This window comes from Micromonospora sp. WMMC273 (assembly GCF_027460285.1).
Classification (GTDB): Bacteria; Actinomycetota; Actinomycetes; order Mycobacteriales; family Micromonosporaceae; genus Micromonospora; species Micromonospora aurantiaca.
In genome coordinates, this window is record NZ_JAPZBE010000001.1 from 1,134,079 (window position 1) to 1,248,694 (window position 114,616).

Consider the following 114,616-nt stretch of genomic DNA (forward strand, 5'->3'; position numbering starts at 1 on the left):
CGTTGCTCGCCGTGTATACCGGAACCGCACTGTTCGACCTGTTGCTCCCGGGTGACTCCCGGTCCCTGAAGGCCAAGCGGTCCTACGTCCGGCCGATCGTCGCCGCGCTGCGCAAGTTCGAGGTCTCCGCCGCCGAGGTGGGGGCGCTGGACCTGCACGGCCGGGCCGAGATCGGGGTGGCGGTGGTGGCCGCCGAGCCGGCCCACGTCCGCGAGGTGCTCGACTCCTGTGAGCGGCTGGTCGCCGCCCGCCCGGAGACCGAGCTGCTGTCGGTGCGCCGTCGCCTGTACGGCGCGGACGACTGACGGCGCGTCGCGCCGCACTCCGGCCGTGCCGCGCGACGGCCGGCGGCGCGCGGGTAATGTTCTTCAGCGTTGGGCGGTCGGACCCGGCGGCGCCCACGCGCCCGCCGTCTCCGGCCGGCGGCCCGGGTCACATGATGATCCGGCGTCGTCATGGGTACAGGTGATCCCGGAGGTGGGGGACATGACGGATCAGGCAAAGGTTCGCCGGCACGCGGAGCGCATCCGGGAACTCGTCGCGTCGGTGGTGCGCAGCCAGATCAAGGACCCCCGGCTCGGCATGATCACGATCACCGACGCCCGGATCACCGCCGACCTGCGCGACGCCACCGTCTTCTACACGGTGCTCGGCGACGCGGCGGCCCAGGCGAGCACCGCCGCCGCGCTGGAGAGCGCCAAGGGCATGCTGCGCAGCACCGTCGGCAAGGCACTCGGGCTGCGGCACTCGCCGACGCTGACCTTCGTCCTGGACGACGTGCAGGACCAGGTCAAGCACATCGACGACCTGCTGGCCGCGGCGCGTACCGCCGACGCCGAGGTGCAGCGGCTGGCCGCCAAGTCCGCGTACGCGGGCGACGCCCAGCCGTACCGGGTCGAGGACGACGAGGACGCCGACGACGCCTCGGCGGAGGACGAGGACGACGACGAGCCGCGCGCCGGCGAGCGCCGGTGACCGAGGCGGCCGGGCCCACCGAGACCGCGTGGGCGGCCGCCGTCGCGGCGGTACGCGACCTCCCCGCCGACGCGCGGGTGCTGCTGATCTGCCACGTGAACCCGGACGGGGACGCGCTGGGCAGCATGCTCGGCTTCGGGCTGGGCCTGCGCCGGCTCGGTGTCCGCGATCTCCAGGCCACCTTCCCCGGCCCGCCGGAGGTGCCCGAGCCGTTCCGGTGGATGCCCGGCATGGACCTGCTGGTGCCGCAGGACGACGCGTACCCGGCTCCGGACCTGGTTATCTGCTTCGACGCGGCGAGCGAGTCCCGGCTGGGCGAGCTGGCCGACCGGCTGGACACGGCGGGCGTCTCGCTGGTGCTCGACCACCACGCCTCGAACAGCGGCTTCGGCCGGATCAGCCTGGTCGACCCGCACGCCGCCGCCACCTCGGTGGTCGCGCTGGAGCTGCTGGACCGGCTCGGCATCACGCTGGACGCGGAGATCGCGACCGGGCTGTACGTCGCGCTCACCACCGACACCGGCTCGTTCCGGTTCGAGGCGACCACCCCTGCGGTGCACGAGACGGCGGCGCGCCTGATCGCGACCGGCATCCGGCCCGGCGACATCTCCCGGCGGATCTTCGACACCCGCCCGTTCGGCGCCGTCCGCCTCTTCGGCGAGGTGCTGGGCCGGGCCGCGCTGGAACCGGCGGCCGCCGCCGGGCACGGGCTCGTCTGGACGTACGCCACCCGCGAGGACCTGGTCCGCCACGACCAGCCCGCGTACGTGCTGGAGGCGCTGATCGACTCGGTGCGCTGCACCGCCGAGGCGGACGTGAGCTGTGTGGTCAAGCAGGCCGGCGAGGCCGAGTGGGCGGTGTCGCTGCGCAGCAAGGGCGCGGTGGACGTGAGCCGGGTGGCGGTGGCGCTCGGCGGCGGCGGGCACCGGTTCGCGGCCGGCTTCACCGGGCGGGGATCGCTCGACGAGGTGGTCGGCCGGATCCGTGCCGAACTCGCTGCCGCCCCTTAAGGACGGATTGTCCCTTAATCTCCGTGGTGCCGAGGCGTGGCGGCACACCGAGATGTGAGCTGATCGGCGGCTTTTCCGGGGATTACGAGGCGTGCCAGCCTTTCCGCCGTGCGTGACGCTGGGGACAATCGGGTGATGGATCATCCCCGTGAGCTCACCGTCGAGGCGCCCCGGGCCTGGGACCGGCCAGTCGTATCCGTGCCGGTGCTGATCTGCCTGTCCCTGGTCGGCGGCCAGCTGCCGTCCTTCTCGACCGCGGCGAATCTCTACATCCTCACCACCGGCGGCGGGTTGATCTGGGTCGGGCTGAGCAACCGGGTGCCTCGGCGACCGGCGCCGCGCCGGCTGCCGTCGGTCGCGCTCTGGTGGCTGGTCCCGGTGACCGTCTTCGGGGTCTTCGAGGGGGCGACGTTCGTGATGGCGGCGGGCGACGACTTCCCCACCTTCTCCCGGCTGGCCGATCCGCTGCTGGAGGACAATCTGGCCCGGTCGGCGGCCTGGTTCGCGTGGCTGTCCGCGTTCTGGGGACTGGTGCGCCGATGATGCGGGCACTGGCGATCGGCGGGTTCGGAGTCTCGATCGTGCTGTTCGCCGTGGTCGAGTGGGCCGCGCGCCGGGAGGGGTCGCGGATCCCGTCGCTGGCCGACGTCTGCGCGTTCGTGATGCGGTACGAGGTGGGCCCGGTGCCGGTCGGCCGGATCGGGCTGTTCGGTTTCTGGTGGTGGCTGGGCTGGCACTTCCTGGCGCGCTGACAGCGGCCGGCCGAGCGGGACGATGACGTTGATCTTTCCGCATTTCGGGAACTGTGGGCAGTATCCGGAAAGTGAACGTTAATTTGGGTGCGGGATCGGCGCTTCGCGGCGCTGGTCACGGGCGGTGGTGCCGCACCCGGCGCCGCCTCCCTCCAGGGTCGGACCGACCCCGGGCTCCCGCTGCCAGGCGAGCCGCTCCGGTGATCCCGGACCGCTGCCAGGCGCTCAGCCGCCGACGACTTCCGGTCGCGGCGCGATTCGCCGTCGCGCCGATCCGGAGCGCCGGGCGCCCGTAGGGCCGCCACGTCCCGGTGGTCCGCACCCTGGAAGGACCTCAGATGCCCAGCAAGCGCAAGCCGCAGACCGAGACCACCACCGACGAGGCGCGCGAGCAGATGCGCCGCGCGCTGCAGACCTCGATGGACACCCGTCAGTGACGGACGCCGTCCGGCGGTGACGCCGGCCGGGCCTGCGGTCCACACCCCGGCCCGACGCCGACGTCACCGCCGCGCGGGGCGCATCGCCGCCCCGCGCGCCGTTACCGTCGCCCGGTGAGACGCATCCTCGTGGTCGGCAGCTCCGGCGCCGGCAAGAGCACGCTCGCCGGTGAACTGGCCCGGCGACTCGACCTTCCCCTGATCCACCTCGACCGGCACTACTGGCGCCCCGGCTGGACCGCCTCCGCCCAGGCCGACTTCCGCGCCGAGGTAGCAGCGCTCGCCGCCCGCCCGGCCTGGGTGATGGACGGCAACTACGCGAGCACGCTCGACCTGCGGCTGCCCCGCGCCGACCTGCTGGTGCTCTGCGACACCTCCCGGCCGCGCTGCCTCGTCCGGATCGTCCGCCGCCGGTGGGCGCATCGCGCCGCGTCCCGCCCCGACCGGCCCGAGGGCTGCCCGGAGCGGCTCGATCTCGACTTCCTGCCCGACGTCTGGCGTTACCCCCGCGACTCCCGGCCCCGGGTGCTGGCCGCGCTGTCCGAGCACGCCCCCGGGCTGCCGGTGCGCCGTCTGCGCGGGCGCCGTGACACGGCCCGGTTCCTGGCCGACGTGAGTAAGTAGTCCGCCGCCTTGCGGACCTTACTGGGCGCGTGCCAGGATCGGCGGCGATGAGCACCACCGCCACCCCCGTCACCGCCTCACCGCGGCGGATCGCCGCGCTCGCGCTCCCAGCCCTCGTGGTGCTGGCCGCCGAGCCGCTCTACGTCCTCGTCGACACCGCTGTGGTCGGTCACCTGGGCCGGGTGCCGCTGGCCGCGCTCGCCGTCGGCGGCACCGTCATGACGCTCACCGCCTGGGTCGGCACCGTCGTCGCGTACGGCACCACCGGCCGCTCGGCCCGTCGGTTCGGAGCGGGGGACCGGGCCGCCGCGGTGGCCGAGGGCGTCCAGGCGTCCTGGCTCGCGCTGGCCACCGGAGTGCTGGTGGCGATCGCCATCGGCATCGGCGGCGGCGCGCTGGCGCGTACCCTCGTCGGCGGCCCCGGCGAGGTGGCCGACGCCGCCGCCGGATGGCTGCGGATCGCGGCCCTCGGCGCGCCCGGCCTGCTGCTCGCCGCCGCCGGCAACGGCTGGCTGCGCGGCATCCAGGACACCCGCCGCCCGCTGCTGTTCGTGCTCGGCCCGAACCTGCTCTCCGCGGTGCTCTGCCCGCTGCTGGTCTATCCGGCCGGGCTCGGCCTGGTCGGCTCGGCGGTGGCGAACGCGATCGCGCAGACGCTCTCCGGTGTCCTGTTCGCGGCGGCGCTCGTGCGCGAGCGGGTCTCGCTGCGCCCCCGGCCCCGGGTGATCGGTCAGCAGCTCGTGCTCAGCCGGGACCTGCTCGTGCGTGGTGTCGCGTTCCAGGCCAGCTTCCTGTCCGCCACCGCCGTCGCGGCCCGCTTCGGGGCTGCCGCGGTCGGCGCGCACCAGATCGCCCTGCAACTGTGGTTCTTCACCGTGCTGGTGCTCGACGCGCTGGCCATCGCCGCGCAGTCGCTGGTCGGCGCCGCGCTCGGCGGCGGCGACGCGGCGGCCGCGCGGTTCCTGGCCCGCCGCGTCGCGTTGCTCGGCGGGCTGTGCGGCGTGGCGTTCGCGGTGCTGATCGCCGCCGGCGCCGGCGTGGTGCCGTCGTGGTTCAGCTCCGATCCGCAGGTACGCGAGCAGGCCATGACCGCCTGGCCCTGGTTCGTCGCGCTCCAGCCGATCGGCGGCGTGGTGTTCGCGCTCGACGGGGTGCTGATCGGCGCGGGCGACGTGCGCTACCTGCGGAACCTCACCATCGTGTGCGCGTTCGGCGGGTTCCTGCCGGCGATCTGGCTGGCGTACGGGCTGGAGCTCGGGCTGGGCGGGATCTGGGCCGGGCTGATGCTGTTCGTGGTGCTGCGGCTGGCCGGCCTGCTGCTGCGGATGCGCTCGGGCGCGTGGGCGGTGGTCGGCGCGGTGCGCTGACGCCGCTCAGCAGGGCTGGAACGAACCGGGACCGCCCATCCACGGCTCGACCACGAAGAAGCCCGCACCCAGCCGCGCGCAGTCGACGTTGCTCGTGCTCGCCTGAGCCGAGACGAGCCAGAGGCCGCGCTTCGCCGCCGGCAGCCCGTCGGGGTGGGGGACCTCCCAGACGACCCGGTCGCGAATGGTGGCGATTCCGGCCCGGCCCGGCGTCGTCCGCGGCACGTCGAACGCGTACATCCAGACGTACTCGGTGGTGATCCGCAGGAGCGGCCGGCCGTCGTCGCCGGTGACGGCCCGGTAGCGCATCTCACCCCGGACCCGGATCTCGTCGGCGCGGTCCTGCGAGCCGATCCGGGTGGCGTAGTTGAGGAACGACGAGTCCTCGAAGTCGGTACGCATCTGCGCGCGCGAGGCAGGCGCCAGCAGCGCCAGGAACGGCTCCGTGTCGCCGAGGATCATGGACAGGTCGAGCCGGGCCTGGATCAGCGCGGCCCGGACCCGGCCGAGCGCCGTGGCCACCTGGCCGGCGGTGAACGGCGGTCGCGCCGTGGCCTGCGGCAGGACGATCCCTGCCTCGCCGATCGCGAAGTCCGCGCCGAGTGTTCCGGCGAAGAGGTCGCGCGGCTCGCCCACCCGGCTGAGCGGAACCGGAGACGGGCTGGCCGAGGCCGAGGCCGCGGCGGCGGTGCCGGACCGCACGCGATCGACGGTGACCCGGCCGATCACGGCCGTGCCGCCGATCAGCACCAGGGCGAGCACCACCACGAAGGCGACGTGGCGCTTGCCGCGCTGCCGGGACCAGACCATGCGGAAGCGTTCGGCGCGGGTCAGCGGGACGTGCGTGTCCGCGCCGGTCATCCAGCTCGGCAGCCGGATCTCCTCGCCCCGCGAGGCGACGGCGTAGGGATCCGGCTCGGGTGGGGTGGTCCCGTCTTCGGTACTCATGCGGCGTTCCAGAGGGGGTGCAGGGGCAGGGGGCGCATGATCATTGCACCCGGCCGCCGATCCGGCTGTCCCGTTCCGTGCCGGTCAGATCCGCCCCTGCCGGATCGCCCACGCGAGGTAGAGCGTGCCGACGACCAGCAGCGTCGCGGTCACCAGGACGAACACGAACGCCCCGATCGCGGCCATCGTGGGATGCCGCTCGCCGAACCGGGTCCGGCCCTGCCAGGCCCAGATCCGGCGGCGCGCCGCCGCCAGCGCCGGTACGCCGTCGACCAGGTCGGACAGGCGGCGGCCGAGGGTACGGCGGGGCGGCTCCGGATTGCGCATCCAGTCCGGCAGGTCGACCCGGGCACGGTGCGGTGGCGAGGGCGGGGCGTCGCTCATCGAAAGGCTCCTACCGTGGGGCGGCGTGGTGAGGCGGGGCGGGTCAGCAGGTGTCCGGCAGGTCGACTGTCTTGTCCGGGTCGAAGACGGCGTCCGGGTCCGGGTCGGCCGGCCCGCCGAACGACGGCTTGCCGAGCTTGAGCAAGCCCTTGTCGAACGCCGCGCAATCGATGTTGGAGGCGTACGAGTCGGCCTTGTCGATCCACAGCCCGGCCGAGCTGCGGTCCACGTCGTCCGGATGCGCGACGCTCCACACCACCGTGTCGTGGACCACCACGACGCCGTCGCCCGGCTCGATGCTCGCGGTGGGGAACGCGTACGCCCAGACGAAGTTCGTCGTCACCTCCAGCAGCCGGATGCCCTGGGAGTCCTTCGTCGCGCGGTAGCTGATCCGCCCCTTGACCCGGGGCTGGTCGGCGGTGAGCTGGGCGCCGGGTGCCAGCCGCGTCGCGTAGGTGCCCGCCTCGCCGGTGGGGAAGTCGTCGCGCAGGTCGGCCCGCGCGTCCGGGGCGAACTGGCGGACCAGCCGCTCCGGGTTCTTCGCGGTGAAGAACGTGCGGTCCAGCCGGGCGGTCACCAGCGCCGTGCGTACCTTGGCCAGCGTGTCGGCCACCTGCTTCTCGCTGAACGCGCCGGTCTGCTTGGCCCGGGGCAGCGCGATCCCCGCCGCGCCCTCCGGGAAGGCGGCCGCCGGGGTGCCGTCGAACGGGCCGGCGGCCGGCGGCGGGGACGCCGACGAGGACGCCTGCTCACCGACCGGCAGGCTGACCGTGGGGTGTTCGGCGGCCGGTTCCCGCCAGCGCTGGAAACCCTGGTAGCCGAGGCCCCCGACGAGCCCGAAGAACGCGAGCAGCACCAGCACGACCACGCCGCCGAGCAGCTTGCCGGAGTGCCCGCCGAGCGCGATCCGCAGGCGGTCGCCGCGGCCCGGCTCGACCTCCGGCGCGGGCCGGCGCAGCCACTCGGGCACCCGTCCCAGCTCGTCCTCCGTCGGACGATCGGTGGCGTACGGATCGGAGGCGGAGCGGTGATCGGTCATCGGACTTCCCGGGCAGACGGGTCGGGGGCGCACGATCTTGACACCCCGCCGAAGCTGGGCGGTATCCCCCGCAGGGCCGATCACCGGCGTCTGGCAGGCTTGGCGGTCGTGAGCACAGACGGTCTGATCGTGGTCGACAAGCCCGGCGGCATGACGTCGCACGACGTGGTGGCCCGCATCCGGCGGCTGGCCCGTACCCGCCGCGTCGGTCACGGCGGCACGCTCGACCCGATGGCCACCGGCGTCCTCGTGATCGGTGTGGGCCGGGCGACCCGGCTGCTCACGTACGTGATCGGCGCCGGCAAGAGCTACGCCGCGACGATCCGGCTGGGGCAGGTCACCGTCACCGACGACGCCGAGGGCGAGGTGGTCGCGACCACACCGGCCGGTGCGGTCACCGACGACGGGGTACGCGCCGCGCTGGCCGCCCTCACCGGCGAGATCGACCAGGTGCCGAGCGCGGTGAGCGCCATCAAGATCGACGGTCAGCGGGCGTACAAGCGGGTCCGTGACGGCGAGGCGGTCGAGCTGCCCGCCCGCCGGGTCACCGTGTCGCGGCTGGACGTGCTGGCGATCCGCCGGGACGTCCCGGACGTGGTGGACGTGGACGTGGACGTGACCTGCTCGTCCGGGACGTACATCAGGGCGCTGGCCCGCGACGCGGGCGCGGCGCTCGGCGTCGGCGGCCACCTCACCGCGCTGCGCCGGACCGCTGTGGGCGGCTTCACGCTCGACGAGGCGGCCACGCTCGACCAGCTCGAGGAGCGCGCACCGGACGTGGTGAACCTGCCGCTGGACGCCGCCGCCGCGCGGTTCTTCCCGCGCCGGGACGCGACCGCCGACGAGACCCGGGTGCTCTCCCACGGCGGGCCGCTGGCGCCGGCCGGGATCACCGGGCCGTACGCCGTCTTCGACCCGGCGGGCGGGCTGATCGCTATCGTCAGCGAGCGGGACGGTCGGGCCCGCGCGGAGATCGTGCTGGCCCCGGCCTGAACGGCGCGCGGGCGGACAGGGGGAGGAACGGCATGCAGCGGTGGCGGGGGTACGAGGCGGCGCCCGGCGGCTGGGGACGCTCGGTGGTCACCATCGGCGTCTTCGACGGCGTGCACCGGGGGCACCAGGCCACCATCGGGCACGCCGTGGCACGCGCCCGGGAGCTGGGCGTCAAGTCGGTGGTGGTGACGTTCGACCCGCACCCGGCCGAGGTGGTGCGCCCCGGCTCGCACCCGGCCGTGCTCACCGAGCCGGCGCGCAAGGCCGAGCTGATCGAGGCGCTCGGCGCGGACGTGCTCTGCGTGGTGCCGTTCACCGTCGAGTTCTCCCGGCTGCCACCCGAGGCGTTCGTGCACGACGTCCTGGTGGCGCACCTGCACGCCGCGCTGGTGGTGGTCGGCGACAACTTCCGGTTCGGGCACCGGGCCGCCGGTGACGTGCCGCTGCTGGAGCGGCTGGGCCGTACCTTCGGGTTCGCCGTCGAGGGGGCGCCGCTGGTCGCCGAGGCGGGAACGGTCTTCTCCTCCACGTACATCAGGTCCTGCGTCGACGCGGGCGACGTGGGCGCGGCGGCGGCGGCGCTCGGCCGCCCGCACCGGGTCGAGGGCGTGGTGGTCCGCGGCGACCAGCGCGGACGTGAGCTGGGTTACCCCACCGCCAACCTGCTGACCCACAGGTACGCGGCGGTGCCCGCCGACGGCGTGTACGCGGCCCGCCTGGTGCGCCGCGACGGTGAACCGCTGGCCGCGGCGGTGTCGATCGGCACCAACCCGACGTTCTCCGGCCGGGAACGGCGGGTGGAGGCGTACGCGCTGGACTTCAGCGGCGACCTGTACGGCGAGCGGCTGGCCCTGGACTTCGTGGCGCACCTGCGTGAGCAGCGGACATACGACGCGATCGAACCGCTGGTGGCCCAGATCGCCGAGGACGTGGAACGCACCCGCCGGGCGGTGCTCTGACCGGCGCGGGGGCACCTTGACCGGCCGTCCGTCCCGAGGGCTGGTAGGCTGACGGAGACGTCGGCTGACCGACGGGGGCCTCGCGTGCCTGCACGACGCCGCGGGTGCGAGGAACCGGTCCGTTGCACCGGTCACCACGACCGCTCCGGACCTCATCGAATGACCCACGAAACAGGGAGAACATGGCGCTCGACCAGGAAGCCAAGGCCAAGATCCGCCAGGAGTACGCCACCGCCGAGGGCGACACCGGCTCGCCCGAGGTGCAGGTCGCGGTCCTGACCAAGCGGATCGCGGAGCTCACCGAGCACCTGAAGGTGCACAAGCACGACCACCACAGCCGCCGTGGGCTGCTGCTGCTGGTCGGCCGGCGCCGCCGGCTGCTGAACTACGTCCAGAAGAAGGACATCAACCGCTACCGGTCGCTCATCGAGCGGCTCGGCCTGCGCCGATGACCTGACGGGGGAGTGGCCGCCTGGCTGCTCCCCCGTTCCGGTACCACCGAAGAACCCGGCCGCGCGACACCCGAAGAGGGAGCCGGTCAGCACCGGTCTCCGGTAGTGGCCCCCGGGAATCCCGGCACGACGCCGGCCGTCCCGGGCGCTTCGATCGAAGACCGGCCGCCTGAGCAGTTCCCGTGTCGTCGGCCGACGACGCGAAGGAGCACCACAGCACATGACCGAGACCAACCTCGGCACCGAATCCCGCACCGCGGTGATCGACAACGGGGCCTTCGGCACCCGTGAGATCACCTTCTCCACCGGCCGTCTGGCCCGCCAGGCCGCCGGCTCCGTCGTCGCCCAGCTCGGCGAGACGGTCGTCCTCTCCGCGACCACTGCCGGCAAGCAGCCGCGCGAGTCGTTCGACTTCTTCCCGCTGACCGTGGACGTCGAGGAGCGGATGTACGCCGCGGGCCGCATCCCCGGCTCGTTCTTCCGCCGCGAGGGCCGGCCCAGCGAGGACGCCATCCTCACCTGCCGGCTGATCGACCGGCCGCTGCGCCCGTCGTTCGTCAAGGGCCTGCGCAACGAGGTCCAGGTCGTCGAGACCGTGCTGGCACTCGACCCGCAGCACCCGTACGACGTAGTGGCGATCAACGCCGCCTCGATGTCGACCAAGCTGTCCGGCCTGCCGTTCTCCGGCCCGATCGGCGCGACCCGGGTCGCGCACGTCGACGGCCAGTGGGTCGCCTTCCCGACCCTGGAGGAGCTCGAGCGGGCCACCTTCGACATGGTCGTGGCCGGCCGCACCCTGGCGGACGGCGAGGTCGCGATCATGATGGTCGAGGCCGAGGCCACCCCGAACGCCGTGACCCTGATCTCGGGCGGCGCGACCGCGCCGACCGAGGAGATCGTGGCCAGCGGCCTGGAGGCCGCCAAGCCGGCCATCCGCGAGCTGTGCCGGGCGCAGAGCGAGCTGGCCGAGGTGGCCGCCAAGCCGGTCGCCGAGTTCCCGATCTTCCTGGACTATCAGGACGACGCGTACGACGCGGTGGCCGAGGTGGCCCGCGCCGAGGTCGCCGAGGCGCTGAAGATCGCCGGCAAGGCCGACCGCGAGGAGGCCCTGGACCGGATCAAGGCCAAGGTCGCCGACGAGCTGACCGGCCGGTTCGAGGGCCGCGAGAAGGAGCTCTCCGCCGCGTTCCGGTCGCTGACCAAGTCCGAGGTCCGCAACCGGGTGCTGCGCGAGCAGGTCCGCATCGACGGCCGCGGCCCGCGTGACATCCGTCCGCTGACCGCCGAGGTCGGCGTGCTGCCGCGGGTGCACGGCTCGGCGCTGTTCGAGCGCGGCGAGACCCAGATCCTGGGCGTCACCACGCTGAACATGCTGCGCATGGAGCAGATGGTGGACACGCTGTCGCCGGAGAACCGCAAGCGCTACATGCACAACTACAACTTCCCGCCGTACTCGACCGGTGAGACCGGCCGGGTCGGCTCGCCGAAGCGGCGCGAGATCGGCCACGGTGCGCTCGCCGAGCGGGCGCTGATCCCGGTGCTGCCCTCGCGCGAGGAGTTCCCGTACGCCATCCGGCAGGTCTCCGAGGCGCTCGGCTCCAACGGCTCCACCTCGATGGGTTCGGTCTGCGCCTCGACGCTGGGCCTGCTCTCGGCCGGTGTGCCGCTGAAGGCGCCGGTCGCCGGCATCGCCATGGGCCTCATCTCCGACGAGGTCGACGGCAAGACCCAGTACGTGACGCTGACCGACATCCTCGGTGCCGAGGACGCGTTCGGCGACATGGACTTCAAGGTCGCCGGCACCCGTGACTTCGTCACCGCGCTCCAGCTCGACACCAAGCTGGACGGCATCCCGTCGGACGTGCTGGCCGCCGCGCTCCAGCAGGCGCACGAGGCCCGGCAGACCATCCTCGACGTGATGCAGCGGGCCATCGAGGCGCCGGCCGAGATGTCGGACTACGCCCCGCGGGTGACCACCGTCAAGATCCCGGTCGACAAGATCGGCATGGTGATCGGCCCGAAGGGCCAGACCATCAACGCGATCCAGGACGAGACCGGCGCCGAGATCTCCATCGAGGACGACGGCACGATCTACGTCGGCGCCACGAACGGCCCGTCCGCCCAGGCCGCAGTCGACCGGATCAACGGGATCGCCAACCCGACGCTGCCCAAGGCCGGCGAGCGGTTCCTCGGCACCGTGGTGAAGACCGCCGCGTTCGGCGCCTTCATCTCGCTGCTGCCGGGCCGCGACGGCCTGCTGCACATCTCCAAGGTGGGCGACGGCAAGCGGGTCGAGAAGGTCGAGGACTACCTCAACGTCGGCGACAAGGTCGAGGTGGAGATCGCGGACATCGACGCCCGCGGCAAGATCTACCTGGACAAGGTCCGCCCGGAGGGCGCCGAGGCGCCGGCCGCCGCCGAGGGTGGCGACCGTCCGTCCGGCCGGGACCGTGGCGGCGACCGCGGCCCGCGTGACCGAGGTGACCGGGGTGACCGGGAGCGTCGTTCCGAGGGTGGCGAGCGCCGCTCCGAGGGTGGCGAGGGCGGCGGCGAGTCCCGTCCGCGTCGCCGGACCCGGCACAGCTGATCCACCGACCGGCCCGGGTGACGTCCGCGTCACCCGGGCCGGCCCACGGCTCCAGGTCGCCCGCGCGAGCTGGAGCCGTCGTACGTCCCGCCGTTCCTCGTCATCCGGAGAGCAGGTTCTCGTGAGTTCGTCAGGCGCCTCGACGGGACGGGGGGTGGCGCCGATCGGCTCGGCGGCCCGCGCGGTCACCCGTACGCTCAGCGACGACCCGCTCGGCGGCACCGTCCGCCGTACCGTGCTGCCCAGCGGGCTGCGCGTGCTCACCGAGGCGATCCCGGCGATGCGCAGCGTGTCGTTCGGCATCTGGGTGGCGGTCGGCTCCCGCGACGAGACCGGCACGCAGGCCGGTGCCGCGCACTTCCTGGAGCACCTGCTGTTCAAGGGCACCAACAAGCGCAGCGCGCTGGAGATCTCGGCGCAGATCGAGGCCGTGGGCGGCGAGACGAACGCCTTCACCACGAAGGAATACACCTGCTACTACGCGCGGGTGCTGGACGAGGACCTGCCGCTGGCCATCGACGTCATGTGCGACCTGGTCGCCGACTCGGTGCTCGCCCCCGCCGACGTGGAGACCGAACGCGGCGTCATCCTCGAAGAGATCGCCATGCACGACGACGAGCCCGGCGACGAGGTGCACGACCTGTTCGCCCGCGCCGTCTACGGCGACCACCCGCTGGGCCGGCTCATCTCCGGCACGGAGGAGACGGTCACGCCGATGACCCGGCGGCAGATCCAGAGCTTCTACCGCCGCCGCTACACCGCGCCGCAGATCGTGATCGCCGCCGCCGGCAACCTCGACCACGCCGCGGTGGTCAAGCTGGTCCGGCAGGCGCTGCGCGGCACCCCGCTGGACACCGACCCGGCGTCGCCCGCGCCGCACCGGTCGGCCACCCCGGCGGTACGCACCAAGCCGGCCACCACGCTCGTCGAGCCGAAGGAGACCGAGCAGGCGCACGTCATCCTCGGCTGCCCGGGGATCGACCGCACCGACGACCGGCGGTTCGCCCTCGGCGTGCTGAACAACGTGCTCGGCGGCGGCATGTCCAGCCGGCTGTTCCAGGAGATCCGGGAGCAGCGGGGCCTGGCGTACTCGGTCTACTCGTACGCCAGCCAGTACGCCGACAGCGGCGTGTTCGCCGTCTACGCCGGCTGCGCGCCGGGCAAGGTGGACGAGGTGCTGGACCTGACCCGTGCGGGCCTGGCGCGGGTGGCCGCCGAGGGGATCACCGAGGCGGAGCTGGCCCGGGGCAAGGGGATGAGCAAGGGCTCGTTCGTGCTCGGGCTGGAGGACACCGGCTCGCGGATGAGCCGGCTCGCCAAGGGCGAGCTGCTCTACGGCAACCTGATGCCGGTGGACGACCTGCTGTCCCGGGTGGACGCGGTGACGCTCGACGACGTGAACGCGCTCGCCGCCGACCTGCTCGGCCGGCCGATGTCCCTGGCGGTGGTCGGCCCGTTCGACTCCGGGAGCTTCGCGGTCACGAGCTGAGCGGTCCGCCGGTCCGCCGGACCCCGTGCCGGGCGCTGGGATAGGTTGTGGGCCGTGACTGAGCAGCAGAAGACGGCGGCCCGGGTCGGTGTGCTTGGTGCCCGGGGCCGGATGGGCATGGAGGTCTGCAAGGCGGTCGACTCCGCCGCCGACCTGGATCTGGTCGCTGCAGTCGACCAGGGCGACGACCTGGACGCGGTGGCCCGGGCGGGCGCCGGGGTGGTCGTCGACTTCACCACCCCCGACGCGGTCATGGACAACCTGCGCTGGTGCGTCGAGAACGGCGTGCACGCGGTGGTCGGCACCACCGGCTTCACCGAGCAGCGGCTCGCCGAGGTGCGCGGCTGGCTCGCCGACCGGCCCGGCGTGGGCGTGGTGATCGCCCCCAACTTCGGCATCGGCGCGGTGCTGATGATGCAGTTCGCGGCGCGCGCCGCCCGCTACTTCGAGTCGGTCGAGATCGTCGAGCAGCACCACCCGCGCAAGCTGGACGCGCCGAGCGGCACCGCCACCCACACGGCCCGGCTGATCGCCGCGGCCCGCGCCGAGGCCGGTCTGGGGCCCGCGCCGGACGCCACCCGCGACGAGGTGGCCGGCGCCCGCGGCGCCGACATCGACGGGGTACGCGTGCACGCGGTACGCGCCACCGGCCTGGTCGCCCACCAGGAGGTGCTGTTCGGCACCCTGGGTGAGACGCTCACCATCCGGCACGACTCGTACGACCGGGTGTCGTTCATGCCCGGCGTGCTGCTCGCGGTCCGCGAGGTGGGTCGCCGGCCCGGTCTGACGGTCGGCCTGGACGCCCTGCTCGACTGACCGGCAAAACGGTTTCCCCCGGCCCGCTGGGGGAAACCGTTTTGCCTGGTCGAGGGCGTCGACCTAGGCTACTTTCCATGATCGATTCCGGACACTCCGACCGCACCGGCCGCCGGGTGACGCTGCGCCCGGTGGACGACGACAACTGGCGGGCCGTGGCGGACGTCGCGCCGCACGACGACCAGCGCGCCTTCGTGGCCGCGCTCGCCGCCCGCTACCTGCTCCTCACGGAACGCTCGGACGTCTGGAACTCGCTGGCCGTCTACGCCGACGAGACTGTCGTCGGCCACGTCATGTGGGGCGTGGACGACGACGGGTCGCGCTGGATCGGCGGCATGGTGATCGACGCCGCCGAGCAGGGCCGGGGCCTGGGACGCGCGACGGTGCGGACGCTCGCGGACTGGCTCGCCGAGGCGGGCCGGCCGATCCGCCTCAGCTACCACCCCGACAACAAGCCCGCCGCCGCCCTCTACATGTCCCTGGGCTTCCACCCCACTGGCGTGATGGAGGACGACGAACTGGTAGCCGAACTCCTTCCCGCCTGACCCTCACCCCGGGCTTGCCCCCGGTCGATCATGAGGTTGGCGGCCTTCTCGATCTCCCCGACTGCCGCCAACTTCATGATCGACCGGGTGAGGACGGGGGTGCGGCGGGTGGGGTGGCGGTCCTGCCCCGTGCCGGGACCGCCGGCCCACCCACGCGAGGGTGGACCGGCGAGACGAGCGGAACTCATCGCTGCGGCGGAAGATTTTCCTCCGGGACCGCCACGTGGAAGCGGAGCTGGGGGACGAGCATGTCGTCCACGTCCAGCGCCCGGGCCGCGCCGTCCGGCTCCCAGCCGGTCGAGCCGAGGAACTTGCGGGTCGCCGCGTCGGCGTCGAACGTCCACGCCACCGCCCGGGTCAGCCCGTCGGACCGCCAGTGGTCGACAGCCGCGGCGAGCAGCCGGCTGCCGTGCCCGCGCCGCCCCCACCGGGGCTCGACAAGCAGGTCCGTCACCGCCGCGACGCCCGAGCCGAGCGCCTCGGCCGGCTCGTCCGGGGCGAGCGCGTCGGCGTCGGCCGGACCGGAGGCGACGAACCCCACCAGATAGGATTGCGCCGCCTGTTCGACGGCGACCAGCACCCGGTGCGCGCCCGAGGGCGGCTCCTGCACCGCCGCACTCCACCGCCGCGCGAGGTACGCCTCGTCGAGGTTGTCGAGCACGTGCCGGGGCAGGATCCGGCGGTACGCGACCCGCCAGGTCGCGAGCTGGATGCGTGCGATCTCGCCGGCGTCCTCGGGACGCGCGGGCCGGACGTAGCCTGCAGCCATGACACGTGAGCCTACGCAGGGCGAGGAGGGTGACGGTGGCGCAGGGTGCCGGGCGGACGATCACGCAGGTCGTCGCCGTGGTGGCGCTCGCCGCGGCGGTCACCGTGTTCCTCTCCGTGGCGGCGGTGCGGCACGGCTTCTTCGACCTGCAGGTCTACTACGGCGCGCTGACGTACTGGGCGCGTGACGGCGGGGAGATCTACGACTTCCTGCGCCCCGGCACGCAGTACGGCTTCACCTACCCGCCGTTCGCCGCCCTGGTGATGCTGCCGATGGCCTACCTGCCGTGGAGCGCGGCGATCGTGGTGAGCGTGACCGCGACGGTGCTGGCGAGCGCCGTGGTGATCTGGCGGCTGCTCGACCCGGTGGCCCGCCGGTCCGGCTGGACGCGCTGGTTCGCGCTCGCTGTCGCGCTCTGCCTGGTCGCCGCGTACGAGCCGATGCGCGAGACGGTCAACTTCGGCCAGGTCAACATGCTGCTGCTCTTCCTGGTGGCGGTGGACCTGCTGTGGCTGCTGCCGGCGCGCAGCCGCTGGGCGGGCGTGGGCATCGGCCTGGCCACCGCGATCAAGCTGACGCCCGGCATCTTCATCGTCTACCTGCTGGTCACCGGCCGCTGGCGGGCCGCGCTGACCACAGTCGGCACGGCTGCCGTCGCCACACTCGTGGCCGCCGGTCTCTTCCCCGACGCCTCCCGGGAGTTCTGGACCGAGGCGCTGTGGAACACCGACCGGGTCGGCGAGCTGGCGTTCGTCTCCAACCAGTCGCTGCGCGGGGTGGTGGCCCGGCTGGACCCGCAGCACCCGAGCACGATCGCCTGGCTGGCGCTCGTACTCCTGACGCTCGTGGTGTGGGCGTGGCGGTCGCGGGCGGCGGTGGCCGCCGGCGACGAGGCCACCGGCCTGGCCCTCACCGGCGCCGTGATGTGCCTGGTCAGCCCGGTGACCTGGGTGCACCACCTGGTCTGGCTGCTGCCCGGGCTGATCCTGCTCGTGGACAACGGCATGGCGGCGCCCGCGCGCAGCCGCCGGCGCCGTCTGCTGCTGGCCGCCGCCTTGATCGGGTACGCGCTGCTGTGCAGCCGGATCGTCTGGTCCTGGGAGAAGGACTTCACCGGCGTGGACGGGTTCCTCGGCAGCAACACGTACGTGTGGATCAGCCTGGCGCTGCTGCTCGGGCTGCCGGTCCGGCGCCGGCTCATGCCGGCCGGCGGTGGGCGTCCCGGCGACGGCGTCCCGGCCGGGTCAGCCTCCGGTGGTGTACCGCAGCTCGCGGAGCAGGATCGGGGTGCGCCCGCCGGAGAGCGGCACCGGATAGGTGGACTCCTCACCGTCCGGTAGGTGCCCGGCCCGTTCGTAGAAGCGGCGAGCCCGGGTGTTGTCGGCGAGCACCCAGAGCCGGTACCCGGTCCAGCCCCGCTCGGCCAGCCCGTCGCGAGCCGCCGCGAGCAGCGTCCGCGCGGCGCCCGAGCCCCAGTGCGCCGGCTCCAGGTAGATCGCCAGCAGCTCGCCGTGCGCCGGGTCGAGGTCGCCCCGGTCCTGGTTGTTCCGGTACGGCCCGAACGTGGTGAACCCGACGATCGTGCCGCCGTCCTCGGCGACGAGCGTGGTGAACGGGTGTTCCGGGTCGGCGGTGCCGAGGTCGCGGCGGCGCTGCGCCCAGGCGCGCGGGTTCAGCCGGGTCAGCACCTCCTCGGGCATGATCCCGGCGTACCCGGCCTGCCAGCCGTGGACGTGCACCCGGGCGATCGCCTCGGCGTCGTCCGGTTCCTCCCGGCGAATGGTGAGCACCTGTCCGTTCTATGCCCCGGCGGGCGATCGGTCCAGCCGCCGCTCCCGGTGTCGTACCGCTGGATTAGGGTCGCCGGCGATGGCCGTACCGGAATCGCTCTCCCCCGCCCAGGCCCGCCGGATCGCCCTGGCCGCCCAGGGCTTCGCCGACCCGGCGCCTTCAGGCGTGCCCACCCGCCGCCATCTGCGCCGGGTGCTCGACCGGGTCGGGCTGATCCAGATGGACTCGGTGAACGTGCTCCAGCGGGCGCACTACCTGCCGCTCTACAGCCGGCTCGGGCCCTACCCGACCGCGCTGCTGGACACCGCCGCCTACCGCCGCCCGCGTGAGCTGTTCGAATACTGGGCGCACGAGGCGTCGCTGGTGCCGGTGGGGCTGCATCCGGCGTTGCGCTGGCGGATGGCCAAGGCCCGCGACGAGGCGTGGGGCGGGATGCGCCGGATCGCCGAGGAGCAGCCCGAGCTGGTCGCCTGGGTCCGTGACGAGGTGGCCGCCCGGGGGCCGCTGACGGCGGCCGAGATCGAGCACGACGCCCCACGGGAGACCGGAAACTGGGGCTGGAACTGGTCGGCCGTGAAGCGGGCGCTGGAGTTCCTGTTCTGGGCCGGCGAGGTCACCGCCGCCGACCGCACCAACTCGTTCGCCCGCCGCTACGACCTGCCCGAGCGGGTGCTCCCGGCCGCCGTGCTGGATGCGCCCACCCCGACCGACGCCGAGGCGCACCGGTCGCTGGTGTCGATCGCAGCCCGCGCCCTCGGTGTCGCCGCCGAGCCGGAGCTGCGCGACTACTTCCGGCTGCCGGTCGCCGGGGCGCGGCGGGCGGTGGCCGAACTGGTCGAGGCCGGCGAGCTGACCCCGGTCACCGTGCAGGGCTGGCGGCACCCCGCCTACCTGCACGCCGACGCGCGGCTGCCCCGCTGGGTCCGCGGCAACACGCTGGTCAGCCCGTTCGACCCGCTGGTCTGGGAGCGGGCGCGCACCGAGCGGCTGTTCGGCCTCACCTACCGGATCGAGATCTACGTGCCGGCGCCCCAGCGGGTCTACGGCTACTACGTGCTGCCGTTCCGCCAGGGCGAGCGCTTCACCGCCCGGGTCGACCTGAAGGCCGACCGGAAGGCCGGGGCGCTGCTGGTGCCCGCCGCCTGGGTCGAGCCGGGCGCCGACCCGGGGGAGACCGCGGTGGCGCTCGCCGCCGAGCTGTACCGGCTCGCCGGCTGGCTCGGCCTGGACGCGGTCGCCCCGCCCGCCGCGGGCGACCTCGCGGGGCCGCTGGCCGCCGCGTTGGTGGGCGTGGCCGGTGTACGGTGAGCGCGTGACGAGCGTTGACCGGCCTGCCACCGCGCCCGACCCGCACACCGAGCCGCACCCGCACGGGCCCGCGCAGCCGGAGTCCGGGCCGCAGGGCGAGGCGCACGCTTACGCGTACGCCGGGCAGCCTTCGCACGCCGAGACGCACGCGCACGCCGGTCCGCACGCTCCACCCGGAGCACCCGGAGCACCCGGAGCACCCGGAGCACCCGGAGCACCCGGAGCACCCGGAGCACCCGGAGCACCCGGAGCACCCGGAGCGCCGTGGCCGGGTTACCCGGCGGCGTACCAGCCGGTCGAGAGCGACCGGCTCACCCGGCTGGTGATGCGCCTGCACGCCCGCGCCCCGCGCTGGGCGGTGCCGCTCGCAGCGCTCGGCTGCGTCGGCCTCGGCATCGCGTACGCGCTGGTCAGTGACCCGACCCGGAGCGACCCGGACGCCGCGCCGACCTGCCTGCTCAAGCTGACCACGGGGCTGGACTGCCCGGGCTGCGGCGGCACCCGCGCGCTCTGGTACGTGCTGCACGGCGACCTGCCCGCCGCAGCCCGGCACCATTTCCTGTTCGTCTTCGCGCTGCCGTTCCTGACCTGGCTCTTCGTGGCCTGGGCCGGCAACCGGGCGTTCGGCTGGAAGCTGCCCGAGGCCCAGTTCAGCCCCAAGGTCATCGGCGTGTTCCTGGCCGCCTGGGGGGTCTTCTCGGTGGTCCGCAACCTGCCGTGGGCCCCCTTCACCTCGCTCTACGTCTAGCCCGGAGCCCAGCCCTGGCGAGATCTTGGTACGAAACGGCCCCCGGAGGGGCGCTTTCCTACCAAGATCTTCTTCGGGGCCGATCGCCGAGCCGGCGGTGCGGCCGCGTGGCCGATTTCCACGGTGGGGGGCGGGGCCACTACAGTCGCAGGAATGCCGGAGATGGTTCAGCCCCAGGTCAAGTTGATCGCGTGGACCCAGTTCCAGGCACCCGAAGAGGTGCCCTGGTCCACCGACGCGGACGGTGGGCAGGCGCTCGCCGAGTTCGCCGGCCGGGCCTGCTACCAGAGCTGGAAGAAGCCGAATCCGGCCACCGCCACCAACGCCGGCTACCTGGCGCACATCCTGGAGGTCGGCCACCTGAGCGTGCTGGAGCACGGCTCGGTGAGCTTCTACTTCAGCGGCGTCTCCCGCTCGTTCACCCACGAGCTGATCCGGCACCGGCACTTCTCCTACTCGCAGCTCTCCCAGCGCTACGTGCCCGAGCGGGACGCCGCGATGGTCGAGCCGTCGGTGATCGCCGACGACCCGGAGCTGCACAAGAAGTTCGTCGAGGCCACCGACGCGGCGGTGCGGGCGTACACCGAGTTGCTGGAGGGGCTGGAGAGCCGCTTCACCGACGAGCCCAACCCGACGCTGCGCCGCAAGCAGGCCCGCCAGGCGGCCCGGGCGGTGCTGCCGAACGCCACCGAGACGCGGATCGTGGTGACCGGCAACTACCGGGCCTGGCGCCACTTCGTGAAGATGCGCGCCACCGAGCACGCCGACGTGGAGATCCGCGAGCTGGCGGTGGAGTGCCTGCGCCAGCTCAAGGGCGTCGCGCCGAACGTCTTCGCCGACTTCGAGATCTCCACCCTGCCTGACGGCACCGAGGTGGCAGCGTCGCCGCACGCCGAGTGACTCGTCGCCCTTCGCCGCCGGGCCACCGGCGGCCGTCCGCTAGGTTGTGAGCATGACGCACGACCACTCCGCCGCCCCGAGCCGGGGCGCGTCGCGCCCGTTCGGGCGAGTGATGACGGCCATGGTGACCCCGTTCACGCCGGACGGCGGCCTGGATCTCGACGGCGCCGCCCGGCTGGCCGAATACCTCGTCGACGAGCAGGGCAACGACGCGTTGGTCCTCAACGGCACCACCGGTGAGTCCCCGACCACCACGGAGGCGGAGAAGGAGTCGCTGATCCGCACCGTGGTCGAGGCGGTCGGCGACCGGGCCCGCATCGTCGCCGGGGTGGGCACCAACGACACCCGGCACACCGTCGAGCTGGCCACGCAGGCCGAGAAGGCCGGTGCACACGGCCTGCTGGTGGTCACGCCGTACTACAACAAGCCGCCGCAGGCCGGTCTGCTGCGTCACTTCACCACGGTCGCCGACTCGACCGGCCTGCCGGTCATGCTCTACGACATCCCGCACCGGTCCGGGGTCGCGATCGCCACCGAGACGCTGGTCAAGCTCGCCGAGCACGGCCGGATCGTCGCGGTGAAGGACGCCAAGAGCGATCTGCTCGCCACCGCGGAGGTGCTCGCCCGCACCGACCTGGCCTACTACAGCGGCGAGGACGCGCTCACCCTGCCGATGCTGTCGATCGGCGCGGTCGGCGTGGTCGGCACCTCCACCCACTTCACCGGCGCGCTGACCAAGCAGATGATCGAGGCGTTCGAGGCGGGCGACAACGCCCGGGCGCTCGCCCTGCACCGGCGGTTGCTGCCGCTCTACACCGGCATCTTCCGCACCCAGGGCACGATCCTGGTCAAGGCCGGCCTGGGGACGCAGGGTCGCCCGGCCGGTCCGGTGCGGCCGCCGCTCGTCGACGCCACCGGTGACGAACTGGCCCAGCTGCGCGCCGACTGCGCCGCGGCGGGCCTGCCCCTGCCCGAATGAATCAACGACACGACGGACGCCGCGCGACGGCGTCGCAGAATGAGGTGACGCGTGACCGAGGCGCACATCGAGGGTGAACTGCCCCCGCCGCTGCCCGAGGGCGGCCTGCGGATCATCCCGCTCGGCGGACTCGGCGCCATCGGCCGGAACATGACCGTCTTCGAGTACGACGGCAAGCTGCTGATCGTCGACTGCGGGGTGCTGTTCCCCGACGTCGAGCAGCCGGGCGTGGACCTGATCCTGCCCGACTTCGGCCCGATCCTGGATCGGCTGGCCGACGTGCAGGCGATCGTGCTCACGCACGGCCACGAGGACCACATCGGCGCGGTGCCGTACCTGCTCGCGCACAAGCCGGACATCCCGCTCGTCGGCTCGCAGTTCACGCTCGCGCTCGTCGAGGCGAAGCTGGCCGAGCGGCGGATCCAGCCGTACACGCTGACCGTGCGGGAGGGCGGCCGGGAACGGCTGGGCCCGTTCGAGTGCGAGTTCTTCGCGGTGAACCACTCGATCCCGGACGCGCTCGCGGTGGCCATCCGTACGCCGGCCGGCCTGGTGCTGCACACCGGCGACTTCAAGATGGACCAGCTTCCGCTCGACGGGCGGATCACCGACCTGGCCGGGTTCGCCCGGCTCGGCGCCGAGGGCGTCGACCTGCTGCTGTCCGACTCGACGAACGCGGAGATCCCCGGGTTCGTCACGCCGGAGAAGGAGATCGGCCCGGTCCTCGACTCGATCTTCGCGAAGGCCAAGGGGCGGATCATCGTCGCCTCGTTCGCCTCACACGTGCACCGGGTGCAGCAGGTCTTCGACTCGGCCGTCGAGCACGGCCGCAAGGTGGCGCTGATCGGCCGGTCGATGGTCCGCAACATGGGCATCGCCCGCGACCTGGGCCTGCTCAACATCCCGGCCGGGCTGGTGGTCGGGATCGAGGAGGCCACGAACCTGCCGCCCGAGCAGATCGTGCTGATGTCCACCGGTTCGCAGGGCGAGCCGATGAGCGCGCTGGGCCGGATGGCCAGCGGCGACCACCGGCACATCACCATCGCGCCGGGCGACACCGTGGTGCTGGCGTCCTCGCTGGTGCCGGGCAACGAGACCTCGGTCTACCGCGTGATCAACCGGCTGGCCCGGGCCGGTGCCGTGGTGGTGCACAAGGACGTCGCGAAGGTGCACGTCTCCGGCCACGCCCCGGCCGGTGAGCTGCTCTATCTGCTCAACGTGGTCCGCCCGAGCAACCTGATGCCGGTGCACGGCGAGTGGCGGCACCTGCGGGCGCACGCCCGGCTCGGCATCGAGTCCGGCGTCGCGCCGGACCGGGTCGTGCTCTGCGAGGACGGCGACGTGGTCGACCTGGTCGAGGGCCGTGCCAGCCTGGTCGGGCGGGTCAAGAGCCGGTACGTCTACGTCGACGGTCTCGCCGTCGGTGACGTCAGCGAGTCGCTGCTCACCGAGCGCCGCATCCTCGGCGACGGCGGGTTCATCGCCGCGACGGTGGTGGTGGACTCGGTCACCGGCAAGGTGGTCGCCGGGCCGACCGTTTCGGCGAAGGGCTTCTCCGAGGACCCGGAGGCGTTCAACCCGGTGGTCCCGCTGGTCACCGAGGCGCTGAACCGGGCCGCCGCGGACGGCATCACCGACCCGCACCAGCTCCAGCAGATCGTCCGCCGCACGGTGGGCCGCTGGGTCAACGACGCGTACCGCCGTCGGCCCATGATCGTCCCGACCGTCGTCGAGGTCTGACCCGACCGCGCCGCGCGCCGGTCCACCGTCCGCGGTGGGCCGGCGTCGTCGCTTTCCGGGTACGCCCCGGCACGGCGCGTCGAAACATGCCGCCGGTACTCATCCGATCGGCGTCCGTCTCCGTACCTCCCGACGGCCGGCGTGCCCCTGCGCCGGTCGGGAGGAGCGTGGCGGATGGACCGCAGACGGATGACAGTCATCGGCGTACTGGTGGCGGCGGCCGGGTTGACGGCGGCGGTGACCGTACCGTCGTTCGCCGGTGAGGAACCCCGGCGGGCCGCGCCGGCGGCCGACGGCGTCGCGCCGGAGGTCCTCGACGCGATGGGCCGCGACCTCGCGCTGACCCGCGACCAGGCGGCGAAGCGGCTGCGGACCGAGCGGTGGGCGGCCGGCACCGTCACCCGGCTGCGCGGCGAACTCGGCGCCGGCTACGGGGGCAGCTGGCTCAGCGCGGACGGCGCCACGCTCACCGTGGCGGTGGCCGACCCGGCCGGCGAGGCGCGGGTACGGGCGGCCGGCGCGGTCCCGAAGCGGGTCGCGCGGGGCGTCGCCGAGCTGGACGCGGTCAAGAGCCGGCTGGACGCGGCGGGCGCCGACGCCAGCCCGGACGTGGCCGGCTGGTACGTCGACGTGGCAGACAACGCCGTGGTCGTGATCGCCCGGCCGGGCGCGGAGGCCGACGGCCGCCGGCTCGCCGCCGCCGCCGGGTCGAAGGCCGGGATGGTCCGGGTGCGGACCGCCGACGAGGCCCCGCGTCCGCTGTTCGACGTGCGGGGCGGCGACGCCTACCTGATCAACAACGCGGGCCGCTGCTCGGTCGGTTTCTCCGTGGTCGGCGGGTTCGTCACCGCCGGGCACTGCGGCCGGCCGGGGGACCGCACCACCGGATCCAACCGGGTCGCCCAGGGCACGTTCGCCGCGTCCTCGTTCCCCGGTGACGACTGGGCGTTCGTGCGGGTGAACGCCGACTGGACGCCGCAGGGCGTGGTGACCGACTTCGCCGACGGCGGCACGGTGGCGGTGAACGGCTCCACCGAGGCTCCGGTGGGCGCGTCGATCTGCCGGTCCGGCTCCACCACCGGCACCCGCTGCGGCCTGATCCAGGCGAAGAACGCCACAGTCAACTACCCGGAGGGGACCGTCACCGGGCTGACCCGGACGAACGTCTGCGCCGAGCCGGGTGACTCCGGCGGCGCGTGGCTCTCCGGTGACCAGGCGCAGGGCGTCACGTCCGGCGGATCCGGCGACTGCACCCGGGGCGGCATCACGTTCTTCCAGCCGGTCAACGAGATCCTCCAGCGCAACGACCTGACGCTCGTCACCGCCGGCGACCAGCCCGCGCCCACGCAGCCGCCGGCGGGCGGCGGCGAGACCACGCCGCCGGCGACCGCCGAGCCCACCCCGCCGACGGGCGACACCGAGTGCTCCGGGCAGGTGAGCCGGACCGGCCGGATCGCCGCCGGACGAACCCAGATCCAGCCGGACGGGCGCTTCTACCGGGTGCCCGACGGCACGCAGGAGGCGTGCCTGTCCGCGCCGGGCGGCGCCCGCATGGTGCTGGAGCTGCAACGCTTCACCGGCGGCGCGTTCCGCACCGTGGCCCGCGCGGCCACCGCCGACGGCACGGCCCGGCTGACCGCCGAGACGTCGGCCGGCGCCTACCGGTACCGCGTCGTCGGGTTGTCCGGCTCCGGCGAGTACACGCTGGCGTTCTCCGCCCGCTGACCGCCGCACCCAGATCGCGGCCCCCGACCACCACCGCCCGGTGGTCTGGGGCCGCGCCGCGTCGGCGGCACGGTTCCTCCGGGAGCCACCACCGCCCGGTGGTCGGGGGCCGCGCCGCGTCCGGGTACTGCCACCTCGGTGGGGCTCAGGGCAGCGCGGCGACCGCTTCGGCGTACGCGGTGCCGGTGCGGATCGCGGCGGCCACCAGCACGGCGAGCTGTGCCGGGGCCACCCCGCAGGACAGGTCGGTGGAGACGCCCGCGGCCAGTACCAGCGTCCCGTCGCCGGGCTCGTGCACGTACGCGGCGGGCAGCAGCCGGTCGTGGTTCCAGGCGTTGCAGAACGCGTACGCCTCGGCGCGCCGCCCGGCCGGCAGCCGCCGCTGCGCCACCACCCGGGCGTGCAGCACGTCGCCGTCCCGGCCGAGCAGACGGAACTGGATCGTGGCCTCGCCCCACCGCCCGGCGAGCGTGCCGTCCGGCTCCACCGCGTACGGCTCGCCCCGGGCGTCGAGCGCGGCGGCGAGCAGCGCCGCGTCCAGCGGTGCCGGTTCCTCCGGCCCGGGCGGCAGGGGTTCGGCCGGATCATCGGCGTCCGGCTCCTCGTCGAACTCGCTCTCGGCAGCCAGCGACACCGGCGCGGCGAGCGGCCGCTCGGCCAGCCAGGAGGCGATCCGGCCGGACTGGTGCCCGGTGCCGTTGCGGGCGTCGAAGCTGCCGGCGAGCGCCGTCGCCAGTGCCTGCAACTGCGTACCGAGCGTCGCCACGTCCACCTCGGCCGCCGGCCGGGAACCGTGCCCCGGGCGGTGGATGCGCCGCCCGCCCAGCCCGGCCTCGGCGGCCAGTCCGCACAGCAGCGCGCCCGCCGCCGCGAACTCCATCGCGGACAGGTCGTCGGCCGGGCGGTCCAGCTCGGGCAGCTGTTCGGTGAGGATCTCCAGCCCACGATGCAGGTAGCCGCCCAGCGCGCAGAAGCGCAGGTGCGCGGCGAGCAGCGGGAACGCCGTCTTCTCGCCGCGGTGCCGGCGGTACGCGTACACGTGCGCCCGGGCGGCCCGCGTCACCGCGCCGGTACGCAGCCACGGCAGCAGCCCAACGGTGAGCGCCCGTTCCGGCTGGTCGGTGCAGGCCGTCGCGCCGGCCGCTGCCGCCTGCCGCTCGCCCCGCCGGGTCGGTGGCGCCTGCGGCTCGACCCAGCCGATCAGCGCCGGTGCCAGCGCCGCCAGTGCCGCGTCCGGCTCGCCCCAGCCGGCCAGCAGGTCGGCCCGTCGCGCCGGGGCGCACCCCGCACAGCCACCCACCGGGTCGTTCGCGTCCGCCGCCGACCAGCGCTCGTACGCCCGCCGGGCCGCCGGCTCGTCGCCGAGGTGGTCGGCGAGCCGGCAGCGCAGCTCCGCCACCGGCGCCGCGTCCTCGCCCAGCTCCCCGGCGAGCGCGTCCAACAGGGACCGGGCCTGGTCCAGGCCCACCCGGGGAGTGCCGAACGACGCCTCCACCGCCTGCCGCTGATGCCGGCGCAACCGGGTCAGCTCGTCCGGGCGGGCGTCCAGCAGTCCGGGGTGCCCGTCCAGCGTGGCCCGCATCCGCCGGACCGGCTCCACCGCCCGCCACCGTTCACCCCGGTGCAGGTACGCCTCGACCAGCGCGAACCGCGCCGACACCGCGGTACGTGGATCGCCGGTGGCGTCCGCCCGCGACGCGATCCGCTCCAGCTCGGCGCAGCGCTCCGCGCCGTCGGGCCGGTCCCGGGCGTCGGCGAGCGCGGCGGCCAGCCCCCTGTCGCGTGCCGTGGTCACCGGAGCGTCCCGCCGGCCAACTCGTCGACGGCGGCGGCGAGCTGGCACCCGGTGGTCACGCCACAGTCGACGAGCCGGTCGAGCTGGTGCGGCGTCACCCCGCGCTCCAGGTCGGTGGTGACCTCGCCGCACACCTGGGCGGACCCGTCGTCGGCGACGTGCACGTACGCCTTCGGCCAGAGCCGGTCGTGGTTCCACGTGTTGCAGAACGCGTGCAGCTCGGGCACACGCTCGATGCCGAAGTGGTGCGCGACGACGGTGCGCACCTGGAGCAGCTCACCGGCCGCGCCCCGGCGGTGGAACCAGATCAGGTTCCGCTCCCAGCGGCCCACCAGCGCGCCGTCGGGTTCCTCGGCCACCGCGTACCCCCGGTGGCCGAGCACGGCGGCGATCAGCTCACCGGTCAGCGGACGCAGTTCCTGCGGGTGTCCGGCCAGCGGACCGTCCGGACCGTCCTCGATCTCCGGCGACGCCATCGGGCATCCCTTCTGAGGCGAATAACACAAACGACGGTCCGACCCGTGCTGCGACGCGCGGACACGACCCGGAAAAGCGGCGATCCACCGGGTGCCGCCGTTACCGTGACTCTATGGCGGGCCGTACCTCTCAGGCGAGCCGGCGGCGCGGCGCGTCGCCGCGTGGCACCACGAACAACCGCGCCCGGCAACCGGCGAAGAAGGCGGCGGCGCGGAAGCCGGCGCGGCGGCGACCGGCTCCCGGGCCGAGCCCGGCCGCGTTCGTCGGCCGGGCGGTCGGCGCCGTCTGGATGGGACTGGCCCACACGGTCGGCTGGACGTTCCGGGCCGCCGGGCGGCAGGCCGCGTCCACGAGGGAGCTGGATCCGGAGCACCGCCGCGACGGCGCCGGGCTGCTGCTGTTCGGCCTGGCCATCCTCAGCGCGGTGGGCATCTGGGGCGGCGGCGCCGGGCCGGTGGGCCGGCACCTGGCCGACACCGTACGGCTGTTCATCGGTGCCATCTCGATAATCCTTCCGGTGCTGTTCATGGTCGGCGCGTGGCGGCTGATGCGGACCCCGGCCGATCCTGAGCACCGCGGTCGCGGCCTGGTCGGCTGGGGTTCGATGATGCTGGCGACCGCCGCGATGCTGCACATCGGGCAGAACCCGGTCGACGAGGTCCAGCGCGACTTCGCGGGCGGCCTGATCGGCGCGGGCGTGGGCGACCTGCTGAAGTCGGCGGTGACCGCCTGGGTGGCTATGCCGCTGCTGCTCCTGCTGCTGGTGTTCGGCCTGCTCGTGGTCACCGCGACGCCGATCAACAAGATCCCGGAGCGGCTCGGCCTGCGCGCCGACCCGGCCGGAGCGGACGTCGACGAGGAGTTCGCCGAGGACGAGGCGCCGGCGAAGCCGGCCCGCAAGCGGCCCGCGAAGCGGATGCCGCCGCCGTTGGAGCCGCTCGATCCGGACGACGAGCTGGCGGGCGTCGACCTCCAGGAGACCCTGGTCCTGCCGCGCAAGCCGCCCAAGGTGCCGGCGAACCGCAAGCCGGTCGAGCCGCCGGAGCACTCGCCGCTGCCCACCCGCGCCGAGCAGCTCGCGCTGACCGGGCTCGCCGGCGACTACACGCTGCCGCCGGCGAACCTGCTCGGCAGCGGCGCCAAGCCGAAGAGCCGCAGCAAGGCCAACGACGAGGTGATCGCGGCGCTCACCGGCGTCTTCGAGCAGTTCGACGTGGACGCCGCCGTCACCGGCTTCACCCGCGGCCCGACGGTCACCCGCTACGAGGTGGAGCTGGGTCCGGGCGTCAAGGTCGAGCGGATCACCCAGCTGTCCCGCAACATCGCGTACGCGGTGAAGTCGCCGGACGTGCGCATCCTCAGCCCGATCCCGGGCAAGAGCGCGGTCGGCGTGGAGATCCCGAACACCGACCCGGAGAACGTGTCGCTCGGCGACGTGCTGCGCTCCCGCGAGGCGACGAGCGACCACCATCCGATGGTGGTGGCGCTCGGCAAGGACATCGAGGGCGGCTACGTGGTGGCAAATCTCGCGAAGATGCCGCACATCCTGATCGCGGGCGCCACCGGCGCGGGCAAGTCGTCCTGCCTCAACTCGCTGCTGGTCTCCATCCTGACCCGGGCCACCCCGGACGAGGTGCGGCTGCTGCTGATCGACCCGAAGCGGGTCGAGATGACCGGCTACGAGGGCATCCCGCACCTGGTCACGCCGATCGTGACCAACCCGAAGAAGGCGGCCGACTCGCTGGAGTGGGTCGTCCGCGAGATGGACATGCGCTACGACGACCTCGCCGCCAACGGGGTCCGGCACATCGACGACTTCAACCGCAAGGTGCGCAACGGCGAGATCAAGGCGCCGCCGGGCAGCGAGCGGGAGATGCGGCCGTACCCGTACCTGCTGGTGATCGTGGACGAGTTGGCCGACCTGATGATGGTCGCGCCGCGCGACGTGGAGGACTCCATCGTCCGGATCACCCAGCTCGCCCGGGCCGCCGGCATCCACCTGGTGCTGGCGACCCAGCGGCCCTCGGTGGACGTGGTCACCGGTCTGATCAAGGCGAACGTGCCGTCCCGGCTCGCGTTCGCCACCTCCTCGCTCGCCGACTCCCGGGTCATCCTGGACCAGCCGGGCGCGGAGAAGCTGCTCGGCCGCGGCGACGGCCTGTTCCTGCCGATGGGCGCGTCGAAGCCGCAGCGCATCCAGGGCGCCTGGGTGACCGAGCGCGAGATCGCCGACGTGGTGAAGTTCTGCAAGGACCAGCGCGAGCCGGAGTTCCGCCCGGACGTGCTCGCCCCGGCGCAGGACAGCAAGAAGAAGATCGACGAGGACATCGGCGACGACCTGGACCTGCTCGTGCAGGCGGTCGAGTTGGTGGTCACCTCGCAGTTCGGGTCGACCTCGATGCTCCAGCGCAAGCTGCGGGTCGGCTTCGCCAAGGCGGGCCGGCTGATGGACCTGATGGAGACCCGGGGCGTGGTCGGCCCGTCCGAGGGCTCCAAGGCCCGCGACGTGCTGGTCAAGCCGGACGAGCTGGAGGAGGTCCTGGCCGGCCTGCGCGGCGGCGAGGACTGACGGCCCCGCAACGGACGACGGCGGCCCCACCCGAGGGTGGGGCCGCCGTCGGCGGTTCGCGGGTCAGTTGTTGAGCAGCGCGGCGACGAGCACGGCGCCGATGATCGCGCCGACCACGCTCGCGGCGGCGGCGTACCAGCCCAGCGGCTTGTCACCGAGGACGGCGCCGACGATGCCGAGGATCAGGCCGAGGACACCGAAGATCAGCGGGGACAGGAAGATCGCGAGGGCCGCGAAGACGAACGCGATGATCGTGCAGATCCGGGCGGCGTTGCTGCGCGGACGGGCGCTGGCGTGGATGTCGGCCATGGGGTCCTCCGTGATGATCGCTCTGTCGGTCAACGGGAGACCGGGTACCCCGGGCGGTGCATCGTCCAAACCGGATGCGTGCGATCAGCTGAACAGCTTCAGCCCGATCACGCCGGCCACCACCAGCAGCAGGCAGGCCACGCGCGGCAGGTTGACCGGCTCGCCGAGCGCGAGCATCCCGACGAGCGCGGTACCCACCGCACCGATGCCGACCCACACCGCGTAGCCGGTGCCGACCGGGATGTCGCGCAGCGCGTACGCCAGGCCGGCCATGCTGCCGACCAGGGTGACGGCGAAGACGGCGGAGGGGAGCGGACGGGTGAAACCGGCGCTGCGATCAAGGGCGATCGCCCACGCGGTCTCCAGGAGTCCGGAGATCACCAGCACGATCCAGGCCACGGGACATCACCTCTGACGGGCGGGCCCGGCGCGGAGCGGGCCGGGCGACGGTTGGGTCACACGGGGCGTCTTGGCCTGACCGGGTACGCCCACCACTCGTCCGGGACGGCCCGCGGGCCGTCGTGGCCGACGGTAGCACCGGGCGGGCCGGACCGGCGGCGGGGTGAGAAAGCCCACCATGAGTGGAGTTGACGTCAACTTCAGGTTGCACGATGGAACACATGACCCTGCTCTTCTCCGACGACGACGTCGCGGCCGCCGTGGACGCCCCGCTCACCGTCGCGGCCATGCGGGACGCGCTGCTGGCCGCGCACGCCGGGCGGCTCATCGCCCCGCCCCGGGCGTCCGCGCCGCTGGGCGGGGGCCGGATGGTGCTCACCGCCGGGCACCTCACCGGGCAGTGGTATGGCTTCCGCTCGTACGACACGTTCGGCCACCCGGAGAGCGGTCAGCTCGTCGTGCTGCACGACGCGAGCACCGGCGCGGTACGCGCCATCGCCGTCGGCGAGGAACTCGGCTCCCGGCGTACCGGAGGACTCGGTGGCGTGGCGGTGGACGCGCTGGCCCGCGCGGACGCCGCCACAGTCGGCGTGGTGGGGTCCGGCCGGCAGGCGTGGACCCAGGTCTGGGCCGCCGCGGCGGTGCGGCCGCTGCGCGAGGTGACCGTGTACAGCCGCTCGGCGGCCCGGCGGGACGCGTTCGCCGCGCGGGTCCGCGCCGAGCTGGGCGTGCCGGCCCGCGCCGTCGGCTCGGCCGCCGCCGCGGTACGCGACCGGGACGTCGTGGTGCTCGCCACCACCAGCACCGTCCCGGTGCTCGACGCCGCCGACCTGGCCCCCGGCACCCATGTCAACACGGTCGGCTTCAAGCAGGTCGACCGGCACGAGTTCGGCCCCGACCTGCTCGACGCCGCCGACCTGCTGGTCACCGACTCACCCGGGCAGGCCGCCGCGTACGTCCCGCCGATGCTCGCCGCCGTCGAGCCGTACGCCGGGCGGTTGCGCGACCTGGGCGCGGTGCTGGCCGGCGCGGTTCCCGGCCGGACCACCGCGGACCAGATCTCGGTCTTCTGCTCCACCGGCCTGGCCGGCACGGAGGTGTTCCTCCTCGATCGGCTGGCCCGGGTGGCCGTGTCCGCGCGCTGACCCTGGCCGGACGGGTGCGCGGCGCACCGGAACCGGCCCGGTACCCTCGGATGGTGTCTGCCTCCTCCTCCACCCCGCGATCCGACGGGCGCCGCGTCGCCCTGCTGACCCTCGGCTGTGCCCGCAACGAGGTCGACTCGGAGGAGCTGGCCGCCCGGCTGCACGCCGACGGATGGCAGGTCACCACCGACGGCGAGGGCGCCGACGTGGTGGTGGTGAACACCTGCGGGTTCGTCGAGAAGGCCAAGCAGGATTCGATCCAGACGCTGCTGGCCGCCGCCGACACCGGCGCGAAGGTCGTCGCCGCCGGGTGTATGGCCGAGCGGTACGGCCGTGAGCTGGCCGACAGTCTCCCCGAGGCGCAGGCCGTGCTCAGCTTCGACGACTACCCGGACATCGCCGCCCGCCTCGACTCGGTGCTCGCCGGCGAGGCGATCGGCGCGCACACCCCCCGCGACCGGCGGGAACTGCTGCCGCTGACCCCGGTGAAGCGCCGCGACGCGGCGGTGTCGCTGCCCGGGCACGGCACCCCGGCCCGGGTCGCACCGGAGACCGACGCGCACACCCCGGCCCACCTGCGGCAGGTGCTGCGGCACCGGCTCGACACCGGCCCGGTGGCCTCGCTGAAGCTCGCCAGCGGCTGCGACCGGCGGTGCGCGTTCTGCGCCATCCCGGCGTTCCGCGGCGCGTTCGTCTCGCGTACCCCGGACGAGCTGCTCGCCGAGGCCGAGTGGCTGGCCAAGACCGGCGTCCGCGAGTTGGTGCTGGTCAGCGAGAACTCCACCTCGTACGGCAAGGACCTGGGCGACCCGCGCGCGCTGGAGAAGCTGCTGCCGCAGCTCGCCGCGATCGACGGGATCGTGCGGGTCCGCGCCAGCTACCTTCAGCCCGCCGAGACCCGGCCCGGCCTGGTCGAGGTGATCGCCACCACGCCGGGCGTGGCCGCCTACTTCGACCTGTCGTTCCAGCACTCCAGCGAGCCGGTGCTGCGCCGGATGCGGCGCTTCGGCTCCACCGACCGGTTCCTGGAACTGCTCGCCTCCGCCCGCGCGCTGGCGCCGGACGCGGGCGCGCGCAGCAACTTCATCGTCGGCTTCCCCGGCGAGACGAAGCAGGACGTGGCCGAGCTGGTCCGGTTCCTGACCGAGGCGCGGCTGGACGCGATCGGCATGTTCGACTACAGCGACGAGGACGGCACCGAGGCCGCCGGACTCACCGGCAAGGTCTCCGCCGCCACGATCAAGCGGCGGTACGACAGGCTCAGCGCGCTGGCCGACGAACTCTGCTCGCAGCGCGCCGAGGAACGCCTCGGCGCGACGGTGGAGGTGCTCGTGGACTCGATCGCCGACGGCGCGGTGGAGGGGCGGGCCGCCCACCAGGCGCCCGAGGTCGACGGCTCGACCACGCTCGTGGCGCCGGTCGGCGGCGGCGTCGATCTGGCCGCGCTGCGCCCCGGTGACCTGGTCCGGGCCACGGTGACGGCGACCGAGGGCGTGGACCTGGTAGCCGTACCGGATGAGATGATCTCGGCGGCGCCCGGCGCGGTACGGTGACGGCGGGCCCTGATGGAGCGGGGAAGCCACGTGGGGCGATGCGGGACATGACGGGAGCGGAGTCGACGGCCGCTGCCCCCGTACCGCTGCTCAACGCGGCGAACGTGCTCACCGGCGCGCGCCTGATGCTGGTGCCGGTCTTCGTGGCCACCGTGATCGCCTCCGGCATGAGCCACGCGGGCTGGCGGATGACGGCCTGCCTGATCTTCGTGGTGGCCTCCGCGACCGACCTGGTCGACGGCTGGATCGCCCGCCGGTACGAACTGGTCACCTCGCTGGGCAAGGTCGCCGACCCGATCGCCGACAAGGCGCTCACCGGCGCCGCCCTGCTGCTGCTCTCCGTCTACGACCTGCTGCCCTGGTGGGTGACGGTGGTGATCCTGGCCCGCGAGCTGGGCATCACCGGGCTGCGCTTCTGGGTGATCCGGCACGGAGTGATCGCGGCCAGCCGGGGCGGCAAGGTCAAGACGGCGCTGCAGATCCTGGCCATCACCTGGTACCTCTGGCCGATGCCGGAGGCGCTCGCCGCGGTCGGCCCGTGGATCATGGGCGCGGCCGTGGTGGTCACCGTGGTCACCGGGTTCGACTACATCGCCCAGGCGTTGCGGCTGCGCCGCCCGGCCCGTTGAGCCGGTCGGCGGGCCCGTCGGTCCGGGCGGCGGACGAGTAAGCCGGCGTGGGGCGGGAAATGGGGGCGGGCATGGACACCGACGCGAGTAACCAGCGGCCCGCCGGCAGCCCGGCGGCCGCCGTGGTGCACCGCCTGCACGAGTGCGGCGAGACGCTGGCCACCGTCGAGTCGCTGACCGGCGGCCTGCTCGCCGCCGCGATCGTGGAGATCGCCGGGGTCAGCTCGATCTACCGGGGCGGCATGGTGGTCTACGCCACCGAACTCAAGGCGACGCTCGCCGGCGTACCGGAGGACCTGCTCGCCGACCGCGGCCCGGTCGACCCGGACGTGGCGGCGGCACTGGCCGAGGGCGGACGGCAGCGCTGCGGCGCTGACTGGGGCCTGGCCACCACCGGCGTGGCCGGTCCGGAGCCGCAGGACGACAAGCCGGTCGGCCTGGTCTACGTGGCGGTCGCCGGACCGGACGGCACCGAGGTGCGCCGGCTCGACCTCGAGGGCGGCCGCGACCACATCCGCTCGGCCGCGGTGATCGAGGCGCTGCGGCTGCTCGCCGACCGCATCCAGCTCCCCGCCGACGCCGCCACCGAGGCGGCGGGGGCCGGCCGCCGGTGAGCCCGCGCGGCGCCGACACGCCCGGCGGCGGGATCGCCGGACCTGTCGATCCGCCCGGATTTTCAGAGGCGGGGTGGGATGTCGTCGTGGCGACCAACGGGTACGGTTGCGGGAAGGCTCCGGCGGTCGCCGTCGGCGCCGGAGCGGTCCACCGCGTCCGGCGCGACGCGTTCCGGCCGGAGATGGTGGTCCCGTTCAGGGGGAGGTGCGATGGTCCTGCTACGCCGGGTGATCGGTGACGCGCTGCGAGCACGCAGGCAAGGGCAGCACCGCACCCTCCGCGAGGTCTCCTCCGCCGCCAACGTCAGCCTCGGCTACCTCTCCGAGATCGAACGCGGCCAGAAGGAACCCTCCAGCGAACTGCTGGCCGCGATCTGCGACGCGCTCGGCGCCCGCCTGTCCGAGCTGCTCCGCGAGGTGAGCGACACCGTCGCCCTCGCCGAGCAGATGCCCGGCGTGCTGGTTCCGGTGGCCGACGAGCCGGCCCCGGTGACGCCGGCCGCCGTCCGCAAGGCGACGAACAGGAGTGTCCGGCAGGTCACCTCCGACGGCGGCGTCGCCGTCCAGGTCCGGCAGGACTCGCCCCTCAAGGCCACGCTGCGCAGCACCCGCGTACGCCCCGCCGAGCGGGATGTGGTCTGCGCCGCCTGACCCCGGCTGTCACGTCGTGGGCAGTGCTGGCGTTCGCGTCGTACTGTTGATCAGGAGCGTACGGGTGCCGGAGTGGCGTCCGGCTGGGACGATGTAGGCGCGACGCTACTGAGGGGACGAGGCGGAGATGGCTAACCCGTTCGTCAAGGGTTGGAAGTACCTGATGGCGCTCTTCGGCGCGAAGATCGACGAGCACGCCGATCCCAAGGTGCAGATCCAGCAGGCCGTCGAGGAGGCACAGCGCCAGCACCAGGCGCTGGTGCAGCAGGCGGCCGCGGTGATCGGCAACCAGCGCCAGCTGGAGATGAAGCTGTCCCGGCAGATGACCGAGGTGGAACAGCTCCAGGGCAACGCTCGGCAGGCGCTCGCAGTGGCCGACCAGGCCCGGGGCCGGGGCGACGAGACCGAGGCCGGGCGCTACGAGCAGACCGCCCAGATGCTTGCCACCCAGCTGGTCTCCGCCGAACAGGCGCTGGAGGACCTCAAGACCCTGCACGACCAGGCGCTCGGCGCGGCGGCGCAGGCCCGCAAGGCGGTCGAGAACAACTCGATGATCCTCCAGCAGAAGCTGGCCGAGCGCACCAAGCTGCTCAGCCAGCTGGAGCAGGCCAAGATGCAGGAGAGTGTGGCCCGCTCGCTGGAGTCGATGTCGTCGCTCACCGCGCCCGCAAACACCCCCTCGCTGGACGAGGTACGCGACCGGATCGAACGCCGCTACGCCACCGCCATGGGCCGCGCCGAGCTGGCCGGCAACTCGGTCGAGGGCCGGATGCTGGAGATCCAGAAGGCCACGCTCGACTCGGCCGGATCGGCGAGACTGGAACAGATCCGGTCGAGCATGGCCGGCGAGCAGCTCGGCAGCCGGTCCGAGACCCCCGCCGTGGGGCAGCCGGCCGACCCGGCCGCCGCCGCCCGGCTCGACGAGATCCGAGCCAGCATGAGCCGGGAGCGTGGCACCGGGGAGACCACTACCGGCTGACGGAGGGGCGGACACGATGGCGGACGAACGGGCCCGGCACTTCCGGAGGCTGCGCCGGCTACGCAACTCGGCGCGGCGGTGGAGCGTACTGGCGGGAGGGCTCGGCGGCGCCGCCGCGGTGCTGACTCCGTACGCCGGACTGGGCCTGGCGGATGCGGCCTGGGCCGGCGCCGCGGGCAGCGCGATCGCGGTGGCCGCCTGGCGCTGGGTCGATCACCGGGCGCTGGCCGCCGTGCCGCCACCGCCCGCCCTGGATCCGGCCGAGGCCGCCGCCCGCTCCCGCGCCCGGCTGGTCGCCGCCGTCGAACGGCTCCCAGTCGGGCCGGGCGTCGTGGCCGAGGTACGCCGGGTCCGCTCCCGCCTCGCGCTGCGCGGCACCGCCGCGGCCGAGTCGTGGGCCCGGCTGGACCGGGCCGCGCTCACCCTGGCCGGGCTGGCCGGGCGGCTGACCGGGCTGGCCGAGCCGGCGGTCCGGGAGGCGGCCGAGGCCGACCGGTCCCTGCGTGAGCTGGCGAACCGGGTGGCGGGCGTGGAACGCGCGGCGAAGCTGACCCCGCAGAGCCAGCTGAACGAGGTGCACGCCACGCTCGTGGCCCAGTTGGAGGACGGGGTGGCCGCGTACGAGCGGCTGGTGGTGGCCGCCGCCGGTTACGTGGCCGAGGACGCGCGCCCGAACACCGAGCACCCGTCCGCCGCGCGCCTGACCGAGGCCACCGACCTGCTGCACGGCGTAGCCTCCGCCCTGGCCGAACTGCGCACCCCGCTCCGCGCCCCCTGACAGTCCCTCCCCGCCCGGCGCGCCCGACCAGCGCGGTCGATCATGAGGTTGACGGCATTTCGATCTCCATTTCGGCCGCCAACTTCATGATCAACCCTGCGGTGGCGCGGGGGAGAGGGGGCGGGGTCAGGTGGGGGTTGTGGTGCGTGTGGAGGGGGTCCAGGGGGATGTGCCTACGACGTTCGTCGCGCGTACCCGGTAGTGGTAGGTCACTCCTCGCGCGAGGCCGGTGTTGGTGAAGCCTCGGCCGGCCACGTGGAACGTCGCCGGTTCGCGGGTGAAGGCGGCGTCGGTGGCGCGCTGCACGACGAACCCGGCGCCCGGTCCGGCCGGCGTCGGCGCCGACCAGGTCACCGTCACGCTGGCGGTGTCCGGCCCGGACACGCTCGCGGTGACGCTCACAGCGGTCGGGGCGACCGGCCGGGCCGGTGTGGTCACCGTCGCCACAGTCGACCAGGGTGAGGCGGCACCCAGGTACGTCGTGCGTACCCGGTAGTAGTACGTGGTGTCCGGCGCGACCGCTGGGTCCACGTGGGACTCGCCCACGGCGATGGCCGTGGTGCCCGGACCGCTGGTGAACGTCGGGTTCGTGGCCCGCTGAACGTCCACCCCTGTCGCGAAGGAGTGGTTGGCCCAGCGCAGCGCCACCCGCAGCGGCCCGGTCGGCGGCAGCACCGCTGTCACCCGGGTCGGCGCGGACAGGTGCACCGCCGCCGGTACCGCGTTGGACCAGGACGAGCAGCTCACCGCGTTCTCGGCGCGGATCCGGTAGTGGTAGGTGACGCCGGGGGTGACTGTGGCGTCCGTGTACCGGGTGGCGGTGGCCGCCACCGTGATCTCGGTCAGGCCGGTGGTGAAGGTGCTGTCGGTGGCGCGTTGCAGCCGGTGGCTGGTGGGTACGGGCCGGCTGCCGTTGCCGGTCCAGGTCAGCGCGATGGCGGGGAGCGCGGTGGCGCTGCCCGGTGCCGGGGTGGCGGTGAGCCCGGTCGGCGCCTTCGGTGCCACGCGCACCACCAGCGGGCGGCTCATGCCCTGGTCGCGCAGTCCGGCCGAGCGGGTCTGCCAGCGGTACTCCCAGCCGAGGTTGACCAGCTGGTTGACCACGACAGCGGGGCGGCCGTCGACCGGGCTGACCGGGCCGGCGTCCAGCCGTGCGCCGGCCGGGCGGGTGGGGTCGAGCAGCCGTACGCTGTCGCCGATCTTGAACGGCAGGGCTGGTGGGACGGGACGCAGCGCCACCACGACGTCCTCCCGGGGGTTGACCCGGACGGTGTCCTTCCAGCCCAGCTCGCCCGGGTCCGGTGGGCGGACCGTGCCGTCCCAGCCGACCCGGTTGACGAGCTGTACGTCGCAGCCCTCGATGTGGACGGGATGGGTACGCGGGGCGTCGCCGACGATCCGCCAGAGCTGCGTGCCGTCGCCGGGCGCGCCGACCGCCACCGCCGGGTCGGTGGCGTGCAGCACCTCGGTGGCCGGGTCGGCCGGGCCCAGCGGCAGGGTCGCCGGGGCGAGTGGTCCGGCGACCGGGTGGCCGACGCCGAGCCGTCCCACCGCGCGGCCGTGCCGGGCCTCGAACACCTGCCCGACCGACTTCACCGCCAGCGGCAACGTGACCGGGGCGGTCGCGCCCGCCGGGGTGAACGTGACCGAGGTGGCCCGCGCGGCGACGAGCGTCGGGCGCGGGGTGGTGGTGCCGATAGCGGTGTCGTACGCGGGTTGCGGCACGATCGGCGGCGGCTGGCTGCGGGCGTACGCCCCGGGCAACCGGTCGGCCAGCCGCCGGGTGTCGTACGGCTGCGCGGGGGTGCCGGTGACCCGGATCTGGAGCAGCGTGCGGGTGTTCGGGCCGTACCCGGGTCGGGTGGGCGGCAGACCCCCGGCGGCGGTCCGGTCGGGCGCGCCGGTGTGGTGGTCGTAGCGCGGGTCGAACCGGGGCAGCGGCGCGGGGCAGTCGTTGTAGAGGATGAGCGTGCTGCCGGGCGGCACTGTGGAGAAGTCCACCACCACGTCGGCCCGTTCGCCGGGGGCGAGCAGCAGCGCGTGCCCGTCCACGTTGAGCACCGTGGGGTCCTGCCTGTCGTACCGGTAGTCCACCGGCCGGTTGGTCAGCACCACAGGCGCGGGGAGCAGGCCGCCCTCGTTGCCGATCTGGATCATCTCGGGTCCGGCGGCGGCCGGGTCGGGCACGCCGCCGTCGCGCCCGTCCGCCGGCCAGTACGCGGGCCGTCCGGGGGCGCGTACCGCCTCGACCATCGGCACCTCACCGGCGCCCGGGTCGGCCTGGCTGCCGTCCTCGTCCCACATCGGCGCGTCCGAGGCGGCCCGGTAGAGCTGGAGGTTGAGCGCGCGGTCCGCGCAGGCGTTGAGAATCCGGAACCGGTACGCCCGCGGCGCGACCTCCAGGTACGGGTAGGCCACGCCGTTGACGAGCGGGGTGTCCCCGTACGCGTCGGGGACCGCCGACGGGTGCGGCACGCCCGGTACCAGCGGCGGCTCGTCCGGGTCGGTGTCGGGGTCGTGGTGCGGGTTCGGCACCGGGGCGACCCACGGGCTGGCGCCGCCGTCCGGGTCGTGGGTCCACGGCCCGTAGTCCCAGCGGCCGGTCGGGTTGGTGCCGGTGAGCCGGTACGGGTTCTGCCGCGGCTGGTAGACGTGCGGGTGCCAGAGGCTGCCCCTGGCGCCCCAGCGGTCCCGGTCCCAGGTGGGGTCCTGGGCGGCGAGCTGCGCGTCGTCGGGGACGAACGTCTTGTCCTCGATCACCAGCGGGAGCTGGTCGGCGGGGAGCACGCCGTCGTCGACGAGCCGTTCCTCGGCCGGGTCGGTGAGCAGGTAGAGCGCGATCTGCCCGGAGTAGACGGTGAGCCGGGACAGGCCGAGCGTGTTGTCGTGCAGCCACATGAGCCGGCCGCTCTGGTCGTTCGGGAAGTACAGCGTGGTGGCGCCCGCGCCGGGCGGCGGCATGTCCGGCACCGGCGTCACACAGGCACCCGTCGGGTACGGGGTGATCTCGCCGGCCGGGGTGACCCACTGCCACGGGTTGCCGGCGCTTATCCACCCGGTCTGCGCGCCGGACAGGTGCGGCACGGCGCGGTTCTGCGGGTACGGCGCGGGGCCGTCGAGCGGCCCGGCCCCGGCGCCGTCGACAGTCTCGTCGACAGGCAGGAACAGCTCGCCGGCCCGTCCGGTGGGGAGCTGGTTGATGAACTTGATCCGGACCGGGCGGCCCCGCCGGGCCACGATCATCGGGCCGAGGTGCCAGGGACGGTCGGGTGGGTTGACCGTGTTGTGGCCGGAGGCGTCGGTGCCCAGATTGAGCTGCCGGTAGCCGCGCAGCCGGGTGGCCGGCAGGTCGCGGTGCAGGCGCTGCGCGTACTCCTGGAGGCCGATCTCGTAGTAGTCGCAGCCCGGCCAGGTGATGGTGTCCGGGACGGCGACCGGCAGGCGGGCGCCGAGCCCGGCGGTGGCCGGCTGCCCTGGTAGCGGCAGCGGGTCGACGAACTTGCGGATGCCGGTGCCGGGTACCGGGCGGCCGTCCGGGTCGAGCGTGGGCAGCGGGCTGGCGGCGGTGTTCGGCACCGGGCCGAACAGGCGCGGGACGGCGGTCGGGTCCAGGCTCGCAGGCGCCCGACCTTGCTCGTCGTCGCCGTCCCGGGCGGCCGGAACGGCGGGCGCGACGGAACCGGCCGGCGTCGGGTCACCGGTGGGCGCGGTCTCGACGGCGACGACGGCGGCGCGGTCCGGGCGTCCGGGCCGGCTGCGGCGGAACAGCACCATGGCTCTCCCCGGGGTCGGGGCGCGCCGGCCGACACCCCGGCGTGGCGGGCGTACGCGCTGCTGACGATCCGTGAGCGGTCCACCGCAGCATGCGACGTCACAGGGGTGAGGCGGAAGTACCCAATCGTCCCTATCTCGGCCGATCTTGGGCGTTTCGTGGAAGTTCCACGTCTGGCTGGCAGGCGGGGCACCAGTAGGTGACCCGTTCGCCCAGTTCCTCCTTGCGGACGGCGGTCCCGCAGCGGCGGCACGGCTGGGCCCGGCGGCCGTACACGTAGCTGGTGCCACCCCGGTGCAGCACGCCGGTGGTGCTCTGCGTCCAGCGGCCACGGTTGGCCGCGAGCAGCCGCTGGGCCAGTGCGACGGTGCCTGGTAGGTCCGGCACCGCGCCGACCGGCGTCCACGGCGACACGCCGCGCAGGAACAGCACCTCGCACTTGTAGAGGTTGCCCACCCCGGCCAGGTTGCGCTGGTCGAGCAGCGCCTCACCGATGGTGCGGTCCGGGTTGGCCGCGAGCCGGCGGACCGCCTCGTCGGTGTCCCAGTCCGGCCCGAGCAGGTCCGGGCCGAGGTGGCCGACGAGCGACTCCTCCTCGGCCGTCGGCACCAGCGCCAGCTCGTGCAGGTGGTAGCCGACGGCGACAGCGGCGGGAGAGTGCAGCACCACCCGGATCAGGTGTGCCGGCCGACCGCTCCAGCGCTCACCCGGGGCGTACGCCCGCCAGGCACCGTCCATCCGCAGGTGCGAGTGCAGCGTCCACGGCTCGGCGTCGATGCCGGTCAGGCGCAGCAGCAGGTGCTTGCCCCGGCTCGCCGACTCGCGCACGGTCCAGCCGGTCAGGTCGGTGGTGGCGAGCTGGGGCACGCGGAAGTCGGACCCGGTGAGCCGGGCCCCGGCCAGCGCGCGTTGCAGGACGCGCGCGGTGTTCCAGACGGTGTCGCCTTCGGGCACCCGGCCATTGTCCCCCGGCCGAGCAGAATTCGCATGTGTCGCTATTTGTACTGAGGTTCCACTTGATCTGCGGAAACGCAACGATCAGGGGGTTCTGAGGAGAATGCTGATGGCACATCTACGACGTCGTACCGTCGTCGCCCTGACCGCCCTGCTCACCGTGGCCGCCGGACTGCCCGGCACGCCCGCGCCGGCCGCGCTCCCACCTGCCGCCGTACCGTCCCGCACCACCGCGCCCGGCCCCGAACGCTGGTCCGTCGACCTCGCCGTCGCCGGCGGCGACGACGTCAACGTCGCCTGGCGGTCCGGCCGCCTGCGGCTGGCCGACCCACGGCCCACCGCCCGCACCCGCCCGGCCGCCGTCGCCGGACCGGTCGCCGAGGGCATCCTGCTCTCCGCGCCGCGCGCCCTGGACCGGCCCGCGACCCGGGTACGCGCACAGCTCGCCGCCCGCACCGGCGACGGGGGTACGGCGATGGCCCAGGTACGCGGCTGGCGTGCCCGCGGTTGGACCGAGTGGCGCGACGCCACCGAGGCGGTGTTCGACCAGCCGGTCAGCCGGGTCCAGGCGCGCCTGGTGCTGACCACCAGCGACTCCGCGTCGGAGGCCACCGTCACCGGGCTGACGCTCGCCGCCGACTCGGTCGCCACCACGGCGGTCCAGCCGGCCGCCGCGCTCAAGTACCGGGTGTACGCGACCCGGATCGGCCTGGTCGGCGGCATCACCGCCAACGGGCACACGGTGCGTACCCGGGACCACTTCGCGGCGCTGCCCACCCGGCGCGGCCTGTCCCCGCGAAACACCGGCGACTACACGGTCAAGGTCTGCACGACGAGCGGCAGCCGCTGCGAGTACGCCCCGGTCTGGGACGTCGGCCCGTGGAACACCCGCGACGACTGGTGGAACCCGGCGTCGGTCCGGGAGAACTGGAAGGACCTGCCGCGCGGGTTGCCGGAGGCGCAGGCGGCGTACCAGAACGGCTACAACGGCGGGCGCGACCAGTTCGGCCGTACCGTCCGCAACCCGGCCGGGCTGGACCTGGCCGACGGGACGTTCTGGGACGGGCTGCGGCTCACCGACAACGCGTGGGTGGACGTGACGCTGTTGTGGACCGGCGGCGGGGCTCGGGCCGTGGTCGGTTCCGGGCCGCTGAACCTGCGCGCCGGGGCGAGCACCTCGTACGCGAGCCGAGGGCTGGCCGCCACGTACGCCCACGTGCCGGTGCAGTGCTACGTGACCGGGCAGCGGATCGTCGGCACGTACCGCACGACGACGAGGTGGTACCGCCTGGTGGGCGGCAACTACGTCAGCCACGCGTACCTGTCCTCGATCTACGGCGGCACAGTCCCCCGCTGCTGACCCTCCCTCCCACCCTCCCTCCCTCGCCTCTCCTCCGCGATCTTGCAGTTTCGGCCCTGCGCTGGGGGCATTTGTTCCTTATGCCGGGGCACCAACTGCAAGATCGCGGGGGCGGGGGCGGGGGCGGGGGCGGGGGCGGTCGGGGAGGGAGGAGAGCGGTCAGGGGTGGGTGATGGTTACCAGGGCGCCTGGGGTGGCGGTGAGGGTGTCGGCGGCTCGGCCGGTGTTGACCGCTGCGGCCACCAGGCCGGCCGAGTCGACGTAGACCACCAGGGTGCCGGGTTCGGCGTCGCCGAAGGTGCGGCCGTGGACCGCCTCGTGGCCGTTAACCAGGACCCGGGACGGCAGGCCGTCGAGCAGCGTGCCCGGCGCGGCGAGCTGGACGTTGCCGAAGTGGTCGACTGTCAGCACCTCGGCGGTGAGGCCGCCGGGCTCGGCGCGTACCACCGGCTCCGGCAGCCGGACCAGCGTGCCCGGGTCCACCGCCGGTCCCGCCTCGGCCAGTGGTGCGCCGAGTGCCAGCCGGGCGGCCACCGGCGCGAACACGTCCCGCCCGTGGAACGTGCGGGAGACGACCGGGCCGAGCCAGTCCGGGTTGGTCAGCTCCACCGCCTCGGTCACCCCGCCGAGCGCCTCCGCGGCCGGGATCAGCAAGCCGTTGTCGGGCCCGACGAGCAGCCCGCCGGGCGCGGCGAGCGCGATCCCGCGCCGCGTCGTGCCGACACCCGGGTCGACCACCGCCACGTGCACGCCCCACGGTAGGTACGGCACCGTCTGCGCGAGTACCGCCGCGCCCCGGCGTACGTCGGCCGGCGGGATCAGGTGCGTCACGTCGATCACCCGGACGGTCGGGGCGAGCCGGGCCAGCACTCCGTGGCACGCCGCCACGAACCCGTCGAAGAGCCCGTAGTCGGTGGTCAGCGAGACACAGAGCGGACTGCCGGCCGCCGGCCGCGTGCCGTCCGGTGTCGCGCGGTCCTGGCCGGCGGCGGCCGGGGCGCGTTCGTCCGGGCCGCTCATCGCTGGTCCGCCACGGTCAGGTGCCGGCTCAGGCGCAGCTCGTCGTGCAGCGGGATCCCGTCCACACCGATCTGCGGGATGGTCGGCTTGACGGCGCGGGCCCGGTCCACCGCGCCCGCGTCCACCGCGACGATGCGCAGCCCTCGGCGCTGGTAGAAGCGCAGCGCACCCAGGTTGTCGTTGGTGGTGACCAGCCAGATCCGGTCCGCCCCGGCCGCCCGGGCCGCCTCGTCGGCGGCGGCCAGCAGGGCGGTGCCCGCGCCGTTGCCCGGTGCCGACGCGGCCAGGCTCACCACCTCCAGCCCATCGGCGTCGACCCGGTACGCCAGCGCCCCGGCGAACCCGCCGCTGTCGTCGACCGCCACCAGCGTGGGCAGGTCACTCAGGTCGTAGCGGGTGTCGTGGACCACCACGATCGGCCCGCCCCACTCCCGCTCGTGCAACGTCGCCAGCGCCGCGCGGTCCTCGTCGCGCGCCTTTCGTACCCGGATCGAGGCCACCGGCACACCCTACGTGCCCGCTCCCCGGAACTCCGGGCGGTCAGCCGCGCAGACGCAGCCCGCGCGGGGTGGCGCGGAAACCGGCGGCGGTCAGCGCGTCGCGCAGCGGGGACGCGTTCACGGCCTCGCCGTCGGCGCGTTCCACCGAGATCGCGCCGAGCGCACCGGAGTGCACCGCGTCGGCGAGCGCCTTGCCGGCCGCGCCGAGCGTGTCGGTGTCGTCGGTGAAGGACAGGATCGTCCGGCCGCCCCGCTCCACGTAGAGCACCAGGTCACCGCCGACGAGCACGACAAGCGCGCCCGCCTTGCGCCCGGCCCGGTGGCCGGTGGCCGGTGCCGCGCCGTCGCCGGAGTCGACAACGCGTTCCGGCCAGGGCAGTGCCGCGCCGTACGGGTTCGCCGGGTCGGTCGCGGCGAGCACCACTGTCGGCCCGCCCCGGCCCTGGGAGTCGTCGGCGAGCGCCCGGATGCGGTCCACCGCGCCGGGCACCGCGAACTGCGCCGCGCCGAGCCCTTCGACGAAGTAGCCGCGCCGGGCCGCCCCGCGTTCCTCCATCGCGGACAGCACCGGGTAGACCCCGGCGAAGCCGCCGGTGACCTGCTCGGCGACGACCGCGCCCCGGGTCACCACGCCGTGCCGTTCCAGCAGCAGATCGGCGAGGGCGGCGGCCCGGCGGGTGGGGTCGATGTCGCGTTCGGGCAGCCGGGACCAGCGACCGGCCATCGTGGGCGGACCGCCACGGCTGGGCAGCGCAACCCGGCCCGGCCGCCGGTAGCGGGTGCGCGGTGCCGACGGCCGGGAGCGGTGCGCCCCGCCCGCGCCGAGCGCGGCCCGCAGCGGGGCGAGCGTGTCGTTGGTGAGGTGACCGGCCCAGACCAGATCCCACACCGCGCCGGACAGGGCGGCGTCGTCGGTGGCGCCGACCCGGTCGGAGAGCGAGCGGAAGAACAGCGCCTGCCCGTCCGCGAGCGCGTCGAGCACCGACTCGTGCAGCGGGGTCAGCGTCAGCGCCTCGTCCGGCGGCGGAAGCAGCAGCGGCGCCACGTCGGCGTACGCGAGCGTCACCCACCCGTCGCCGCCGGAGATCGCACCCGCGCCGGCCCACACCACCTCGCCGCTGGCGCACAGCTCGTCGAGCTGGGCGGGGGAGTAGTCGGCGACCCGGGCGGGCAGCACCAGGCGTTCCAGCGCGGACGCCGGCACGCTCACGCCCTGCAACTGCTCGACCGTGGCGGCGACCGCCTCGACGCCCCGGGCCGACGAGCCGACCTGCTGCCAGCGGGGCAGGAACGCGGCGAGCGCGCGCGGCGGCACCGGCTCGATCTCCCGGCGCAGGGCGGCCAGCGAGCGGCGGCGCAGCAGGCGCAGCACCTCCGCGTCGCACCACTGGGTGCCCACACTGTCCGGCGCGAACTCGCCGGAGACCACCCGGCCGTTCGCGGCCAGCCGGCGCAGCGCCTGCTCCACCACGAACACGCCGAGCCCGAACCGGGCCGCGCAGGTGGCGGCCGCGAACGGACCGTGCGTACGGGCGTACCGGGCGACCAGGTCGGTGAGCGGATCGGCCACCGGCGCGAGGTACGCCTCGGCGACCCCGACGGGCAGCGCCACCCCGAGCGCGTCGCGCAGCCGGGCGGCGTCCTCGACGACCACCCAGCGGTCCTCGCCGGCGATGCGGACGCGCAGCACCCGCCGGGCCGCGGCCAGCTCCTCCGGCCAGGACTCCGGCACACCCCGCTCGGCCAGCTCGGCGCTGCTCAGGTCACCGACCACGCGCAGCAGCTCGACCACGTCCTCCGGGTCGCGGGGGCGTCGCTGCTCGGTGAGCCAGCGCAGCTGACGGGCGGTTTCGGCGAGCACGTCCGGGTCGAGCAGCTCCCGCAGGTCGACCCGGCCCAGCAGCTCGCCGAGCAGCCCGGAGTCGAGCGCCAGTGCGGCGGCCCGCCGCTCGGCCAGCGGGGCGTCGCCCTCGTAGAGGAACGCGCCCACGTACCCGAACAGCAGCGACCTGGCGAACGGCGACGGGCGTTCGGACTCCACCTCGACCAGGCGTACCTTGCGGGCGGCCAGGTCGCGCATCAGCTCGCCGAGGGCGGGCTGGTCGAAGACGTCCTGGAGGCACTCGCGGGCCGCTTCCAGCGTGACCGGGAAGTCGGCGTACTCGCGGGCCACGTCGAGCAGTTGCGCGGCACGCTGGCGTTGCTGCCACAGCGGCTGCCGCCGCCGGGGGTCACGCCGGGGCAGCAGCAGCGACCGGGCCGCGCACTCCCGGAACCGGGACGCGAACAGCGCCGACGTGCCCACCGACTCCTCGACGAGCTGGGCGATCTCGTCCGGCTCGAAGACGACCACGTCGGCACCGGGCGGCGTCTCGGCGGTGTCCGGCAGGCGCACCACGATGCCGTCGTCGGAGGGCATGACCTGGGCGTCCACGCCGTACCGCTCGGCCAGCCGGCGGCCGATGGCCAGCGCCCACGGCCCGTTGACCCGGGCGCCGAGCACCGAGTGCACGGCGAGCCGCCAGTCACCCAGCTCGTCGCGGAACCGCTCGACCACCACCGTCCGGTCGTCCGGCAGCGACCGGGTGGCCGCCTTCTGCTCGCGCAGGTAGCTCATCAGGTTGCCGGCGGCCCAGTCGTCGAGCCCGCCGGCCCGCAGCGCCGCGACCGCGTCGGCGTCGGACTGCCGCAGCAGCGCCCGGACCCGGGCGCCGATCGCCCGCCCCAGCTCCACCGGGCGGCCGAGCTGGTCGCCCTTCCAGAACGGCATCCGGGCCGCCTGCCCGGGTGCGGGGGAGACCAGCACCCGGTCGGGGGTGATCTCCTCGATCCGCCAGGACGACGAGCCGAGCAGGAACACGTCACCGACCCGGGACTCGTAGACCATCTCCTCGTCCAGCTCACCGACCCGCGCGGCCCGCTCGGCACCGGCCAGGAACACGCCGAACAGGCCCCGGTCGGGGATGGTGCCGCCGCTGGTCACGGCGAGCCGCTGCGCCCCGGGCCGGCCGGTCAGCACGTCGGTGGCGCGGTCCCAGACCAGGCGCGGCCGAAGCTCGGCGAACGCGGTGGACGGGTAGCGCCCGGAGAGCATGTCGAGCACCGCGTGCAGCGCCGAGTCGGGCAGCTCCGCGAACGGCGCCGCGCGCCGGACCAGCACCGCGAGGTCGCCGAGCCGCCACGGCTCCAGCGCCACCATCGCGACGATCTGCTGGGCCAGCACGTCGAGCGGATTGCGCGGGTAGTGCAACTCCTCGATCGCCCCGGCGCCCATCCGCTCGGCCACCACCGTGCAGGAGAGCAGGTCGCCCCGGTGCTTGGGGAAGACGACGCCGCGCGAGACCGCGCCGACCTGGTGCCCGGCCCGCCCGACCCGCTGCAGCCCGGCCGCCACGCTCGGCGGCGCCTCGATCTGCACCACCAGGTCGACGGCGCCCATGTCGATGCCCAGCTCGAGGCTGGACGTGGCGACCACGGCGGGCAGCCGGCCGGACTTGAGCGCCTCCTCGATCTGCTTGCGCTCTTCCCGGGACACGCTGCCGTGGTGCGCCCGCGCGATCACCGCCGGCGCCCCGGCCGCCGCGCCGGCCTGCGCCATCACCTCCGCCGGCTGCCGCGGCGCACGCACCGGCCCCACCGGCCCGCCGAACGCCTCCGCCCCGCGCCGGGCCCGGCTCCCGTCGTCCCGCCCGCCGCCGGACACCGGGCCGAGCCCGTCGGCGTCGTCGAGCCCGGCCTCGTCGCCGGCCGGCGGGCCGTCGGCGCCGGGCAACAGATCGGATACGCGCACCGGCTCCCCGCCCCGGGCCACGCGGCTGCCGTCCGGTGCGGACGCCGCCTCGACCTCCTCGGCGGCGAGCTCGTTGAGGCGGGCGCAGAGGCGCTCGGCGCTGCGCCGGGAGTTGGTGAACACGATCGTGGACCGGTGCGCGCGGATCAGCGCGAACACGCGTTCCTCGACCGCCGGCCAGATGGAGGGGCGGCGGGGCGCGAGGCCGCCCAGGTCGTCCTCGGGCGGCTCCTGCTCGTCGAGGCGGGTCATGTCCTCCACTGGGACCTGGACGCTGACCTCGATGGTCTTGTTCGACGGCGGCTGCACCACGTCGACCGGGCGCGCGCCGCCGAGGAAGCGGGCGCACACGTCGATCGGCCGGACGGTGGCGGACAGCCCGATCCGCTGCGCGGGCCGCTCCAGCAGCGCGTCCAGCCGTTCCAGGGACAGCGCCAGGTGGGCCCCGCGCTTGGTGCCGGCGACGGCGTGCACCTCGTCCACGATCACCGTGTCGACGCCGCGCAGCGAGTCGCGGGCGGCGGAGGTGAGCAGCAGGAACAGCGACTCGGGCGTGGTGATGAGGATGTCCGGCGGGGTGCGGGCGAAGGCCCGGCGCTCGTCGGCGGGGGTGTCGCCGGTACGCATCCCGACGGTGACGTCCGGCGGGACCAGTCCGAGCCGGGAGGCGGCCTGGCGGATGCCGGTGAGCGGGGCGCGCAGGTTGCGTTCCACGTCGACGGCGAGCGCCTTGAGCGGACTGACGTAGAGCACCCGGCAGCGGCGCCGGGGATCGGCCGGCGGCGGCTCCTTGGCGAGCCGGTCGAGCGACCAGAGGAACGCCGCGAGCGTCTTTCCGGAGCCGGTCGGCGCGACGACGAGCGCGTTGCGGGCGGCGGCGACCGAGCGCCAGGCGCCCTCCTGGGCCGGGGTGGGCGCGGCGAACGCCGCGGTGAACCACTCCCGGGTCGCCGCGCCGAACTCCGCCAGCACCCCGCCCGACCTGCCTGACCCGTCTGGCCTGCCTGACCCGTCTGGCCTGGTCACCTCGTCCGCCACGCACCCATCCTGCCGCGCGGGTGTGACAACCGGCCCGCCGCCGGACCGTTCCGTCCCGCGCGCGGCAGCCGAAAAATGGAATGGGCGATTGTTCCGTTAAGTCTTACTTAACTGCTTGCTTGTGGGCTGCAACATAAAGTAACTTCACTCGCGATGCGGCTGGGGTGGAGGCATGGATGACCGTCGAGGACCGAGGTCTGGGCTCCGGAACCGACGTGCTCATCCGCAAGGTCGACAGTCGACTGGCCGCGCTCCGCGCCGCGCTGCACGGCCCCGATCTCGAGCTGGCCGAGGAACTGGCCGCGCGGCTGCGCGAGATGATCCTGGCGACCGCCCGGTCCAGCGCCGCCGACCGCGCCCGGGTCCGGGCCGCCGTGCACTACTTCGTCCAGCGCCGGGAGACCCGCGACGCCCGGCTGCCGCTGCGCTCCCTGGCCGCCGCCCAGCGCGCCGTCGACCGCGCCGCCCGCCAGCTGGCCACCCCCAACCCCACCCCCTGACCCCTCGCCGCACCCCGCCCTTCCGCCCTCCCGCCGCCCCGGTGATCAAGGAGTTCGTGTCCGGGAGCGCGCCCGATCCCGCCGCAAACTCCTTGATCACCGCCCGGGAGCCCGGGAAGGCCGGGACGGCCGGGAAGGCCGGGTGGAGGTAAGGGTGGGTTTTGGGGAAAACGGCCCGGTTCGGTGCCTCTGTGGCGTGTGATCGGTTGTGACACCAGCGTGTTCTGCGCGCTGTCACCTCGACCGGGAGTACGCGTGCTCGTCCTGCTGATCGTGCACCTGGTGGCGGCGCTGCTCGCCCCGCTGCTGGTCCGCCGGTGGGGTCCGCGCGCCTGCCTGCTGCTCGCGCTCGCCCCTGCCGCCACAGCGGTCTGGGCGGCGGCGCACACCGGAGCGGTACGCGACGGCGGCGAAGTGGTCGAGACGTACCAGTGGATCTCCCAGCTCCAGCTCGACGTGGCGCTGCGCGTCACGACGCTGTCCTGGCTGATGCTGCTGCTCGTCGGCGGCGTCGGCGCGTTCGTGCTGGTCTACTCCGCCCGCTACTTCCCGCCCGGGTCCCTCGGGCTGGCCCGGTTCGCCGCCGTCATGGTCGCCTTCGCCGGGGCGATGCTCGGCCTCGTCGTCTCCGACGACCTGCTGCTGCTCTACGTCTTCTGGGAACTGACCACAGTCTTCTCGTACCTGCTCATCGGGCACAGCACCGAGCGTCGGTCCAGCCGGTGGGCCGCCGCGCAGGCGTTGACAGTGACCACGCTGGGCGGGCTCGCCATGCTCGTCGGGTTCCTGCTGCTCGGCCACCACGCCGGCGGCTACCGGTGGTCGGCGGTGGCCTCGGCGCCGCTACCCGGCGGCGGGTACCTGGTCGTCGCGGTGCTGCTGATCCTCGCCGGGGCGCTGGCGAAGTCCGCGGTGTTCCCGTTCAACGCCTGGCTGCCGGTGGCGATGGCCGCGCCGACGCCGGTGAGCGCGTACCTGCACGCGGCGGCGATGGTGAAGGCCGGCATCTTCCTCATCGGACTGCTCGGCCCGGTGCTCGCCCCGGTCGACTGGTGGCGGCCGGTCACCGTGGTCGCCGGGCTGGTCACGCTCGTGATCGGCGGGTGGGCGGCGCTGCGGCAGACCGACCTGAAGCTGCTGCTGGCATACGGGACGGTCAGCCAGCTCGGCCTGCTCACCGTCGTGTTCGGCGCGGGCACCCCGAAGGCGGCGCTGGCCGGTGTGGCGATGCTGGCGGCGCACGCCCTGTTCAAGGCGGCGCTGTTCCTGGTCGTCGGCATCGTCGACCACGAGGCCGGCACCCGTGACCTGCGGGAGCTGTCCGGGGTCAGGCGGACCGCGCCGGTGCTGGCCGTCGTCGCCACGCTGGCCGCCGCCTCGATGGCCGGGGTGCCGCCGCTGCTCGGGTTCGTCGGGAAGGAGGCGGCGCTCGCCGCGTTCACCGGTGAGCCGCTGGTGCTGACCGTGCTGGTGGTGGGCAGCGCGCTCACCGTCGCGTACAGCATCCGGTTCCTCTGGGGCGCGTTCGGCACCCGGCCCGGCACGCCGGACACCGAGCTGGCCCGCCCGCCCGCCGCGATGCTCGTACCCCCGGCGCTGCTCGCCGTGGCCGGGCTCGCCGCCGGTCCGGCGGCCGGGTGGCTGAGCGGCCTGTTCGAGCCGTACGCCGAGCTGTTCGGGCCGGTCGAGGAGCACCTGGCGCTCTGGCACGGACCCACGGCGGCGCTCGGCCTGTCCGCCCTCGTGCTGGCCGGCGGTGTGGTGCTGCACCTGGTCCGCGGCCCGCTGGCGCCCGCGCTGGCCCGGCTGCGCTCGCCGGTGGGCGGCAACCAGGGGTACGAGTGGGTGACGCACGCCTTCGACCGGCTCGCCATCGAGGTCACCGGCGCCACCCAGCGCGGGTCCCTGCCGCAGTACCTCGGCACCGTGCTGCTCGTGCTGGTGTTCGTGCCGGGCGGGGCGATGATCGCGACCGCGCCGTGGCGGGTCGACCTGGCGACCTGGGACAACCCGGCCCAGCTCGTGGTCTGTGTGGTGATCGCGGTGGCCGCGCTGCTCGCGGTCGGCGCGCGCCGCCGGCTCACCGCGATGCTGCTCGTCGGCGTGACCGGCTACGGCACCGCGATGATGTTCGTCCTCTACGGCGCGCCGGACGTGGCACTGACCCAGTTCCTGGTGGAGACCGCGACGATCGCCGTGTTCGTGCTGGTGCTGCGTCGGCTGCCGGAGCGGTTCTCGGCCCGTCCGCTGCGCCGCAGCCGCTGGGTCCGCCGCGGCATCGGGATCGCCACCGGTGTGGTGATGGCCGGTCTGGCGCTGGCCGCGGCCGGGGCGCGGCGGGCGCCGTCGATCTCCGCCGACTTCCCGGACCTGGCCCTGATCGAGGGGTACGGCCGCAACGTCGTCAACGTGACGCTCGTCGACATCCGCGCCTGGGACACGATGGGGGAGATCTCGGTGCTCGTGGTCACCGCGACCGGCGTGGCCAGCCTGATCTACGAGCGGTCCCGCACCGGGCCGCGTCCCCGCCGTCCCCCACCGGCCGCACTGCGCGCCGGCGACCGGCGCACGGTGTGGCTGCGCGGTGGGCAGACGCTGCCGGAACGGCGGCGGTCGATCGTGTTCGAGGTGGTCACCCGGCTGATCTTCCACACCGTCCTGATCTTCTCGCTGTTCCTGCTCTTCTCCGGGCACAACGCCCCCGGCGGCGGCTTCGCCGGCGGGCTCGTGGCCGGCCTCGCGCTGGCCCTGCGGTACCTGGCCGGCGGCCGGTACGAGCTGGCCGAGGCGGCGCCGGTCGGGGCCGGCACGGTGCTCGGCGCGGGTCTGGGCATCTCGGTCGGCAGCGGCGTGCTCGGCCTGGCGCTCACCGGCGAGGTGCTCCAGAGCATCAAGGTCAACCTGTGGCTGCCGGTGGTCGGTGACTTCTACCTGGTCACGTCGCTGTTCTTCGACATCGGCGTCTACCTGGTGGTGGTCGGGCTGGTGCTGGACATCCTGCGCAGCCTGGGCGCCGAGGTGGACCGGCACGTGGAGGCGGCGGGCGAGGCGGGGCACGGCCTGGTCGTCCAGCGCGAGGGCCAGTCATGACGCGCGGGGCGGCCGGGCCGACGCTGGTGCTGGTGCTGGCGGTCGCGGTGCTCGTCGCCGCCGGTGTCACGCTGCTGCTGGAACGCAGCCTGACCCGGATCCTGCTCGGCATCATCCTGCTCGGCAACGGCGTGAACCTGCTCATCCTGCTGGGCGGGCGGTCCGGCGCCGCTCCGCTGGTCGGTACCGCCTCGCAGCGGGAGATGAGCGACGCGCTGCCGCAGGCCATGGTGCTCACCGCCGTGGTGATCACGTTCGGGCTGACCGCGTTCCTGCTCGCCGTCGCGTACCGGAGCTGGTACACCAGCGGCGACGACGAGGTGCAGGACGACCTGGAGGACCGGCAGATCGTCCGGCTCGCCGAGAGCAACGAGGTGTCCACCGCGGACCTCGGCGGCGAGGGCCCGGACGAAGATCCGGAACAGGTCGACCCGGAGCCGGCGCGCCGCCGGTTGCACCGAGACGGGGAGAACCCATGAGCGCCCTCGTCCCGCTGCCGGTGGTGGTGCCGCTGCTCGGCGCGGCGCTCACCCTCGTGCTGTCCGGCCGGCCCCGCCTGCAACGGTCGATCAGCGTGCTCTGCCTGTCCAGCGTCCTGGTGGTGGCGGCGGTGCTGCTGGTGCAGGCGTACCGGTTCGGACCGGTGGTGGTGCAGGTGGGCGGCTGGCCGGCGCCGGTGGGCATCGTGCTGGTGGCGGACCAGCTGGCGGCGCTGATGGTGCTCGTCTCCTCGGCGGTGACGCTGTGCGTCCTGCTCTACTCGATCGGCCAGGGCCGGGGGGAGACCGGGGAGACCGCGCCGGTGAACATCTACCACCCCACGTACCTGGTGCTCACCGCGGGCGTGACGAACGCCTTCCTGGCCGGGGACCTGTTCAACCTGTTCGTCGGCTTCGAGATCCTGCTGGCCGCGAGCTTCGTGCTGATCACGCTGGGCGGCACCGAGGTGCGGTTGCGGACCGGGTCGACGTACGTGGTGGTCAGCATCCTGTCGTCGCTGCTGTTCCTGTCCGCCGTCGGGCTGGTGTACGCGGCCACCGGCACGCTGAACATGGCGCAGCTCGCCGGCCGGCTGGACGCGCTGCCGTCGGGCGTACGCCTGACCCTGCAACTGACGCTGCTGCTCGCGTTCGGGATCAAGGCGGCGGTGTTCCCGCTGTCGGCGTGGTTGCCGGACAGCTACCCGACCGCGCCCGCGCCGGTGACGGCGGTCTTCGCCGGCCTGCTCACCAAGGTCGGCGTGTACGCGATCATCCGCACCGAGACGCTGCTGTTCCCCGGCGGCCAGGTCGCCACGCTGCTGATGGTGGTGGCCGGGCTGACGATGGTGGTCGGCATCCTCGGCGCGGTGGCCCAGTCGGACCTGAAGCGGCTGCTGTCCTTCACGCTGGTCAGCCACATCGGCTACATGATCTTCGGGGTGGCGCTGAGCAGCGTCGCCGGCCTGTCCGGGGCGATCTTCTACGTGGTGCACCACATCACCATCCAGACCACGTTGTTCCTTGTCGCCGGCCTGGTCGAGGAACGCGCCGGCAGCACCGACCTGCGCCGGATCGGTGGCCTGGCACGGATCGCGCCGATGCTCGGCGTGCTCTTCTTCGTCCCCGCGATGAACCTCGCCGGCATCCCGCCGTTCTCCGGCTTCCTCGGCAAGCTCGGCCTGCTCCAGGCGGGCGTCGCAGCGGGCGGGACGCTGCCCGCCGTGCTGGTCGCGGCGGGCACCCTGACCAGCCTGCTCACGCTCTATGCGGCCTCCCGGGTGTGGAACATCGCATTCTGGCGGGAGCCCCGGCTCGCCACCACCACCCCGCCGGCCCGGCTGCCCGGGCTGATGGTCGGGGCGACCACCGCCCTGGTGGCGCTGGGCGTGCTGTTCACGCTGGTGGCCGGGCCGCTGTTCCAGGTCACCGCCGACGCGGCCACCGACCTGCGCGAGCGCACCCCGTACGTGCGGGCGGTCCTGCCCCGGGACGTGCCGTGACCGACGACCTGCCCCCGGGCGGGGGCGCGACCGGTGAGCCCGCCGGCGTGTCCCGTGCGACGCCCGCCCCGGACGCGCCGACGCCGACCGTCGGCCGGGGCGGGCGGCGGCGGGACCAGGCGGTCGCGCTCGGCTGGCTGGTCGTCGCCTGGATGCTGCTGTGGGGCGACGTGTCCTGGGGCAACCTGGCCTCCGGGCTGGTGGTCGGCGTGGCGGTGCTGCTGTTCTTCCCGCTGCCGCCGGTCACGTTCGGCGGCCGGGTACGCCCCCGCGCGCTGCTGGTGTTCGCGGCGACGTTCGTCGCGGAGCTGGTCAGCGCCAGCGTGCACGTGGCAGCCGTGGCGCTGCGCTTCGGCTACCGCCCGCGCGGCGCGATCATCGCCGTGCCGCTGCGCGTGCGCACCGACCTCAACCTGGCGCTCACCGCCGAGGTGATCTCGCTGGTGCCGGGCACGCTGATCCTCGACGTCGACCGGGCGGCGGGCGTGCTCTACGTGCACGTGCTCGACGTGCGCGGACCCGAGGACATCACCGGCAGCCGCGAGCGCGTGCTCGCCGTCGAACGGCGCATCGTCCGCGCCATCGGATCTCCCGACGAGGTACGCCGGCTCGACCTCGAACCCGCCGAACGGAGGAACCACCCGTGACAGTCCTGCTCGCCGTCGCGTTGACCGTGCTGCTCTCGGCCACCGCGCTGCTCGCCCTGGCCCGGATCTACCGGGGCCCGTCCCTGCTCGACCGGATCGTCGGCGCCGACCTGCTGCTGTCGGCGATGCTCGCCGCGGTGGGGGCGGAGGCCGCCGTGAACCGGCACGCCACCACGCTGCCCGTGCTGGTGGTGCTCTCGCTGCTCGGCTTCATCGGGTCGGTGTCGCTGGTGCGCTTCGCGGTCCGGGCCGAATCATGAGTGCCGGCGCGGTCGCGGACTGGGTGGGTGGGGTGCTGCTGCTGGCCGGTGCGGTGCTGGCCCTGGTCGCCGGCATCGGGCTGGTGCGCTTCCCGGACGTGCTGGACCGGATGCACGCGGCCACCAAGCCGCAGGTGCTGGGCGTCCTGCTGCTGCTGGCCGGGCTGGCGCTGCGTCTGCGTACCCCCTCGGACCTGGGCATGCTGGTCCTGGTGGCGATCTTCCAGCTCTCGACCGCGCCGGTGGCCGCGCAGATGATCGGCCGGGCCGCGTACCGCTCCGGGCGGGTCGACCGGACGCTGCTGGACGCCGACGAGCTGGCCGGACGCTGAACCGGACGTGCGGGAGGCTTCCCGGCACCCTCAGCGAACGTCCAGCGGGTACCGATAAAATGGGCCGCATGATCGACTCTCCTGCCCCGGAGGGCAGCAGTAGCCGGCCGGGTAATACCCGGCGAATTCCCTCCCCGACGACCCCGGGAGCCCTGAACCTCCCGTGTTGATCCTCGTCGGTCTCCTTCTCATCACCGTCCTCACCGCCGCCACCGGTTACTTCGTGGCCCAGGAGTTCGGTTACGTCGCCGTGGACCGGGGCAAGCTCAAGCAGCTCGCCGACGGTGGCGACCGTGCCGCGGCCCGGGCCCTGGAGGTGACCGCGCGGCTCTCCTTCATGCTGTCCGGCGCCCAGCTCGGCATCACCGTGACCGCCCTGCTCGTCGGTTACGTCGCCGAGCCGTTCCTCGGCGCCGGGCTGGCCGACCTGCTCGGCCTGGCCGGGCTGTCCAGCTCGGTCACGCTGCCGTTGTCGGTGGCCCTCGCCCTGGTCATCGCCACCGTGGTGCAGATGGTCCTGGGTGAGCTGGCCCCGAAGAACCTGGCCATCGCGCGGGCCGAACCGCTCGCCCGGGCGCTGTCCCGGTCCACCCTGATCTACCTGAAGATCGCCGGTCCGCTGATCACGCTGTTCGACCGGGCCGCCGTACGGCTGCTCCGCCGCATCGGCATCGAGCCGATCGAGGAGCTGCCCAGCGGCGCCACCCCGCAGGACCTGGAACAGATCATCGCCGAGTCCCGGGAGGAGGGGCACCTCGACGCCGAGATGTCCGACCTGCTGGACCGGGGTCTGGACTTCCGGGAGCTGACCGCCGGGGAGGCGATGGTGCCGCGCGTCGACGTGCACACCATCCGGGCCGACGAGCCGGTCAGCCGGATCGTCGAGCTGCTGGACACCGGCCACTCCCGGTTCCCGGTCAGCGGCGCCGAGGGCGTCGACGACCTGGTGGGCGTGGTCGGCATCGCCGACGTGCTCGGGGTGCCGCCGGCGCAGCGCGCGACCACCCGGGTCGACGCGGTGGCCGTACCCCCGTTGCTGGTGCCCGAGACGCTGCCGCTGCCGACGGTGCTGGACCGCCTGCGGTCCGGGCACCGGCAGCTCGCCTGCGTGGTCGACGAGTACGGCGGCTTCGCCGGCGTGATCACGCTGGAGGACCTGGCCGAGGAACTGGTCGGGCCGATCCGCGACGAGGACGACCCGCCGGACCGGGCCGCGGCCCGGCAGGAGGACGGCTCCTGGGTGGTCCCGGCGCGCTGGCGCATCGACGAGGTCGCCGACAGCACCGGCATCGAGCTGCCCGAGGCGCCCGAGTACGACACGCTCTCCGGCCTGGTGATGCGGGAGCTGGGCCGGGTGCCCGAGGTCGGTGACCGGCTGGAGATCCCGGTCGCCACGGACGGCGACGAGCCGGCCGGCGGCCCGCGGGTGCTGGTCGAGGTGCTGGCGGTTGACCGGCACGTGGCCGACTCGGTGCGGCTTCGGCCCGCCGCCTCGGTGTCCGGGGAGGGTTCCGCATGAGCCCCGGATTCGCGTTGTTCTTCTCCGTGGTGCTGCTGGCGCTCAACGGGTTCTTCGTGGCCGCCGAGTTCGCGCTCGTCGCGTCCAAGCGGTACCGGCTCGAACAGGCGGCCGCCGGTGGCGGCCGGGCGGCCCGCGCGGCGCTGGACGGCGTCCGCGAGCTGAGCCTGATGCTGGCCGGCGCGCAGCTCGGCATCACGCTGTGCACGCTGGGTCTGGGCGCGCTGGCCGAACCGGCCATCGAGCACCTGCTCAGCCCGCTGCTGCACGCGGTCGGCCTGCCCGAGGCGGTCAGTCATGTGGTGGCGCTGGTGTTCGCGCTGTCGCTCGTGACCTTCCTGCACCTGGTGGTCGGTGAGATGGCCCCGAAGTCGTGGGCGATCACCGACGCGGAGCGGTCGGCGATGCTGCTGGCGCTGCCGTTCCGGGCGTTCGCCCGGATCGCCCGGCCGGTGCTGTCCCTGCTCAACGGGCTCGCGAACGCGATGCTGCGCCTGTTCGGGGTGCAGCAGCAGGACCAGCTCGCCCAGGTGCACGGCCCGGACGAGCTGCGCATCCTGCTGGAGCAGTCCCGGGAGCACGGGCTGCTCGGCGCCGAGCAGCACCAGCTGCTGACCAGCATGCTGGAACTCCAGGGCACCACGGTCGCCCAGGTGATGGAGCCGTTCGACCGGATCGTCACGGTGGGCCGGAGCGAGACCGCCGAGCGGATCGAGCACGTCTCCCGCGACAGCGGCCGGTCCCGGCTCGCCGTGGTCGACAGCGGTGGTGAGGTGTGCGGCCTGGTACACGTACGCGAGGCGGTGCGCGCCGTCACCACCGGCCGCCCGGCGACCGCGGAGGAGCTGATGACCAGTGCCTTCACGCTGCCGGCCGAGGCGTCGGTGACCGAGGCGGTGGCCGCCATGCGGGCGCGGCAGGCGCAGCTCGCGCTGGTGAGCAACGGTGGCGGGCCGACCCGGCCGATCGGGTTCGTCGCGCTGGAGGACCTCCTGGAGGAGGTCATCGGCGAGTTCGACGACGAGACCGATCCGGTGCCGCGAGGCCGCCGGATGCGCTGACCGTCGTGATCCGTACCGGCCCGGCGAGGTGGGAGACCACTTCGCCGGGCCGGCGTGGTTCCGGCGGGGCATGGCCGGGCGGGCAGCGGGAAAGCTGCGGCATGCGGTTGACCGGCGTGTCGCGGGACTCCGCCTGGACCGGGCTCTCGGTGAGCACCACGCTGCCCAACCCGAGCACCCGGCCGGGCCTGCGCCTGCCGGGCCGGGTGACGCTCAGCGCCGGCGGGTCGGACGTGCCGGTCCGGCACATCCGGCTCGGCCTGGTCACCCAGGTCGAACCGGAGGACCCGGAGGCGCCGCGCCGCCTGGTGCAGCTCCGGACGTGGACGATCGCGGGACGGTTCGTGGTGCCGGCCGGACGGCGGCGGGCCGTCGAGTTCGCCGTGCCGCTGCCGTGGGAGTCGCCGGTGACCACGTACGGCGGGGTGCCGCTGCTGAGCCTGCGTACCGGGCTGCGTACCGAGGTGTCGGTGGACCCGGAGGTGGACCAGGGCGCGATGGTGCCGGTGCTGATCCACCCGCTGCCCTCCCAGGAGCACGTGCTCGCCGCGCTGGACACGCTCGGCTTCGCGATCCGGCAGGCCGGGCTGCGCGAGGGACGGCTGCCGGGGGTGGAGCAGACGTTGCCGTTCCAGCAGTGGTACGGCTTCTGGGCCGCCCCGCTCTACGCCGGCCCGATGACCGAACTCGAAATGATCATGCTGACCGACTCGGCCGGCATGGAGGTGCTGCTCTGGCTGGACCGGCGGCTCTCCCTGGCCGGGATCACCCACCAGAGCATCAGCCGGTTCCGGGTCTGGCACGCCGGTGCCGACAAGCGTGACTGGGTGGCCACTGTGGACGGCTGGCTGCGGCACGCCATCGACAGGCACGCGGCCGCCGCCGCGCACGCCGACTGGTCGGCCACGATCCGCGAGTCGGCGCACGTCAGCCGCCCGCCCGACCGTCCGGTCGCGCCGGGTTACGGGCTCGGGGGTACGGCCGGCGGCGCGGGCATCGGCGGTGGCGGCGGAGGCGGCGACGGCACCTGACCGGCGCCGCCGGTCAGCCGGCGGCGAGCTTCAGGCTGAAGCCGAGGAACAGCACCGCGACGGCAGTCGTGCCGCTCGCGGCGAGCCGCCGGCGCTGCCGGAACTGCGCCGCCAGGTACGTGCCGGTGAAGATCAGCACGGTCAGGTAGAGCGCGCTGGCGACCTGGGCGATCACCCCGAGCAGCAGGAACGACAGCGCCGGCCACGCGTACCCGGGGTCGACGAACTGGATGAAGAACGAGACGAAGAACAGGATCGCCTTGGGGTTGAGCAGGCTGATCACCAGCGCCTTCCGGAACGGCTCCCGCTGTTCCGCCGGCTCCACCTCGTCGATCAGGCGCGGCGTGGCCGGGTCGTTGCGGTCGCGCCAGCGCCGCCACGCGCCGCGCAGCATGGCCAGCCCCAGATACCCGAGGTACGCCGCGCCGGCGTACTTGATCACCAGGTAGAGCGGGGGATACGCCTGGAGCAGCGAGGCCACCCCGGCGGCGGAGAGCACCATCAGCACCGCGTCGCCGACGAACACCCCGGCGGCGGCCCGGTAACCGGTGGCCACGCCCCGGCGGGCGGCGGTGGCCAGCACGAACAGCGAGTTCGGGCCGGGCAGCAGCACGATCGCCACGGTGCCCAGCACGTACGTCCAGATGTCGGTGATCCCCAGCACGCCGGACATCATGACGCCGCGCCCGCCGTCGGGCGAAGCCTTTCCCGCAGGCTGACCTGTGCGTTCGGCCACTCCTGCGCGAGCATCGAGTACTGCACGGTGTCCCGCCAGGAGCCGTCGGCGCGCTGCCGGTGCTGCCGCAGCACGCCCTCCCGGCTGGCGCCGAGCCGTTCGATCGCCCGCTGCGAGCGGTCGTTGCGGATGTCCGTGTGCCACACGACCCGTACCGCGTCCAGGTCGTCGAAGGCCCGGCCCAGCAGCAGCAGCTTGGCCTCGGTGTTGACGCCGGTACGCCACCAGGGGCGGCCCAGCCAGGTGTAGCCGATCGCCAGGGCCCGGCGGACCGGGTCGATCTCGTAGTAGGAGGTCGTGCCGATCACCGCGCCGGTGACGGCGCAGCGCTGCACCCAGCACACCTGCTCGCCGCGCTCCTGCGCGTCCAGGTAGGCGGCGATCACGTCGCGCATCTCGGCGGCGTCGGCGGGCTGCGTAACGCCCAGATGCCGCCACACCTCCGGGTCGGCGGTGGCGGCGTACAGCTCGTCGGCGTGGGCGGGGTCGAGCGGCTCCAGCACGACGTGCTCGCCGCGCAGCACGGCCGGTTCGTGCCACGGCGAGCGGGCCGCCCGCAGGTACGCCGGCACCGGCGCGTTCACCCCGGGAGCGGGTTCGGGCCGGCCCGGCGTGAGGCGCAGCGGCACCACACCGGCCCAGTACGGCAGGGTCTCGTCGGCCGGCTCGTCGTTGACGCCGCCGGTGCGCAGCCGTACCGACACCTCCCGCAGCGGCAGCGCCAGCACGGCCGTCTCGGCCAGTTCGCGCCGGTTCGGCGGGCGGCTGTCGGCGGAGCGGCCGGCGGCCACCTTCTCCACCAGCGCGGTCATCACCGCGGCCTTCTCGCCGGCATCCTCGACCAGCCGGGCGGTGCCGTGGGCCACCACCGACCGGTAGTTGGCGCTGTGGTGGAACTGGGAGCGGGCGTAGACCAGCCCGTCGAGGTGGGTGACGGCGACGCAGACCGGCAGCCCGGCCTCGCCCCGGGCGGCCAGCAGCGGCCGGCTGCCGGTGGATCCGTGCAGGTAGAGCGTCTCGCCGATGCGGACGTGCAGGGTCGGCAGGACGCGCGGCTCGCCGTTCACGGTGAACGACAGCGCGCAGTGGTACGCCTCGTCGAGCAGCGCGTGCGCGGTGGCCCGGTCGTAGTGCATCCGGTCGCGGGTGCGGGTGGCAGTGGTGCGTTCGGTCGGGGCGTACACGTGACATCCCACCTTTGTTCTAGTACAATCTTCGAACTGTGGCAGCACAATATCAGGTCACCGGCTCGACCTCCGCCGCGATTTCGGCAAGCGTCGAATCCGGCATCCGCACCGGCGATCTCGCCCCCGGCGACGCCCTGCCCGCCGTCCGCGCGCTCGCCGCCGAGCTGGGCGTCAGCCCGGCCACCGTGTCGAAGGCGTACCAGGAACTGCGTCAACGCGGCCTGGTCGCGACCGCCGGCCGGCACGGCACCCGGGTCCGCCCCCGCCCGCCGGTCGCCGCCCGCCGCGCCGCGCTGCTGCCCCCGGCACTGGCCGGTGGCCGCGACCTCTCCGCCGGCCAGCCCGACCCCCGGCTGCTGCCGCCGCTCGGGCCGCACCTGGCCGCGGTCGCCGCCGAGATCGGACCCCCCGGCGGGTACGCGACCGACGCCGTGCTGCCCGACCTGGCCGCCCTGGCCCGCGAGCGGCTCGCCGCCGACGGGGTGCCGGCCGGCGAGCTCACCGTCACCGGCGGCGCGCTCGACGGCATCGAACGGCTGCTCGCCGCCCACCTGCGCCCCGGCGACGCGGTGGCGGTGGAGGACCCGGGCTGGGCCAACCTGCTCGACCTGATCGCCGCGCTCGGGCTGCGTACCGTCGGGGTGCCGGTGGACGACGAGGGCCCCACCGTGGGCGGAGTACGGGCGGCGCTCGCCGCCGGGGTCCGGGCGCTGGTGGTGACCAGCCGGGCGCAGAACCCGACCGGGGCGGCCGTCTCCGCCGACCGGGCCGACGCGCTGCGGACGCTGCTCGCCGGCCGGGCCGACCTGCTGCTGATCGAGGACGACCACGCCGCCGAGCTGGCCCGCGTACCCCTGCACCCGCTCGCCGGGGCGACAGCGGCGTGGGCCTTCGTCCGGTCGGTGAGCAAGCCCTACGGGCCCGACCTGCGGCTCGCGGTGCTGACCGGCGACGAGGCCACGGTGGCCCGGGTGGCCGGGCGGGCCCGGGTCGGCGCCGGCTGGGTCTCCACGGTGCTGCAACGCCTGGTCGTGTCGCTCTGGCGCGACCCGGCCACCGCCGAGCTGGTCCGGCGCGCGGCGGACAGCTACGACAGGCGGCGCGACGGGCTGGTGGCCGCGCTCGCCGCGCGCGGGGTGGCGGCGCACGGGCGTACCGGGATCAACGTCTGGGTGCCGGTGCCCGACGAGACGGTGGCGATCACGACGCTGCGCGACGCCGGGTGGTCGCTCGCCCCCGGCGGCCTGTACCGGATCGCCGCCGCCCCCGCCGTGCGCGTCTCGGTGAGCGCGCTGGACGAGGCCGACATCCCCGCGCTCGCCGACGCCCTCACCGCGGGAGGGAAGGGCCCCCTCTTAACGCATTCGGTATAGGAAGGGCCCCTTCTCGACACCTGCGGACAGCGCGGCGGGCCGCTCGCGTGCGCGCCGCCCGACGGGGTAGAACGATCGGCATGGCCGAGACCGAGAGCGCACCCGGCGCACAGGAGTTCATCCCGCCGTCGGCGGACACCATCGACGAGCTGCGCGCCGCGGCGGGCGACTGCCGGGGCTGTGAGCTGTACCGGGACGCCACCCAGACCGTCTTCGGCCGCGGCGACGAGCACGCGCGGGTGGTCTTCGTCGGCGAGCAGCCGGGCGACATCGAGGATCAGAAGGGGCTGCCGTTCGTCGGGCCGGCCGGGCGGCTGTTGCGCAAGGCCGTCGACGACGCGGCACTCGACCCTGCCCAGATCTACCTGACGAACGCCGTGAAGCACTTCCGCTTCGAGCTGCGCGGCAAGCGGCGCATCCACCAGACCCCGGACCGCGTGCACGTCACCGCCTGCCGGCCGTGGCTGGTCGCCGAGTTCGCCCGGCTGCGCCCGGAGATCGTGGTGGTGCTCGGCGCCACCGCCGCCAAGGCGCTGCTCGGCCCGAGCTTCCGGGTGACGAAGCAGCGCGGGGAGCTGCTGCCCTGGCCCGCCGCCGCCCAGCACCCGGAGGACTTCGAGCGGGTGCCGGTCGACCGGACGGGCGCGGTCGCCGACGCCCCGGCGGCCCGGCTGCTCGCCACCATCCACCCGTCGGCGGTGCTGCGCGCCGACAACCAGGACGTCGCGTACGAGGGCCTGGTCGCCGACCTGAAGGTGGCCGCCAAGGCGCTGCGCTGAGTCAGGAGCGCTGCTGCCAGGTGCAGAGGCAGACCTGGTTGCCGTCCGGGTCGGCGAGCACCCAGAAGCTCGGCGCCTCCGCGTCGCTGACCAGCGTCCCGCCGGCCGCCAGCGCGGCGGCGATGCGCGCGTCCACCTCGGCCGGGTCGACCCACACGTCCGGATGCCACCGCTGCCGGGGCTCGTCCCGGCCGGAGCGCTGGAACCAGACGGTGGGCAGCACGCCGTCCGGGTCGCGTACCTCGTCGCCGTCCGGGCCGGGCGGCGCGCCAGGCGCCAGGACCGCCCGCCAGAACGGCAGGACCGCCGCGTGCTCGGGGGTGTCCAGCGCGAGCTCCAGACGGGACAGCCCGGCCGCCGACAGGGTCAGCCCGGAGTCCGCGGCCAGCCCCGAGATGAGCCGGGCCAGCCGCAGGTCACGCTGCGTCACCACGCCCGCGTCGTGCGACCACAGCCGCACGTCCACGTGGGTGTAGCGCAGGTCCAGATCCGGATGATGATCGACCCGCTCGGCCTCCGCGCCCACCGCGGCCACAAACGCCAGTCCGGCCGCGAAATCGGGGGTACGGATGCGCGTCTGCAACGCGCCCAGCAGGTACGTCCACCCGTCCAGCCCGGCCTCGGCGACCTGTCTCCCCGTGAGTGTGCTCATCCGGCCATCCTGGTCTGTCCGCCGCCCGTCCGCCACCGTCCACAGAGGGCTCACGGATCGACACGCAGGGATACCATCCGGGCATGGCCGACTCCCGACCTCGTGTGTCACTGCTCCGGTTCGGCGCTCCCGGCCCGTACGTGGCCTCCATGCTGTTCGCCGGTCTCCTCTGGCTGCCCATCCGGCTCTGGGAGGAGTGGGACGGGTCCGCGCAGGTCGCGGTGGTCCGTGCCGGTCTGGGCGCGGTGATCTGGGGGTTCGCGCTCTTCTTCACGCTGAGCCGGTTCGGGAAGCCGCGTCCCGCCGAGGCGGAGCGGGCCGCCGCCTGGGCGGTCACCGAGACCGCGCTGCGCCGGGGCGAGCCGCCCGCCGACGAGGCGGGGCGCGCGGCGGTGGCGGACAACCTTGCCGCGGTACGCCGGGGAGCGCTGTTCGGAGCGTTCGGCGGCGTGGTGCTGCTCGGCCCGCTGATCGTGCTCGCGATCCGCGCCGGGTGGGAGTTCGCCGCCGCCGGGTTCGGGATCATCCTGGTCGCGATCCTGGCCGAGGTCGTCCGTACCGGCCGCCGGGAGCGCCGGCTGCGAGCGGCGCTCACCCCTGTCCAGGGCGGGTGAGCGGTGCCAGACTTGCCGGCATGGAGCAGCATCTCTACGAGCCCGTCCACGACGAGTTCCGTGACCTGTGCCGCCGGTTCCTGACCCGGGAGGCGGTGCCGCACCACGAGCGCTGGGAGGCCGACGGGATCGTCGACCGGGAGGTCTGGCGGGCGGCCGGCGCGGCCGGGCTGCTCGGCCCGGACGTGGATCCCGAGTACGGCGGCGGCGGGCAGCGCGACTTCCGGTTCAACGCGGTGCTGGACGAGGAGATCGTCGCGGCCGGGTGCACCGGTCTGGGGTTCGGGCTGCACAACGACGTGGTCGCGCCGTACCTGACCGAGCTGACCACCGGCGACCAGCGCAAGCGGTGGCTGCCGGGCTTCTGCTCCGGCGATCTGGTCACCGCCATCGCGATGAGCGAGCCGGGCGCGGGCAGCGACCTGGCCGGCATCCGCACCAGCGCGGTCCGCGACGGCGACAGCCTGGTCCTCAACGGGCAGAAGACGTTCATCACCAACGGTGAGATGGCCGAGCTGGTGGTCGTGGTGGCCAAGACCGCACCGGACCAGGGCGCGCACGGGGTGAGCCTGGTCGTGGTGGAGAGCGGCACGCCGGGCTTCAGCCGGGGCCGCCGCCTGGCGAAGGTCGGCCTGAAGGCCAACGACACCGCCGAGCTGTTCTTCGACGACTGCCGGGTGCCGGCGGAGAACCTGATCGGCACCGAGAACCACGGCTTCTACCACCTGATGGCCAACCTGCCCCGGGAGCGGCTGAGCATCGCCGTCGCGGCGGTGGCGGCCTGCGAGAAGCTGCTCGCGCTCACCATCGAGTACGCCCGCTCCCGCGAGGCGTTCGGGCGGCCGATCGGCCGGTTCCAGCACAACCGGTTTCTGCTGGCCGAGCTGGACACCGAGGTCACCATCGCGCGCACGTTCGTCAACCACTGCGTCGCCGAGTTCAACGCGGGCCGCCTCTCGGTGACCGACGCGGCGAAGGCCAAGTGGTGGACCACCGAGTTGCAGACCAAGGTCGCCGACCGGTGCGTGCAGCTGCACGGCGGCTACGGCTTCATGGCGGAGTACCCGGTGGCGAAGGCGTGGCTCGACAGCCGGGTGCAGACCATCTACGGCGGCACCACCGAGATCATGAAGGAGATCATCGGCCGGGGCCTCGGCCTGTAGCGAAACCGGGTGCCGGCCGGACGGGCCGGTGCGGGAGGATGGGGCACCCGTCCCCACCAGGAGCGCCGCATGTCCACCGACCTGACCGCGCCGGCCCCGCCCCGGCCCGACGTCGCCGGCATCCAGCGGCGTACCGTCCGGCTGCTCTTCCTCACCCAGATCATCGGCGGCATCGGCGTCACCATCGGCATCTCGGTCGGCGCGCTGCTCGCCGCCCGGGTCGCCGGCACGGCCCTGGCCGGGCTGGCGCAGAGCGCCGGTGTGGTCGGGGCCGCGCTGCTCGCCATCCCGGTCACCCGGCTGATGACCGCGCGGGGCCGGCGGCCGGGGCTGGTCCTCGCGTACGCGGTCGGCGCGGTCGGCGGCGTGCTGGTGGTGGTCGCCACCGTGACGCGCCTGGTGCCGTTGCTCTTCGTCGGCATGCTGCTGTTCGGCGGCGGCACGGCGGCCAACCTTCAGGCCCGCTACACGGCGGTGGACCTGGCCGAGCCGCAGCGCCGGGGACGGCAGCTCTCGCTGGTGGTGTGGGCCACCACCATCGGCGCGGTGGCCGCGCCGAACTTCGCCGCGCTCGCCGACGAGACCACCCGGGGCTGGGGCCTGCCGGCGCTGGCCGGCCCGTTCGCCTTCAGCGCCGTCGCGTTCACGCTCACCGCCGTCGTACTCCTGGTCCTGCTGCGGCCGGACCCGCTGCTCACCGCGCGCCGGCTGACGGCGGCCGAGCCGGCGCCGGGCGCCGCACCGGCTGTCGCCCGCCGCGGTGGCATGGCCGCCGCGTGGCGCACGGTACGCGGGCGGCCGGCCGCCCGCCTCGGCATCGCCGCTGTCGCGGTGGGGCACCTGGTGATGGTCGCGGTGATGTCGATGACCCCGGTGCACCTCGGTGAGTGGCACTCCGACGCGGACGTGCTACCAGTGGTCGGCCTGGTGCTGAGCCTGCACATCGCCGGCATGTACGCGCTGTCGCCGGTGGTGGGGTGGCTCACCGACCGGTTCGGCCGGCGGCCGGTGATCCTCGGCGGGGTGGCGCTGCTGCTGGCCGCGTGCGCGGTCTCCGGCACCTCGGGGCACAGCACACCGCTGCTGTCGGTGGGGCTGGCGCTGCTCGGGCTGGGCTGGTCGGGCACGATGGTGGCGGGCTCGACGTTGCTGTCGGAGTCGGTGCCCACCGCCGACCGGCCCGGCGTGCAGGGCCTGTCCGACCTGCTCATGGGGCTGGCCGGGGCGGGCGCGGCGGCGGCGAGCGGGTTCGTCATGCGAGCCGTGGGGTACCCGACGCTCACCCTGCTGTCGGCGATCGCCGTGGTGCCGCTGGTGGCGCTGGCACTGCGCCGTACCGGCACGGCACCACTCGACGAGGAGGACTGAACACGTGCGGCTGACCGACTTCTGGACGCGGCTGGAGGAGGCGTTCGGCCCGGGGTACGCGGCCAGCATCGCCAGCGATCAGGTGCTGTCCCAGCTCGGCGGGCGGACCATCGAGCAGGCCCTCGCCGCCGGTGAGGAAACGCACGTGGTGTGGCGCGCCGTGGTCGCCGCCTACCCGGACCGGGTGCCCGCCCGACTACGCTGAGCAGCCTTTTCGTCGATCCCGCGTGTCGCTTGCCCAGTCGTACACCTGTTCGGCTATTGTCCACAGCGGGGTGCTCGTCCACAGCTCACGGCCCGTCGGCTGGTTTTCTGTCGGACCCAGCGCCTAGCGTGTCCCGCGTGACGCGAAGCTCAGGAAAGACGCCGGCGAAGGCAGGGGTGGCAACGATGGCAGCAGGGCCTGACCGGGAGAAGGCGCTCGACCTTGCTCTCGCTCAGATCGACAAGCAGTTCGGCAAGGGTTCGGTGATGCGGCTGGGGGAGCGGCCCGTCGTGCAGACGGCTGTCATCCCGACCGGCTCCATCGCGCTCGACGTGGCGCTCGGCGTGGGCGGTCTGCCCCGCGGCCGGGTGGTCGAGATCTACGGTCCGGAGTCCAGCGGTAAGACCACAGTCGCGCTGCACGCGGTGGCGAACGCCCAGCGGGCCGGCGGCATCGCCGCGTTCATCGACGCGGAGCACGCGCTCGACCCGGAGTACGCGCGGGCCCTCGGCGTCGACACCGACGCCCTGCTGGTCTCCCAGCCGGACACCGGCGAGCAGGCGCTGGAGATCGCCGACATGCTGGTGCGCTCCGGCGCGATCGACATCATCGTGATCGACTCGGTGGCGGCCCTGGTGCCGCGCGCCGAGATCGAGGGCGAGATGGGCGACAGCCACGTCGGTCTCCAGGCCCGGCTGATGAGCCAGGCGCTGCGGAAGATCACCGGCGTGCTCAACAACACCGGCACCACCGCGATCTTCATCAACCAGCTCCGCGAGAAGATCGGCGTGATGTTCGGCAGCCCGGAGACCACCACCGGTGGCCGGGCGCTGAAGTTCTACGCCTCGGTCCGGCTCGACGTGCGCCGCATCGAGAGCCTCAAGGACGGCACCGACGTGGTCGGTAACCGCACCCGGGTCAAGGTCGTGAAGAACAAGGTCGCCGCGCCGTTCAAGCAGGCCGAGTTCGACATCATGTACGGCAAGGGCATCTCCCGCGAGGGCTCGCTGATCGACGTCGGCGTGGAGCAGGCGATCATCCGCAAGTCCGGCGCCTGGTACACCTACGACGGTGACCAGCTCGGCCAGGGCAAGGAGAAGGCCCGCGAGTTCCTCCGCGAGAACCCGGACGTGGCGGCCGAGATCGAGAAGAAGATCCTGGAGAAGCTGGGCGTCGGCACCGGTGGTGCCGGCGACGCCGCCGGTGGCCCGGAACTGCCGCCGGTCGACTTCTGATCCGCTGACCCGTGGCAGGACGACGCGCCCGTACGGGCCGGGGCTGGGATGCCGGTCCACCCCGTACGGGCGACGCCACAGGTACGCCCCGGCCTCGCCGGGGGCGCCGTGACCGCGCGGCGGAGCCCGATGCAGGGGAGGCTCCGGCTCCGCCGCGCGACGAGGCCGAGGTGGCCCGGGAGATCTGCCTGCGGCAACTCGCGGTGCGCCCGCGTACCCGGGCCGAGCTGGCCGGCGCGCTGGCCCGGCGCGGCATCTCCGAGGAGGTCGCCGAACAGGTCCTCGACCGGTACGACGAGGTCGGCATCGTCGACGACGCCGCCTTCGCGCGTGCCTGGGTGAGCAGCCGGCACAACGGTCGTGGGCTGGCCCGCCGGGCGCTCGCCAACGAGCTGCGCCAGCGCGGCGTCGACGGCGAGGTGGCCGGCGCGGCACTGGACGGGCTGGACGAGGAGACCGAGGCGCAGACCGCCCGCGCCCTGGTGGACCGCAAGCTGCGCACCGCCAGGGGCGAGCCGGACGCGGTGTTCCGGCGCCTGGTCGGCATGCTGGCGCGCAAGGGCTACCCGGCCGGGGTGGCGATCCGGGCGGTGAAGGACGCGCTCGCCGCGCAGAGCGCCGAGGCGGCCGAGTTCGCCGAGCACATCGACGCGGACGCGCTGGCCGACGCCGAGCACGACCTCGACTCCCGCCGGCTCGACTGACCGACCGGCGGCCGGTGTCGCGGCCGCCGTCCCGAGGGGAGGCGCACACCGTGCTGAAGGCGTGTCTCAACGGCACCCGACGGCGGGACGAGCACCCCGCCGTGCCGCTCACAGCGGCCGAACTGGCCGCCGACGCGGTGCGTTGCGCGGTCGCCGGGGTGGCGGCGGTGCACGTGCACCCGCGCGACGACGCCGGAGCCGAGTCGCTCGACCCGGCGGTGATCGCCGCTGCGGTGACTGCCATCCGGGCCGCCCGTCCCGGCCTGCCGGTCGGCGTGAGCACCGGCGCCTGGATCGTCCCCGACCCGGCCGCGCGGGTCGCCGCCGTCCGCGCCTGGACGGTGCTGCCCGACTTCGCCTCGGTCAACGCCCACGAACCCGGGGCGGCCGAGGTGGCCGCCGCCCTGCACGAGCGCGGCGTGATGGTCGAGGCCGGCCTGTGGACGCCGGCGGCGGTCGATGCCTGGCGCCGCTGGTCCACGCCCACCGGGCGGATCCTCGTCGAGTGCATGGCCGAGCAGGTCGAGACGGCTCTCGCCGACGCGGCGTCGATCCTCGCCGCCCTGCCCGACGGGCACCCGCCGGTGCTGCTGCACGGGGAGGGCCCGGCCACCTGGCCGGTGTACGCGGAGGCGGTCCGGCGGGGTCTGCACACCCGGATCGGCCTGGAGGACACGCTGCTGCTGCCCGACGGCACCCAGACCCCCGACAACGCCACCCTGGTAACCACAGCCCGCACCACCGCCACTCCCTGACCCACCCCGCCCGGCCCACCCACCCGGCCCACCCTGCCCGGGCCCGCCCCCGCCCGCCCCCGCTCGCTCCAGCCCGGTCGATCATGAAGTTGACGGCACTTCCCGTCTGTTTTGTCCAGGCCAACTTCATGATCACGCCCGTCAACCTCATGATCGTCCGCGGGAGGGGGTTTGTGTCACCGGGGGCCGTGGAGTGACGCCAACTCCTTGATCGTGTGGGGAGTTGGCGGGCGGCGTCGATGAGGGAGGGGGCCTGAGCAGGTCGGGAGTGCCGGGAAGTGGCGCCGGAGGGCGGGGTTTGTCCCGGCCTGTCCGGCATCTGATCACCACTGAGTGACGCCGTAACTTCTCTCCGTCCGGGTGGTTTGATCATGACTCCTTGACCGAACGGCCCCTCGCGACCTAGCCTCGCCATACAGGCTCACTTTGCCCGACCAGCGCAGGCTAAGCGCACAACATAGATCTCGTAACAGAACAGCATCACTTTGGCCAGCTACACCGGCCCTTGACGGAAGCTCCGGAACCTTTCGGAGCCTCCGACAACTGCAACCGGCCGCCAGCGGTGCCCCATGAGGGGGCACCGCCGACGGAAAGCTGCCCACAGCCAGCCGCTCCGGTCGGGCGTCCAGAGCCGCAGGCGCGTGTCCTTCGCGCGTGTCCTGCGGCGCCGACGTTCAGGGGGAGGCGGCCATGCCAGGGCGGCACAGGTTCACCGGCGGTCTGCCACACGGCCCCGACCCCGCATCGGCGGGCGACAGCCCGGCCACCGGGTATCGACAAGTCGGCGACGCCGGCCGGGCCGGCGGAGCGACTCGATGAGCGCCTTCGACATCGTCCTCCTCCTGGTCGTGCTGCTGCTGGTCGTGGTGGTGGTCGGCGCCGTGCTGTTCGGCGTGCGTACCCTCAAGCGGCTCAGCCTGGCGCCCGCGCCGGAGGATCCGGCCTTCATCGCGGAGAAGGACCGGCAGGAACAGTCCCTCGCGGCGTTGCGGACGGCCGCCGACGAGGTGAACAGCACCATCGACGTGGCGAAGTCCGCGGCCGCGGCGGCACGGGCCGAGGCGGCCGCCGCCAAGGCGGAGGCGAAGGCGGCCCGGGCCGAGGCGCGGCGGGTGCTCGACGACGCCCGCGCCGAGGCCGACACGGTGCTGGAGCGGGCGCACAAGCAGGCCGAGGCGGATGCCGAGCAGTTGCGCGCCACCGCACGGCGCAGCGGCGAGCGGGAGGTGGCGGTGCTGGCCGCGACCACCCGGGAGCAGGCGGCCGAGGTGGAACGCCGCGCCGCCCGGATGGACGAGCGGGAGCGGCTGCACACCGAGGAGGTGGAGCGGCTGGCCGAGCGGGAACGGCAGCTCACCGCCGCCACCGCGGCGCTCGCCGCCCGGGAGGCCGCCCTGACCGAACGCGAGCGGATGCTGACCGAGGTGGAGGAGCAGCGCCGCCGGGAGCTGGAGCGGGTGGCCGGCCTGACCGCCGACGCGGCCCGCACCGAGCTTGTCGAGTCGATCGAGGGGCAGGCGAAGCGGGAGGCCGCGCTGCTGGTCCGGGAGATCGAGGCGGACGCCCGGGGCAGCGCCGAGCAGCGTGCCCGCAACATCGTCGTGGACGCCATCCAGCGGGTCGCGAGCGAGCAGACCGCGGAGAGCGTGGTCAGCGTGCTGCACCTGCCCGGCGACGAGATGAAGGGGCGCATCATCGGCCGCGAGGGGCGCAACATCCGCGCCTTCGAATCGGTCACCGGCGTCAACCTGATCATCGACGACACGCCCGAGGCGGTGCTGCTGTCCTGCTTCGACCCGGTACGCCGGGAGGTCGGCCGGGTCACGCTGGAGAAGCTGGTCCTGGACGGCCGGATCCACCCGCACCGGATCGAGGAGGTCTACGACCTGGCCCGGCAGGAGGTCGAGGAGCTGTGCCTCCGGGCCGCCGAGGACGCGCTGGTCGAGGTCGGCATCACCGAGATCCACCCGGAGCTGGTCACGCTGCTGGGCCGGTTGCGTTACCGGACGTCGTACGGGCAGAACGTGCTCAAGCACCTGGTGGAGACCGCGCACATCGCCGGGGTGATGGCCGCCGAGCTGCGGCTGGACGTGCCGACGATCAAGCGGTGCGCGTTCCTGCACGACATCGGCAAGGCGCTCACCCACGAGGTGGAGGGCAGCCATGCGATCATCGGCGCGGACGTGGCCCGCAAGTACGGCGAGAGCGAGGACGTGGTGCACGCCATCGAGGCGCACCACAACGAGGTGCCGCCGCAGACCATCGAGGCGGTGCTGACCCAGGCGTCTGATGCCTGCTCGGGCGGGCGGCCGGGCGCGCGGCGGGAGAGCCTCGAGGCGTACGTCAAGCGGCTGGAGCGGATCGAGGAGATCGCGGCCGGCAAGCTGGGCGTGGAGAAGGTCTTCGCCATGCAGGCGGGCCGGGAGATCCGGGTGATGGTCAAGCCGGACGACGTGGACGACATCGGCGCGGCGGTGCTGGCCCGGGACGTGGCCAAGCAGATCGAGGAGGAGCTGACCTACCCGGGTCAGATCCGGGTGACAGTGGTGCGCGAGTCGCGGGTCACCGAGATCGCCCGCTGAGCGGCGGGCGGACAACGGGGAACGGGCGGGTGGGGAGATCCCACCCGCCCGTTCCGTGTCCGTCGGAGGACGTCAGCTCACAGCGGCGTGGCGCCGGTGCCACCGTCGGTCTGCGTGGCCGCCACCGGCTTGGCCGCGGTGCGCGGCAGCCGGGTCAGCCGCTTCTGCAACCACCAGGCCAGCACCGACAGCAGGCCGCAGATGCTGATGTAGATGGCCGCGACGATCAAATACGTCGGCACGTACGGCAGACCGAACGCCAGCCGGCCACCGATCTGCTTGCCCACGAAGAGCAGCTCCGGGTACGTGATGATGAAGCCGAGCGCGGTGTCCTTGAGCAGGACGACGAGCTGGCTCACGATCGCCGGGAGCATCGACCGGAACGCCTGCGGCAGCAGGATCAGCCGGAGCACCTGGTTCTTGCGCATGCCGATCGCGTACGCGCCCTCGGACTGCCCGTACGGCACGGCGTTGATGCCGGCACGGAAGATCTCCGCCAGCACCGAGCCGTTGTAGAGCGTCAACCCGATGACCAGTGCCCAGAACTTGTCGATCGGCCAGCCGTACTGCAACGGCACGTAGTAGCCGAAGAAGATCAGGATCAGCAGCGGGATGGCCCGGAACAGCTCCACCACGAACGTGGCGGGAGCGCGGAACAGCACCTTGTCGCTGAGCCGGGCGCTGGCGAAGAACGCGCCGAACAGCAGCGCCAGCACGGTGGCGACGGCGGCGACCTTCAGCGTGGCCCAGAGGCCGTTCAGCAGCTCCCGCTGCACGGCCGCGTACTGGAACTGCTCCCACTTGCGGGCCTCGAACTGACCGGTCTGGTTGAACTTGTAGACCACGAACGCGATCAGCGCGACGATCGCCGCGATCGAGACGACGCCGAGGATCCGGTTGCGCATCCGGGCCTTCGGGCCGGGGATGTCGTAGAGGACGCTGCTGCTGCTCATCGGGCCACCGCCCACTTGCGCTCGAGGATCCGCTGGAGCACCACCAGCGGGATGATCAGGATGAGGAAGCCGATCACGATCCAGGTGAGCACGATGAACTGCGGCTCACCCCGTTCCGACATGTACGCCGGGATGGCGCCGGCTTCCAGCACGGAGAAGCCGGCGGCGATCGTGGTGTTCTTCAGCATGGCGATGAGCACGCTCATCATGGGCGGGACCATGGCCCGCAGCGCCTGCGGCAGCACGATCAGCGTCAGCACCTGGGCGAACGTCATGCCCAGCGCGCGGGCCGCCTCGGCCTGGCCGGTGGCGACGGTATTCACGCCCGAGCGGACCACCTCGCAGATGAACGCCGAGGTGTACGCGATCAGCGCGATGCAGGCGCTGTTGAAGTAGTCGATGTTGACGTCCAGCTTCGGCACCGCGAAGACGAGGAACGCGAACACCAGCGTCAGGGGAGTGTTGCGCACCAGGTTGACGTAGGTGGCGCCGAACGCCCGCAGCGCGGGGACCGGGGACACCCGCATCGCGCCGAGCAGCATGCCGAGGACGAGACTGCCGACGCCGGCGATCAGGAACAGCTTGACGGTGTTGAAGAACCCCTCGCGGAACAGGCTCGCGTTGTCCGTCAGGACGCGGAAGAACTCGCCCATACCTCGCTCTCACTCTCTCCAGACGGGACCGGGCGGGGAGGAGGACCTCCCCGCCCGGTCCGACGTCGGTGCGGACCGTCAGTACCGCTCGAGCTGCGGCGGGGTGGCCGGCGAGCCGGACTTGCCGAGCGTGCCGTCGTAGATCTTCTTCCAGGTGCCGTCGGTGAACGCCGCCTCGATCTGGTCGTTCACGTAGTCACGCAGCGCCTTGTCGTCCTTGGGCAGGCCGATGCCGTACTTCTCGGTGCTGAACGGCTGGCCGACGACCTTGAGCTCGTCCGGGTTCTGCGCGGCGTAGCCCTTGAGGATGGCGTCGTCGGTGGTCACCGCGTCGACCTTCTTGTCGAGCAGCTGCGAGACGCACTCGGAGTAGGTCTTGAACTCGACGATGTTCTCGCCCTCGGTCAGGCCCTCGTCGCGGATCTTCTGGATCGGCGTGGAGCCGGTGGCCGAGCAGACCTTTTTGCCCTTGAGCGTGTCCTTGCCGGTGATCGACGACTCGTCCTTGCGGACCAGCAGGTCCTGGCCGGCGACGAAGTACGGGCCGGCGAAGGAGACGTCGTTCTTGCGCTTGTCCGTGATCGAGTACGTGCCGACGTAGTAGTCGATCTCGCCACCCTTGATCGCGGTCTCCCGGTTGGCGGACGCGATCTCCTTGTACTCGATCTTCGCCGGGTCGACGCCGAGCGTGCTGGCGACGTACTGGGCGATCTCGATGTCGAAGCCGCAGCGCTTGCCCTGGGCGTCCTTGTAACCGAGGTTCGGCTGGTCGAACTTGACGCCGATGACGACCTTGCCGGCCGACTTGATCTTCTCGAAGGCCGGGCTGCCGGCGACGTTGGCGTCCGTCTTCGGGGTGAAGGTCACGCCCGAGCTGCTGCAGTTGTCGCCCTGTGCTCCACCGCTGGCGTTGCCGCCGCCGCTGGGAGCCGGGTTCCCCTCCTTGCCACAGGCAGCCGCGGAAAGGGCGAGCGAGGCCATCATGGCCACCGCCGCCACGCGCTTGTAACGCATACACATCTCCTTCTTCGACGGAGCCGACGGGACGACTCCACTACGGACGCTCAGTGGGTGAGGATCTTGGAGAGGAAGTCCTTGGCCCGCTCGCTGCGCGGGTTCGCGAAGAACTCAGCCGGCGGCGCGTCCTCGACCAGCTTGCCGTCGGCCATGAAGATGACCCGGTTCGCGGCGTGCCGGGCGAAGCCCATCTCGTGGGTCACCACGACCATGGTCATGCCCTCGCTCGCCAGCGACGTCATCACGTCCAGCACCTCGCCGACCATCTCCGGGTCCAGCGCGCTGGTCGGCTCGTCGAACAGCATCGCCTTGGGCTGCATGGCCAGCGCGCGGGCGATGGCCGCCCGCTGCTGCTGACCGCCGGAGAGCTGCGCCGGGTACTTGTCCGCCTGGTTGGCGATGCCGACGCGGTCCAGCAGGGCCAGGCCGCGCTCGCGGGCGGCGGCCGGCTTCTCCTTGCGGACCTTGACCGGCCCCAGCGTCACGTTCTCCAGGATGGTCTTGTGCGCGAAGAGGTTGAACGACTGGAACACCATGCCGACCTCGCTGCGCAGCTTGGCCAGGGGCTTGCCCTCGGCCGGCAGCGGCTGCCCGTCGAACGTGATGGTGCCCTTGTCGATGGGCTCCAGCCGGTTGATGGTGCGGCACAGCGTCGACTTGCCGGAGCCGGACGGGCCGATCACGACGACCACCTCGCCCCGGCCGACGGAGAGGGACACGTCGTCGAGCACGTGCAGCGGCCCGAACCACTTGTTGACCCCGTCGAGCACGATCAGCGGGTCGCCCGTCGTCACGTCGTCCACCGTCCCTGTCGTCCATGGCGGAATTCGGGGGTCGGTCGACCCCCGGTTGGGCAACTGTAGGCGGGGTGATGTGGCAGAACGCAACTCAGATGGTCACGGAGCGGTAACACCGGTCACCGGCGTACCGGCCCGTCCGAATTTCGTCACCCACCGGGTGGGCCGAGTGGCGCCGTCGCCGCAGGCAGGAGATCATGAGGTGATGACCGACGCGATCCGGCTGACCGACTACGCCCGCGGTGGCGGCTGCGCCTGCAAGATCCCACCGGGCGAGCTGGAGGCGATGGTCGCGGGGCTCGGCGCCACCGGCGGCTCGGCCGACCTGCTGGTCGGCCTGGAGAACGGCGACGACGCCGCGGTGGTCCGGCTGGACGAGCGTACGGGCCTGGTCAGCACCGCCGACTTCTTCACCCCGGTGGTCGACGACGCCTACGACTGGGGGCGCATCGCCGCCGCCAACGCGCTCTCCGACGTGTACGCGATGGGCGGCACCCCGCTCGTCGCGCTCAACCTGCTCTGCTGGCCGCGCGGCGTACTGCCGCCGGAGATGGCCCGCGAGGTGCTGCGCGGCGGTCTGGACGTGGCCCGGGAGGCGAACTGCCACCTGGCCGGTGGGCACAGCGTGGACGACGACGGCCCGAAGTACGGCCTGGCCGTCACCGGTGTGGTCCGGCCGGAGGAGCTGATCACGCTCGACGCCGGGCAGGCCGGGCTGCCGCTGTCGCTGACCAAGCCGCTCGGCGTGGGCGTGCTCAACACCCGGCACAAGCAGACCGGGCAGCGCTTCCCCGAGGCGGTCGAGTCGATGGCCCGGCTCAACCGGGACGCGGCCCGCGCGGCGGTCGCGGCGGGCATCCGCTGCGGCACCGACGTGACCGGCTTCGGCCTGCTCGGGCACGCCTCGAAGCTGGCCCGGGCGAGCCGCCTGACGGTGGCGATCGACGCGGCGGCGGTGCCGTACCTGCCCGGCGCGCGGGAGGCGCTGCGCGACGGGTACGTCAGCGGCGGCACCCGGCGCAACCTGGAGTGGGTCACCCCGTGGACCGATTTCGGCGGGGCGGACGAGGGGGAGCGGCTGCTGCTCGCCGACGCGCAGACCTCTGGGGGCCTGCTGGTCGCCGGTGAGGTGCCGGGCGGCACGGTGATCGGGGAACTGCTGCCCGCGTCGGAGCACCTGATCCGGGTGCGCTGAGCCGCCGGATCCACGGCGCGGCCGGGCCGTCGCCGCGGCACCGTACCCGATAAACTGTCATCTTCCAGCTACTCTGGGCAACGTCGCCCGAGGGAATTTTGCCCGGAATGGTCACAGACCGGTAACTTGCGCCCGGCTGAGGTCAAATGCACCCCACCATCGTCATTAAGGCCCGATCCGGAGGCCGGTGGAACGAGCGCAGCGAGGAGGCGGCATGACCGAGCTGTGGAACTGGAGAATCGACGGCGGCGAGCCGGTGGAGGTCTACCCGGCACTGGCCGAGGCGCTCGGCCGGGTGGTGATGCCGATGGCCGTCGCCGACCCGATGCGGCTCCCCGCGTACGCGGTGGTCTGCGACGTGTGGGAGGCGCCCGGGCTGTACGGCACCGTGGTCGACTGTTACGGCGTACCCGAGAGCCTGACCGAGCTGCCCGCGATCGCGGCGCTGGCCCGGCTGCTGGGCCGCAACTGCCTGATGCGTGACGACACGCTCGACGCCGGCCGGCACCTGCTGGTCGCGCCCGACGGCACGATCCGGCCGGTGCACTTCGACGTGGCCGACACCGACGACGGCGAGGTGCTCAGCCACCACCGGCTCTGCACCGTCGCCGACGCGCGCTGCCGGGGCTGGTCGCAGTGCCACCGCTCCCGCTGGGCGCCGGACACGGTCGCCCCGGCGCTCGCCGCCGCCTGAGCGCGGGCGTCGGCGCGCGCCCGTGAGCGGTGCTCGCCGCCGTGCCCCCACCGGCGGCGAGCGGTGGCGGTCCCGGGCTCAGCCCCGGGCCGCCTGCTGCTGCCCCCGCACCACGAGCTGGTCGAGCAGCGTCGCGGTGGCGGCGGCCACGGCGTCCACCGCGGCGTCGAACGCGGCCGCGTTGTGCGCCGCCGGGGTACGGAATCCGGAGATCTTCCGGACGTACTGCAACGCGGCGGCGCGGATGTCCTCCTCGGTCACCACCGGGACGTACGGCTCACGCAGGGTCTTGATGCTCCGGCACACGGCTCCTCCTCGTTCGATCCGATCGGCTCCACCCGGATACGCTGTCCGGGTCATGACTACCGCAGCCGCGGGCAGCCCGCGCACCTACCAGGTGCGTACGTACGGCTGCCAGATGAACGTGCACGACTCCGAGCGCATCTCCGGCCTCCTCGAGGACGCCGGATACGTGCGTGCCGCGGAGGCCGACGAGCAGCCCGACGTGGTGGTGTTCAACACCTGCGCGGTCCGGGAGAACGCCGACAACCGGCTCTACGGCAACCTGGGTCATCTGCGCCCCGTGAAGGCGAAGCACCCCGGGATGCAGATCGCCGTCGGCGGCTGCCTGGCCCAGAAGGACCGCGGCGACATCGTCCGCAAGGCGCCCTGGGTGGACGTCGTCTTCGGCACGCACAACATCGGCTCGCTGCCGGCGCTGCTGGACCGGGCGCGGCACAACGCCGCGGCCGAGGTCGAGATCCTGGAGTCGCTGGAGGTCTTCCCCTCCACGCTGCCGACCCGGCGCGAGTCGACGTACGCCGGGTGGGTCTCGATCTCCGTCGGCTGCAACAACACCTGCACGTTCTGCATCGTGCCCTCCCTGCGCGGCAAGGAGAAGGACCGCCGCCCCGGAGACATCCTCGCCGAGGTCCGCGCGCTGGCCGACTCCGGCGTGCTGGAGGTGACGCTGCTCGGGCAGAACGTCAACTCGTACGGCGTCGAGTTCGGCGACCGGTACGCGTTCGGCAAGCTGCTGCGCGCCTGCGGCGACATCGACGGGCTGGAGCGGGTGCGGTTCACCAGCCCGCACCCGAAGGACTTCACCGACGACGTGATCGCCGCGATGGCCGAGACGCCGAACGTCTGCCACTCGCTGCACATGCCGTTGCAGTCCGGCTCGGACGACGTACTGCGGGCGATGCGCCGCTCGTACCGGTCGGAGAAGTACCTGGGGATCATCGAAAAGGTGCGGTCGGCCATGCCGGACGCGGCGATCACCACCGACATCATCGTCGGCTTCCCCGGCGAGACCGAGGCCGACTTCGCCCGCACGCTGGACGTGGTCCGGGAGGCGCGGTTCTCCTCGGCGTTCACGTTCCAGTACTCCAAGCGCCCCGGCACCCCGGCCGCCACGATGGACGGGCAGCTACCCAAGCAGGTCGTGCAGGAGCGCTACGAGCGGCTGATCGCCTGCGTCGAGGAGATCACCTGGGCGGAGAACAAGAAGCTCGTCGGCGAGACCGTCGAGGTGCTGGTGGCGGTCGGCGAGGGCCGCAAGGACGAGCGCACCGGCCGGATGTCCGGACGGGCCCGCGACGGCCGGCTCGTGCACTTCGCCACCGGTGAGCTGGCCGGGCGGATCCGCCCCGGCGACATCGTGCACACAGTCGTCACGTACGCCGCCCCGCACCACCTCAACGCCGACGGCGCGCCGCTGGCGCACCGGCGCACCCGGGCCGGGGACGCGGCCGAGGCGGGACAGGTTCCGCGTACCCCAGGGGTGCTGCTCGGCCTGCCGACGGTCGGCGCGCCGGCCGCGGCGCCCGCCCCGGTCGGCGGCTGCGCCGCGCACTGAGCCCAGCGTGACGGCGGGGGCCGAGCCGGGCCCCCGCCGTCACGGTCTCAGCAGGCGGTGCCGTTGAGCTTCACGCTGCCGGGGTTCGCGGCGGTGCCGTTGGCGGTGAAGCCGACGGTGACCGACGCGCCCGGCGCCAGCGACGACGCCCAGGCCGGCGCGGCCGCCGTCACAGTGGTCCCGGACTGCGTGACGGTGGCGTTCCAGCCGCTGGCCAGCGTCACCCCGGACGGCCAGGTCCAGGTGGCCGACCACGGGTTCACCGCGGCGGTGCCGGTGTTCTTGACGGTCAGCTCACCCTGGAAGCCACCCGCCCAGGAATTGATCTGCTTGTAGGTGGCGGTGCAGCCACCGGTCACCGGAGGCGGCGGGGTGGTCGGTGCCGGCGAGGTGTTCGGCGTGCCGGTCGGGGACGGGCTGGTGGTGCCGCCACCGCCGGTCGGCGGGATCAGGTACGGCGTGAGGATGTCCTGCTTCGGCTGGTTGATCGTGGTCCAGTCGTCGTTGGCGATGCCGCCGGTGTCACCGGAGTTCGGGTTCCACGACCAGTACGTGAACGACATGCCGTTCACGCCGGTGCCGGTGTACGCCATCAGGTTCTGCAGCCAGATCTTGTCCTTGGGGTCCTGGAGCGTGGTGCCGAACTCGCCCATCATGATCGGCGCGATGTTCTGCTTGTAGAGGTAGCCCCAGTACTTGTCCCAGATGGCCGGCATGTTCGCCGGGTACGACGGGTCGTCGAACCAGGCCTGGCGGTAGACCGAGGTGGCGTACTCGTGCGGCGAGTAGACCAGCCGGTTGGCCACGTTCAGCCGCACCGGGAACTGCCCGGCCTTGGACAGGTTGCCGCCCCACCAGCCGCAGTCCTCGTCGTTGCTGGGGTCGTTGTCCCAGACGTTCGACAGGCCGCCGCTCGGACAGCTCACCCCCTCCACGAAGATCAGCCAGTTCGGCTGCACGCCGAGGATCGCGTTGCCGGCCCGCTCGGCGGCCAGCCGCCAGTCCCGGGCGGTGTCGCCGCAGCCCCAGCAGGCGCCGGTGGCGGCCGGGTTGGTGCCCTCGGCGTGCGGCTCGTTGTGCAGGTCCGCGCCGATCACCGTGGTGTTGCCGGCGTACCGCTGGGCCAGCATCTTCCAGTCGTTGATCCAGGTCGCCTCGGAGACCGTCGAGGTGTACCAGAGCGGCGACTGACCGGCCGACGTCGGCCGGTGCCGGTCCAGGATGACCCGCATCCCCTTGCTGCCCGCGTAGTCGATGACCTTGTCGAGGATCTGCAGCGGGGAGAGCCCGATCAGGTCCGGGTTGACGAAGTCGTTGATGCCGGTCGCTGTCGCGCCGGACTTGAGCGCGTCGTTCGAGTACGGGATGCGCAGCGTGTTGTAGCCCAGCCGGGCCATGGTGTCGAGCTGCGAGCGCCACGGGTTGCTCGACCACAGGCCGTGGAACGTCTTGTTGTCGGTCTCCATCCCGAACCAGTTGATGCCGGTCAGCCGGACCGTCGCGCCCGTACTGTCGACGATCTTGTTGCCGCTGGTGTGCAGGTAGCCGGTGCCGGTGCCACCGGCCGCCGCGGCGGCCGGTGCGGTGGAGACGGCGGCGGCGACGAGAACGCCGGCTGCCGCGGTGGCGAGCGCCGTCAGGGCGCCGCCGAGGGCGGTGCGTCGGTGCATGGAAGCTCCACTTCGGATGCCCGCGCCGCGCAGGCGCCGCGGGCGGCAGGACCAGGAGGCACGTCCCGCTCGTCATCGAGTACGCGCGCAGTGCGCGCCGGGCCGTGTCGTGTGGACGGCCAACCGCGAGATGTCGCACCGGCGACCGTCGACGGCGAGATCAGCCGTCGGTGCCCTCGTGCCGGTGCCTGAACCTGGCTCCGCCGCTCATTCTGATCAGCCTGCCTCGATGCGTCAACCCTGGTCCGGACGCAGGTGAACCCCCGGCCGACAGGGCCGGGGGCTCACCCGATGTGTCCGTCCGCCGGCCTGCCCGGCCGGGGTGCTTCCGTCAGCCGGCCTGCTCGGCGAGCTGGAGGAACTGCCGCTTCGAGGCGAGCGCCTGCTCGGCCTCCTTGATCCGCCGGGTGTCGCCGGCGGCCTGGGCCCGGGCCAGCCGGTCCTCGGCCTCGGCGACCTGGGCACGCATCTGCGCCAGCAGCGGGTTGTCCTCCTTGGAGGTGCGCCGCCACGCCGAGTCCATCACCTCGCGGACCTTGTCGTCCACGGCCCGCAGCCGGCGCTCCAGCCCGGCGGCGGCCTCGCGCGGCACCCGGCCGGCCTCGTGCCACTGCGCCTGGATGTCCCGCAGCTTCGCCTGCGCGCCCTTCGGGTCGCCGTCGACGTCCAGCGCCTCGGCCTCGGCCAGCAGCGCCTGCTTGCGCTCCAGGTTGGCGCGCTGCTCGTTGTCGCGGGCGGAGAAGACCTCGCTGCGGCGGGTGAAGAACTCGTCCTGCGCGGCGCGGAACCGTTCCCAGAGCTTCTGCTCGGCCTCCTTGGCGGCGCGCGGCGCGGCCTTCCACTGGGCCATCAGGTCCTTGAGCTGACCGGCGGTGACGCCCCAGTCGCTGGAGTCCTTGAGCTTCTCCGCCTCGGCGACCAGTTCCTCCTTGACCGTCTGCGCCTGCTTGCGCTGCTGGTCGAGGGAGGCGAAGTGGGCGCCCCGGCGGCGGGTGAAGCCGTCCCGCGCGGCGGCGAACCGCTTCCACAGCTCACCGTCGGTCTTCTTGTCGACGCCGCGGATGGTCTTCCACTCGTCGAGGATCTCCTTGAGCCGGTCACCGGCGGTCTTCCAGCCGGTCGACTCGGCGGCCAGCTTCTCGGCCTCCTCGACCAGGGCGGTCTTGCGCGCCAGCGCCTCGCCCCGGGCGGCCTCGCGGGCCGCCTTGGCCTCGCCGGCCTTCTCCTCGGCGACGGTGGCCAGCTTGTCCAGGCGGGCGGCGAGGGCGTCGATGTCACCGACGACGTGCGCCTCGGCCAGCGACCCACGGATCCGGCGGATCGTGGTCAGGGAGTGGCCGGCGTCAGCCGCGCCCGAGTTGAGCCGGGCCTCGGTCAGATCGACCTCGGTCACCAGGTCGGCGTAGCGCCGGGCGAAGTGGGCGAGCCCTTCCTCCGGTGCCCCTGCCTGCCAGGATCCGACCACCCGCTCGCCCTCGGCGGTCTTGACGTAGACGGTGCCGTCCTCGTCGACCCGTCCGAAGGCAGTCCAGTCGCTCATGTGCCCATCCTCGTTCTCCCGGCGCCGAGGGGACAGCCCCCTCGTTCGCCGCCACGGCGCAGCAAACTTTCTCCCGGCATTGTCACAGGTCCGCCCCCGTCCGTGTCGAGCGCCTGTCGCCGACCGTGACCATACGGTGTTGTACGCCCTCGATGACCGGATCGGCGCGGGGACGCACCGGGGGATCCCGATAGGTTTGGGGGCGTGCCACTGGTCGCCGCCGCCGTCTGCCCCCACCCGCCGCTGATCGTGCCCGAGCTGGCCGGCGCCGCCGCGCCCGAGCTGGACGGCCTGCGCGCTGCCGCCGACGCCGCTGTCGCCCGGCTGCTCGCCGCCGAGCCCGAGGCGATCCTGCTCGTCGGCGGCGGACCGGAGACCGTCCGGTTCAATTCCGCCGAGCACGGCTCGCTTCGCCCGTACGGGCTGGACCGGCGCGTGCGGCTCTGGAAGGTCAACTGCGCGGGCGGGGACCGCCTGCCGCTGAGCCTGACCGTCGGCGCCTGGCTGCTGAACCGCTCCGGCACCGAACTGCCCCGGCTGGCCCGCTCGGTGGCGCACGACGCCGCACCGGCGGAGTGCGCGGCGTTCGGCACGAGCCTGATCCTCGACGACGACCCGCGGGTCGCGCTGCTCGTGCTCGGTGACGGGTCCGCCTGCCGGGGCGTCAAGGCGCCTGGCTACGACGACCCGCGTGCCGAGGCGTACGACGAGGGGGTCGCCCTGGCCCTGGCCGGCGCGGACGCAGACGCCCTGCTCGGCCTGGACCCGGTGCTGTCGGCGGAGCTGCGGGTCGCCGGGCGGGCGCCGTGGCAGGTGCTGGCCGGCGCGGTCCGGGCGGCGGGCGGCGACTGGCGCGGCGACGTCAGCTACCAGGACGCGCCCTACGGCGTTTCCTACTTCGTGGCGAACTGGGAGCGGGCATGACCGTCGTGGCGGTGGTCGGGCCGACCGCGGCCGGGAAGTCGGCGCTGAGCATCGCGCTGGCGCACGCGCTGGGCGGCGAGGTGGTCAACGCCGACTCGATGCAGCTCTACCGGGGCATGGACGTCGGCACCGCGAAGCTGACCCCGGCCGAGCGCGAGGGCGTGCCGCACCACCTGCTGGACATCTGGCCGGTGACCGAGCCCGCCAGCGTCGCCGAATACCAGACGCTGGCCCGCGCGGCGGTCGACGACATCCTGGCCCGGGGACGGGTGCCGCTGCTCGTCGGCGGCTCCGGGCTGTACGTGCGGGCGGTGCTGGAACGGTTCGAGTTCCCCGGCACCGACCCGGCCCTGCGGGAGCGGCTGGAGGCGGAACTCGCGGCGGTAGGCCCGCTGCCGCTGCACGCGCGGCTGGCCGAGGCCGACCCGGGCGCGGCGGCGAGCATCCTGCCCACCAACGGGCGGCGGATCGTGCGGGCGCTGGAGGTGATCGAGCTGACCGGCGCGCCGTTCACCGCGTCGCTGCCGTCGCCCACGCCGTACTACCCGTCGGTGCAGCTCGGCGTGGACCTGGACACCGGGCTGCTGGACGAGCGGATCGCGCTGCGGGTGGACCGGATGTGGGCCGACGGCCTGGTCGACGAGGTACGGGCGCTGGTCGGCGAGGGGCTGCCCGAGGGGCGGACGGCCAGCCGGGCGCTCGGCTACCAGCAGGTGCTGCGGTTCCTGGCCGGGGAGCTGACCGAGGCGCAGGCGCACGAGGAGACGATCCGCGCCACCCGCCGGTTCGTCCGGCGGCAGCGCTCCTGGTTCCGGCGTGACCCGCGCGTCCACTGGCTGGACGCGGCGTCGCCCGCGTTTCTCGACACTGCCCTGCGGGTGGTCGCCGAGCATCGGCCATGATGGGGGCGTGGAGTTCACAAAGGGTCACGGCACCGGCAACGACTTCGTCATCCTGCCCGACCCGGACGGCACCCTCGACCTGACACCCGGCCTGGTCGCCGCGCTCTGCGACAGGCGGCGCGGGCTGGGCGGCGACGGCGTGCTGCGCGTCGTACGGGCCGCCAAGCACCCGGAGGGCGTCGCGCTCGCGGGCGAGGCCGAGTGGTTCATGGACTACTGGAACTCCGACGGCTCGTTCGCCGAGATGTGCGGCAACGGGGCCCGCGTGTTCGTCCGCTACCTGCTGGACCGTTCGCTGGCCGCCGCCCCGTCGGGCGGGACGCTGCCGATCGCGACCCGCGCCGGCCTGGTGCGGGCCCGGGTCGAGGGCGCCGACGTGGCGGTCGAGATGCGCCGCCCCCGGCTGTACGACACGGCGACCGCCACGCTCGGCGGGCTGACGCTGCCCGGCGCCGCGGTGGATGTCGGCAACCCGCACCTGGTGTGCGCGCTGCCCGCTGCTCTGGAGCTGACGGCGCTCGACCTCACCCGCGCGCCCGAGGTGGACGCCTCGACCTTCCCTTCCGGGGTGAACGTCGAGTTCACGACGCCGGGCGAGCCGGTCGACGGCACCGACGGGCACGTGCTGATGCGGGTGTACGAGCGCGGCTCTGCCGAGACGCTGTCCTGCGGCACCGGCGCGTGCGCGGTGGCGGCGGTGGCGTTGCGCGACGCCGGCCGGGACACCGGCACGATGACAGTCGATGTGCCGGGCGGGCGTCTGACGGTCACCGTGACAGCCGACTCGTGCTGGCTCTCCGGCCCGGCCGTCCTGGTGGCCACAGGCACCCTGACCCCCACAGCCCTGCACCCGTAGCCTCCCTCGGTCGACACGGGGCTGAGTGGTGGCCGCGGCCCGGCTGCCCGGCTGCCCGGCATGATCAACACCAGTTCGGCGAAGTGGTGCTGTCGCGGGGCCTCTGATGCCACCACCTCGCCGAACTGGTGTTGATCAAGGGTGCTGATACCGCTACTTCGGGGAAGCGGAGTCGATCAAAGTGCGACGATGGGACGTTCTGTCTGACTTGTCCGCCTCGGCTGAGGCGCTGCTGGGGATCTTGGAAGATTTGGGCCCCTCTGAGGGCCGTTTTCTTCCAAGATCTCGTGTGGACGCGCCGGGGACGCCTGACTGCGCCGGTGCGCTGACCCCGGCGCGGGCGGGCCCCGTGTGAGGAGGCAGGAGGTGCCCCGCGAGAGGGTGCTGGCCTGTGCGAAGGCGCCGCGAGAGGCAGGGGCGTGCCTGGTCAGGGGGTGGCGCTGGCGTTGGCGGCGATCTCGGGGAGGTCGGCCGGGCCCGGGTCGGCCGCGGGCGCCGGCGTGGCGGCCGGGTTCTGGGCGGCGGCCCGTACCGCGGCGGCCACCGCCGGGGCGACCCGGGAGTCGAAGACGCTCGGCACGATCACCGTCGGGTTGATCTTGTCCTCGCCGACCACGTCCGCGATGGCCCGGGCGGCGGCGAGCGCCATCTCCTCGGTGAACTCCTCGGCGTGCGCGTCGAGCATGCCGCGGAACACGCCGGGGAAGGCGAGCACGTTGTTGATCTGGTTCGGCTGGTCCGAGCGGCCGGTGGCGACCACGGCGGCGTACTTGCGGGCCTCCCGCGGGTCCACCTCCGGGTCGGGGTTGGCGAGCGCGAAGACGATCGAGTCCTTCGCCATCGCGGCGACGTCCTCGCCGGTGAGCAGGTTCGGCGCGCTCACACCGATGAACACGTCCGCGCCGCGTACCGCCCCGGCCAGGTCACCGGAGTAGTTCTCCTTGTTGGTGTTCTCGGCCAGCCACTGCCAGGCCGGGTTGAGGTCCGGCAGTCCGCGGTGCAGGGCGCCCTGGCGGTCGTACGCGATGATGTCGCCCACGCCTTGGCGGAGCAGCAGTTTCATGATCGCGGTGCCGGCCGCGCCGGCGCCGGAGACCACGACCCGGACGTCCGCGAGCTGCTTGCCCACGACGCGCAGCGCGTTCGTCAGCGCGGCCAGCACGCAGATCGCGGTGCCGTGCTGGTCGTCGTGGAAGACCGGGATGTCCAGGGCCTCACGCAGCCGGGCCTCGATCTCGAAGCAGCGCGGCGCGGCGATGTCCTCCAGGTTGATGCCGCCGTACGCGGGCGCGATCGCCTTGACGATCGCCACGATCTCGTCGGTGTCCTGGGTGTCAAGCACGACCGGCCAGGCGTCCACCCCGCCGAAGCGCTTGAACAGCGCCGCCTTGCCCTCCATCACCGGCAGCGACGCGGCCGGCCCGAGGTTGCCCAGGCCGAGCACCGCGGTGCCGTCGCTGACCACGGCGACGGTGTTGCGCTTGATGGTGAGCCGCCGGGCGTCGGCCGGGTTCTCCGCGATCGCCATGCAGACCCGGGCCACACCCGGGGTGTACGCGCGGGACAGCTCGTCGCGGGTGCGCAGCGCGACCTTCGGGGTGACCTCGATCTTGCCGCCGAGGTGCAACAGGAACGTGCGGTCGGAGACCTTGCGCACGTCCACCCCGTCGAGCGCGGTGAGCGCGTCGACCACCTGGTCGGCGTGGCCGGCGTCGGCGGTGTCGCAGGTGAGGTCGACGATCACGTGCGCGGGGTCGGAGTCGACCACGTCCAGCGCGGTGACGATGGCCCCGGCCTCGCCGGCGGCGGTGGTGAGGCGGCCGATGGAGGAGGCGTCGGCGGGTACCGCGATCCGGATGGTGATGGAGAATCCGGCACTCGGCAGTCGGGTGTTGGCCACGAGAAACTCCTCCGTCGGCGCTGAGCGGCTCGACTGGCATTTCTACTCGCCCGCCCAGGTCGCCCGGCATCCGCCCCCGCTACCCGTCGGTAGCGTCACGGGCATAACACAGGTGCGTCCGGCGTTGTCACATGTCAGGATTGCTGTCACGCGCCGAAAATTCTCGGCGTTGCCCAAAACGGACAGGAGACGCATTTGCGCGAGCAGGAGACCTTCCATCCCTACACCGACGACGAGTTCGACGCCACCACCGGCGAGTACGAGCTGTCGGAGCGGCAGGCGCTGCGGCGGGTCCCCGGCCTCTCCACCGAACTCACAGACATCACCGAGGTCGAATACCGCCAGCTCCGGCTGGAGCGGGTCGTCCTGGTGGGGGTCTGGACCGAGGGCACGCAGACCGACGCCGACAACAGCCTCACCGAGCTGGCGGCGCTGGCCGAGACGGCCGGCTCGCAGGTGCTCGAAGGGCTGATCCAGCGTCGCCAGCGGCCCGACCCGGCCACGTACATCGGCCGCGGCAAGGTCGACGACCTGGGCGCGGTGGCGCTGTCCACCGGCGCCGACACGATCATCTGCGACGGTGAGCTGTCGCCGTCGCAGCTGCGCAACCTGGAGCAGCGCACCAAGGTCAAGGTGGTCGACCGGACCGCCCTGATCCTCGACATCTTCGCCCAGCACGCCAAGAGCAAGGAGGGCAAGGCGCAGGTCGAGCTGGCCCAGCTCGAATACCTGCTGCCGCGCCTGCGCGGCTGGGGCGAGACGCTGTCCCGGCAGACCGGTGGTAGCGGCCGCGGGGGTGGCGCCGGCGGCGGCGTGGGTCTGCGTGGTCCCGGTGAGACCAAGCTGGAGACCGACCGGCGGCGCATCCGCCACCGCATCGCGCGGCTGCGCCGCGAGATCAAGAGCATGGCGACGGTACGCCAGACCAAGCGCGCCCGGCGTACCCGTAACGCGGTACCCGCGGTGGCCATCGCCGGCTACACCAACGCCGGCAAGTCCAGCCTGCTCAACCGCCTGACCGGTGCGGGCGTGCTGGTGGAGAACGCGCTGTTCGCCACGCTGGACCCGACCACCCGCCGGGCCACCACGTCCGACGGCCGGCTCTACACGCTGTCCGACACGGTCGGGTTCGTCCGGCACCTGCCGCACCAGATCGTCGAGGCGTTCCGCTCGACGCTGGAGGAGGTCGCCGACGCCGACCTGGTCGTGCACGTGGTCGACGGCACCCACCCGGACCCGGAGGAGCAGGTCCGGGCGGTACGCGAGGTGCTCGCCGAGGTGGGCGCGGACCGGTTGCCGGAACTACTGGTGGTGAACAAGACCGACGCCACCGACGAGGAGACGATGCTGCGGCTCAAGCGGCTCTGGCCGGACGCGGTCTTCGTCTCCGCCCACAGCGGGCGCGGAGTCGACGAACTGCGCGAGGCGGTCGAGCGGCGGCTGCCCCGGCCTGCCGTCGAGGTGCGCGCGGTGCTCCCGTACGACCGGGGTGACCTGGTCTCCCGGGTGCACCGGCAGGGTGAGGTGCTCAGCACCGCGCACCTGCCCGAGGGCACGCTGGTGCACGTGCGGGTCGGCGAGGGTCTGGCCGCGGAGCTCGCGCCGTACCGGGCGGGTGACCGGCTGACCAGTGACGAGCGGGTGGGCGCCGGGCGGTGAGCCGTCCGGCGTCACCCGCCGGAAACCCGCGCCGTGCGACACTGAGCGTCATGCGGCACGTTGTCTCCTCGGTCACGCTCGCGCTCGGCCTGGTCGGCGCGGTCGTGGCGCCGGCCGGGCCGGCCCCGGCGGCTCCCGCCGCGGCCCCCGTGCTGGCCGCGGCTCCCAAGAAGAAGTGCACCGTGGAGGACAGCCGCCTCCGCGAGCTGTCCGGCCTGGTGGCCACCAGCAACGGGTACGTCGTGATCAACGACGGCTCGGACGACCCCAGCCGCAAGCGGGTCTTCTACCTGGACACCAAGTGCAAGGTGGACAAGGAGGTCCGTTACTCCGGTGACGGGCCGCTCGACACCGAGGACCTCGCGCTCAGCCCGGACCGCAAGACCCTCTGGATCGCCGACACCGGCGACAACGTGGAGAAGAAGACGCGCCGGGAGCGGGTCGCGGTCTGGACGATGCCGCTGAGCGGCTCGAAGCAGCCGGTGCTGCACCGGCTCAGCTACCCGGGTAAGGAGCCGCACGACGCGGAGGCCCTGCTCGTCGGCGACGACAACATGCCGCTGGTGATCACCAAGGAGCTCTCCGGCAAGTCGGAGATCTTCACCCCGACGGTGAAGCTGAAGGCGAGCGGCGACACCGAGCCGATCCCGATGAAGAAGGCCGGCGAGTTCACGCTCCCGAAGACGAACACCGAGAACAAGCTCGGCTCGCCCGGCCGGGCGCTGGTCACCGGCGCCGCCCGCTCGCCCGACGGCAGCAAGGTCGTCCTGCGCACGTACGCCGACGCGTTCGAGTTCGACGTGGCCGGCGGCGACATCGTCAAGGCGATCACCACCGGCAAGCCCCGGGTCACCCCGCTGGTCGACCCGTTCGGCGAGGCGATCTCCTACACGCCGGACGGCAAGTTGTTCGTCACCGTCTCCGACGGCGGCACGCTCGACGAGTCGGACCCGATCGACATCCTCAGCTACACCCCGTCGACCACCGGTGCCGAGGCGCTGCCGAACGGCGGCAAGGCCGAGACCAAGGCGGCGGCCGAGAAGTCCTGGCTCGAAGGGCTCTCGCTCGACGAGATCACGTACCTGATCGCGGCGGTCGGGGTGCTCGGCGCGCTCCTGGTCGGCGCGGGCGTGTTCGGCATCCTGCGGGCGCGGCGCAAGCCGGCGCCCCGGGCGCCGGCCGACGAGCCCGAGCGCAGCGGCGAGTTCCCGGTGAACAACGGCTTCCCGTCCGCGGAACGGCCGGAGGCGCCGCGCGGCGGGGTCTACGGCGGCGGTCAGGGCGGCGTCTACGGCGGCGCGCCGAACGGTGACCGCCCGGCGTCCGGCGGTGTCTACGGCGGCGGCCGGCCGGGCGGCGGCGTGTACGGCGGCGGCCCTCAGGACGGCGGTCGCGGCCAGGGGGGTGGCCGTCCTCCGGGCGCGGGCCGTCCGCAGGGCGGCGGCGTCTACGGCGGGGGCGGTGCCCCGGCCGGCGGCGGAGGGCGCGGTGGCGGCGTCTACGGCGGCGGAGGCCAGGGCGGACCGGGCGCGGGCCAGGGCGGTCCCGGTCGAGGCGGCCCGGGTGGCGGTGGCCAGGGCAGTCCGGGCCGTGGCGGTCCGGGTGGCGGCTACGGCGGCGGCCCGGGTGGGGCCGGATATCGCGGGCAGCCGAACGGCGGCGGGCCGCGTGCCGAGGGCGGCCGGGCCGAGCCGCCGCGCCGCGGCCAGGAACCGCGTGGCGGGCGCCGCGACGGTCATCACGATCAGGGCCGGTACGGCCCGGTGTCCGGTGGCGGCCGGGAGTACCGCGGCGACCGCTACTGAGACGACACGACGAAGGGGTGACCGGCGACCGGTCACCCCTTCTCGTTTGCCGTCGTCAGATGCGGCGCAGGACCGCCACCACGCGGCCCATGATGGTGGCGTCGTCGCCGGGGATCGGGTCGAAGGCCGGGTTCTGCGGCATCAGCCAGACGTGCCCGTCGCGCCGCCGGTAGGTCTTCACCGTCGCCTCACCGTCGAGCATGGCGGCCACGATGTCGCCGACCTCGGCGTTCGGCTGCTGCCGGACGACCACCCAGTCGCCGTCGCAGATCGCCGCGTCGAGCATCGAGTCGCCCTTGACCTGGAGCATGAAGACCTCGCCCTCACCGACCAGCTCGCGGGGGAGGGGGAAGATGTCCTCCACCGCCTGCTCGGCCAGGATCGGCCCACCCGCGGCGATGCGGCCCAGCATCGGCACGTACGCCGGGGCGGGCCGCTGCGCGCGGGCCGCCTCGTCGTCCGCCTCGCCCGGCGCGCGGACGTCGACGGCGCGCGGCCGGTTCGGGTCGCGGCGCAGGAAGCCCTTCTTCTCCAGCTCCTTGAGCTGGTAGGCGACGCTGGACGGGGACACCAGCCCGACCGCCTCGCCGATCTCGCGGACGCTCGGCGGGTAGCCGTGGCGCTCGACCCAGTTGCGAATGAACTCCAGGATCCGCCGCTGCCGGGCGGTCAGGTCGACGGTCGCCGGGTCGGGGAAGCTGCTCACCACCGGGGTGACCGGACGCACCGCCGCGGGGGCAGTGCGGCTGCGGGCGGTGCGGGGGCGACGGGTCGCCGGAGGACCCGCCCCGTCGTTCGGCTGCGGGTTCTTCTGCCGGCTGGCCCGGTCCTCGGTCACGTCCGTCCCTCCCTGGTCGGCGCTGGGGTGCCTCGTCGGCTCGTGGTGCGTGTGGTCTGACCGTATAGGTGAGATCGGCCATTTTCAAACATCTGTACGACCTGCTGTCGGCGTGTCGCGTCGAATTCCTGGATTTCCGAACTGGTGTTCTGATAGAAGGGTACGCCGCTCGAACGGATGTTCTATCCCGGCCGCCCGTGACTAGCACGGGAGGCCGTCCGTTGGGCTCCTCGGCGGCGTCGCGCCGGGCGTGATCCTGACGACTCGCCGGACACGCCCGTCAACTTGACCTCGCTTGGGGTTCGGCATACGGTCGACCCCTAGATGTAGTAGTCACACGGGCGTAAGTTGCCTACAGGTTGGGTTCAACTACCGAACGCACTCCCGCACCGCGCACTCGGCGACGGTCATCGGACGATGGCCCCGCCGTGCCGACGCGTGCCCGGGAGCCGATAGGTGTGCCCGCGATCGACGGAGGAGGTCGGGCGAATGCGGTGTCCGTACTGCCGGCACGCCGACTCCCGGGTGGTCGACTCGCGGGAGGCCGACGACGGCCAGCTCATCCGGCGGCGACGGTCGTGCCCGGAGTGCGGCAAGCGGTTCACCACCGTCGAGGAGGCGGTGCTCGCGGTGGTCAAGCGCAGCGGGGTGACCGAGCCGTTCAGCCGTACGAAGATCATCGGTGGGGTGCGCAAGGCGTGCCAGGGGCGCCCGGTCGACGACGACTCGATCGCGCTGCTGGCACAGAAGGTCGAGGAGACCGTGCGGGCCAAGGGGGCGGCCGAGATCCCCAGCCACGAGGTGGGCCTGGCCATCCTCGGCCCGTTGCGTGACCTCGACGAGGTGGCCTACATGCGGTTCGCCAGCGTCTATCGCTCCTTCGACTCGCTCGCCGACTTCGAGCGCGAGATCGAGACGCTGCGGGCCGCCGCGCGCGCCCGGGAGGGCGCCGGTGCCGGTGCGGCGGACGCCGCCGGCGCGATCAGCTGACATTTTCGGGTTTCTGACAGGTACACGAGGCGCGGTGGGTGACCGTTGCCGACGAGGGGGGCGAGGGCGTGACGACCAGCAAGTCACGGAACAAGGCCGGGGCGGGGCTGAAGATCGAGCGCGTCTGGACGACCGAGGGGGTGCATCCCTACGACGAGGTCGCCTGGGAGCGCCGCGACGTCGTCATGACGAACTGGCGGGACGGCTCGATCAACTTCGAGCAGCGCGGGGTGGAGTTCCCCGAGTCCTGGTCGGTGAACGCGGCGAACATCGTGACCACCAAGTACTTCCGGGGCGCGGTTGGGACCCCGGAGCGGGAGTGGTCGCTGCGGCAGCTGATCGACCGGGTGGTCGAGACCTACCGCACCGCCGGTGAGGAGTACGGCTACTTCGCCACCCCGGCCGACGCCGAGGTGTTCGCGCACGAGCTGACCTGGATGCTGCTGCACCAGGTGTTCAGCTTCAACTCGCCGGTGTGGTTCAACGTCGGCACGCCGTCGCCGCAGCAGGTCAGCGCCTGCTTCATCCTCTCCGTCGACGACTCGATGGACTCCATCCTCGACTGGTACAAGGAGGAGGGGCGGATCTTCCAGGGCGGCTCCGGCGCCGGGGTGAACCTGTCCCGCATCCGTTCCTCGAAGGAACTGCTCTCCTCCGGCGGCACCGCCTCCGGCCCGGTCAGCTTCATGCGCGGCGCGGACGCCTCCGCCGGCACCATCAAGTCCGGTGGCGCCACCCGGCGCGCCGCGAAGATGGTCATCCTCGACGTGGACCACCCGGACATCGAGGAGTTCGTGGCGACCAAGGCGCGCGAGGAGGACAAGATCCGCGCGCTGCGGGACGCCGGGTTCGACATGGACCTGGGCGGCGCCGACATCGTCAGCGTGCAGTATCAGAACGCCAACAACTCGGTCCGCGTCTCCGACGAGTTCATGACCGCGGTGGAGAACGGCGGCGGCTTCGACCTGCGCGGCCGGCTCGACGGGCAGACCATCGAGACGATCGACGCCAAGAAGCTGTTCCACACCATCTCCCAGGCCGCCTGGGAGTGCGCCGACCCGGGCCTGCAGTACGACGACACCATCAACGACTGGCACACCTGCCCGGAGACCGGGCGGATCACCGCGTCGAACCCGTGCTCGGAGTACCTGCACCTGGACAACTCCTCGTGCAACCTGGCCTCGCTGAACCTGATGAAGTTCCTCCGCGCCGACGGCGGCTTCGAGGTGGAGAAGTTCGTCAAGTCGGTCGAGTTCGTCATCACCGCGATGGACATCTCGATCTGCTTCGCCGACTTCCCGACCGAGAAGATCGGTGAGACCACCCGCGCCTACCGGCAGCTCGGCATCGGGTACGCCAACCTGGGCGCGCTGCTGATGGCCTCCGGCCTGCCGTACGACTCGGAGCAGGGCCGGGAGGTGTCCGCCGCGATCACCTCGCTGATGACCGGCACCGCCTACCGCCGTTCCGCCGAGCTGGCCGGCATCGTCGGCCCGTACGACGGCTACGCCCGCAACGCCGAGCCGCACAAGCGGGTCATGCGCAAGCACGCCGCCGCAAACGACGCGATCAAGGCGACCGGCACCGTGGCGACCGCCGTGCAGCGCGAGGCCACCAAGCAGTGGACGCTCGGCAACAAGCTCGGTGACAAGTTCGGTTGGCGCAACTCGCAGGCCAGCGTGCTCGCCCCGACCGGCACCATCGGCCTGATGATGGACTGCGACACCACGGGTGTCGAGCCGGACCTGGCACTGGTGAAGTTCAAGAAGCTGGTCGGCGGCGGCTCGATGCAGATCGTCAACCAGACCGTGCCGCGCGCCCTGCGCAGCCTCGGCTACCCCGAGGAGCAGGTCGAGGCGATCGTCGAGCACATCGCCGACCACGGCCACGTGGTGGACGCCCCGGGCCTCAAGCCGGAGCACTACCCGGTCTTCGACTGCGCGATGGGCGAGCGCTCGATCGCGCCGATGGGTCACGTGCGGATGATGGCGGCCGTCCAGCCGTTCATCTCCGGCGCCATCTCCAAGACGGTCAACATGCCGGAGCAGGCCACCGTCGAGGACGTCGAGAAGATCTACTTCGAGGGCTGGAAGCTCGGCCTCAAGGCGCTGGCGATCTACCGCGACAACTGCAAGGTCGGCCAGCCGCTGTCGGCTGCCAAGCCGAGCAAGGGCGCCGTCGAGGCCCAGGCCCCGGCCGCCACGCCGGAGAAGGTCGTGGAGAAGGTCGTCGAGTACCGCCCGGTGCGCAAGCGGCTGCCGAAGAAGCGCCCGTCGGAGACCATCTCGTTCTCGGTCGGCGGCGCGGAGGGCTACCTCACCGCCTCGTCCTACCCGGACGACGGCCTCGGCGAGGTCTTCCTCAAGATGTCGAAGCAGGGCTCGACCCTGGCCGGCGTGATGGACGCCTTCTCGGTGGCCATCTCCATCGGTCTCCAGTACGGCGTCCCGCTGGAGACGTACGTCAGCAAGTTCACAAACATGCGCTTCGAGCCGGCCGGCATGACCGACGACCCGGACGTGCGCATGGCCGCCTCGGTGATGGACTACATCTTCCGTCGCCTGGCGCTGGACTTCCTGCCGTACGACCGCCGCGCCGAGCTGGGCATCTTCACCGCCAAGGAGCGGGCCGCCCAGCTCGCGGCCGAGGCGGAGGCGGAGGCGAGCGGTGCGGACCTCACCGCGATGGCCGCCTCCGCCCCGGTCGAGGCGCCGGAGCCGAAGACCGGCCCGATCGCGCAGCCGGCGCAGGAGATGGCCGACGCCGCGGCCGTCAAGCCCGCGCCGTCTGTGGGTTCCAGCACCGAACTGCTGGAGGCCGTGATCGGCAAGGCCGCGGACGCGCCGCTCTGCTTCACCTGCGGCACGAAGATGCGGCCCGCCGGTAGCTGCTACGTCTGCGAGGGCTGCGGCTCCACCAGCGGCTGCAGCTGACATCGAGCTGAGTCGCATCTGCTGCGACAGCGACCGCCCGGTCCTCCAGGGGCCGGGCGGTCGCTGCGGCAGGGACGAGATGTCGTCGATCGTCAGACGGACGGGTCCCAGGCGATGAGCTGGTCGAAGATGCGGCGGTCGCCGTCCAGCTCCAGCTTCGGGGAATCCGGCGTGATGCGGCCGTAGAAGAACAGGACCAGGTCACTGGCAGTGCCCCGGGCGGAGACGAAGGCCGTGTCCCGGTCCGGGTCCTCACCGGCGGCCGGCTCGCCGAGCCGGCTGGCCTGTGCGCCGTCGCCGGACAGGCGAAGGCGCCACGAGCGGCCCTCGGTGGCGTGGTATTCGACGACGGCGGGTTCGTGCGGCCAGGCGACATCCGTCGAGCAGAGGGTGAACTGGCAGTCGTCGAAAGCGTCGAGGGCGACCTCGTCCGGCAGCGGCTCCGGGTTCCCCACGGCGAGCTGAGCGTCGTGGGTGTGCACAGCGATCTCGGCGACCTGGCGCCGAGCCCACGCGCCGGAGGTTTCCGGTGACTGCGAATCACCCCACCACGTCCAACACCGGCGGTCCGGGCCGGCCTCGCGCAGCGCGCTCGTCAGCCGCTCGACGGACTCGGTCCACCAGGCCAGGAGACCCTCGCGTTCCCGAGGCGCACCCGTGCCGTCGTCCCACACGGACTTGTCCGGGGGGCCGTCGGCCGGCCCTGCGGCGACGATGGCGGCCGACCTGCGGCGGCCCATGCCCAGGTGCTGTACGAGATCGAACAGCGTCCACTCCGGACAGCTCGGCACCGGCGTGTCGAGGCTGGGCGCCGCAGCGACCGCGGCGTGGAAAGCAGCCGACCGGTCGTCGATCAGCCGCAGGTGATCGGAAAACGTGAGAATCGTGTGCACCCGGGCTGTCTATCAGTGTTCTTCGACAGATGGACAGCGATATTCGCCGCGCACTCGACGGGCGGTGCCGGCGGTCATACCTCACCGCGTACGCGAGCTGGCATGCTCGGGAGATGAGCACGATCGACATCTATCGGGTCTTCGCCGACCGTGAGACGCGCGGCGTGTCCCCGGCGTACGAGCGGTTGTCGCGGGCGGTCGCCGGTGACCCGGAGCTGCTCGCCCTGCTCGACACGCTGCCGCCGGCCAAGCGTCAGCCGAACCTGCTGTTCGGGGTGGTGCGGCTGCTCGGCGGGCCGGTGGACGACCCGGCGGCGTTCCGCGCGTACGTGATGGGGCACTGGCCGGACGTCGCGGCGCAGATGCGGGTGCGGGCGACGCAGACGAACGAGGCGGGGCGCTGCGCGGCTCTGCTGCCGGTGCTCGCCGCGTTGCCGCAGCCGCTGGCGATGCTGGAGGTGGGCGCGTCCGCCGGGCTGTGCCTCTACCCGGACCGGTACGCCTACCGCTACGGCGACCGGCGGGTCGGCGACGGCGAGCCGATGCTCGACTGTGACCTGACCGGCGCCGAGCCGCCGGAGCGGTTGCCGGAGGTGGTGTGGCGGGCCGGGCTGGACGTGAATCCGCTCGACGTCACCGACCCGACCGACGTGGCCTGGCTGGAGGCGCTGATCTGGCCGGAACACCGGCACCGCCGGGAACGGCTGCGCGCCGCGGCGGCTGTTGCGGCGGCCGATCCGCCCCTACTGGTACGCGGTGATCTGGTCGACGACCTGCCGGCGCTGGCGGCGCAGGCCCCGGCCGGGGCGACGCTCGTGGTGTTCCACAGTTCGGTGCTCTACCAGGTGCCACCGCCGCGCCGGAACGCCTTCACCGAGCTGGTGCGGACCCTGCCCGGCCACTGGATCGCCAACGAGGACCCGTCGGTGCTGCCCCACGCCGACCTGCCCGAGCCGCCCGCCCAAGGCTTCCACAACGTCCTGGCCCTCGACGGCCGTCCCGTGGCCTGGACGACCGGCCACGGCCAGTCCCTCACCTGGTTCGGCTGACCCACCCACGCCCGCCCGGCCCGCCGTCTTCGTCGATCATGAAGTTGACGGCGCGACACGCCGGAGCGACGGCCGCCAACTTCATGATCGACGGAGGCTGGGCGGGCCGGGTGAGGGCGGGCAGGTGTTGGACTAGGGTCGGCGGGCGTGACCGAACCTGCCTGGCTGGTCGAGACGCGCGCCGCCTACGACGCCGCTGCCGAGGACTACGCTCGGCTGCTGCCCGACGTGGTGGAGCCACCGCTGGACCGGGCCCTGCTGGCCGCGTTCGCCGAGACGGTCGGGCCGGGGCGGCCCGTGCTGGAGGTGGGCTGCGGCACCGGCCGCGTCACCGCCCACCTGCACCGGCTCGGCCTCGACATCAGCGGCGTCGATCTGTCGCCCGGCATGGTGGCGGTGGCCCGCCGCGCGTACCCGGACCTGCGCTTCGAGGTCGGCTCGCTGACCGAGCTGGCCGTGCCGGACGGATCGCTGGCCGGGCTGGTCTCCTGGTACTCGGTCATCCACCTGCCACCGGAGCTGCTGCCCGAGGTGTTCGCCGGTTTCCACCGGGTGCTCGTCCCGGGCGGTCACCTGCTGCTCGCGGTGAAGGCAGGCGACCGGCTCGACCGACGGGAGCAGGCATACGGCCATTCCGTCGCCTTCGACGTCTACTGGCTGTCGCCGGATCGGCTGGCCGCGCAGCTCACGGCGGCCGGGTTCGTGGTGTCGGCGACGACGGTCCGCGCGCCGGTCGGCGGGGAGCGGCAGCCCCAGGCGTTCCTGCTCGCGCAGCGTCCGGCCGACTGAACATCCCCACGGCCGACACCCGATCCGTACCGCACGTGAGAACGGGACAGCGCAGAGTGGCCGCTCTGGCTAGGGTTGAGGATCTCGGCGGACGGAGACGTCATGCGCACCCGGATGCTCCTCGCGTCGACGCTGCCGTTGCTCTGGGGCGCTGTCGTCGGCTGGTGGACCCCACGCGGACCCGGCACGGTGGGCGCGGCACTCGCCTCCGTCGCGGTGAGCCTCGCCGTCGGGCTGGCCGCCGGGCGGCTGAGCCGGTCCCGCTGGTTCATGCTCGTCGCGCCGGTGGCCTTCGCGGTGGCTGTCGAGCTGGTCCGGCTGCGGCTGCGCGGGCCCACCGTCGACCGTCCGCACCTGTCCGGCTTCGGCGTCGTGGCGCTGCTCGCCGGCCGGGGCGTACACGGACTCCTGACCTTGTTGCCGCTGCTGGTCGGCGCCGCCCACGGCGCCGGCCTGGCCCGTCGCCTCGGCGCGGTGCCGCCGCGCCGGCCGGTGCCGCGCTGGGCGGGCCGGGTCGGCGTCGGCCTGCTGGCTGCGCTGCTCGCGCTCGTCACCGTCGGCGCGGCCGTGCCGGGCCGCACCGACCCGATCCCCGGCGGCATCGCCCGCTTCGACACCGTCGACTCCTCCGGGCGCGAGCTGGGCCTGCTGATCCGGGGTACGGACCGCAGCGCTCCGGTGCTGCTCGTGGTGCCCGGTCCGCCCGGCGGCTCGGAGATCGGCGCGGTCCGTCGCCACCTGCCCGAGTTGGAGCGCCGATTCGTGGTGGCCGTCTGGGACCGCGCCGGCGGGCCACGCTCCTGGTCGGGGTTCCGTGCCCCGTCGGGCTGGCACCTGGACGACGAGGTGGACGACCTGGTCGCCGTGACCCGGCACCTGCGGGAACGGCTGGGCCGGGATCGGATCCACCTGGTCGCGCACTCCGGCGGCACCATCGCCGGCCTGCTCGCCGTGCGGCAGCACCCGGAACTGTTCGCCGCGTACGTGGGCGTCGGGCAGGTGGTGAGCCTGCGCGAGGCCGATCGCAGCCAGTACGCCGACACCGTGGCCTGGGCCCGCCGCACCGGCCGGACGGCGCTCGCGGACCGGATGACCGCGCAGGGCCCGCCGCCCTACCGCGACGTCTGGGCGTACGAGCCGTTGCTGACAAACGAGGCCGGGGCCTTCCCGGTCGACCGGGAAGGCGCGAGCGAGGACGAGACCGGGACGGTCGGCAACCTGGGCGTGTCCGAGTACAGCCTGCTGGAGAAGGTGCACCTGTTCGGTTTCCTGGACGGCTGGGACGTGCTGTACCCCCGGTTGCAGGACATCGACTTCCGGCGGGACGTGCGGCAGCTCGCGGTGCCGGCGTACTTCGTGGACGGCGCGCAGGAGGTGCCGGGCCGGCTGCGCCTGTTCGACGAGTGGTACGCGCAGCTCCAGGCACCGCGCAAGGACCATCTGGTGATCCCGCGCGCCGGGCACCGTTCGATGTTCGAGCGGCCCGAGGCGTTCGTGCCGTACCTGGAACGCCTCCGGAGCGACGGCGGTCCGGGCGGAAACTAGGGCGGCCGTGGCGTCCGTAGACTTCAGCGGTGCGTGACGAGCTGGCGGACCGGCCCCTTACCGAACCGCACCCGTCGCGGCTGTCGCCGGACCACCCGGGGCGGGAACGCATCCTCGCCGCGCACGCCGCCGCCCTGGCCGCCGGGGAGGCCGGCTACCTGGACCCGGAGACCGGGCTGTTCGTGCTCAGCGCGGGATTCCTCGCCCGGCGCGGCACGTGCTGCGGGCGAGGCTGCCGGCACTGTCCGTACGTGGCCGATTAGGGGGCTTCCGTCCCCGCTGGGGCACGCCGTACGGTGTCCGACGGAACTCCGGCGGGTCGGACCCGCCGCCGACCGCGGAGGTCTCCCGTGCGTGCCCGATTCTGGCTGGCCGTTCCGGCCGTCCTGCTCGCCGCCGGCTGCGCCGACGAGGCGCCCACAGCGGCCGGGCCGCCGCCCCCGCCTCCGCCGGTCCCGGTCGCGGCGGCGTCCTCGGGCGGGGCGTGCCGGCTGCTCGACTTCGCGGTGATCGCCGAGCACACCGGCGGCACGTTCGACGTGGCGGCGGCCACCGAGCGGGGCGACACCCACACCTGCGTGGTCCGCGCCGCCGGGGCGGTGCTGCCGGAGCTGACGCTGTCGGTGACCGAGACGTCGATCGACGCCGCCACGTTCGCCCTGGACGTGCAGCCCAGCGGCGCGGCGAAGATCAGCAAGCTGGGCAAGGCCGCCTACCGGCGCACGCTGCCCAAGACCGCGAAGTCCGGGCCGGCCGCCGAGGTCGGCTGGCTGGCCACCGAGGGGCGGCTCGCCACGCTGCGCTGGACCGCCCCGACCGGCACCGCGAAAGCGGAGGCGGACAAGACGGCCGGCAAGCTGGTCACGCTGGCCAAGGTGATCGACACCCGGCAGCTCTGACCGGGAGCCGCGTCAGCGGGCCGCGACGAACACCCGGGACGCCACCTCGCGGGGCAGCCGGACACGGTCACCGGAGCGGTCGATGGAGACGGCGTCGCGTTCCTGCGCCACCGTCACCGTCGCGCCCGGGTCGACGCCGGCGGCGTGCAACTGCCGGAGCACGTCCGAGTCGGTCTGCACGCTCTCGCAGATCCGCCGCACCACGACAGTGCCGGACAGGCCGGGGAACGCCAGGTTGCGCTCACCCTCGACCGCGTCGGCGGGCACCTGGCCCGGGTCGCCCAGCTCCTCCAGGCCCGGGATCGGGTTGCCGTACGGCGAGCGGGTCGGGCGGTTGAGCAGGTCGAAGACCCGCTTCTCCACCGCGTCGCTCATCACGTGCTCCCACCGGCAGGCCTCCTCGTGGGCCTCCTCGTAGGGCATCCCGATCACGTTCACCAGCAGCAGCTCGGCCAGCCGGTGCTTGCGCATCACGGACACGGCGGTGTTGCGGCCCTGCGGCGTGAGGGTCAGGTGCCGGTCGCCCTCGACGGTGAGCAGGCCGTCGCGCTCCATGCGGGCGACGGTCTGGCTGACGGTCGGGCCACTCTGCTTCAGCCGCTCGGCGATGCGGGCACGAAGCGGCGGCACCCCCTCCTCCTCGAGTTCGAGGATGGTGCGCAGGTACATCTCGGTGGTGTCAACAAGGTCGTGCTTCACGTCTGCGGCCTCCTGGGCTCCGATGGTACCCGTTACCACCGACCATCGACGGAGGCGAAGCCGGAGGTGGCGCGCCGAATGGTGTTGACTGGACCGTATGTCCGCCACCGCAGACCTGCTGGTCGAGCCCGACCGGCTCGCCGCCGAACTCGATCACGCCGACCCGCCGACCCTGCTCGACGTCCGCTGGCGGCTGACCGGCCCGCCCGGGCGTGACGACTACGCCGCGGGTCACCTGCCCGGCGCCGTCTTCGTCGACCTGGACACCGAGCTGTGCGGGCCGCCCGGCGCCGCCGGGCGGCACCCGCTTTCGGACCCGGCGGCGTTGCAGGCCGCGCTGCGGGCGGCGGGCGTCCGCGCCGGTCATCCGGTGGTCGTGTACGACGGCGGCGACGGCATGTCCGCCGCCCGCGCCTGGTGGACGCTGCGCTGGGCCGGGCACCGGCAGGTGCGGGTGCTGCACGGCGGCTTCCCGGCCTGGACGGCCGCCGGGCTGCCGGTCGGCACCAGCGTGCCCGCCCCGGCGCCGGGTGACGTGACAGTGGCGCCCGGCGCGCTGCCGGTGCTGGACGCCGCGCAGGCCGCCCGGCTCGCCGCCGCCGAGCCCGGCGTGCTGATCGACGTCCGGGCCGCGCCGCGCTACCGGGGCGAGCACGAGCCGGTCGACCCGGTCGCCGGGCACGTGCCGGGCGCGGTCAACCTGCCCGCCCCGGAGTACGTCACGCAGGGCCGGTTCCCCGACGCCGGGGCGCTGCGGGAGCGGTTCGCCGCCGCCGGGGTGGACGCGGACGCGCCGGTCGGTGCGTACTGCGGCTCCGGGGTGACCGCCGCGCAGGCCGTGCTCGCGTTGCACCTGGCCGGTCGCCCGGACGCCGCGTTGTACGTCGGCTCGTGGAGCGAGTGGGTGGCCGACAGGGACCGTCCGGTCGCGACAGGTGGCACGTCCGGCCGGTGAGCGTACGACTGGTGGGCGCGCCCCGGACCACGTGCGACGATGGCCGCATGGCCGACGACACGGTGGTGGTGTGGGACGAGGCTCTCCTCGCCTACGACATGGGCGACCATCCCCTCGACCCGGTCCGGGTCGAGCTGACGATGGCGCTCGCCCGTGAACTGGGTGTGCTGGACCGGCCCGGCGTACGGCTGGTCAAGCCCGAGCCGGCCGACGACGCGCTGCTCACCCGCGTACACGATCCGGCCTACCTGGACGCGGTCCGGTCCGCGCCGCGTGACCCGCTGTTCGCCGGCTTCGGTCTGGGCACCTCGGACAATCCGGTCTTCGACGGGATGCACGAGGCGAGTGCGCTGATCGCCGGCGCCACGACGGCCGCGGCCGAGGCGGTGTGGCGTGGCGAGGCCCGGCGCGCGGTGAGCGTCGCCGGCGGGCTGCACCACGCCATGCCCGCCCGGGCCGCCGGGTTCTGCGTCTACAACGACCCGGCCGTGGCCGTCGCGCGGCTGCTCGACCTCGGCGCGGAGCGGATCGCGTACGTGGACGTGGACGTGCACCACGGCGACGGCGTGCAGGAGATCTTCTACCGCGACCCGCGGGTGCTCACGATCAGCCTGCACGAGACGCCGCTCGCGCTGTTCCCCGGCACCGGGTTCCCGGACGAGACCGGCGGACCGGGCGCGGAGGGCACCGCCGTCAACGTGCCGCTGCCGCCGGGTGTGGGTGACGCGGGCTGGCAGCGGGCGTTCCACGCGATCGTGCCGTCGGTGCTGCGCGCGTTCCGGCCGCAGGTGCTCGTCACCCAGTGCGGCGCCGACGGGCACCGCAAGGATCCGCTGGCCGACCTGCACCTGTCGGTGGACGGGCAGCGGGCCACGTACCGCTCGCTGCGGGCGCTCGCCGACGAGCTGTGCGACGGCCGCTGGGTCGCCACCGGCGGCGGCGGGTACGCGCTGGTCGAGGTGGTGCCCCGGGCGTGGACGCACCTGCTCGCGATCGCCACCGGTGAGCCGGTCGACCCGGCGACGCTGACCCCGCCCGGCTGGCGGGAGCTGGCCGCGCGGCGGCTACCCGGGCACGACGTGCCGTTGCGGATGACCGACGACGTGGACCCGGCGTACCTGCCGTGGCAGCCCAGCGGCGAGCCGAACGCGGTGGACCGGGCCGTCGCAGCCACCCGCAAGGCCGTCTTCCCGCTGCTCGGGCTCGATCCGCACGATCCGCGCGACTGAGCCGGCGGCAGGGGAGGACCGACCGGTGACCACAGTCGAACAACCGCTGGACGTGCTGCTCAGCGACGGCACGACCGTCCAGCTGCGACAGATCCGTCCGGAGGACGCGCCCGAGATCGTGGCCATGCACGGCCGTTTCTCGGAGCGCACCCGATACCTGCGGTACTTCTCGCCGTACCCGCGTATCCCGGAACGCGACCTGAAGCGTTTCGTCAACGTCGACCACCGCGACCGGGAGGCGTTCGTGGTGCTGGCCGGCGAGCGGATCGTCGCGGTCGGCCGCTACGAGCGGCTCGGCCCCGCCTCGCCGGAGGCCGAGGTGGCGTTCGTGGTCGAGGACGCCTACCAGGGCCGGGGCATCGGCTCGGTGCTGCTGGAGCACCTGGCCGACGCGGCCGGGCGCCACGGGATCGTGCACTTCGTCGCCGAGGTGCTCCCCGCAAACGGGACGATGCTGCGGGTCTTCGCCGACTTCGGCTACCAGGTCCAGCGCCAGTACGCCGACGGCGTGGTGCACCTGAGCTTCCCGATCGCGCCCACCGAGGCGACTCTCGAGGTGCAACGCGGCCGGGAGCACCGCACGGAGGCGCGGTCGATCGCCCGGCTGCTCGCGCCGCGCGGCATCGCCGTTTACGGCGCCAGCACCACCGGCCAGGGCGTCGGCGCGGCGCTGCTCGGGCACCTGCGCGACGGCGGCTTCGCCGGGGCGATCGTGCCCGTGCACCCGAGCGCGTCGACGGTGGCGGGGCTGCCCGCGTACCCGTCGGCCGCCGACGCGGGCCAGGACGTCGATCTCGCCGTGGTGGCGGTCCCGCCGGACGCGGTGACCGACGTGGTCCGCGACGCGGCACGCGCGGGCGCGCACGGGCTGGTGGTGATCTCGGCCGGGTTCGCCGAGTCCGGCCCGGCCGGCGCGGCGGCACAGCGCGCGCTGGTCCGCGCCGCGCACCTGGCCGGCATGCGGGTGGTCGGCCCGAACTGCCTCGGCGTCGCCAACACCGACCCGGCGGTACGCCTCAACGCCACGCTCGCCCCGGTGCTGCCGGCGGCGGGCCGGGTCGGCGTGTTCAGCCAGTCCGGCGCGTTCGGGGTGGCGCTGCTGGCCGAGGCGTCCCGGCGCGGGCTCGGCCTGTCCAGCTTCGTCTCGGCCGGCAACCGGGCCGACGTGTCCGGCAACGACCTGCTGCAGTACTGGCAGGACGACCCGGCCACCGACGTCATCACGCTCTACCTGGAGACGTTCGGCAACCCGCGCAAGTTCGCCCGGCTGGCCCGGCGCATCGGCCGCAGCAAGCCGGTGGTGGCACTCGCCTCGCTGGCCCGGCCGCCGGGCGTGGGGGAGGCACCCGCGCTGGACGCGGCGGCGGTGAGCGCGCTGTTCGCCCAGTCCGGGGTGATCCGGGTGGACACCGTGTCCGAGCTGCTCGACGTGGGCGTGCTGCTGGCCCACCAGCCGCTGCCGGCCGGGCGGCGGGTCGCCGTGGTGGGCAACTCGTCGGCGCTGACCGGGCTGGCCGCGACCGCCTGCGCCGCCCAGGGACTGGCAGTCGCCGACGGCTACCCGCAGGACGTGGGGCCGAGCGCCGGGGCCGCCGCGTACGCCGCCGCGCTCGGTGACGCGGTCGCCGACGAGCGGGTGGACGCCGTGGTGGCGGTGTTCGCGCCGCCGCTGCCGGGCCAGCTCGCCGACCCGGTGGCCGACTTCGCCTCGGCGCTGCCCGACGCGCGGGTCACCGGCAAGCCGGTGGTGGCGACGTTCCTGGCCGGGCTGGTGCCGGCCGGGGTGCCGGCGTACCCGAGCGTGGAGGAGGCGGTACGCGCGCTGGGCCGGGTGACCGCGTACGCGGACTGGCTGCGCCGGCCACCGGGCGTGCTCCCGGAACTGGCCGACGTGGACCGCGCGGCGGGGCACGCCGCGCTGCGCCCGGACGGGGCCGACTCGGCGGCGTTGCTGCGCGCGTACGGGATCGACGTGGTGGACTCGGTGCCGGCCCGCTCGGCCGAGGAAGCGGCGGCGGTGGGGGAGCGGCTCGGCTGGCCGGTGGCGCTCAAGGCCGCCGCCCCCGGGCTGCGGCACCGCCTCGACCTCGGCGCGGTACGTCTCGACCTGGCCGACGCCGCCGCGCTGCGCCGCGCGTACGCCGAGATGGCCCCGGTGTTCGGCGCGGAGGTGCTGGTCCAGCCGATGGTCGCGCCCGGCGTGGCGTGCGTGGTGGAACTGGTGGAGGATCCGGCGTTCGGGCCGGTGGTCGGGTTCGGGCTCGGCGGCGTGGCGACCGAGCTGCTCGGCGACCGGGCCTGGCGAGCGGTCCCGCTCACCGACCGGGACGCCGCCGAGCTGGTCGACGAACCCCGCGCGGCGCCGCTGCTGCGCGGGCACCGGGGTGCCGCGCCGGTGGACCGGGCGGCCCTTGTCGACCTGCTGGTGCGGGTCGGCCGGCTCGCCGACGAGCAGCCCCGGGTGCGGTCGCTCACGCTGAATCCGGTGCTGGCCCGGCCGGACGGCATCTCGGTGCTGCACGCCACCGTGCGCACCGGCGCCGAGGCCGCCCGCCCCGACACCGGCCCGCGAAGGTTGTAGACCTCAGCCGCGGTCGGAGATCTGCTGCACCGACCACTCGTTGCCGTCCGGGTCGCGGAGGAACAGGAAGCCGACGTTGTCCAGCGGGTGCGGCACCGGGTACGGGTTCTGGCCCATCACCTGGATCTCGCTCACCTCGACGCCCCGCTCGACCAGTTCGGTGCGCGCCCGCTCCAGGTCCGGTACGACCAGTTGCACGCCCTTGAGCGAGCCCGGCGGCATCTCCGGTACGACGCCCCGGCCGAGGACGATCGAGCAGCCGGAGCCCGGGGGAGTGAGCTGGACGATCCGCCCCGCGCCGCCCAGGTCCGTGTCGTGGTCGACGACGAAGCCGAGCCGTTGCGCGTAGAACTCCTTGGCCCGGTCCACGTCGGAGACCGGTACGACCACCACTTCCAGCGTCCAGTTCATGTCGTCGCTCCTGTCGTCGAATCGGTGTGCAGCACTGCCGCGAGCCGGTCGAACGCCTCGCTCAGGCCGCGGGTCATCGGATAGCGCAGGACGGTGTCGCGCCCCTGCGCGGTGGCGTACCGCAGATGGGTGACGACCGTGGTCCGGTCCGACGGGCCGGTGAAGTCGTGGCGGACGAGCGTCTCGCCCGGATAGGACTGGTCGTCGAAGAGTTCGGTGCAGACCAGCCGTGAGGGCGGGTCGACCTCCCGGTACGTGCCGCCCTGACCCATCAGGTCGCCGTCCGGCCCCCGGGAGACGAACCGCCAGCGCCCGCCCACCCGCAGGTCCACCTCGCACTCGACGAGGTGCCAGCCCCGGGCGCCCCACCAGCGGACCAGCAGCTCGGGGCGGGTGAAGGCGGCGAACACGAGGTGGCGCGGAGCGGCGAAGTCGCGGCTGAGCCGGATCTCCCGGTCGCCGGGCAGGCTGACGGTCAGGCCGGTCACCGCTGCTCCTCGGCGGTCAGTTCGGCGAGCACCTCGTCCAGCCGCGCGTAGCTCTCGGCCCAGTAGTCCCGGTAGTCCGCCAGCCACGCGACCGCCTCCCGCAGCGGCCGGGCGTCGAGCCGGCAGGGACGGCGTTGCGCGTCCCGGCCCCGGGTGACCAGGCCGGCGCGTTCGAGCACCTTGAGGTGCTTGGAGACGGCCGGCTGGCTCATCGCGAACGGCTCGGCCAGCTCGGTGACAGTCGCCTCCCCGGCGGCCAGCCGGGTGAGGATGGCGCGCCGGGTGGGGTCGGCGAGCGCGGCGAAGGTGGCGTCGAGCAGATCCGGGGGCACTTTCATAACCTCCTGGTTGTGTAACCAGTCGGTTCTATATCGTGGGAGCGCCCGGGTCAAGCACGACAGGCCCCGGCGAACCGCCGGGGCCTGTCGGGGCAGGGGTGGATCAGCAGGCGTAGGCCTCCAGCCGGTTCGCCCGCTCCGGGTCGCGCAGCTTGAGCAGCGTGACCTTCTCGATCTGCCGGATCCGCTCCCGGGACAGACCGAACTCGCGGCCGACCTCGTCCAGCGTGCGCTGCCGGCCGTCGTCCAGGCCGAAGCGCAGCCGGATCACCGCCTGCTCCCGCTGGGACAGCGTGGCCAGCACGATGCGGACCTCGTTGCGCAGCTCGCCGTTGGTGGCGGCGTCGCCCGGCTCGGTACGCGGGTCGACGGCGGCGACGAAGTCGCCGAGCGCGCTCTCGCCGTCCTCGCCGACGGCCTGGTCCAGGCTGACCGGCTCCCGGTCGTAGGAGATCAGCTCGATCACCTGGAACTCCGGGATCTCCAGCGCCACCGCCACCTCGCTCACCGTGGGCTCGCGGCCCAGCGTGACCGACAGCTCGCGGCGTACCCGGACCATCCGGTTGACCTGCTCGACCATGTGCACCGGGATGCGGATGGTGCGGGCCTGGTCGGCCATGGCGCGGGTGATGGCCTGGCGGATCCACCAGGTGGCGTAGGTGGAGAACTTGTAGCCCTTGGTGTAGTCGAACTTCTCGACGGCGCGGATGAGGCCGAGGTTGCCTTCCTGGATGAGGTCGAGGAAGGCCATGCCGCGACCGGTGTAGCGCTTGGCGATGCTCACCACCAGCCGCAGGTTGGCCTCCAGCAGGTGGTCCTTGGCGGCGCGGCCCTCGGCCGCGATCAGCGCCAGGTCCACGCGCAGCTCGGCGGAGACGGGGGTGCAGGTGGCCAGCTTCTCCTCGGCGAAGAGGCCGGCCTCGATCCGCTTGCTCAGCTCGACCTCCTGCGCCGCGGTGAGCAGCTTGGTGCGGCCGATGCCGTTCAGGTACGCCCGGACCAGGTCGGTGGAGACGCCGCGCTCGTCGGTGGCGTCGAGGTCCGTGAGGGTGACGTCCATGTCCTGGTGCTCGATCATCTGCTGGGTCATCTCTGTTCTCCCCGTGTCCGACGTGCCTACCGGTCCCGTGCCGCCCACGCGGTGGTGGCCGATGACAAACAGCTTGGCGGTCGGGGCGTGAGACGGGAGTGAGGCGATCGGGGACCCGACAGGAATCCACGTGGGAATCCGGCATTCCCTTGCCCGGCGCGGTTACCGTGCCACCGACCGGCCGTCGGGGCCGGCCCGGCACTGATGATCGGAGAACGTGGTGGTCTTCAAGCGGCTCATGCAGGCGATGGGTGTGGGCGGACCGTCGGTGGAGACGGTGCTGGCCAACCCGAACTGCCGCCCGGGCGGCGTTCTGGAGGGCCGGATCCAGGTGGTCGGCGGTGACCACCCGGTGGACGTGAGCTACGTCGCACTCGGCCTGGTCACGCGGGTCGAGGTGGAGAGCTCCGACAGCGAGTACGACGTCAACCAGGAGTTCGGCCGGGCCCAGATGACCGGCCCGTTCCGGCTGGAGCCGGGGCAGCGTCACGACGTGCCGTTCCGCTTCCAGGTGCCCTGGGAGACCCCGCTGACCGACCTGTACGGCCAGCACCTGCACGGCATGACGATGGGTCTGCGTACCGAGCTGGAGGTGGCCCGGGCGGTGGACAAGGGTGACATGGACGCCGTGTCGGTGCACCCGCTGCCGGCCCACGAGCGGCTGCTGGAGGCGCTGCTGCGGCTGGGCTTCCGCTTCGCCCGTGCCGACGTCGAGCGCGGACACATCTACGGCCTGCACCAGCAGTTGCCGTTCTACCAGGAGATCGAGTTCTACCCGGCGCCGCAGTACGCGGGCGCGATGAACCAGCTGGAGGTCACCTTCGTGACCGATCCGCGCCAGGTCCACGTGGTGCTGGAGCTGGACAAGCGGGGCGGCCTGTTCACCGAGGGCCGGGACGCGTTCGGCCGGTTCACCGTGGACCACGCGACCGCGGACCACACGGACTGGGCCGCCCAGCTCGACGGCTGGCTGCGGCAGTCGCTGTCCCGCCGGGGCCTGTTCTTCTAGAGGTCGAGTACGAGGGTCCGGGGACCGACGTTGACGCTCTCCACCAGCATGTGGGCGCGGAAACGGCCGGTCTCCACCTTCGCGCCCCGGGACCGCAGCTGCTCGACCACGGCGTCCACCAGGGGTTCGGCCACCTCGGCGGGGGCGGCGGCGGTCCAGCTCGGCCGCCGGCCCTTGCGCGCGTCGCCGTAGAGCGTGAACTGGCTGACCACGAGCAGCGGCGCCCCGACGTCGGCGGCGCTGCGCTCGTCGTCGAGGATGCGCAGCTCGTGCAGCTTGCGGGCCATCGTGGCGGCCACCTGCGGGGTGTCGGTGTGGGTGACGCCGAGCAGCACCAGCAGCCCGTCGGAGATCTCGCCGGTCACCTCGTCGCCGACAGTCACCCGGGCCCGGCCGACGGTCTGCACCACCGCCCGCATCAGTCGGTCACCGGCTCGACGATGCCGCGCTCGACCAGGTGCGCCACGATCGGTCCGGCCGCCTCGGCCAGCTCGTCCGGTGCCACGTCGTGCGCGGCGGCGAGCAGGGCGAGCTGGTCGCGCAGCGGCAGCCGGCCGTCGGCGCCGCCGACCAGGGCGAGCACCAGCGGGTCGATCTCCTCCGACCAGCGCAGGCCGCGAGGCATGGCCAGGACCTGCCGGTCCACCGCCCAGCCGTCGTCGCCCATGGTGGCCTCCTGCCGGAGCTGGAGCCCTTCGGCGGCACGGTAGCGGGCGGCGAGCAGGCCCTCGGTGTCCCGGGCGCGCAGCCAGTTCTGCCTGGTGAACCACTCGCCGATCCGGTCGCCCAGCGGCGGCTCGACCCGCTGGCGCAGGTCCTCCACCCGCACGACCGGCTGGTCGTGGCCGGAGCGGCGCAGCGAGACGATGCCGAAGCCGATCGCCTCGACCTTGTGCGCGTCGAACCAGTCCAGCCAGGCCGCCATCCGCTGCGGGTCGGCGCTCTCGCCGACGTCGGTCAGCCACAGGTTCACGTACGCCATCGGGTCGGCCACCTCGCGCTGGATGACCCAGGCGTCCAGGCCGGTGCCGGCGAACCAGCCGGTGACCCGCTCGGCCCAGTCCTCGCCGGTGACGTGCACCCAGTTCGCCAGGTACTGCATGGTGCCGCCCTCGGTGAGCAGGTCCGGCGCGGCAGCGGCCAGTTCCGCGCCGATCGCGTCGCCGACCCGCCCGGAGTCCCGGTAGACGTGCGTGGTGGTGCCCGGGCCGACCACGAACGGCGGGTTGCTGACCACCAGGTCGAAGCGGCGCCCGGCCACCGGGGCGACCATGTCGCCGCGCAGCAGCTCCCAGTCCTGGCCGTTGAGCGCGGCGGTGGTGGCGGCGAACCGCAGCGCCCGCTCGGAGACGTCGGTGGCGGTGACCCGGCGGGCGTGGGTGCCCAGGTGCAGCGCCTGCACGCCGGAACCGGTACCCAGGTCGAGCGCGGTGTCCACGACCGGCCGCACGGCGGCCGAGATCAGCGTCTGGGTGGCGCCGCCGATGCCCAGTACGTGCTCGGAGTGCAGCGGGCGCCCGGGCCGGGCACTTGCGGGCACGTCGGCGAGCACCCACCAGTCGTCGCCGTACGGCTCCAGGTCGACCCCGGCGCGCAGGCCGTCGCCGTGCCGCTCCACGATGCCCCCGGCCAGCGCCTCGTCCAGCGCCAGCGGAGCCAGCGCGTCGGCGAGCGCCGCCTCCGGCTCGGTCTGGTCGCAGATGAAGACGCGGATCAGCGTGGCCAGCCGGTCCCGGTCCTCGGTGGCGCGCAGCGCGGCCCGGTAGTCGTTGCGGGCCACCGCGCCGGTGGCCTGCGGGCCCAGGCGGTCGGCGATCCCGTTGGCGGTGAAGCGGGCGAGCGTCAGCGCGGTGCGCAGCGCGTCGACCCCGGCGGGGGAGAGCAGCATGTCGTGACGGTCCACGTGCTCATCCTGCCCCGGGCGCCGTCCGGCGTGGCGCGGCACCCGCCGAATCCATAACGCCGACCGCATCTATCGGCGGCTATCTCTTTCATGTTTATCGATCTCTGGCTAGCATTCCTGCCAACATCCGTCGATGGGGCGATCCGGCCACGAACCGGGCCGCCCGGTAGGGAGCCAGACGATGCCCGACGTGTCCCTTCCCCGGCGGCGCGCGCTGCGTGCGCTCGCCGTCACGGCCGCCGCCGCGGCCTTCGCCGCCGCCGCCTCCACGCCCGCTCTCGCCGCGCCCACCGGGGAGATCCGGTACGCCGGCGCCGCGGACGCCGTCAGCGGCAGCTACGTGGTCGTGCTCAAGGGCGACGCGGTCGGCACCGCGAACACCCTCGCCGCCCGTACCGCCGTGCCGGACCGGGCCGCCGGCCTGGCCAAGCGCTACGGCGGCAACGTCGGCACGGTGTGGAGCTCCGCTCTCACCGGCTACAGCGCGAAGATGACGCCCGCCCAGGCCCGCCGGCTCGCCGCCGACCCGGCCGTCGCGTACGTCGAGCAGGACCGCGTCATGACCACCCAGGGCACCCAGACCGGCGCCACCTGGGGCCTGGACCGGATCGACCAGCGCAACCTGCCGCTGAACAGCACCTACACCTACCCGAACACCGCCAGCAACGTCCGCGCCTACATCATCGACACGGGCATCCGCACCACGCACAGCGACTTCGGCGGCCGGGCCACCTGGGGCACCAACACGGTCGACACCAACAACACCGACTGCAACGGCCACGGCACGCACGTCGCCGGCACCGTCGGCGGCACCAAGTACGGCGTGGCCAAGAGCGTGCGCCTGGTGGCCGTCAAGGTGCTCAACTGCTCCGGCAGCGGCACCACCGCCGGCGTGATCAGCGGCGTCAACTGGGTCACCTCGAACGCGGTGAAGCCGGCCGTGGCCAACATGAGCCTCGGCGGCGGCGCCAGCACCACGCTGGACAACGCGGTGGCCAACTCGATCAACTCCGGCATCACGTACGCGCTCGCGGCCGGCAACTCCAGCGCCAACGCGTGCAACTCGTCGCCGGCCCGGGTCGCCTCGGCGATCACGGTGGGCGCCACCACCAGCACCGACGCTCGTGCCTCCTACTCGAACTACGGCTCCTGCGTGGACATCTTCGCCCCGGGCTCGTCGATCACCTCGGCGTGGCGGACCAGCGACACCGCCACCAACTCGATCAGCGGCACCTCGATGGCGTCCCCGCACGTGGCCGGCGCGGCGGCGCTCGTGCTGTCCGCGAACACCTCCTACACCCCGGCTCAGGTGGCCAGCTACCTGACCAGCAACGCCACCACCGGCAAGGTGACCAGCCCGGGCTCGGGCTCGCCGAACCGGCTGCTCTTCGTCGTCAACTGACGACACGGGTGACCTGACCACACCGTGGGCCGCGGCCCGGTGGACCTCGCAGGGGTCCGCCGGGCCGCGTCACGTCGTCGGGGAGTCGGCGCCCGCGACCGGCGGGCGGGGCGGCAGGATGGTTCCCATGACGCTGTCACTGCCCATCGACCCGCAGGCGAACGAACTGCTGGCGCGCAGCCCGCTGGCCCTGCTCCTCGGCATGGTGCTGGACCAGCAGGTGCCGATGGAGAAGGCGTTCTCCTCCCCGTACGTGCTGGCGCAGCGGCTCGGCCACGAGCCCGACGCCGCGGAACTGGCCGGGTACGACCCGGAGGCGCTGGTGGAGATCTTCGCCCGGCCGCCCGCGCTGCACCGCTTCCCCAAGGCGATGGCGGCCCGTGTGCAGGAGGTGTGCCGGGCGCTCGTCGAGCGCTACGACGGTGACCCGGCCCGGCTCTGGTCCGACGTGACCGACGGCCGGGAGCTGCTGCGCCGGGTGGGTGAGCTACCCGGGTTCGGCCGGCAGAAGGCACAGATCTTCGTCGCGCTGCTCGGCAAGCGGTTCGGGATCACCCCGGACGGCTGGCGCGAGGCGGCCGGCGACTACGGCGACGCGGACGCCCACCGGTCCGTGGCCGACGTGACCGATCCGGACTCGCTGCGCCGCGTACGCGAGTTCAAGCAGCGGATGAAGGCGGAGGCGAAGGCCGCGAAGGGCTGATCCGCC

General features: G+C 73.6%; 104 protein-coding genes, 1 pseudogene and 1 riboswitch. Of the genes and pseudogenes, 71 read left to right on the forward strand and 34 right to left on the reverse strand.

The window, feature by feature from the left end:
* Positions 1–11 precede the first annotated feature (11 nt).
* From O7611_RS05495 to O7611_RS05525, 7 genes are all read left to right on the forward strand, one after another.
* Positions 12–305 carry a DUF503 domain-containing protein gene (locus O7611_RS05495; RefSeq protein ID WP_194799788.1) on the forward strand — a complete coding sequence of 98 codons (294 nt, stop codon included), beginning with the start codon at positions 12–14 and terminating at the stop codon, positions 303–305.
* 181 nt (positions 306–486) lie between these two features.
* Positions 487–975, forward strand: coding sequence for a 30S ribosome-binding factor RbfA (gene rbfA / locus O7611_RS05500; RefSeq protein ID WP_194799789.1), 489 nt, complete (start codon positions 487–489; stop codon positions 973–975).
* The gene (locus O7611_RS05505) at positions 972–1,985 is read left to right on the forward strand and encodes a DHH family phosphoesterase (protein WP_269696309.1); all 1,014 of its coding nucleotides are present in this window, start codon (positions 972–974) and stop codon (positions 1,983–1,985) included. The genes rbfA and O7611_RS05505 overlap by 4 nt, the downstream gene beginning before the upstream one ends.
* A 135-nt stretch (positions 1,986–2,120) precedes the next feature.
* The gene (locus O7611_RS05510; protein WP_194799791.1) at positions 2,121–2,528 is read left to right on the forward strand and encodes a hypothetical protein; all 408 of its coding nucleotides are present in this window, start codon (positions 2,121–2,123) and stop codon (positions 2,526–2,528) included.
* Positions 2,528–2,737, forward strand: a complete 210-nt coding sequence (locus O7611_RS05515; protein WP_175438725.1) for a DUF6186 family protein — start codon at positions 2,528–2,530, stop codon at positions 2,735–2,737. Before O7611_RS05510 ends, O7611_RS05515 begins: the two co-directional genes overlap by 1 nt.
* 551 nt (positions 2,738–3,288) lie before the next feature.
* On the forward strand, positions 3,289–3,798 hold the full coding sequence (locus O7611_RS05520; protein ID WP_269696310.1) for an adenylate kinase: 510 nt from the start codon (positions 3,289–3,291) through the stop codon (positions 3,796–3,798).
* Positions 3,799–3,845: 47 nt separating this feature from the next.
* Positions 3,846–5,165 carry an MATE family efflux transporter gene (locus tag O7611_RS05525; protein WP_194799792.1) on the forward strand — a complete coding sequence of 440 codons (1,320 nt, stop codon included), beginning with the start codon at positions 3,846–3,848 and terminating at the stop codon, positions 5,163–5,165.
* Between the two features lie 6 nt (positions 5,166–5,171).
* Here O7611_RS05525 and O7611_RS05530 read toward each other — a convergent pair whose 3' ends face one another.
* The 3 genes from O7611_RS05530 to O7611_RS05540 all read right to left on the reverse strand — a co-directional run bounded on the left by O7611_RS05530 (position 5,172) and on the right by O7611_RS05540 (position 7,536).
* On the reverse strand, positions 5,172–6,113 hold the full coding sequence (locus O7611_RS05530) for a hypothetical protein (protein WP_194799793.1): 942 nt from the start codon (positions 6,111–6,113) through the stop codon (positions 5,172–5,174).
* Positions 6,114–6,197: 84 nt separating this feature from the next.
* Entirely contained in the window at positions 6,198–6,497 is a 300-nt protein-coding gene (locus tag O7611_RS05535) for a hypothetical protein (RefSeq protein ID WP_269696311.1), read from the reverse strand.
* Between the two features lie 43 nt (positions 6,498–6,540).
* Complete coding sequence (locus O7611_RS05540; RefSeq protein WP_269696312.1) at positions 6,541–7,536, reverse strand: hypothetical protein; 996 nt, start codon at positions 7,534–7,536, stop codon at positions 6,541–6,543.
* 108 nt (positions 7,537–7,644) lie between these two features.
* On the opposite strand from O7611_RS05540, the gene truB reads away from it, so the two are divergent.
* From truB to O7611_RS05575, 7 genes are all read left to right on the forward strand, one after another.
* Positions 7,645–8,529, forward strand: coding sequence for a tRNA pseudouridine(55) synthase TruB (truB, locus tag O7611_RS05545; protein WP_194799796.1), 885 nt, complete (start codon positions 7,645–7,647; stop codon positions 8,527–8,529).
* Between the two features lie 32 nt (positions 8,530–8,561).
* Entirely contained in the window at positions 8,562–9,488 is a 927-nt protein-coding gene (locus tag O7611_RS05550; RefSeq protein ID WP_269696313.1) for a bifunctional riboflavin kinase/FAD synthetase, read from the forward strand.
* A gap of 182 nt (positions 9,489–9,670) precedes the next feature.
* Positions 9,671–9,940 (forward strand): 30S ribosomal protein S15, encoded by a 270-nt coding sequence (gene rpsO / locus O7611_RS05555; RefSeq protein ID WP_013284678.1) that lies wholly within the window; start codon positions 9,671–9,673, stop codon positions 9,938–9,940.
* Positions 9,941–10,160: 220 nt separating this feature from the next.
* Entirely contained in the window at positions 10,161–12,527 is a 2,367-nt protein-coding gene (locus O7611_RS05560) for a polyribonucleotide nucleotidyltransferase (protein WP_269696314.1), read from the forward strand.
* Positions 12,528–12,648: 121 nt separating this feature from the next.
* Positions 12,649–14,016 carry a M16 family metallopeptidase gene (locus O7611_RS05565; protein WP_194799798.1) on the forward strand — a complete coding sequence of 456 codons (1,368 nt, stop codon included), beginning with the start codon at positions 12,649–12,651 and terminating at the stop codon, positions 14,014–14,016.
* Between the two features lie 54 nt (positions 14,017–14,070).
* On the forward strand, positions 14,071–14,832 hold the full coding sequence (dapB, locus tag O7611_RS05570) for a 4-hydroxy-tetrahydrodipicolinate reductase (protein WP_194799799.1): 762 nt from the start codon (positions 14,071–14,073) through the stop codon (positions 14,830–14,832).
* Positions 14,833–14,909: 77 nt separating this feature from the next.
* On the forward strand, positions 14,910–15,377 hold the full coding sequence (locus O7611_RS05575) for a GNAT family N-acetyltransferase (RefSeq protein WP_269696315.1): 468 nt from the start codon (positions 14,910–14,912) through the stop codon (positions 15,375–15,377).
* Positions 15,378–15,561: 184 nt separating this feature from the next.
* On the opposite strand, the gene O7611_RS05580 is transcribed toward O7611_RS05575, so the two are convergent.
* Positions 15,562–16,146: a GNAT family N-acetyltransferase gene (locus O7611_RS05580; RefSeq protein ID WP_269696316.1), complete on the reverse strand. Its 585-nt coding sequence runs from the start codon at positions 16,144–16,146 to the stop codon at positions 15,562–15,564.
* Between the two features lie 35 nt (positions 16,147–16,181).
* On the opposite strand from O7611_RS05580, the gene O7611_RS05585 reads away from it, so the two are divergent.
* Entirely contained in the window at positions 16,182–17,486 is a 1,305-nt protein-coding gene (locus O7611_RS05585; protein WP_194799802.1) for a glycosyltransferase family 87 protein, read from the forward strand.
* Here O7611_RS05585 and O7611_RS05590 read toward each other — a convergent pair.
* Positions 17,391–17,936 carry a GNAT family N-acetyltransferase gene (locus O7611_RS05590; protein ID WP_194799803.1) on the reverse strand — a complete coding sequence of 182 codons (546 nt, stop codon included), beginning with the start codon at positions 17,934–17,936 and terminating at the stop codon, positions 17,391–17,393. The genes O7611_RS05585 and O7611_RS05590 overlap by 96 nt on opposite strands.
* Before the next feature lie 79 nt (positions 17,937–18,015).
* Between O7611_RS05590 and O7611_RS05595 the strand changes: the two genes are divergently transcribed.
* From O7611_RS05595 to O7611_RS05620, 6 genes are all read left to right on the forward strand, one after another.
* Positions 18,016–19,245, forward strand: a complete 1,230-nt coding sequence (locus O7611_RS05595; RefSeq protein WP_269696317.1) for a winged helix-turn-helix domain-containing protein — start codon at positions 18,016–18,018, stop codon at positions 19,243–19,245.
* A 4-nt stretch (positions 19,246–19,249) separates the two neighbouring features.
* Positions 19,250–19,993 carry a DUF2752 domain-containing protein gene (locus O7611_RS05600; RefSeq protein ID WP_442929327.1) on the forward strand — a complete coding sequence of 248 codons (744 nt, stop codon included), beginning with the start codon at positions 19,250–19,252 and terminating at the stop codon, positions 19,991–19,993.
* 162 nt (positions 19,994–20,155) lie between these two features.
* Positions 20,156–20,893 (forward strand): FAD-dependent thymidylate synthase, encoded by a 738-nt coding sequence (gene thyX, locus O7611_RS05605; protein WP_194799842.1) that lies wholly within the window; start codon positions 20,156–20,158, stop codon positions 20,891–20,893.
* A 52-nt stretch (positions 20,894–20,945) separates the two neighbouring features.
* Positions 20,946–21,872, forward strand: a complete 927-nt coding sequence (gene dapA, locus O7611_RS05610; RefSeq protein ID WP_194799806.1) for a 4-hydroxy-tetrahydrodipicolinate synthase — start codon at positions 20,946–20,948, stop codon at positions 21,870–21,872.
* Positions 21,873–21,923: 51 nt separating this feature from the next.
* On the forward strand, positions 21,924–23,612 hold the full coding sequence (locus tag O7611_RS05615) for a ribonuclease J (RefSeq protein ID WP_135243833.1): 1,689 nt from the start codon (positions 21,924–21,926) through the stop codon (positions 23,610–23,612).
* A gap of 174 nt (positions 23,613–23,786) precedes the next feature.
* Positions 23,787–25,337, forward strand: coding sequence for a S1 family peptidase (locus tag O7611_RS05620; protein ID WP_194799807.1), 1,551 nt, complete (start codon positions 23,787–23,789; stop codon positions 25,335–25,337).
* A gap of 145 nt (positions 25,338–25,482) precedes the next feature.
* On the opposite strand, the gene O7611_RS05625 is transcribed toward O7611_RS05620, so the two are convergent.
* On the reverse strand, positions 25,483–27,132 hold the full coding sequence (locus O7611_RS05625) for a YbjN domain-containing protein (RefSeq protein ID WP_194799808.1): 1,650 nt from the start codon (positions 27,130–27,132) through the stop codon (positions 25,483–25,485).
* Positions 27,129–27,608 (reverse strand): YbjN domain-containing protein, encoded by a 480-nt coding sequence (locus O7611_RS05630; RefSeq protein ID WP_194799809.1) that lies wholly within the window; start codon positions 27,606–27,608, stop codon positions 27,129–27,131. Before O7611_RS05630 ends, O7611_RS05625 begins: the two co-directional genes overlap by 4 nt.
* A 113-nt stretch (positions 27,609–27,721) precedes the next feature.
* On the opposite strand from O7611_RS05630, the gene O7611_RS05635 reads away from it, so the two are divergent.
* Positions 27,722–30,178 carry an FtsK/SpoIIIE family DNA translocase gene (locus O7611_RS05635; protein WP_269696319.1) on the forward strand — a complete coding sequence of 819 codons (2,457 nt, stop codon included), beginning with the start codon at positions 27,722–27,724 and terminating at the stop codon, positions 30,176–30,178.
* A 63-nt stretch (positions 30,179–30,241) separates the two neighbouring features.
* On the opposite strand, the gene O7611_RS05640 is transcribed toward O7611_RS05635, so the two are convergent.
* The gene (locus O7611_RS05640) at positions 30,242–30,487 is read right to left on the reverse strand and encodes a hypothetical protein (protein WP_194799811.1); all 246 of its coding nucleotides are present in this window, start codon (positions 30,485–30,487) and stop codon (positions 30,242–30,244) included.
* Positions 30,488–30,571: 84 nt separating this feature from the next.
* Complete coding sequence (locus O7611_RS05645; RefSeq protein ID WP_194799812.1) at positions 30,572–30,886, reverse strand: DMT family transporter; 315 nt, start codon at positions 30,884–30,886, stop codon at positions 30,572–30,574.
* 59 nt (positions 30,887–30,945) lie between these two features.
* A riboswitch (guanidine-III (ykkC-III) riboswitch) is annotated at positions 30,946–31,011 on the reverse strand.
* Positions 31,012–31,107: 96 nt separating this feature from the next.
* Between O7611_RS05645 and O7611_RS05650 the strand changes: the two genes are divergently transcribed.
* From O7611_RS05650 to pspM, 7 genes are all read left to right on the forward strand, one after another.
* Positions 31,108–32,031, forward strand: coding sequence for an ornithine cyclodeaminase family protein (locus tag O7611_RS05650; RefSeq protein WP_194799843.1), 924 nt, complete (start codon positions 31,108–31,110; stop codon positions 32,029–32,031).
* Between the two features lie 50 nt (positions 32,032–32,081).
* Positions 32,082–33,584, forward strand: a complete 1,503-nt coding sequence (gene rimO / locus O7611_RS05655) for a 30S ribosomal protein S12 methylthiotransferase RimO (RefSeq protein ID WP_194799813.1) — start codon at positions 32,082–32,084, stop codon at positions 33,582–33,584.
* 47 nt (positions 33,585–33,631) lie between these two features.
* Positions 33,632–34,213 carry a CDP-diacylglycerol--glycerol-3-phosphate 3-phosphatidyltransferase gene (gene pgsA, locus O7611_RS05660; protein ID WP_194799814.1) on the forward strand — a complete coding sequence of 194 codons (582 nt, stop codon included), beginning with the start codon at positions 33,632–33,634 and terminating at the stop codon, positions 34,211–34,213.
* 71 nt (positions 34,214–34,284) lie between these two features.
* The gene (locus tag O7611_RS05665; RefSeq protein ID WP_194799815.1) at positions 34,285–34,827 is read left to right on the forward strand and encodes a CinA family protein; all 543 of its coding nucleotides are present in this window, start codon (positions 34,285–34,287) and stop codon (positions 34,825–34,827) included.
* Between the two features lie 210 nt (positions 34,828–35,037).
* Positions 35,038–35,478 (forward strand): helix-turn-helix domain-containing protein, encoded by a 441-nt coding sequence (locus O7611_RS05670; RefSeq protein WP_194799816.1) that lies wholly within the window; start codon positions 35,038–35,040, stop codon positions 35,476–35,478.
* A 127-nt stretch (positions 35,479–35,605) separates the two neighbouring features.
* Complete coding sequence (locus tag O7611_RS05675) at positions 35,606–36,457, forward strand: PspA/IM30 family protein (protein WP_091419792.1); 852 nt, start codon at positions 35,606–35,608, stop codon at positions 36,455–36,457.
* A gap of 16 nt (positions 36,458–36,473) precedes the next feature.
* The gene (gene pspM / locus O7611_RS05680; protein ID WP_269696320.1) at positions 36,474–37,235 is read left to right on the forward strand and encodes a phage shock envelope stress response protein PspM; all 762 of its coding nucleotides are present in this window, start codon (positions 36,474–36,476) and stop codon (positions 37,233–37,235) included.
* 126 nt (positions 37,236–37,361) lie between these two features.
* Here pspM and O7611_RS05685 read toward each other — a convergent pair whose 3' ends face one another.
* Entirely contained in the window at positions 37,362–41,009 is a 3,648-nt protein-coding gene (locus O7611_RS05685) for a fibronectin type III domain-containing protein (protein ID WP_269696321.1), read from the reverse strand.
* A 130-nt stretch (positions 41,010–41,139) separates the two neighbouring features.
* The gene (locus O7611_RS05690; RefSeq protein ID WP_194802944.1) at positions 41,140–41,961 is read right to left on the reverse strand and encodes an Fpg/Nei family DNA glycosylase; all 822 of its coding nucleotides are present in this window, start codon (positions 41,959–41,961) and stop codon (positions 41,140–41,142) included.
* 109 nt (positions 41,962–42,070) lie between these two features.
* Here O7611_RS05690 and O7611_RS05695 point away from each other — a divergent pair, with 109 nt between their 5' ends.
* Positions 42,071–43,321, forward strand: coding sequence for a hypothetical protein (locus tag O7611_RS05695; RefSeq protein ID WP_269696322.1), 1,251 nt, complete (start codon positions 42,071–42,073; stop codon positions 43,319–43,321).
* 159 nt (positions 43,322–43,480) lie between these two features.
* On the opposite strand, the gene O7611_RS05700 is transcribed toward O7611_RS05695, so the two are convergent.
* The 3 genes from O7611_RS05700 to O7611_RS05710 are packed head-to-tail and all read right to left on the reverse strand — an operon-like array spanning position 43,481 to position 49,657.
* Entirely contained in the window at positions 43,481–44,341 is an 861-nt protein-coding gene (locus O7611_RS05700) for an SAM hydrolase/SAM-dependent halogenase family protein (protein ID WP_269696323.1), read from the reverse strand.
* Positions 44,338–44,841 carry a GNAT family N-acetyltransferase gene (locus O7611_RS05705; protein ID WP_194802946.1) on the reverse strand — a complete coding sequence of 168 codons (504 nt, stop codon included), beginning with the start codon at positions 44,839–44,841 and terminating at the stop codon, positions 44,338–44,340. Before O7611_RS05705 ends, O7611_RS05700 begins: the two co-directional genes overlap by 4 nt.
* 40 nt (positions 44,842–44,881) lie before the next feature.
* Positions 44,882–49,657 (reverse strand): Lhr family helicase, encoded by a 4,776-nt coding sequence (locus tag O7611_RS05710; RefSeq protein WP_442929386.1) that lies wholly within the window; start codon positions 49,655–49,657, stop codon positions 44,882–44,884.
* Between the two features lie 188 nt (positions 49,658–49,845).
* Here O7611_RS05710 and O7611_RS05715 point away from each other — a divergent pair, with 188 nt between their 5' ends.
* The 10 genes from O7611_RS05715 (at position 49,846) to O7611_RS05760 (ending at position 60,090) form a co-directional block, all read left to right on the forward strand.
* Complete coding sequence (locus tag O7611_RS05715; protein WP_194802948.1) at positions 49,846–50,169, forward strand: hypothetical protein; 324 nt, start codon at positions 49,846–49,848, stop codon at positions 50,167–50,169.
* Between the two features lie 255 nt (positions 50,170–50,424).
* Positions 50,425–53,259, forward strand: a complete 2,835-nt coding sequence (locus O7611_RS05720; RefSeq protein WP_269696325.1) for a Na+/H+ antiporter subunit A — start codon at positions 50,425–50,427, stop codon at positions 53,257–53,259.
* Complete coding sequence (locus tag O7611_RS05725; protein ID WP_269696326.1) at positions 53,256–53,738, forward strand: Na(+)/H(+) antiporter subunit C; 483 nt, start codon at positions 53,256–53,258, stop codon at positions 53,736–53,738. Before O7611_RS05720 ends, O7611_RS05725 begins: the two co-directional genes overlap by 4 nt.
* Complete coding sequence (locus tag O7611_RS05730) at positions 53,735–55,240, forward strand: Na+/H+ antiporter subunit D (RefSeq protein ID WP_194802951.1); 1,506 nt, start codon at positions 53,735–53,737, stop codon at positions 55,238–55,240. The genes O7611_RS05725 and O7611_RS05730 overlap by 4 nt, the downstream gene beginning before the upstream one ends.
* Positions 55,237–55,887 (forward strand): Na+/H+ antiporter subunit E, encoded by a 651-nt coding sequence (locus tag O7611_RS05735; protein WP_194802952.1) that lies wholly within the window; start codon positions 55,237–55,239, stop codon positions 55,885–55,887. The genes O7611_RS05730 and O7611_RS05735 overlap by 4 nt, the downstream gene beginning before the upstream one ends.
* Complete coding sequence (locus tag O7611_RS05740; RefSeq protein WP_194802953.1) at positions 55,884–56,147, forward strand: monovalent cation/H+ antiporter complex subunit F; 264 nt, start codon at positions 55,884–55,886, stop codon at positions 56,145–56,147. The genes O7611_RS05735 and O7611_RS05740 overlap by 4 nt, the downstream gene beginning before the upstream one ends.
* Positions 56,144–56,479 (forward strand): monovalent cation/H(+) antiporter subunit G, encoded by a 336-nt coding sequence (gene mnhG / locus O7611_RS05745; protein ID WP_194802954.1) that lies wholly within the window; start codon positions 56,144–56,146, stop codon positions 56,477–56,479. The genes O7611_RS05740 and mnhG overlap by 4 nt, the downstream gene beginning before the upstream one ends.
* A gap of 163 nt (positions 56,480–56,642) precedes the next feature.
* Positions 56,643–57,998 (forward strand): hemolysin family protein, encoded by a 1,356-nt coding sequence (locus tag O7611_RS05750; protein ID WP_194802955.1) that lies wholly within the window; start codon positions 56,643–56,645, stop codon positions 57,996–57,998.
* On the forward strand, positions 57,995–59,059 hold the full coding sequence (locus O7611_RS05755) for a hemolysin family protein (RefSeq protein WP_194802956.1): 1,065 nt from the start codon (positions 57,995–57,997) through the stop codon (positions 59,057–59,059). The genes O7611_RS05750 and O7611_RS05755 overlap by 4 nt, the downstream gene beginning before the upstream one ends.
* A 101-nt stretch (positions 59,060–59,160) precedes the next feature.
* Entirely contained in the window at positions 59,161–60,090 is a 930-nt protein-coding gene (locus tag O7611_RS05760) for a sporulation protein (protein ID WP_269696327.1), read from the forward strand.
* Between the two features lie 13 nt (positions 60,091–60,103).
* On the opposite strand, the gene leuE is transcribed toward O7611_RS05760, so the two are convergent.
* Both leuE and O7611_RS05770 read right to left on the reverse strand, forming a co-directional pair.
* On the reverse strand, positions 60,104–60,766 hold the full coding sequence (gene leuE / locus O7611_RS05765) for a leucine efflux protein LeuE (RefSeq protein ID WP_269696328.1): 663 nt from the start codon (positions 60,764–60,766) through the stop codon (positions 60,104–60,106).
* Positions 60,763–62,010, reverse strand: coding sequence for a bifunctional pyridoxamine 5'-phosphate oxidase family protein/GNAT family N-acetyltransferase (locus O7611_RS05770; RefSeq protein ID WP_269696329.1), 1,248 nt, complete (start codon positions 62,008–62,010; stop codon positions 60,763–60,765). Before O7611_RS05770 ends, leuE begins: the two co-directional genes overlap by 4 nt.
* 38 nt (positions 62,011–62,048) lie before the next feature.
* Between O7611_RS05770 and O7611_RS05775 the strand changes: the two genes are divergently transcribed.
* Both O7611_RS05775 and O7611_RS05780 read left to right on the forward strand, forming a co-directional pair.
* Entirely contained in the window at positions 62,049–63,386 is a 1,338-nt protein-coding gene (locus tag O7611_RS05775; protein ID WP_269696330.1) for an aminotransferase class I/II-fold pyridoxal phosphate-dependent enzyme, read from the forward strand.
* 20 nt (positions 63,387–63,406) lie between these two features.
* Complete coding sequence (locus tag O7611_RS05780; RefSeq protein ID WP_269698053.1) at positions 63,407–64,165, forward strand: UdgX family uracil-DNA binding protein; 759 nt, start codon at positions 63,407–63,409, stop codon at positions 64,163–64,165.
* Between the two features lies 1 nt (position 64,166).
* Here O7611_RS05780 and O7611_RS05785 read toward each other — a convergent pair whose 3' ends face one another.
* Positions 64,167–64,817 carry a 4a-hydroxytetrahydrobiopterin dehydratase gene (locus O7611_RS05785; protein WP_269696331.1) on the reverse strand — a complete coding sequence of 217 codons (651 nt, stop codon included), beginning with the start codon at positions 64,815–64,817 and terminating at the stop codon, positions 64,167–64,169.
* 83 nt (positions 64,818–64,900) lie between these two features.
* Here O7611_RS05785 and O7611_RS05790 point away from each other — a divergent pair, with 83 nt between their 5' ends.
* The 8 genes and pseudogenes from O7611_RS05790 to rny all read left to right on the forward strand — a co-directional run bounded on the left by O7611_RS05790 (position 64,901) and on the right by rny (position 73,443).
* Positions 64,901–65,431, forward strand: a complete 531-nt coding sequence (locus O7611_RS05790) for a hypothetical protein (RefSeq protein WP_269696332.1) — start codon at positions 64,901–64,903, stop codon at positions 65,429–65,431.
* A gap of 20 nt (positions 65,432–65,451) precedes the next feature.
* Positions 65,452–66,594, forward strand: a complete 1,143-nt coding sequence (locus O7611_RS05795; RefSeq protein ID WP_269696333.1) for an acyl-CoA dehydrogenase family protein — start codon at positions 65,452–65,454, stop codon at positions 66,592–66,594.
* 69 nt (positions 66,595–66,663) lie between these two features.
* Positions 66,664–67,976: pseudogene (locus O7611_RS05800) on the forward strand (MFS transporter).
* Complete coding sequence (locus tag O7611_RS05805) at positions 67,967–68,167, forward strand: DUF3046 domain-containing protein (RefSeq protein WP_091190932.1); 201 nt, start codon at positions 67,967–67,969, stop codon at positions 68,165–68,167. The pseudogene O7611_RS05800 and the gene O7611_RS05805 overlap by 10 nt, the downstream one beginning before the upstream one ends.
* A 185-nt stretch (positions 68,168–68,352) precedes the next feature.
* Complete coding sequence (gene recA / locus O7611_RS05810; RefSeq protein ID WP_013284729.1) at positions 68,353–69,402, forward strand: recombinase RecA; 1,050 nt, start codon at positions 68,353–68,355, stop codon at positions 69,400–69,402.
* A gap of 11 nt (positions 69,403–69,413) precedes the next feature.
* A complete protein-coding gene (locus tag O7611_RS05815; protein WP_047894669.1) occupies positions 69,414–70,106 on the forward strand; it encodes a regulatory protein RecX in 693 nt (230 codons plus the stop codon).
* A 50-nt stretch (positions 70,107–70,156) separates the two neighbouring features.
* Positions 70,157–70,861 carry a 3-keto-5-aminohexanoate cleavage protein gene (locus tag O7611_RS05820; RefSeq protein ID WP_194802964.1) on the forward strand — a complete coding sequence of 235 codons (705 nt, stop codon included), beginning with the start codon at positions 70,157–70,159 and terminating at the stop codon, positions 70,859–70,861.
* Positions 70,862–71,676: 815 nt separating this feature from the next.
* The gene (gene rny, locus O7611_RS05825) at positions 71,677–73,443 is read left to right on the forward strand and encodes a ribonuclease Y (protein WP_269696334.1); all 1,767 of its coding nucleotides are present in this window, start codon (positions 71,677–71,679) and stop codon (positions 73,441–73,443) included.
* Between the two features lie 77 nt (positions 73,444–73,520).
* Here rny and O7611_RS05830 read toward each other — a convergent pair whose 3' ends face one another.
* From O7611_RS05830 to O7611_RS05845, 4 genes are all read right to left on the reverse strand, one after another.
* Complete coding sequence (locus O7611_RS05830; protein ID WP_194802966.1) at positions 73,521–74,396, reverse strand: amino acid ABC transporter permease; 876 nt, start codon at positions 74,394–74,396, stop codon at positions 73,521–73,523.
* Positions 74,393–75,049, reverse strand: a complete 657-nt coding sequence (locus O7611_RS05835; protein WP_194802967.1) for an amino acid ABC transporter permease — start codon at positions 75,047–75,049, stop codon at positions 74,393–74,395. Before O7611_RS05835 ends, O7611_RS05830 begins: the two co-directional genes overlap by 4 nt.
* A 78-nt stretch (positions 75,050–75,127) precedes the next feature.
* Positions 75,128–76,063, reverse strand: coding sequence for a glutamate ABC transporter substrate-binding protein (locus O7611_RS05840; protein WP_013284736.1), 936 nt, complete (start codon positions 76,061–76,063; stop codon positions 75,128–75,130).
* A 50-nt stretch (positions 76,064–76,113) separates the two neighbouring features.
* Positions 76,114–76,869 (reverse strand): amino acid ABC transporter ATP-binding protein, encoded by a 756-nt coding sequence (locus O7611_RS05845; protein WP_269696335.1) that lies wholly within the window; start codon positions 76,867–76,869, stop codon positions 76,114–76,116.
* Positions 76,870–77,068: 199 nt separating this feature from the next.
* Between O7611_RS05845 and selD the strand changes: the two genes are divergently transcribed.
* Positions 77,069–78,058, forward strand: a complete 990-nt coding sequence (gene selD / locus O7611_RS05850) for a selenide, water dikinase SelD (protein WP_194802968.1) — start codon at positions 77,069–77,071, stop codon at positions 78,056–78,058.
* A gap of 214 nt (positions 78,059–78,272) precedes the next feature.
* Positions 78,273–78,752, forward strand: a complete 480-nt coding sequence (locus tag O7611_RS05855; protein WP_135238912.1) for a hypothetical protein — start codon at positions 78,273–78,275, stop codon at positions 78,750–78,752.
* Between the two features lie 78 nt (positions 78,753–78,830).
* Here O7611_RS05855 and O7611_RS05860 read toward each other — a convergent pair whose 3' ends face one another.
* Positions 78,831–79,058 (reverse strand): DUF2277 family protein, encoded by a 228-nt coding sequence (locus O7611_RS05860; protein WP_018785974.1) that lies wholly within the window; start codon positions 79,056–79,058, stop codon positions 78,831–78,833.
* Between the two features lie 52 nt (positions 79,059–79,110).
* On the opposite strand from O7611_RS05860, the gene miaB reads away from it, so the two are divergent.
* Positions 79,111–80,610: a tRNA (N6-isopentenyl adenosine(37)-C2)-methylthiotransferase MiaB gene (miaB, locus tag O7611_RS05865; RefSeq protein WP_194802969.1), complete on the forward strand. Its 1,500-nt coding sequence runs from the start codon at positions 79,111–79,113 to the stop codon at positions 80,608–80,610.
* 47 nt (positions 80,611–80,657) lie between these two features.
* On the opposite strand, the gene O7611_RS05870 is transcribed toward miaB, so the two are convergent.
* Together O7611_RS05870 and O7611_RS05875 are read right to left on the reverse strand one after the other, a co-directional pair.
* Complete coding sequence (locus O7611_RS05870; RefSeq protein ID WP_269696336.1) at positions 80,658–82,280, reverse strand: cellulase family glycosylhydrolase; 1,623 nt, start codon at positions 82,278–82,280, stop codon at positions 80,658–80,660.
* Positions 82,281–82,611: 331 nt separating this feature from the next.
* A complete protein-coding gene (locus O7611_RS05875) occupies positions 82,612–83,820 on the reverse strand; it encodes a DUF349 domain-containing protein (protein ID WP_194802971.1) in 1,209 nt (402 codons plus the stop codon).
* Between the two features lie 204 nt (positions 83,821–84,024).
* On the opposite strand from O7611_RS05875, the gene O7611_RS05880 reads away from it, so the two are divergent.
* From O7611_RS05880 to dapF, 3 genes are read left to right on the forward strand one after another with little or no spacing between them, the layout of a single operon-like run.
* Complete coding sequence (locus tag O7611_RS05880; protein ID WP_269696337.1) at positions 84,025–84,744, forward strand: hypothetical protein; 720 nt, start codon at positions 84,025–84,027, stop codon at positions 84,742–84,744.
* Entirely contained in the window at positions 84,741–85,646 is a 906-nt protein-coding gene (miaA, locus tag O7611_RS05885; protein WP_269696338.1) for a tRNA (adenosine(37)-N6)-dimethylallyltransferase MiaA, read from the forward strand. The genes O7611_RS05880 and miaA overlap by 4 nt, the downstream gene beginning before the upstream one ends.
* A 7-nt stretch (positions 85,647–85,653) precedes the next feature.
* On the forward strand, positions 85,654–86,502 hold the full coding sequence (dapF, locus tag O7611_RS05890) for a diaminopimelate epimerase (RefSeq protein WP_269696339.1): 849 nt from the start codon (positions 85,654–85,656) through the stop codon (positions 86,500–86,502).
* A 427-nt stretch (positions 86,503–86,929) separates the two neighbouring features.
* Here dapF and O7611_RS05895 read toward each other — a convergent pair whose 3' ends face one another.
* Positions 86,930–88,402, reverse strand: a complete 1,473-nt coding sequence (locus O7611_RS05895) for an NAD-dependent malic enzyme (protein ID WP_013284747.1) — start codon at positions 88,400–88,402, stop codon at positions 86,930–86,932.
* 195 nt (positions 88,403–88,597) lie between these two features.
* Between O7611_RS05895 and hflX the strand changes: the two genes are divergently transcribed.
* Both hflX and O7611_RS05905 read left to right on the forward strand, forming a co-directional pair.
* Entirely contained in the window at positions 88,598–90,061 is a 1,464-nt protein-coding gene (hflX, locus tag O7611_RS05900; RefSeq protein WP_269696340.1) for a GTPase HflX, read from the forward strand.
* A gap of 50 nt (positions 90,062–90,111) precedes the next feature.
* On the forward strand, positions 90,112–91,866 hold the full coding sequence (locus O7611_RS05905; protein ID WP_269696341.1) for a hypothetical protein: 1,755 nt from the start codon (positions 90,112–90,114) through the stop codon (positions 91,864–91,866).
* 55 nt (positions 91,867–91,921) lie between these two features.
* Here the strand turns inward: O7611_RS05905 and lexA are convergent, their stop codons facing one another.
* Positions 91,922–92,704, reverse strand: a complete 783-nt coding sequence (gene lexA, locus O7611_RS05910) for a transcriptional repressor LexA (protein WP_013284750.1) — start codon at positions 92,702–92,704, stop codon at positions 91,922–91,924.
* A gap of 489 nt (positions 92,705–93,193) precedes the next feature.
* Here lexA and nrdR point away from each other — a divergent pair, with 489 nt between their 5' ends.
* Both nrdR and O7611_RS05920 read left to right on the forward strand, forming a co-directional pair.
* Entirely contained in the window at positions 93,194–93,694 is a 501-nt protein-coding gene (gene nrdR / locus O7611_RS05915) for a transcriptional regulator NrdR (RefSeq protein WP_013284751.1), read from the forward strand.
* A gap of 38 nt (positions 93,695–93,732) precedes the next feature.
* Positions 93,733–96,627, forward strand: a complete 2,895-nt coding sequence (locus O7611_RS05920) for a vitamin B12-dependent ribonucleotide reductase (RefSeq protein ID WP_194802977.1) — start codon at positions 93,733–93,735, stop codon at positions 96,625–96,627.
* 92 nt (positions 96,628–96,719) lie between these two features.
* On the opposite strand, the gene O7611_RS05925 is transcribed toward O7611_RS05920, so the two are convergent.
* Entirely contained in the window at positions 96,720–97,520 is an 801-nt protein-coding gene (locus O7611_RS05925) for a maleylpyruvate isomerase N-terminal domain-containing protein (RefSeq protein ID WP_194802978.1), read from the reverse strand.
* Positions 97,521–97,633: 113 nt separating this feature from the next.
* Between O7611_RS05925 and O7611_RS05930 the strand changes: the two genes are divergently transcribed.
* From O7611_RS05930 to O7611_RS05950, 5 genes are all read left to right on the forward strand, one after another.
* Positions 97,634–98,569, forward strand: coding sequence for a DUF2332 domain-containing protein (locus tag O7611_RS05930; RefSeq protein WP_269696342.1), 936 nt, complete (start codon positions 97,634–97,636; stop codon positions 98,567–98,569).
* A gap of 147 nt (positions 98,570–98,716) precedes the next feature.
* Positions 98,717–99,358 (forward strand): class I SAM-dependent DNA methyltransferase, encoded by a 642-nt coding sequence (locus O7611_RS05935; RefSeq protein ID WP_269696343.1) that lies wholly within the window; start codon positions 98,717–98,719, stop codon positions 99,356–99,358.
* 102 nt (positions 99,359–99,460) lie between these two features.
* On the forward strand, positions 99,461–100,903 hold the full coding sequence (locus O7611_RS05940) for an alpha/beta hydrolase (protein ID WP_269696344.1): 1,443 nt from the start codon (positions 99,461–99,463) through the stop codon (positions 100,901–100,903).
* 29 nt (positions 100,904–100,932) lie between these two features.
* The gene (locus tag O7611_RS05945; protein ID WP_269696345.1) at positions 100,933–101,166 is read left to right on the forward strand and encodes a DUF5522 domain-containing protein; all 234 of its coding nucleotides are present in this window, start codon (positions 100,933–100,935) and stop codon (positions 101,164–101,166) included.
* An 87-nt stretch (positions 101,167–101,253) separates the two neighbouring features.
* Complete coding sequence (locus O7611_RS05950) at positions 101,254–101,802, forward strand: hypothetical protein (protein WP_135238924.1); 549 nt, start codon at positions 101,254–101,256, stop codon at positions 101,800–101,802.
* A 12-nt stretch (positions 101,803–101,814) separates the two neighbouring features.
* On the opposite strand, the gene O7611_RS05955 is transcribed toward O7611_RS05950, so the two are convergent.
* Positions 101,815–102,501 (reverse strand): metal-dependent transcriptional regulator, encoded by a 687-nt coding sequence (locus tag O7611_RS05955; RefSeq protein ID WP_135238925.1) that lies wholly within the window; start codon positions 102,499–102,501, stop codon positions 101,815–101,817.
* 97 nt (positions 102,502–102,598) lie between these two features.
* Here O7611_RS05955 and O7611_RS05960 point away from each other — a divergent pair, with 97 nt between their 5' ends.
* From O7611_RS05960 to O7611_RS05970, 3 genes are read left to right on the forward strand one after another with little or no spacing between them, the layout of a single operon-like run.
* Positions 102,599–103,456, forward strand: coding sequence for a sulfurtransferase (locus O7611_RS05960; RefSeq protein WP_269696346.1), 858 nt, complete (start codon positions 102,599–102,601; stop codon positions 103,454–103,456).
* Between the two features lie 47 nt (positions 103,457–103,503).
* Positions 103,504–104,685 carry an acetoin utilization protein AcuC gene (locus O7611_RS05965; protein ID WP_194802983.1) on the forward strand — a complete coding sequence of 394 codons (1,182 nt, stop codon included), beginning with the start codon at positions 103,504–103,506 and terminating at the stop codon, positions 104,683–104,685.
* A 25-nt stretch (positions 104,686–104,710) separates the two neighbouring features.
* Positions 104,711–107,266 (forward strand): bifunctional acetate--CoA ligase family protein/GNAT family N-acetyltransferase, encoded by a 2,556-nt coding sequence (locus tag O7611_RS05970; RefSeq protein ID WP_194802984.1) that lies wholly within the window; start codon positions 104,711–104,713, stop codon positions 107,264–107,266.
* A 3-nt stretch (positions 107,267–107,269) separates the two neighbouring features.
* Here the strand turns inward: O7611_RS05970 and O7611_RS05975 are convergent, their stop codons facing one another.
* The 4 genes from O7611_RS05975 to sigB form a co-directional block, all read right to left on the reverse strand.
* Positions 107,270–107,677, reverse strand: a complete 408-nt coding sequence (locus tag O7611_RS05975) for a VOC family protein (protein ID WP_194802985.1) — start codon at positions 107,675–107,677, stop codon at positions 107,270–107,272.
* Complete coding sequence (locus O7611_RS05980) at positions 107,674–108,165, reverse strand: SRPBCC family protein (RefSeq protein WP_194802986.1); 492 nt, start codon at positions 108,163–108,165, stop codon at positions 107,674–107,676. The genes O7611_RS05975 and O7611_RS05980 overlap by 4 nt, the downstream gene beginning before the upstream one ends.
* Complete coding sequence (locus tag O7611_RS05985; RefSeq protein ID WP_370585021.1) at positions 108,162–108,503, reverse strand: ArsR/SmtB family transcription factor; 342 nt, start codon at positions 108,501–108,503, stop codon at positions 108,162–108,164. Before O7611_RS05985 ends, O7611_RS05980 begins: the two co-directional genes overlap by 4 nt.
* 103 nt (positions 108,504–108,606) lie before the next feature.
* A complete protein-coding gene (gene sigB, locus O7611_RS05990) occupies positions 108,607–109,593 on the reverse strand; it encodes an RNA polymerase sigma factor SigB (RefSeq protein ID WP_269696347.1) in 987 nt (328 codons plus the stop codon).
* Positions 109,594–109,813: 220 nt separating this feature from the next.
* Between sigB and O7611_RS05995 the strand changes: the two genes are divergently transcribed.
* Positions 109,814–110,602: a sporulation protein gene (locus O7611_RS05995; RefSeq protein WP_194803035.1), complete on the forward strand. Its 789-nt coding sequence runs from the start codon at positions 109,814–109,816 to the stop codon at positions 110,600–110,602.
* Here O7611_RS05995 and dtd read toward each other — a convergent pair.
* Both dtd and O7611_RS06005 read right to left on the reverse strand, forming a co-directional pair.
* Complete coding sequence (dtd, locus tag O7611_RS06000; protein WP_262013555.1) at positions 110,599–111,021, reverse strand: D-aminoacyl-tRNA deacylase; 423 nt, start codon at positions 111,019–111,021, stop codon at positions 110,599–110,601. The genes O7611_RS05995 and dtd overlap by 4 nt on opposite strands.
* Positions 111,021–112,505: a DUF7782 domain-containing protein gene (locus O7611_RS06005; RefSeq protein ID WP_269696348.1), complete on the reverse strand. Its 1,485-nt coding sequence runs from the start codon at positions 112,503–112,505 to the stop codon at positions 111,021–111,023. Before O7611_RS06005 ends, dtd begins: the two co-directional genes overlap by 1 nt.
* Before the next feature lie 181 nt (positions 112,506–112,686).
* Here O7611_RS06005 and O7611_RS06010 point away from each other — a divergent pair, with 181 nt between their 5' ends.
* Both O7611_RS06010 and O7611_RS06015 read left to right on the forward strand, forming a co-directional pair.
* Positions 112,687–113,907, forward strand: coding sequence for a S8 family peptidase (locus O7611_RS06010; protein ID WP_120571034.1), 1,221 nt, complete (start codon positions 112,687–112,689; stop codon positions 113,905–113,907).
* A gap of 118 nt (positions 113,908–114,025) precedes the next feature.
* A complete protein-coding gene (locus O7611_RS06015) occupies positions 114,026–114,610 on the forward strand; it encodes an HhH-GPD-type base excision DNA repair protein (RefSeq protein ID WP_269696349.1) in 585 nt (194 codons plus the stop codon).
* The last annotated feature ends 6 nt before the right edge of the window (positions 114,611–114,616 follow it).

Bases quoted from the DNA above. Each gene is read 5' to 3' on its own strand.
- O7611_RS05875 (WP_194802971.1), bottom strand. From the start codon at position 83,820: ATGAGCGACTGGACTGCCTTCGGACGGGTCGACGAGGACGGCACCGTC.
- leuE (WP_269696328.1), bottom strand. From the start codon at position 60,766: ATGATGTCCGGCGTGCTGGGGATCACCGACATCTGGACGTACGTGCTG.
- O7611_RS05550 (WP_269696313.1), top strand. From the start codon at position 8,562: ATGCAGCGGTGGCGGGGGTACGAGGCGGCGCCCGGCGGCTGGGGACGC.
- O7611_RS05700 (WP_269696323.1), bottom strand. From the start codon at position 44,341: ATGAGCGGCCCGGACGAACGCGCCCCGGCCGCCGCCGGCCAGGACCGC.
- recA (WP_013284729.1), top strand. From the start codon at position 68,353: ATGGCAGCAGGGCCTGACCGGGAGAAGGCGCTCGACCTTGCTCTCGCT.
- O7611_RS05715 (WP_194802948.1), top strand. From the start codon at position 49,846: ATGACCGTCGAGGACCGAGGTCTGGGCTCCGGAACCGACGTGCTCATC.
- rbfA (WP_194799789.1), top strand. From the start codon at position 487: ATGACGGATCAGGCAAAGGTTCGCCGGCACGCGGAGCGCATCCGGGAA.
- dtd (WP_262013555.1), bottom strand. From the start codon at position 111,021: ATGCGGGCGGTGGTGCAGACCGTCGGCCGGGCCCGGGTGACTGTCGGC.
- O7611_RS05665 (WP_194799815.1), top strand. From the start codon at position 34,285: ATGGACACCGACGCGAGTAACCAGCGGCCCGCCGGCAGCCCGGCGGCC.
- O7611_RS05905 (WP_269696341.1), top strand. From the start codon at position 90,112: ATGCGGCACGTTGTCTCCTCGGTCACGCTCGCGCTCGGCCTGGTCGGC.
- mnhG (WP_194802954.1), top strand. From the start codon at position 56,144: ATGAGTGCCGGCGCGGTCGCGGACTGGGTGGGTGGGGTGCTGCTGCTG.
- O7611_RS05560 (WP_269696314.1), top strand. From the start codon at position 10,161: ATGACCGAGACCAACCTCGGCACCGAATCCCGCACCGCGGTGATCGAC.
- O7611_RS05965 (WP_194802983.1), top strand. From the start codon at position 103,504: ATGGCCGACGACACGGTGGTGGTGTGGGACGAGGCTCTCCTCGCCTAC.
- O7611_RS05535 (WP_269696311.1), bottom strand. From the start codon at position 6,497: ATGAGCGACGCCCCGCCCTCGCCACCGCACCGTGCCCGGGTCGACCTG.
- rny (WP_269696334.1), top strand. From the start codon at position 71,677: ATGAGCGCCTTCGACATCGTCCTCCTCCTGGTCGTGCTGCTGCTGGTC.
- O7611_RS05575 (WP_269696315.1), top strand. From the start codon at position 14,910: ATGATCGATTCCGGACACTCCGACCGCACCGGCCGCCGGGTGACGCTG.
- O7611_RS05640 (WP_194799811.1), bottom strand. From the start codon at position 30,487: ATGGCCGACATCCACGCCAGCGCCCGTCCGCGCAGCAACGCCGCCCGG.
- rpsO (WP_013284678.1), top strand. From the start codon at position 9,671: ATGGCGCTCGACCAGGAAGCCAAGGCCAAGATCCGCCAGGAGTACGCC.
- O7611_RS05540 (WP_269696312.1), bottom strand. From the start codon at position 7,536: ATGACCGATCACCGCTCCGCCTCCGATCCGTACGCCACCGATCGTCCG.
- O7611_RS05975 (WP_194802985.1), bottom strand. From the start codon at position 107,677: ATGAACTGGACGCTGGAAGTGGTGGTCGTACCGGTCTCCGACGTGGAC.
- selD (WP_194802968.1), top strand. From the start codon at position 77,069: ATGACCGACGCGATCCGGCTGACCGACTACGCCCGCGGTGGCGGCTGC.
- O7611_RS05530 (WP_194799793.1), bottom strand. From the start codon at position 6,113: ATGAGTACCGAAGACGGGACCACCCCACCCGAGCCGGATCCCTACGCC.
- O7611_RS05635 (WP_269696319.1), top strand. From the start codon at position 27,722: ATGGCGGGCCGTACCTCTCAGGCGAGCCGGCGGCGCGGCGCGTCGCCG.
- O7611_RS05515 (WP_175438725.1), top strand. From the start codon at position 2,528: ATGCGGGCACTGGCGATCGGCGGGTTCGGAGTCTCGATCGTGCTGTTC.
- O7611_RS05835 (WP_194802967.1), bottom strand. From the start codon at position 75,049: ATGGGCGAGTTCTTCCGCGTCCTGACGGACAACGCGAGCCTGTTCCGC.
- pgsA (WP_194799814.1), top strand. From the start codon at position 33,632: ATGACGGGAGCGGAGTCGACGGCCGCTGCCCCCGTACCGCTGCTCAAC.
- miaA (WP_269696338.1), top strand. From the start codon at position 84,741: ATGACCGTCGTGGCGGTGGTCGGGCCGACCGCGGCCGGGAAGTCGGCG.
- O7611_RS05510 (WP_194799791.1), top strand. From the start codon at position 2,121: ATGGATCATCCCCGTGAGCTCACCGTCGAGGCGCCCCGGGCCTGGGAC.
- O7611_RS05675 (WP_091419792.1), top strand. From the start codon at position 35,606: ATGGCTAACCCGTTCGTCAAGGGTTGGAAGTACCTGATGGCGCTCTTC.
- pspM (WP_269696320.1), top strand. From the start codon at position 36,474: ATGGCGGACGAACGGGCCCGGCACTTCCGGAGGCTGCGCCGGCTACGC.
- sigB (WP_269696347.1), bottom strand. From the start codon at position 109,593: ATGACCCAGCAGATGATCGAGCACCAGGACATGGACGTCACCCTCACG.
- O7611_RS05760 (WP_269696327.1), top strand. From the start codon at position 59,161: ATGCGGTTGACCGGCGTGTCGCGGGACTCCGCCTGGACCGGGCTCTCG.
- rimO (WP_194799813.1), top strand. From the start codon at position 32,082: ATGGTGTCTGCCTCCTCCTCCACCCCGCGATCCGACGGGCGCCGCGTC.
- O7611_RS05795 (WP_269696333.1), top strand. From the start codon at position 65,452: ATGGAGCAGCATCTCTACGAGCCCGTCCACGACGAGTTCCGTGACCTG.
- O7611_RS05670 (WP_194799816.1), top strand. From the start codon at position 35,038: ATGGTCCTGCTACGCCGGGTGATCGGTGACGCGCTGCGAGCACGCAGG.
- O7611_RS05630 (WP_194799809.1), bottom strand. From the start codon at position 27,608: ATGGCGTCGCCGGAGATCGAGGACGGTCCGGACGGTCCGCTGGCCGGA.
- O7611_RS05790 (WP_269696332.1), top strand. From the start codon at position 64,901: ATGGCCGACTCCCGACCTCGTGTGTCACTGCTCCGGTTCGGCGCTCCC.
- O7611_RS05870 (WP_269696336.1), bottom strand. From the start codon at position 82,280: ATGCACCGACGCACCGCCCTCGGCGGCGCCCTGACGGCGCTCGCCACC.
- O7611_RS06010 (WP_120571034.1), top strand. From the start codon at position 112,687: ATGCCCGACGTGTCCCTTCCCCGGCGGCGCGCGCTGCGTGCGCTCGCC.
- O7611_RS05620 (WP_194799807.1), top strand. From the start codon at position 23,787: ATGGACCGCAGACGGATGACAGTCATCGGCGTACTGGTGGCGGCGGCC.
- O7611_RS05730 (WP_194802951.1), top strand. From the start codon at position 53,735: ATGAGCGCCCTCGTCCCGCTGCCGGTGGTGGTGCCGCTGCTCGGCGCG.
- thyX (WP_194799842.1), top strand. From the start codon at position 20,156: ATGGTTCAGCCCCAGGTCAAGTTGATCGCGTGGACCCAGTTCCAGGCA.
- O7611_RS06015 (WP_269696349.1), top strand. From the start codon at position 114,026: ATGGTTCCCATGACGCTGTCACTGCCCATCGACCCGCAGGCGAACGAA.
- O7611_RS05595 (WP_269696317.1), top strand. From the start codon at position 18,016: ATGGCCGTACCGGAATCGCTCTCCCCCGCCCAGGCCCGCCGGATCGCC.
- O7611_RS05840 (WP_013284736.1), bottom strand. From the start codon at position 76,063: ATGCGTTACAAGCGCGTGGCGGCGGTGGCCATGATGGCCTCGCTCGCC.
- dapA (WP_194799806.1), top strand. From the start codon at position 20,946: ATGACGCACGACCACTCCGCCGCCCCGAGCCGGGGCGCGTCGCGCCCG.
- nrdR (WP_013284751.1), top strand. From the start codon at position 93,194: ATGCGGTGTCCGTACTGCCGGCACGCCGACTCCCGGGTGGTCGACTCG.
- O7611_RS05695 (WP_269696322.1), top strand. From the start codon at position 42,071: ATGGCACATCTACGACGTCGTACCGTCGTCGCCCTGACCGCCCTGCTC.
- O7611_RS05725 (WP_269696326.1), top strand. From the start codon at position 53,256: ATGACGCGCGGGGCGGCCGGGCCGACGCTGGTGCTGGTGCTGGCGGTC.
- O7611_RS05830 (WP_194802966.1), bottom strand. From the start codon at position 74,396: ATGAGCAGCAGCAGCGTCCTCTACGACATCCCCGGCCCGAAGGCCCGG.
- O7611_RS05650 (WP_194799843.1), top strand. From the start codon at position 31,108: ATGACCCTGCTCTTCTCCGACGACGACGTCGCGGCCGCCGTGGACGCC.
- O7611_RS05580 (WP_269696316.1), bottom strand. From the start codon at position 16,146: ATGGCTGCAGGCTACGTCCGGCCCGCGCGTCCCGAGGACGCCGGCGAG.
- O7611_RS05755 (WP_194802956.1), top strand. From the start codon at position 57,995: ATGAGCCCCGGATTCGCGTTGTTCTTCTCCGTGGTGCTGCTGGCGCTC.
- O7611_RS05525 (WP_194799792.1), top strand. From the start codon at position 3,846: ATGAGCACCACCGCCACCCCCGTCACCGCCTCACCGCGGCGGATCGCC.
- miaB (WP_194802969.1), top strand. From the start codon at position 79,111: ATGACTACCGCAGCCGCGGGCAGCCCGCGCACCTACCAGGTGCGTACG.
- O7611_RS05930 (WP_269696342.1), top strand. From the start codon at position 97,634: ATGAGCACGATCGACATCTATCGGGTCTTCGCCGACCGTGAGACGCGC.
- O7611_RS05940 (WP_269696344.1), top strand. From the start codon at position 99,461: ATGCGCACCCGGATGCTCCTCGCGTCGACGCTGCCGTTGCTCTGGGGC.
- O7611_RS05985 (WP_370585021.1), bottom strand. From the start codon at position 108,503: ATGAAAGTGCCCCCGGATCTGCTCGACGCCACCTTCGCCGCGCTCGCC.
- O7611_RS05685 (WP_269696321.1), bottom strand. From the start codon at position 41,009: ATGGTGCTGTTCCGCCGCAGCCGGCCCGGACGCCCGGACCGCGCCGCC.
- O7611_RS05855 (WP_135238912.1), top strand. From the start codon at position 78,273: ATGACCGAGCTGTGGAACTGGAGAATCGACGGCGGCGAGCCGGTGGAG.
- O7611_RS05785 (WP_269696331.1), bottom strand. From the start codon at position 64,817: ATGAGCACACTCACGGGGAGACAGGTCGCCGAGGCCGGGCTGGACGGG.
- O7611_RS05960 (WP_269696346.1), top strand. From the start codon at position 102,599: ATGTCCGCCACCGCAGACCTGCTGGTCGAGCCCGACCGGCTCGCCGCC.